Origin of the sequence: Paraburkholderia bannensis NBRC 103871, assembly GCF_000685015.1 — a bacterium.
GTDB lineage: Bacteria > Pseudomonadota > Gammaproteobacteria > Burkholderiales > Burkholderiaceae > Paraburkholderia > Paraburkholderia bannensis.
The window spans coordinates 1-113,858 of sequence record NZ_BAYA01000016.1 but is presented as its reverse complement, the minus strand read 5'-3'; the positions used below and the strand labels follow the sequence as shown (position 1 = coordinate 113,858).

Below are 113,858 nucleotides of genomic sequence, written 5' to 3'. Positions count from 1 at the left end.
GCGCTGTCGAAGTCGAGCGGCGTCGGTGCAAACGAGTTCGGCCGCACGCTGACGATGTGGCTTTCGGCGGACGATTCGCGGCTCTTCGCCCATTCGGCAATGAAGAATGCGCTGCTCGAATTCGATACGAAGACCTTCAGGGAAGTCCACGAATACCCGATGGATCAGGACTTCGATCATGCGCTGAAGACGCCCGACGGCGTCTGGCTGTACGGCGGCGCGCTCAAGTGGGCCGATGCTTCGACGCTCGACGTGCGCAAGAGCTACGAGATCTGCGCGACGAACGCACGCCTGCTCGGTGCGAGCAGCGATGGCCGCTTCGTCGCGGTGGCCGATCCGCACGACAGCACGATGCAGGTGGTGAAAGTGGCCACGCGACAGTACGTGGGCGCGTATCCGGTACAGAGCGGTTACGCCGATGTGATGTTCTCGAAGGACGGCGCGACGATGTACGCGCTCAGCGGCAGCACGCAGACGGACGGCGTCGGCTCGCTGGCGATCCTGAACCGCGCGAAGTCGATGGCGGTGAGCAACGACCCGGTTCAGGCGGCCTTCCTTTGCCCGGCTGCGGCGCCTGCTGACTCGGACAATTAAGCGCGCCGCCAGCATCGCGCCCCCGCTGGCGCATTGACCGTTCACACCCGCAGGCCGGCGTTTCGCGACGCCAGCCGCCCGCCCGTCGCAATCCTGTCGCGCAGCGGCGCGCACGGCTCGACCATGAGCGGCATCGCTTCGCTCACCGCGCACCAGGGAGGTCGCCGCCATGTCTGCCAGCCTGATCCAACATACGCCCCATTGGGTCTGGGGCGTGCTCGCCGCCCTCACCGTCCTCGGCGTGCGCCAGAGCGTGCCGCAGCGCCGTTCGCTGCGCAGCGCCGCTTCGCTGCCGCTCGTCATGACGGTGCTCTCGCTCTACGGCGTGGCCTCGAACTTCACGCACGAACCGCTCGCGCTCGCGGCCTGGACGCTCGGCTCGGGCGTGCTGTTTTCGGTGCTGACAACGCAAGGCGCATGGCGCGGCGTGCGCTGGTCGGCGACGCAGCGCTGCCTGATCGTGCCGGGGAGCTGGTTGCCGCTCGCGCTCTACGTGGGGCTTTTCTGCGTGAAGTTCGCGGTCGGCGCAACGCTGGCGATGCACCCGGCGCGCGTGGACGACGTCAATTTCGCCTGCCTGGCTGGACTCGCCTACGGCGCGTTCAGCGGCGTGTTTCTGTCGCGCAGCTATGCGATGTGGCGCATCGCCCGCGACGTGCTCACCGCGGACGCCGCGCTCTGGTAAGCCGATTGTCTGGCGCTACAATCCGCCACACGCGGCGTGCACACCGAAGCAACCGGCGCGCGCCGCGCCCATCCCGTTGAGCACCGAACCCGGACGCCGACATGTTTTCCTACCGCAACGCGCTCGCCTGGCTCTGGCGGGAAATCCGCATCGCGATTCCGATAGCCGCGCTCAGCACCGTGCTGTTCGGCACCCTTGCGCACGAGAGCTTCGCGTCGAATCTCAAGTACTCCTTCAGCATCACGCTGTGCATCCAGGCGCTGATCGAAAGCGGCCGTTACGGCCTCACTGCGCTCGTGCGGCGATATTCGCGCCTCGCGCCGGATACCGGCGCGCCCCAACGCGTCTGGCCAGGCTGGGGCTTGATGACGCCGTGGCTCGTGGTGTCGGTGGTGGTCGGCTACTTCGCGGGCCATGCAATCGGCGACTGGCTGACCGGCGTGCATCGCGATCCGTTCGCGTTCTTCCGCAACAGCAACGTGCTGCTGCCGACCTTCGGCCCGACCTTTGCGCTGGCGCTCGGCTGCACGTGGTTTTTCTACACGCGCGGGCGCCTCGCGACGATGCAGGCGCGCACCGAAACCGCACTGCGCACCGCCGCCGAGAACCAGTTGCGGTTGCTGGTCTCGCAACTCGAACCGCATATGCTGTTCAACACGCTGGCGAACCTGCGCGTGCTGATCGGCAGCGATCCGCCGCGCGCGCAGGCCATGCTCGACCACCTGAACGGCTTTCTGCGTGCGACGCTCGACGCCTCGCGCACGGACGCGCACGCGCTCACGGCGGAATTCGCGCGTGTGCGCGACTATCTCGAACTGATGCAGGTACGCATGGGGCCCAGGCTGCATGCGACGCTCGACCTGCCCGAGACGCTGGGCGCGCTGCCGGTGCCGCCGTTGCTGTTGCAGCCGCTGGTGGAAAACGCGCTCAAGCACGGCCTGGAGCCCAACGTCGCGGGCGGCGAGATCGAAGTCCGCGCGCGCCGCGAAGGCGCAACGCTGATCCTGAGCGTGCGCGACACCGGCGCGGGTCTGCACGCAACACCCGCCGATGGCGCACGCTTCGGCCTGCGTCAGGTGCGCGAGCGCCTGGCCGCGCTATACGGCGACGCCGCCCGGTTCACGCTGGCCGAACCGGACGACGGACGCGGCGGCGCGCTCGCCATCGTGCGGCTGCCGATCGCCGCGCCCTGTTATGCCTGACTACGACACGCTCATGCACGCCACCGCCCTGATCGCCGAAGACGAACCCCTGCTGGCCGCCCATCTGCAAGCCGAATTGCAGCGGCTATGGCCCGACCTGCGCGTGCTGGCGACCGTGGGCGACGGCGCTTCGGCGCTGCGCGAAAGCCTGGCGCACCGCCCCGATGTGGTGTTCCTCGACATCCGCATGCCGGGCATGAACGGGCTGGACGCCGCGCAGGCGCTCGCCGAAGACTGGCCTGACGATGACACCGCCAGCGCGCCGCCGCTCATCGTGTTTGTCACGGCCTACGACGAATATGCCGTGCGCGCGTTCGAGCATGCCGCGCTCGATTACGTCCTCAAGCCCGTGCAGACGGAGCGGCTCGCGCGCACCTGCGAGCGGCTTCAGGCGGCGCTCGCCAGGCGCGGTGAGACGCCGAACCAGCTGGAGCCGCTTGTCGAGCAGCTTCGCGGCCTGCTCGGCATTGCGCATGCAAGCGCGGAACCGGGCCTCGAACCGCTGCACATGCTTCAGGCGAGCGCGGGCAACACCATCACGATGGTGCCTGTCGATGACGTGCTGTACTTCGAATCCGCCGATAAATACGTGCGCGTCGTCACCGCAGAGCGCGAACACCTGATCCGCCTGTCGCTGCGCGACCTGCTGCAACGGCTCGATACGCGGGCGTTCTGGCAGATCCATCGCGGCACGGTCGTGCGCGCCCAGGCCATCGCGAGCGCCTCGCGCGACGAAGCCGGCAAGCTGACGCTGCGCCTGCACGGCCATGAAGCGCGGCTCGTGGTGAGCCGGCTCTATACGGATCGCTTCAAGGGCATGTGACCCCGCCCGGGAAACCACTGGAAATACCTGGTAAGAATTGAGCCCTTCAGAACTGCGCAATCGCGACCGTTATCCGGTTTAGGGGTCTTTATCGCGCAAGCCAGACGCGCCGCCTCATTACACAGGGAAGGAATCCATGCAGATTCAGCCGACCAGCGCGGCCACGGTCGCGACCAGCACGACTTACACCGGCACGACCGGCTCGAACCCGTCGACCCAGTCGAATGCGTCCTCGAACACGGCGTCGAACACCAGCAGCACGGATAGCAACTCCGCGAGCGCAGCGTCGGGCAGCACTTCCTCGACCTCGTCGACTTCATCGACCAGTTCGACTTCGAGCGCGAAGAAATCCGGTGGTGGTGGCGGAGGCGGAGGCGGCGGTTCGTCGTCATCGAGCGATGCAACGACGACGGCCATCGACAAGCTCAAGGCGCTGATCAAGTCGCTCGAAGCGCAGCTGGCGCAGGTGCAAAACTCGGGCGGCTCGTCGCAGGCGGCGTCTTCTGTGTCTTCGACGGCGTCGGCGTCGTCGTCCTCATCGGGAGCGGCGGGATCGTCGTCGGGATCGGCAAGCAGCGCGGACACCACCGCAAAATCGGCGGCCTCGTCGCAACAGAACGCCAAGCTTGCGCAGGCCAGCTCGATCGAATCCGCGCTGCAAACCGCCCAAGCCGAACTCGTGCAATTGATGCTGGCCAGCGGTCAAACCACCGGCCTGCTCTCGACCACGGCTTAAGCAGAAAGGGGCGCGATTCAGCGCCCCGCCCCGCGCACGCCGACGTAGACCGAATACACCGACGACGTCGCGGTGATGAAAAGCCGGTTGCGGTTCAGCCCGCCGAACGTGAGGTTCGACACCACTTCCGGCAGCAGGATCTTGCCGAGCAGTTCGCCCTGCGGCGAATAGCAGTGCACGCCGTCTTCGGCGCTTGTCCAGACGTTGCCGTGCTCGTCCACGCGAAAGCCATCGGGCACGCCGCTCGACATCTCGATGAACACGCGGCCATTGCGCAGCACGCCGTTATCGACGTCGAACACGCGAATATGGCGCGGGCCGCCCTCGACGTGCGACGCGCCTGAATCGGCGATATAGAGCCGCGATTCGTCCGGCGAAAACGCCAGGCCGTTCGGCTTGACGAAATCGTCGGCCACGCGGCGCGCCTCGCGCTCGCCGCGTGCGAGCGCATAGACGTGACAGCCGCCAATTTCGCTCTCCGCGCGAAAGCCTTCGTAGTCGCTCATGATCCCGTAGTCGGGGTCGGAGAACCAGATCGTGCCCTGCGTATCGACGATCAGGTCGTTCGGCGAATTGAAGCGCTTGCCCTGATAGTGCGACACCAGCACGGCCACGCTGCCGTCGTGCTCCGTGCGGGAAATACAACGCCGGCCGTGCTCGCAGCTCACGAGGCGGCCCTCGTTGTCGCGCGTATTGCCGTTGCTGAAATTCGCGTTGCTGCGGAACACGCCTGCGCCCATGCCGGGCGCCCAGCGCATCATGCGGTTGTTCGGAATGTCGCTCCACACGAGCATGTCCGCCGCCGGAAAATACGCCGGCCCCTCCGTCCAGAGGCAGTCGCCGGCGATCTTTTCCAGCGGCGCGTTCGCCTGAATCAGCGAGCGAAAGCGCGCGTCGTGCACTTCGTAGTCGTTGCGGTTCATGCGCGCTTCTTTTCCGCCCAGGGCAGTTCGTCTTCCACGTAGACCTTGACGATGGCGTGGAACGACGCATCGCCCGAGAAGCCCAGCTTCTTCGCGCGCGCGACGTTCCAGCTCGACGGCCAGCTGCTGACGATGCGTTCGATCACCTCATCGGGCACCCACTCCACGCGCCCGACCGCCTTCGATCCGCCGAACTTGCTCAGTTCCTCGATCATTTCATCGACGGTCGTCGACACGCCCGGCAGATTGACGATGCGCCGCGTGCCCAGCACCGCGCTGTCGAGTTCGGCGGCCGTCACGAGGCACTGCACCGCCTTGCGCGGCGACAGCAGCCAGATGCTCGTCGAGCCGCTTACGGGACACACGGCCGTCTCGCCATTGAGCGCCTCGCGCACGATGCCGCTCGCGAACGACGACGCCGCGCCGCTCGGGCGTCCCGGACGCACCGCGACGGTCGGCAGCCGCAGCACGCGCCCATCGACAAAACCGCGCCGCGAATAGTCGCCGATCAGCAGCTCGGCCATCGCCTTCTGCACGCCATACGACGACTGCGGATCGAGCGCGGTGTCGTCCTGCACTTCCTCGGGCAGGTCGCCGCCATAGACCGCCACCGAACTCGTAAACACGAGACGCGGATGATGCCCAAGCGCGCGGCACACTTCGAGCAGCGCACGCGTGCCGTCGAGGTTGATGCGCATGCCCAGATCGAACTCGGCTTCGGCCTCGGCGCTGAGGATCGCGGCCAGGTGAAAAATCACCGCGGTGTCCGCGTCGATCAGCCGCTCCAGCACCGCGCGATCCGCCACGTCGCCGGTTTCGACGCGCACGCGCGCATCGTCGGGCGCCTGCGCGGGCGTGGTGTCGAGCAGCACCAGCTCAGTGATCGGCTCAGGCGCGCCGCCGTTCTGCAATGTCTTGCGCAACGCGCCGCGCGCGAGCAGGTCGCGCGCGAGACGTTGCCCCAGGAACCCCGCACCACCGGTAATCAGCACTTTCATGTTCGATTGCTCCGTTCATGCTTGTGGGAACTGCGACGACTGTGACTGAAACTGCAGCGACCCTGCGCGCGGAAAAACCGTCAGTCGCGCGCGGGCAGATAAGGCCGGATCCAGCCGAGACCCGCCGACGCCGTCGTGCGCGGACGGTACTCGCAGCCGATCCAGCCGGTATAGCCGAGCGCGTCGATGCGCTCGAACAGCCAGGGATAGTTGAGCTCGCCACGATCCGGCTCGTGGCGCTCGGGCACGCCCGCGATCTGGATATGGCCGATGCCCGCCATGTCGCGCTCAAGCTTCACGCTCAAGTCGCCTTCGACGATCTGGCAGTGATAGCAGTCGAACTGCACCTGGAGATTGGGCGCGCCGATTTCCTTGCAGATGGCGTGCGCGTCATCCTGGCGATTGAGCAGGTAACCCGGCATGTCGCGCGGGTTGATCGGCTCGATCAGGATGGTGACGCCTTCGGCCTGTGCGGCCTGCGCGGCGAAGGCGAGGTTCTTCAGATAGGTTTCGCGCTGCGCCGCGCGCGCTTGCGGCGACGCGACGAGGCCAGCCATGACGTGCAGCTTGCGATTGCCGAGCACGCGCGCGTAGGCAAGCGCCTGCTCGATGCTGCGGCGGAACGCGTCCTCGCGGCCCGGCAAGGAGGCCATGCCGCGCTCGCCCGCGGCCCAGTCGCCCGGCGACGCATTGAACAGCACCTGCGCGAGGCCGGCGTCGTCGAGCCGCGCCTTCAGTTCCTCGGGCGTGTGCTCGTAGGGAAACAGATACTCGACTGCCTCGAAACCGTCACGCGCCGCCGCGGCGAAACGATCCAGGAATGCGTGCTCGGTGTACATCATGGACAGATTGGCGGCAAAACGAGGCATCGAAAACTCCAGAGTCGCAAAATTGGCAGTCGAACATTCTAAAAGCGATTCTAAAAGCGCCCCCGGACGCAAGCATCCGCGATAACCCTGAGACCGGTAACACCTCTTGCGCCTACAAGAAGCTGCGTCAAGCCTTACATGACATGTAATATGGAGCCTCACGCGTATTCAGACCGCATTCAGCCCATCTTTGTACCCGCTTCAACTGCCTCTGCCGGTGATCTCCCTTTCCCGACTTTCGTTCGCCCTGTCCGCCCTGCTTCTCGCCGGTTTTACGGCGACCACCAGTTTCGCCGCCACGACGCACCGGCATCACGCCGCGCCGCACGCGCATGTCGTCGCGAAAAAGAAAAAGCTCACGCGCAAACCGCGCTCGGTGCATCGCGCCACGCCCGCCGTCGCCGCCAGCAAGCTGCCGGACGCGAAACGCCGCGCAAAACAGACGAAGCGCGCGAAACCTCGTCACACGCCGCACGACGTTCCGCACAAGGTTGTGAATATCGCGCCGCCGTCGCGCGCCTCGCACACCGCGCCGGTTAAATCGGCGGCCAAATCGGCGACCAACGCGCCGCGCCTGCTCGCGCGCTGCGGATTCACGATGGCCTCGCGCACGCGGCTCTTTTCGCGCGCGGTCTATATCGTCGACGAACCGACGCACACGCAGCTCTACGCACGCAACGCCGATCACGTCGTGCCGATCGCCTCGGTGTCCAAGCTGATGACCGCCGTGGTCTGGCTCGACCAGCGCAACGCGCCGCTCGCGCAGCGCATCGGCGTGACGAGCGCCGACCTGGATACGCTCAAGTTCACGACCTCGCGCCTCACCGTGGGCTCGAACCTCACGCGCGCCGACATGCTGCACATCGCGCTGATGTCGTCCGAGAACCGCGCGGCAGCGGCGCTTTCGCGCGACTATCCGGGCGGGCGTCCCGCCTTCGTCGCCGCGATGAATGCGAAGGCGCGCAGCCTCGGCATGCCGCACACGCACTTTGTCAACGCAACGGGGCTCTCGCCGCAGAACGTCTCCACGGCGCGCGAACTGGCGAACCTCGTGCGCGCGGCCGACGCTTATCCGCTGATTCGCCGCTATTCGACCGATAACGAACAGCGCGTCCCGACCGGCCACGGCCAGCTTCAATATGTGAGCAGCAACCGGCTGGTGCGTTACGGACGCGTGCAGGCCAGCGTGCAGAAAACCGGCTTCATCAACGAGTCGGGGCACAACATGGTGCTGCGCATGATGGTGCATGGCCGCCGCCCCGTGATCGTGACGATGCTCGACAGCGCGAGCGCCGAAGGCTCGCGGCTCGACGGCGAGCGCATTGCACACTGGCTCAACTGCTCGCTGCGTTAAACCGCCTGTCGCCCATGCGCCGCCTGAACGATGTCGAGGACATCAAAGCGGCAGCGCATGCGTCGACAGGATCTCCTTGAGCACCATGAACGACCGTACCTGCCGCACGCCCGGCAGATACAGCAACTGCTCCGCATGCAGGCGATTGAAGCTCTCGCTGTCACGCGTGCGAACGAGCATGAAGTAGTCGAATTCGCCGGTCACCACGTGACACTCCATACAGCCTGATACCTTGCGCGCCGCTTTTTCAAAATCGGCGAAAGCATCCGGCGTCGAGCGATCGAGCACGAAGCCGATCACCACCACCATCCCCGCGCCCAGCGCCTTCGGGTCGAGCAGCGCGACGACACCGCGAATCAGGCCGGCCTCCTTGAGCCGCTCCACGCGCCGCAAGCACGCGGGCGCGCTCAGCTTCACCTTGCTCGCGAGAGTCACGTTCGAAATCGACGCATCCGCCTGCAACTGCCGCAGGATCGCGCGGTCGATGCGATCCAGTGCGGGTGCGGCAGGCGCGGCGGCGTCGGCTTTTCGGCTTAATTTCATTGCGTGCGGCTCCGGTTTTACGAACAGAAAATGTGTTGCTACACCTCGTCACGACTTCAAAGTAAGTAATCGATATTTATTTCGCAAGCTCATTTTTCGCGGGCATTTCTATCATCCTTTTATCGCGACGGAACAACCCTTCATTGATAAACCCAGGAGCGCCGCATGAACCTCGATCGATTTCCCCGTTATCCGCTCACCTTCGGCCCGAGCCCGATCCAGCCGCTACGCCGCCTGTCCGCGCATCTGGGCGGCCAGGTCGAGCTCTATGCGAAACGCGAGGACTGCAATAGCGGCCTCGCGTTCGGCGGCAACAAGACGCGCAAGCTCGAATATCTGATTCCCGAAGCGCTCGAACAGGGTTGCGACACGCTCGTGTCGATTGGCGGCATCCAGTCGAACCAGACGCGTCAGGTGGCCGCCGTCGCCGCGCATCTGGGGCTAAAGTGCGTACTCGTGCAGGAAAACTGGGTGAACTATTACGACGCGGTGTATGACCGCGTCGGCAACATCGAGATGTCGCGCATCATGGGCGCGGACGTGCGGCTCGTGCCGGACGGCTTCGATATCGGCATTCGTCCGAGCTGGGAAGACGCGCTCGACAGCGTGCGCAAGGCGGGCGGCAAGCCGTTTCCGATTCCGGCGGGTTGCTCGGAGCATCCGCTGGGCGGGCTGGGCTTTGTGCGCTTTGCCGAAGAAGTGCGCGAACAGGAAGCGCAAATGGGCATTCGCTTCGATTACGTCGTCGTATGCTCGGTGACGGGGAGCACGCAGGCGGGCATGGTGGTGGGCTTCGCGAAGGACGGGCGCGCGGATCGCGTCATCGGCATCGACGCGTCGGCCAAGCCTGCGCAGACGCGCGACCAGATTGCGCGCATCGCGCGTCATACCGCTGAAATCGTCGATCTCGGCAAGCCGATCCGCGACGAGGACATCGTGCTCGATACGCGTTACGGCGGGCCGGAATACGGGCTGCCGAACGAGGGCACGCTGGAGGCGATTCGACTATGCGCGCGACTCGAAGGGATGCTGACCGATCCGGTTTACGAGGGCAAATCCATGCAAGGGATGATCGACAAGGTGCGGCTGGGCGAATTCCCGGCGGGCTCGAAAGTGCTGTACGCACATCTGGGCGGCGTGCCTGCGCTCAATGCATACAGCTTCCTGTTCAAGGACGGTTGAGCGTCATGCGCGCCGCCAGCGGTGGCGTCGTCGATGCGTCGCGCGGGTCGTGGCTGCGCGAGCCGTGTTCGCTGACGCAGGTGTGCGCGGTCGTCGATCACACGACGCCGCCGGAAATCGTGAAAGCGCTGTGCGATCGCTTTGGCAGCGCGCCGCAGGCGTGCGTGCTCGAACTGCACGATGCCGCGCAACTGCATGCGCAATGGCTTGCCTCGTTTAGCACGCTGAGCACGGACGCCACGCGCGCGCCCACCGATGCCGACCGTTTGCTCGCGCCGCTGCCGCCCGCCTGCGTGCTCGCACTGTGCAGTCAGGAAGTGGGCAAGCTGGATTGGCTCGGCTCGGTCACGGGCAGGCCGTGCAAGCCGATCGCACTTGATGCGGGCGTTCAAGCGGAAGCGGTGCTTGAGGCCGTCGGCTCGGTGTGGATGGAGGCGCTCAACGCGCAGTTTGGCGACGAGCGCTGAGCGGCGCGACTCAGCACTCACCTCGATCGCGCGCCTGCCCATCGTGCGCGCGATCGAACCCAGCTTACTCGTTCGACCCCGGGTAATTCACTACCTCGACCCAGTTCGCGCCCTTGCCCACCGGATACTGTCCGGTCTCGTGCAGCGCGCCCGTCTTCGCGTCGATGCGATAGACGCTCATCGTCGGCGACAACTGGCCGACCGCGAACAGGTAACGCCCCGAAGGATCGATATTGAAGCCGCGCGGCTGCTTCTGCGTCGCGTAGGTGCCAACGCGTTCGAGCTTGCCCGTCGCCTCATCGACGCGATAGGCCGCCAGCGTGCTCGACGTGCGCTCCGACGCATAGAGAAAGCGCCCGTCCGGCGTCAAATGCAGGTCGGCGCCCCAAGGTTTGTCGCCATGAAAATCGGCCGGCAGGATCGAGATGGTCTGAATCGGCTTGACCGTATCGTGCGTGCGGTCGAACGCGAGCACATGCAGCTTGCCGTCGAGTTCGTCGATCAGGTACACAAAGCGCTGATCGGCCGAGAAAACGAAATGGCGCGGCCCGGACTTTTCGGGTAACGCATAAGCGGGCGCGGCGTCCTCGGTCAGTTGTCCGGTCGAGGCGTCGAAACGCAAACGCAGCCACGCATCCGAACCCAGCACCGAAGCGAACGCATAGCGGTTGTCCGCCGACACGCGAATCGCGTGCGCCATCGGGCCCGTCTTGATGGTCTGCTGCACGTCGCCCGCAATGCCATCGGCGCCGATGCGGTTCACCGCCAGCTGGTTGCCGCCATAGGAAGCGGAGAGCAGATAGCGGCCCGTCGCATCGGTCGACAGGTACGCCATGCTTTCGGCCAGCGGCGCGCGGCCCAGTTCGGCCAGGCGACCGTCGAGCGGATTGACGGCGAAACTCACGACGCGATACGGCTGCGAGCGCAGGCCCGCATAGAGCCGCCGATGATCGGGCGAGAACGTCATCGGCATGACGGTGCCGCCCACCGGCACGGTTTCGACGGCGGCCAGCGCGCCATTGGCTTCGTCCACGCGGAACACCGAAATGTCCTGGCTATCCGCGTTCGACACGTAGACATACGTCGCCGCCCCGCCTGCCTGCACCTCAGTGGCCAGCGCCGCGCCCGCGAGTCCGATCATCGCTCCCACCATCCCCTGCACCACCTTTCTGTTCATGTTTTCCTTTTGCGCACCCTGCGCGTGCCCTGAGCGGCGACCAGGCCGCCATGTTGTCGAACAACTTTCGGGACGATCCCATACGCGCTCACCGGCCACAAATCCACGTTTACCCTGAATATCAACAAAATAGCGCGAAGCGCGGTTGCTCCGGCTCTGACAGGCGCGGTACGATTGCCTCTGACAAGTCGCAAAGACGTATGACAACTAAAGCTGCACCGAGACAGGAAAGCCAGCCTTTCCGCGCACCAAAGGGTCCAACACCATGCCGTTGAGCCGTACCGCCAGTCCAGCCGCCGCCGACGCCGCGACGCGAAGCAAAGTCCGCTACGTCATCCTCGCGCTCATCTTCGTCATCACGACGCTCAACTACGCAGACCGCGCGACGCTTTCGGTGACCGGCACGGCCATGCGCGCCGAGTTCGGCTTCGACGCCATTCGCATGGGCTATATCTTTTCGGCGTTCAGCTGGGCCTATGTGCTCTCGCAGTTGCCCGCAGGCTGGATTCTCGACCGCTTCGGCGCACGCCGCGTCTACGCCACCAGCATCTTCCTCTGGTCGCTGTTCACCTTGCTGCAAAGCGCGATTGGCGTGCTCGGCAGCGCTGCCGCAGCGGTGAGCGCGCTGTTCGCGCTGCGTTTCGTGATGGGCGCGGCCGAAGCACCGGCCTTCCCGGCCAACGCGAAGGTCGTCGCCAGCTGGTTCCCGACCGCGGAGCGCGGCACGGCGTCGGCGATTTTCAATTCGGCGCAATACTTCGCGGCGGTCGTGTTCACGCCGCTGATGGCATGGGTCACGCACGCCTACGGCTGGCATCACGTGTACCTGATGATGGGGGTCGGCGGCCTCGTGCTTGCGCTCGTGTGGCTCAAGGTCATGAAGAATCCGGCCAGTCATCCGCACGTCAATCGCCTGGAGCTCGAATACATCGAGCAAGGCGGCGGCCTCGTGAACGGCCATTCGCGCAGGACGCACGGTGAACCTGCTGGCAGCAGCGGCTGGGCCCTGATGCGCCAGCTGCTCACCAACCGCATGCTGCTGGGCGTCTACCTCGCGCAGTACTGCATCAACGTCATCACGTACTTCTTCCTGACGTGGTTCCCGATCTACCTCGTGCAGGCGCGCGGCATGACGATCCTGCAAGCGGGGCTCGTGGCGTCGTTGCCGGCGATCTGCGGTTTTCTCGGCGGCGTGCTGGGCGGCGTGCTCTCCGACGCGCTGATTCGCGGCGGCGCGTCGCTCACGATGGCGCGCAAGGGGCCGATCGTCGGCGGCATGGCGCTGTCGGCGTGCATCGTCGGCTGCAATTATGTGCACAGCGACTGGCTGGTGGTCGCGCTGATGTCGCTGGCGTTCTTCGGCAAGGGGCTGGGCGCGCTCGGCTGGGCCGTGGTCGCCGATACGGCGCCGAAGCAGGCGATCGGCCTGTCCGGCTCGATTTTCAATATGTTCGGCAACGTGGCCGGGATCGTCACGCCTATCGTGATCGGCTACCTGGTCGCGAAGACGGGTTCGTTCGACAGTGCGCTGGCGTTCGTGGGCGTGAACGCGGCGGTCACGGTGTTCTGCTATCTCGTGATCGTCAAGGACATCAAGCGCGTGGAACTGACCTGAGTCTGGCTCTGGGCGCGTGCGACGTTGGGCGTGTTGTGCAACGTCGCACGCCCTGCGTCAGAAGCTATGCCGGATACCGGCCATGACGCCCAGTTGTCCCATGCCCGGCGCGGGCGTCGTGCCGCCGCCGCCCTGGCTCACGGTATAGGCGGCCTTCGCGCTGTTCCACAGATACGCACCCTGCAGATACACCGCGCTGCGCTTGGAAAGCAGATAAGTCGTGCGTAACGCGGCGATGGTGCCGCGCGCATCGTCGTGAGCGTTGACGATGTGATAGACGCCGCCATCGACGATAAACGCCGGTGTGAGCGAATACGACGCGGTGAGATAGAACTGATCCGAGTGCACGTTGGGCGTCGCGGGCGACACCGTGTCGACGCGCCGCCCGAGCCAGCCGCCGCCCAGACGCAACGTGCCGATATGCCCATAGCCGTTCAGTTGCATGCGCACGTCGGTGTCGCCGGGATTCGTGAAGGCGAAGGTGGGCGTGCCGTCGTAGAGGTTCGCCGCAGCGCCCGCGCCGCCGCGCTGCTGGTCGTATGCGGCCGCCACGCCGTAACCGTTGCGGTCGTAACGCAGCATCGCAGACCACTCGCGGCAGGTCTGCGCGCTGCCCGGCACCGGCCCCACGCACGTGCCCTGCCCCGGCGAGTTGCCAGTGCCCGCCGAATCGCGCCCGAACGACCAGGTCGCGCCCAGCGTGAAGCCGGCATAGCTGCCTTTATAGGCGATGGTGTTGTCGCTGCGCGAACTCGGCAGATACTGGTCGAAGGAGGCAGTGCCGCCGTAGATGTCGGGGCCGAGCAGGTCGGCGTCGGCGATGGCCCAGAAGGTCATCGTGTACTGGCGGCCGAACGTAAGCGCGCCATACGGCGAGTCGAGACCCACCCACGCCTGGCGCCCGAACAGGCGGCCGCCCTGGTTGAGCGTGCCGCTGCGCATATTGAAGCCGCTTTCCAGTGCAAAGATGGCCCGCCAGCCGCCGCCCAAGTCCTCGCGCCCACGCACGCCCCAGCGCGACGGCACTTCGCCCGTGATGCCGGGCATGCGCACCACGCCGTCGCCTGCCGCGTTGGCATGCGAGACATATTCGACGCCTGTATCGACAATGCCATACAGCGTGACGCTGCTTTGCGCGCATGCCGCCGCGCTGGCAGCCATCAGCGCCACCCCTGCTGCGATCCTGTGTTTCATGACGATTCCTGTCTCCAATGAAGTTTTATGTTTTGGCATCCTGATCAATTGCGAGCGAATCCCTTCGCCCGCAGTCGCGAATTCTTGATCAAAGAAAGAGAGGAGCCGCGCGCCCTTGTGGCAACGCGCAACGCGCGGCAGGCAAGACGGACTTAAGTCACGCGATCAGCGCGCTTGATCGGCGGGAATATGCCGCCGCACCACGGCGAGTGCGACCAGCACCGCGGCCATTGCCGCGCCCAGCATGAGCAGGTAGGCGAATGCACCGCCTGCCGTGATGACCGCCGCGCCAGCGAACGCGCTAAGAATCGCGCCGATCCGCCCGAACGCCAGCGCCGAAGCCGTCCCCGTCGCCCGCACGCTGGTCGGATAGACATAGGCGCACAGCGCGTAGAGCGTCGACTGCACCGCGTTCACGAACAGCCCATGCAGCCCCAGTCCGGCGATCAGCCAGCCCGTATGCTGCGTCGCGCCCACGCCGAGGATCAGCCACGCGCTCGCGGCCCCGCCCACGCAGCACAGCAGCATCGGCCCACGCGAACCCCAGCGCGCAATCGCCAGCGCGCAACCCAGCGCGCCGATCACGCCGCCCAGGTTATAGGCGCTCAAGCCATAGCCCGCGAGCGAGACGGACAGCCCTTCGGCCGTCAGCGCTGCCCAGATCGCGGCGCTGTCGCGCGCGCGGCCATCGCGAAAGAGCGCCGTAAAGCCAACGTGCTTTTCCGCGCGCTGTTCGCGCAGGTCGGTGAAGGCGGCATCGGGCGCAACCTCGCGCGACATGCGGCCAAGCAGGCGCGCGAGTTCCGGCCAGCGCTGCGTGCGGCGCGCGAGAAAACGCGGCGACTCGGGCAGGCACGCGAGCAGCGCGACGGCCAGCACGAGCGGCAGCACGCCACCCGCGACGAACAGGCCGCGCCAGCCATACACCGGGAGCACCTGGGCCGCGAACAGGCCCGCCAGCATGCCGCCCAGCGGCACGCAGACAATCGTGGCCGTGACCGCGAACGTGCGCATGCGCGCGGGCGTGTATTCGGCGGTCATGGTCGTCGAACTCGGCAGTGCGCCGCCGATGCCCAGCCCCGCCACGAAGCGCAGCGCCGCGATCACCGCGACATTGGGCGCAAGGCCAATCGAGCACGTCGCCGCGCCGAACACCAGCACGCTGCCGATCACGGCCCAGCGCCGCCCGAAGCGATCCGCGAACAGCCCCGCGCACGCGCTGCCAATGCCCATGCCGATCAGCCCCGCCGCCACCACGGGCGCAAACGCGTTGCGCGTAATGCCCCATTCCTTGATGAGCATGGGAATGGCAAAGCCGATCAACTGGCTATCGAATCCATCGACGACGATCGACAGCGCCGCGAGCACCACCACGCACTTCTGCAGCAGCGTGAAGGGGCCATCGTCGAGCGCCTGGCCGATATCGACGGTCGCGCCGCCGTTTGCAATGCCAGCGAGCGCGGCACTGTCCGCATCGACGGATGCAGGGTCGGCAGCAGCGGCAGGAGCCGTAGGGGAATAGTTCATCGAATTGTCTCCATCGTTTTTTTGTTGTGTGCGCAAGCGCTTTATCGCGCTGCGCTGGCGTCCACGAGGCGCACAAGTTGCAGCAGCGTTTGCGTGCAGGGCACGGCCATGGGCACCGCGCGCGCGGCTTCGACGACGGCGCCGTTGATCGCCTCGATTTCCGTCCTGCGGCCGGCCAGCACGTCCTGCAACATCGAAGGCCGATGCGAGCGATGGTTCGCGAGCGCATGGCGCACGTTCTCGACCATGTGCGCTTCGTCCACGGCCACGCCGCTCGCGCGCGCAACCGCCGCCACTTCGGCGACGATCTTCAGCGCGAGCGCCGGGCCGTCGGGCACATTCGACAGCTCGCCCACGGTGCATTGCGTGATCGCGCAGAGGCTGTTGAGCGCCGCATTGAACGCGACCTTCTCCCAGATCGTGACCCACACGTCGCGCTCGGCGCTGCACGCGAGGCCCGCCGAATCGAGCGCGGCCACCGCGCGCGCGACGCTGGCACGCATCTCGCCGTCGGCGCTCATCAGGCGCGTCACGCCGCTGCCATGCGAGCTCACGCGGCCTGCTGCCGGTTTGTCGGCGGGCCACGTCGTGATGCCGACCATGATGCGTTCGCGCGGTACGCTGCGCGCAAGGCGCTCGACATTGCCCAGGCCGTTTTGCAGCGAAAGCACCGACGTATGCGGGCCGATCAGCGCGCGCGCCGCGTCGAGCGCCGCTTCGGTGTGCATCGTCTTGGTGAAGACGATCAGCAGTTCGGGCGCGCGCTGCGCCGCTTCGGGACGCGACACATGCAGCTTCGTGACAAGGCGCTCGCCCGTGTCGGTGGCAAGGCGCAGACCGTCGCGGCGGATCGCGTCCAGATGCGCGTCGTCGATATCGAGCAGCGTGACGTCGTGCCCCGCCTCCGCCAGCAACCCGCCGAACAGCGACCCCATCGCCCCCGCGCCGAGAATCGCTATCTCCATCGCTTCATGCATTGCCGTCTCCTTTTCACGTTTCTATCGCGTTGACATGCCGCGTCGTCAGGCGACGACGATTTCCACTAGCGCCGGCCCTTGCGCGGCCAGGGCCTCGCGCAACGCATCGGCAAGCTGGGCAGCTTCGCTCACGCGTACGCCCGCGCAGCCCATGCCCGCCGCGAGCGTCACGAAATCGAGCCCCGGCAGGTCGGTGCCCTGCACCGGATCTTCCTTCGCAAAGCCGAATACGGGCGCGAAGTCCTGCAATGCGGCGTAGCGCGAGTTATTCAGGATCACGAATGTAATTGGCAGTTGCCACTGCACTGCGCTCCAGATCGCCTGGATCGAATACATGCTGGAGCCGTCGCCGATCAATGCAATCACGCGCTCGCCCTGACGTGCGAGCGCCGCGCCAACGGCTGCGGGCATGCCATAACCGAGGCCGCCGCTGTCCATCGTGAGGAAACTGCCGGGACGCGCCATCGGCAGCCAGGCCTGCATGACGGGGCGCGAGCTGGGCGCCTCCTCCACGACGAGTGCGTAGGGATCGCGCACTTCGGCGAGCGTCTGCAACGCGAACGCCACCGACATGCGTTCGCCAGCCTGCTTCGGGGCCTCGGCGCGCGGCGGCTGCGGGCGCGGCGCAGGCAGCGCGCGTTCGGGCGGCGCGGGACGTGCGAGCAGATCCTGCACGCCCAGACGCACGTTGCCTGTGACGACAAAGCCCTCAGGCGTCCACGCGCCCACGTTGGGATCGTCGATCAACTGGCATAGCTGCGCACCGGGCGGCACGTGCGGCCCCTGACCTTCGACGTGATAGGTAAAGGCCGGTGCGCCCAGCGCGAAGATCACATCGTGACCGGCCAGCAGGTCGACAATGCGCTCACGCATCGCGGGCAGGAAACCCGCGAACAGGCGATGCGTTTCGGGGAAACTGCAACGGCCCGTCATCGGCGCGACGTAGACGCGGGCGCGATGTCGCTCTGCCAGCGCGACGACCTCTTCAGCCGCACCCGCCCGGTCGACCGCACCGCCCACCACGAACGCCGGCCGCTTGCAGCCATCGAGCAACGCACCGATGCGCGCGAGCATCTGCGGCTCGGGCCGCGTCGTGTGGGCGAGTTCGCGCGCGGCCACCGGCTCGCCGGGCTGATCCCAGTCGTCGACGGGAATCGACACGAATACCGGCCCGCGCGGCTCCTGCATGGCGATCGCATAGGCGCGCGCAATGGCGAGCGGCACGTCCTGCGCGCGCGCCGGTTCGATGCTCCATTTCACGTAGGGTTTGGGCAGTTCAGTCGCCTGGGTCGCGGCAAGGAACGGATCGAACGGCAGGATCGAACGCGCCTGCTGGCCCGCCGTGATGACGAGCGGCGTACGGTTGCGAAACGCCGTGAAGATATTGCCCATCGCATTGCCCACACCCGCCGCCGAATGCAGGTTCACGAGCGCCGCGTTGTTCGTCGTCTGCGCGTAACCGTCCGCCATGCCCACGACCACGGCCTCTTGCAGGCCCAGCACGTAGCGGAAATCGGCGGGGAAATCGCGGAACATCGGCAGCTCGGTCGAGCCGGGATTCGCGAAGATCGACGTCATGCCGACACGGCGTGCGAAGTCGATGACCGCGTCACGCACGGTGAAATGGGTCTTGTCTGCGGGTTGATGCGATTGATGCGTTTGAGCCTGTTGCTGCGGCGCGCTGCCTGTCATTGCGCGGTCTCCTGTCTGATGTCTGCCGGTTTGACGTCTGTTCGGCGCGTTGAATCGATGAGCGATTATCGGCGTCACCAGGGTAACCGGAAATTGCTGATTCCGGCAAAAGCCATTACCTTTGCGCATGACTTACAACCTTCAGCAACTTCAGGCCTTTGCGACCATCGTCGCGTGCGGCAGCCTCGGGCGCGCGGCGGACACGCTCCATATCACCCAGCCCGCGCTGAGCCGCGCCGTGCGCCGCCTGGAGGAGCAAGTGGGCGCGCCGCTTTTCGAGCGTCATTCGCGCGGCATGCACCTGACCGCCGTGGGTGAGGCGCTGTTGCCGCACGCCATCCTGCTGCAACGCGAAGCCGAACAGGCCCGCGAGGAAATCGACGCGATGCGCGGCCTCGCGCGCGGCACGATCCGCGTGGGCGCGGTGGGCAGCATAGCAAGCCTGGTTTTACCGCTTGCGGTAAGCGGCGTGCTGGCGCGCTGGCCAAATCTGCGTGTGGAAATCATCGAAGGCGTCTGGGATCGGCTTGCCGATGCGCTCGTGAAACGCGAGATCGACCTGGCGCTGAGCATGGCCGTGCCCGACACCGACGAGATCACCGCCATCGCCGATTGCCGCTGGGAAGACGCGAGCTATGTGGTGGCCGCGCTCGACCATCCGCTGCGCAACAAGCCGGGCCTTACACTCGCAGACACGCTCGACGCGCAATGGGCGATACCGCCGCGCGGCACCGGGCCGTTCGAGCATATGCAGCAGGCGTTCGCAGAACAGGGCCTGGGGCTGCCGAATGTGGTGGTGGAAACGCGTTCGGTGACGGTGCTGAAAAGCCTGGTCGGCAGCTCCGGCTTCCTGAGCTGGATGGCCTCGACGATGTATGTCACCGAGAGCAAGGCCGGTCTGTTCGATACGCTCGACCTGCCCGGCGTGGTCGGGCGGCGTACGCTCACGGCGTTCCGCAGACGCCAGGGGATTCTGCCGAGTCCCGCCGTGAAGTTGCTGGAGCAACTGCGCTTGCAGACGGCTCAGGGCAACTAAGGGGATTTAACGCACGGTAGGCCTTGATGGCGAAAGCGACGCCGCACGTGCAAGCAGCACTTCCCGGTCGCGCCCGTTCTGCGTAAGCGCGGCGGCGCTTTCGAACGCCACGCGCGCCTCGTCGTTGCGGCCGAGTTTCGCGAGCAGGTCGCCGCGCACGGCGGGCAGCCACGGATACTGGCGCAGCGCGCCTTGCTCCTCCAGCGCGTCGACGAGCGCCAGCGCCGCTTGCGGCCCCTGCGCCATGGCCACGGCAACGGCGCGGTTCAAGCGCACGACGGGCGACGGATCGATGTGCAACAGCGCGTCGTAGAGCGTGACAATGCGCGCCCAGTCGGTCTGCGCCGCGCCTGGCGCGCTGGCGTGGCAGGCAGCAAGCGCCGCCTGCAGCGCATATGGCCCGCGCCCGCCCGCCGTCGCCGCCGCGCACTGCTGCGCCCGTTCGAGCGCCGCGAAGCCGCGCCGGATCAACAGCCAGTCCCAGCGCGAGCGATCCTGGTCGGCCAGCAGCACGGCACGGCCTTCACGATCCACGCGCGCGGGCAGGCGCGACGCCTGCAACTCCATCAGCGCGGCGAGTCCGTGCACTTCGGCTTCGCCCGGCGCGAGTTCGGCCAGCATGCGGCCCAGGCGCAACGCCTCTTCGCAGAGCGCCGGGCGCATCCAGTCGCTGCCCGACGTCGCCGCATAGCCTTCGTTGAAAATCAGATAGACCACTTCGAGCACCGAGGCCAGCCGCTCGGCGCGCGCCTTCGCATCCGGCACCTCGAACGGCACGCTGGCTGCGGCGAGCGCCCGCTTGGCCCGCACGATACGCTGCGCGACGGTGGCGTCGGGCACGAGAAACGCCCGCGCGATTTCGGGCGTGCTCAGGCCGCCCAGCAGGCGCAGCGTGAGCGCCACGCGCTGCTCGCGCGGCAGCACCGGATGGCATGCGACGAACATCAGCCGCAGCAGGTCGTCACCGATCTCGCCCTCGCGCGCGGCGTCGAGCGCATCGGCGATATCAGGCGCGAACTGCGCCTCCAGCGCTTCGAGATCCGCGCCAATCGCTTCGTGCGCACGTGCATGGGCAGCCGCCCGCCGCAAGCGATCGAGCGCGCGATGTTTGGCGGCGGTCATGAGCCAGGCTCCGGGGTTGGCGGGAATGCCGCTCGCAGGCCAGCTTTCGAGCGCGGCGACCAGCGCATCCTGCGCGGCATCCTCGGCAAGGCCCACGTCGCGCAGCACGCGCGCGGCATGGGCGATCACGCGCGCGCGTTCGATGCGCCAGACCGCCTCGATCGAACGATGGATCGCGGCGAAGGCGTCGTCGTGGGCCGCGCCCTGCGTCATTTAGTGCGCGCCCTTTTCCACCGCTTCCGGCGACATATACATCAGCTCCCAGATATGGCCGTCCGGGTCTTCAAAGCTGCGGCCATACATCGCCTCGCCGCAATCCATCGGCGGGCGCTTCGAGGTGCCCCCAGCGGCCAGCGCCTTGTCGACCAGCGCGTTCACTTCATCGCGCGATTCGCACGAGAGACACGTCAGCACTTCACACTGCTCGCGCGCATCGACGAGCGTTTTGTCGGTGAAAGTGCGCATGAAATCTTTGGTGAGCAGCATCGCAAAGATGTTCTCGCCGATCACCATGCAGGCGGCCTTGTCGTTGGTGAATTTCGGCTCGAAGCGAAATCCGACCGCGCCGAAAAAATCCATCGAGCGCTTCAGGTCATTCACGCCCAGATTGACGAAAATGTGCTTGTGCATGATCGTTTCCTTGATTGAATATCGATTCGGATGACTGATGATTACTTGAACTTGCTCTGCGCTTCGAGCTTGCGAAAGCGTTCAATGCTTTCCAGGTGCTCGAAGTCGTCGAGTTCATAAAGCTGGCGCACTTCGATTTCGCCGTCCATCTGCTTGCCGAACGGCGCAGGAAAGCGCCGCGCCCATTCGAGCGCTTCATCGCGCGAGCGCACCTGGATCAACGTATAGCCCGCGATCAGTTCCTTGGTTTCCGCGTACGGGCCATCGACGATAGTGGGCTTGCCGTCCTTGTAGCTCACGCGAAATCCCTTCGAACTGGGCTGCAGGCCCGACGCGTCGAGCAACACGCCCGCGCGCGCCAGTTCCTCGTGATAGCTCGCCATGTCGGCGAAGATCGTTTCGTCCGCGGGCTGCTCGCCCGCTTCGCTCAGGGCGTTGGCGCGCACCATGATCATGAATCGCATTGCGTTCTCCTGTTTGCCTGGTTTGTGCGGATCATCCGCGGAACATCTGCGAATCATCCGCGGAACATCCCGATAGAAAGCGGCATCGATCGATGCGCTCATGGATACGACGCGCGACGCTCACGCAAATCGACACGCTTCGACGATTTTTTTCGTTCCTAGGGAAACCACCAGGCGTGAAGGCTTAACGAAAGCAGGGCCCGGTTTCTCGAACCTCGACGCTCGCCCATTGCGCCGCCGGGCAGGCGCGCGCGAATGCCAGCGCCTCTTCGCGTGTTGCGCAATCGAGCAGGAAAAAGCCGCCTATCATTTCCTTTGCCTCCGAGAACGGCCCGTCGAGCACGCTCGTGCGCCCTTCTCGCACCTCCACGCGCGCGGCGTCGGCGTCGGAGACCAGCGATTGCACCTCCAGCAGCACGCCGCGCGCGTCGAGTTCGGCGGCGAATTGCACCATCTGCGCGTAGAGCGCCTCGCCTTCGGCTTGTGTGCGCGACTCGCGCTGACCGCGCGGCTCGCTGATGAGCAGCAGATATGCCATGTAGTGCGTACTCCAGAAAACCCGCCAGAGAACCCGCCAGAGAACTCGCTATATAGAAAGACGCGCCGGAAAATGCGCCCTGTATCGGATACGAAAGCGGCAGTAAGCATAGCGCGCGGCATCGCGTCGTGACGCGCGCGCGCCGCCCAGCAAGATGAAAACCCGATCATCGCCGGGATTTCCCCAGGCTGACACGGAACGCTTTCCGTCATTAAATAAATCAACTTGATTTATTTAGTCGCCGACGCAGCAGTAAGACAGCAACCGGCCGTTCGGCCAGGGCGACGCAAACGGAGGAGACGCGTGAGAAGTCCGCATGTGGGCCAGGGCAGCAATTCGGCCAATGTTCGCCGCTTCAACGAGCGCCTGCTGCTGCAGGCGCTGCGGCGCGCCGGCGAAGCCTCGAAGGCCGATCTCGCCCGCCTTGCGAATCTCACCAGCACGGCAGTGGGCAGCATCATCACGTCGCTGATCCAGAGCGGACTGATCGAGCTGAGCGGGCGGCGTCTGGACGGCGGCCGCGGCCAGCCCGCCTCGCTGCTGCGGCTCTCGCCGCGCGGTGCGTTCGCCATCGGCGTGCGGCTCGACCGGACGAATATCGAAACCGTGCTCGTGAACTTCGCGGGCCAGATGATCGAGCGCCGCTCGCACGACATGCTGCTGCCGAGCCCAGCCGAAGCCCAGCAGATCGTCCAGCGCGACATCGGCGAACTGTCAGGATTGCTGAGCAAGGACGAACGCAAGCGCCTGGCCGGCATCGGCGTGGCGCAGCCGTATAACCTCGGCAGCTGGTTGCGCGAACTGGGCCTGCCCACCGACACCTTCCGCGTCTGGAGCGAAGTCGATTTCGCGGGCGAACTGGGCCGTGCGCTCGCCCTGCCCGTGTTCAGCGAGAACGACGGCAACGCCGCCGCCATCGCCGAGATCTTCTACGGCTGCGGGCGTCAGCGCGACGATTTCCTGTATCTCTTCCTGGGCCCGGCCATCGGCGGCGGCATTGCCGTCGACGGCGACTGCGTGCGGGGCCTGACGGGCAACGCGGGTGATTTCGCCGTCATGCCGGTGCCGCCCAGCACGCTGCCCTCGGCGTACCAGCCCGACGGCAAGTGGGACATCCTGCTCTCGCGCGCCTCGCTGATCGCGCTGCGCCGCCACCTCCAATATCGCGGCGCGCGCGTCGAAAGCCGCGCCGATATCGAAGGCCATATCGCCAGCGGCCATCCCGCCGTCGAAGAGTGGCTCGACGACTGCATCGATGCGCTCGCGCCCGCGCTGCGCTCGGCGCTGTGCGTGCTCGACGTGCCCACCGTGGTGCTCGACGCCGACGTCGACGCGGGCCTCATCGACACGCTCATGGAGCGCCTGCGCGTGGCCGTCGCCGCGACGGCGCCCGAGGCGCGCGGCACGCCCGAGCTGGTGCGCGGCACTTTCGGCCCCGATGCGGGCGCGCTTGGCGCAGCCACCTTGCCGATGTTCTTCAATTTTTCGCCGCGCGCGGGCATTTTGATGGGCGCCGCCGCATCGACGCAAACGTCGCAGAACCCAACGCAATTGCAGGCGCAAGCCCAGGAGGTGAGCCATGTCGCGCTCTGAGTCGACGCCCCCGCTGCTGGAAATGCGGGGCATCAGCAAGACCTTTCCCGGCGTGCGCGCGCTCGACAACGTGCGCCTGTCGGTCTGGCCCGGCGAAATCCATTCGCTGATGGGCGAGAACGGCGCGGGCAAGTCCACGCTCATGAAGATTCTCTCGGGCGCCTATCAGGCCGATCCCGGCGGCGAAATCCTGCTCGACGGCAAGGCGGTGGTGATCGACGGGCCGCTGGCCGCGCGCGACCTGGGCGTGGCCGTGATCTATCAGGAACTGAGCCTCGCGCCCAACCTGAGCGTGGCCGAAAACATCTACGCGGGCCGCGAGCTGCGTAAAGGCGGCCGCGTCTTCGGCGTAGTCGATCGCGCGGCCATGGAACGCGGCTGCGCGGACGTGCTCATGCGCCTGGGCGCGACGTTCGGGCCGACCACGCTGGTGGGCTCGCTCTCGATTGCAGAAAGACAGCTCGTGGAAATCGCTCGCGCCGTGCATACGGAAGCGCGCATCATCGTGATGGACGAGCCGACCACGCCGCTCTCCTCGCGCGAAACGGAGCGCCTGTTCAAGCTGATCCTGCAACTGCGCGAAGAAGGTCTTGCGATCATCTACATCAGCCATCGCATGGCCGAAATTTACGAGCTGTCCGACCGTGTGTCGGTGCTGCGCGACGGCAGCTATGTCGGCACGCTGATGCGCGAGGAACTGAGCGCGGAAAGCCTCGTCGGCATGATGGTGGGCCGCGATATTTCGGGGTTCTACAAAAAGGCCCACGCGCCTTACGATCCGGGCAAGGTGGTGCTCACCGTGCGTGACGTCGCCGACGACAAGCGCGTGCGCGGCTGCAGCCTCGACCTGCACGCGGGCGAAGTCCTCGGCATCGCGGGCCTGGTGGGCGCGGGCCGCACGGAACTCGCGCGCCTGATCTTTGGCGCGGAGCCGCGCGCACGCGGCGAAATCGCCATCGACGGCCGCACGCTCGCCGTGCACACGCCGCGCGACGCGATCGAAGCGGGCCTCGTCTACCTGACCGAAGACCGCAAGCATCAAGGGCTCTTTCTCGACATGAGCGTGCGCGACAACATCAACGTCGCCGTAGCGGGACGCGATGCGCGCTTTGGCGTGCTCGACCTCGCTCGCGGGTCGGCGCGTGCGAAGGACTCGATTCGCGCCTTGTCGATTCGCGTGCCCAGCCCGCGCGTGAACGTGGGCGCGCTCTCGGGCGGCAACCAGCAGAAGGTGCTGCTCTCGCGCCTGCTGGAAACGAAGCCGCGCGTGCTGATCCTCGATGAGCCGACCCGGGGCGTCGATATCGGCGCGAAGTCGGAGATCTACCGCATCATCAACGACCTCGCAAAGACCGGCGTGGGCATCATCGTGATTTCGAGCGAGCTGCCCGAAATCATCGGCGTGGCTGACCGCGTGCTCGTCATGCGCGAAGGCGAGTTCGCCGGGGAACTGGGCGGCTATACCGGCAAGCCCATCAGCCAGGAAGCCATCATCGAACTCGCCACCGGCTCGCAGGGCGCGCTGGACGAGGCCGCCTGATACAGGCAATCCGGCAACGAGACGCACGCATTACCGACGCACAGACAACGCACAGAAGACGCACACCAGACGCATCCGTCGAAGAGATATTGAGGAGCACGAGATCATGAAAAGCATTCTTCCCCGCCACGGCGGCGCGGCCAACGCCGCACCGGCCGCGCAAGGTACGCAGCAGACGCGCAGCCAGGCCATCGACGGTCATCGCGCACGTATGAAATCCATCATGCGCACGGCGGGCATGTTGCCGGTGCTGGTGCTGCTGTGCATCGGCTTTGGCCTGCTCAACGACGGCTTCTTCACTTTCGAGAACCTCTCGATCGTGACGCAGCAGGCGTCGATCAATATCGTGCTGGCCGCGGGCATGACCTTCGTGATTCTCACGGGCGGCATCGATCTTTCCGTGGGTTCGATTCTCGCCGCCGCCGCCGTGGCCGCGATGCTCGGCTCCACCATCGTGGGCATGGGCTGGCTCGGCATTCCGGCTGCGCTGGGCGTGGGCCTGGGCTTCGGCGTCATCAACGGCGCGCTGATTTCGCTGTTGCGCCTGCCGCCGTTCATCGTCACGCTCGGCTCGCTCACAGCGGTGCGCGGCATCGCGCGCCTGATGGGCCACGACACCACGATCTTCAACCCGCAACTGTCGTTCGCCTTCATCGGCAACGGCTCTGTGCTCGGCGTGCCCTGGCTCGTCATCATCGCGCTCGTCGTGGTGGCCGCCTCGTGGTTCGTGCTGCGCCGTACCGTGCTGGGCCTGCATATCTATTCGGTGGGCGGCAATCCGGAAGCGGCGCGCCTCTCGGGCATCAAGGTCTGGGCCATCGAAATGTTCGTCTACGCGGTCTCGGGCCTGCTCGCGGGGCTCGGCGCGGTGATGTCGGCGGCGCGCCTCTACGCGGCCAACGGCCTGCAACTGGGCCAGTCGTACGAGCTTGACGCCATCGCGGCGGTGATCCTGGGCGGCACGAGTTTCGTGGGCGGCGTAGGTTCGATCGTCGGTACGCTGATCGGCGCACTCATCATCGCTGTGCTCACCAACGGCCTCGTGCTGCTGGGCGTATCGGATATCTGGCAATACATCATCAAGGGCCTTGTGATCGTCGGCGCCGTGGCGCTCGACCGCTATCGCCAGCGCGGTTCGGCTCGCACCTGATTCGCTTCAGTACGCAATTAAAACCGCGGGCGCAAGCGGTCCTCCTGCGCCCGCCCTGCACGACACCAACAGGACCTCTCTGGAGACATGTTCATGTTCAAGAAAAAGACTCTGCTCGCCGCTGCCGCACTGACAATGGGATTCGCGCTCCAGGGCGCGCATGCCGCCGACAAGCAGCTCAAGTCCATTGGCATCACCGTGGGTTCGCTTGGCAATCCTTACTTCGTGACCATCGTGCAGGGTGCCGAAGCCAAGGCCAAGCAGATCAACCCGAATGCCAAAGTGACGGCTGTATCCGCCGATTACGACCTGAACAAGCAGTTCACGCAGATCGACAACTTCATTTCGGCGCACGTCGACATGATTCTCTTGAACGCGTCCGATCCCAAGGCGATCGAACCGGCCGTGCGCAAGGCGCGCGCAGCAGGCATCGTGGTGGTGGCCGTGGACGTGAGCGCGGCGGGCGCGGACGCCACGGTGCAGACCGACAACGTCAAGGCCGGTGCCATTTCGTGCGAATACCTGGCGAAGAAGATCAACGGCAAGGGCAACGTCATCATCGAGAACGGCCCGCAAGTGTCGGCCGTGATCGATCGCGTGAACGGCTGCAAGCAGGTGCTGGCGAAATCGCCGGGCATCAAGGTGCTCTCCGACGACCAGGATGGCAAAGGCTCGCGTGAGGGCGGCATGAATGCGATGCAGGGCTATCTCACGCGCTTCCCGCAAGTGGCCGGCGTGTTCACCATCAACGACCCGCAGGCCGTGGGCAGCGACCTGGCGGCGAAGCAGCTGCATCGCGCCAATATCGTGATTACGTCGGTGGACGGTGCGCCCGATATCGAGTCGGCGCTCAAGACGGATACGCTGGTGCAGGCTTCGGCGAGCCAGGATCCGTGGAAGATGGCGCAAACGGCGGTCTCGGTCGGCTACGACATCATGAATGGCAAAAAGCCCGCCAATCCGCTGATCCAGATGACGCCTCAGCTTGTCACCCGCGACAACGTTGGCAGCTATAAGGGGTGGTCGGCACCGCATTGAGCTTCAGGTAGCCCAGGCGTCGGTCATAAAGGGCGGCTCTTGTGGCCGCCTTTTTTATGCCATTCAATGCAAGGCGCATGGGTCGGTCGGCGCCAGTTCCCAAATTTAAATTGATGTGCCAACATCACCGCATGGAACTCCAGAACGCCCGCTACGAATTTCATCATCACGGCCGCCAATCACTGCGCCGTGGCTCGTTATATTCATAGCAGGGAATTCGACCTCACCGGTTCACCTCCCTCTGCAACGACCAAGGCGCCTATGGCGCCTTTTTCATTTTCCTTTGCCAGGAGCCAACGATGACCGAGCCGATCAGCTATCGACGCGCAAACATCGACGACATTTTGACTGTCTGCGAACTGGGGCAAATCCTGAATGCACTCCACCACCAGGCACGTCCCGATATCTACGCTGACGCCACAGCGGAGATCGCACGAGACAAGCCGCACTGGCTCTCCAGCGTGGAGGGAGAAGATCGGGCTACGTTTCTTGCCGAGCATGGTGGGACTGCGGTCGGCTTTATCACTGTTCAAGTGGTTCAACCAGTCAGTCCATTGTTGCAGCCGTCGATCGTCGGGCGCATTGGCTCGATCGCGGTGCTGGAACGGGTACGGGGACGCGGCGTCGGGAGTGCGCTGATGACACTCGCAGAAGAATGGGCGCGGGAAAAAGGCGCCAACGACATCAGGTTGACCGTGTGGGCATTCAATGAAAGCGCAGTCCATTTGTATCGGGAACTGGGCTACGAGATTCGTGCGTTTGAGATGGGCAAAAAGGTCACGTCGAATGGAGATAGGCCTGTTGCGTGATACGCCGCCGGACAATTTTGAATCGCCCTGCGTTACTTCCTGAATTGGTGGACAATCAATGCTCCGAGTCACGCCCCCAACAGCATGAGCACAATTGAACTGTTGAAACCTGCGACCGCGTTGCTGCCAGGCTATGTTTCAGCGCTTGAATCCGGATGGTCGCCGGACAATGTCCGTAAGGAGATCGCTGCACGCGAACAACTTCAGGCCATAGCCGTTGACGCTGAGCGATTTGTTGCGGAACTGGACGACCCGACTGCATCCGGCGCGCCGATTCCCTTACCGGACGGCTCGACCGTCGCGCGACTCCCCAGCATTGTCCGCTGGATCTGGGACGGTGCAATGAGCGGCGCAATCGGCTTTCGTTGGCAAGCGGGAACGGCTGAATTGCCATCCTATGTTCTGGGGCATATCGGTTTCTCAGTCGTACCGTGGAAGAGAGGCCGCGGCTATGCGAAACAGGCGCTCAATATGATGCTGGGCGAAGCACGGCTACGAGGCCTGCCATACGTGGAGCTCACCGTCGATCCGGACAATGTCGCCTCGCAGAGCGTGATCGTGGCATGCAACGGCGTATTGATCGAGCGTTTCAGAAAGACATCTGCCTATGGATTTGCAGAATCTCTCAGGTTTCGCATTGACCTTACCGGTTGAGCCAGGCATCCAGACATCATGAATATCAAGCAACCGATTACGTCTGACGATGACGTTATCACCTTGAGCCAGATACCCAATAGCGCTATTGATAAGCACGCGCTGTTTTCCCTTTACGAGCTTTCTCTTCGTCAATATATAGAGTCCACATTCGGATGGGACGAGGACTTTCAGCGAGAGAGATTCAATGCCTCATACCTTGACTTCATTTCGATAAACGTCGGATCGTTAGCGACAGGATATCTGTCACTCAAGGACGAAGCCGAACGCGTTCACTTGTCGCTTCTGCTTCTGCAACCGGAATATCGGGGCCGAGGGATCGGTCAACGCGTCATGCATATGCTGATGGCGCGCTTTTCCGATTCTGGCCGACCGCTAACCCTGTCATGTTTCTTGTGCAATCAAGGGGGCGATACGCTTCTATCAAAAGCTCGGCTTGTCGGTCGTTTCAGAAGATGAGCACTTCGTGACGTATCGATTTCCCGCCGTTCGCTGATTCAGCAAGCCTCGTTACCCGACACTCACATCCCGACGATAACCTGCCGATACCGCTCGCAGATGCGCCGCACTGCTTCGATATCGTGCGGCAGCGGCAATGCCGCCATCGCGCGAAAGAATGCGTCGTGGCGCGCGGGCGCGGCGACCAGCAGCATGCGTGCTTCAACGTCCTCGACATTCGTGAAGCCGTGGACGTCGCCACGCGCGACCGTGACCACCTCGCCCGCTGACACCCGCTGCACAACGTCGCCGGTTCGAAAGTCAAGCGCGCCGTCGAGCAAGACAAAGGTCTTGTCCTCGTCCAGCGAGCGATGAGCTGGCGCACCGCCGCCCGCACCAACCCGCATCTCCATGACAGTGTACGGCGCGTCGGCGTCCGTCGTGCCCATAATCACCCGAGTCTGCATATTGGCGAATGAAAGCACGTCCGATGGCGTAAAAGTGTTTGTTTTCATGAACGGTAGAGCGCGTGTGTTGAGGATGCATCAGTCTGCGCCTGCTCGCGACCTTCGATAAGACCGCTAGAATGGCGGCTCCCGCCAACGAGATGGACAATGGATATCAACGGCTCTCTGGCCTTCGTGGCCGTCGTGGATTGCGGCTCGTTCGCCGCTGCCGCACGCGAACTCGGCGTGCCGCGCTCGACGGTGAGTGCGCGCGTGGCCGCCCTGGAAGCGCGGCTCGGTGTGCGGCTACTGCGGCGATCGACGCGCAGACTCGCACTGACCGATGACGGCGAGGCCTGGTACGCAAGCGTAGGCGGCGCCATCGCGACATTGCGCGACGCGGAGAATCGTGGGCTCGCAGAAAGCGCAACGTTGTCCGGCACGATCCGCCTGAGCGTGCCGCTCGACTTCCCGGACTGCGTGCTCGCCGACGCCATCGCCGCTTTCATGGAAGCACATTCGCGCGTGCGCATCGACGTGCACGCCAGCAACAGCATCGTGGACTTCATCGACGAACGGTTCGACCTTGCCATCCGGGGCGGCAACCCAGGCGGCAACGACACGGTTGCGCGACGCATCGCAGGTTTTCGCATGGCGCAGTTCGCCAGCCCCACATGGCTGGCACAGCGCAAAGGGGCTCGCGGCAACGACGACGCGCCTGACCACAATGCGACGACGCCCGACGCATTCGCACGGCACTCGTCGCTGGCGTTCTCCCCGCTTGCCGATCGTCCCGAATGCGCCCACGCGCGCGTCAAGGCAAACAGCTTCGGTCTGCTAATGGAACTGGCGATACGGGGTGCAGGTGTGGCGACCCTGCCCGCTCATCTATGCGCGGACGCGGTCGCGGCGGGAACACTGGTCGAAATCGATTCACCTGCGCCGGCCGCCACCCAGCAAGGCCTCTACCTTGTCTATCCGTCACGCGCAGACATGAGTGCACGCGTGCGAGCGTTCGCGCAGTATCTTGGCGACGCACTGGAGAGACTCCCCTCCACAGCGTGAAGGCCCTGCTGAAACAATATGCGCTTGCAGTCGCAGTGGAACGCTCAACGCAAGTACACTACGACACCAGCCTTGCGGCCGTCGCCAGGTAAAGCGGCGATGGGTCGCGTCGATTTTCGCAAAGACACGTGTAGGCCATTTTGATCACGTGATCGTCGTCGGAAGCGACCGCCATACGGCACACGTCGCTCCAGTCGAGCGTGGGAACCGGGACGTCTGCTACTTCAGCATCGGGCCAGCCGACCGTTGCAACCGCCGCACATAGCGCAACCCACAATTGCGCGAGCAACGGCTTCATCAGGCTATCGGGAACCTGGGCAAAGACGATTCGGGCAGCGCTCGTTGCCGTTACCGTGTGAAGCAGCGTGAAATCCGGCTTGCGCCAGTACGCCCCTATGGTCGCCCGCGCCAGTTCGTCCAGCAAAGCCACGCTGGCAGGAGGCGCAAGCAGGGCTTCGCCAAAGCGCGGATCGGTTGCCACTGCACGCAAACGCGCCACAATCGACCCAGTCGGGAGCGTGAGGCCGCTCACCGCCCTGGAGACGCGATCGAATCCGGCACCGGCACTTTGCGCGGTGCGCCTTTCGTCCAGGCTGACGGCAATCGGCAGATGCGACGAAACCAGCGAGGCAAGGCCCGACGCAATCTCGCCAGCATGCCCGGCCTGAATGCCGTAAGCGAGCCGGATAAGCGCATGAAATGCCTCCGTGGCAGGCGCGAAGGGAACCTCCCGTAGCACCTCGGTTATCACCGCCACGGCTCCGGCATCGACAATCCAGTCGAGAAAACAAAGGCGCAACGCGCCGAATGCGGCGCGTTCGCCCAGGTAGCCGCTCCACTCGTGACGAGCGATGATGCTGGCGACCGGCGGCGCGCTCAACGCGTACTTCCGTTCCCACATGTCAAAAAACGCCTGCAACCGGTCTGGCGAAGCCCCCATTCTGGCCAGTGCCACCAGCGCCATCGGACAATGGTTGGTCGTACCGCGCGCCGAAAGGTCAAAACGTGCGTTTGCGTCCAGAAGCTCGCGCAGTTTGATGTGAACAGAGTCAATGGGCATGGTGCCGTCCGCAATCCAACGAAGGAGCGCTCATTGTGAAAGTTCAAGTAAACTTGAGGTCAAGCGAAAACGCACGGGAGTGCCATGAACGAGTCGGCCATTAGCATTGGAGAACTAGCGAAGCGCTCGGGAGTGGCGGCGAGTGCGATCCGTTTCTATGAAGAGCAAGGGCTGATCAGCAGTACCCGAACGGCAGGCGGTCAACGGCAGTATCGAAGGGAGACGCTGCGCCGGGTCGGGTTTATCCGTGCGGCGCAAGCGGTGGGACTCAATCTTTCGGAGATCCGATCCGTGCTCGAAACGCTGCCCGGCCAGCGCACGCCGACCAAACGCGACTGGGAGCGCCTTTCGCGCGCGTGGCAACCTCTGCTTCAGGAGCGCATAGACGGACTTATCGCATTGCGCGATCAACTTGCGTCCTGTGTGGGTTGTGGCTGCCTGTCACTGACGGCCTGCTCGCTCTACAACCCGGACGACGCTGCCCGTCGGCGCGGGAGCGGTGCCCGATATCTGCTGGGCGATACCTCGCGTTCGGTGCTGGCCGAGGATGCCGCCGACAGGCGGGACGTGTGAACCAGCAGCACGGGCACGCACCTCTAATTGATGCTCAACTCATTCGCTGTTTGCCGCAAATCTTTCCGCGAGCCGCCCACGCTCAAACGCCCCAGCAACGAAGTCGATAAACACGCGTGTTTTGGCCGGCAACAATGCACGCGTTGCGTAGTAAATCGAAATCGACCCGGCATCCACGTACCAGCGTGGCAGCAGGCGCGTGAGTTCGCCGCGCTCGATTGACGGGCGCACGTCCGACAAGGCCAGCAACGCAACGCCCAATCCGAGCATCGCCGCTTCACGCATCGCTGCTGGGTCATTGAGCACGATGGTCTCGCGAAGGTGCGGGAGCATTTCGTTGCCCGCTGTATTGCGCATCGTCCGTTGCTGCACGCGCCCCGTACGGCTCGAACGCATCACGATGCCATCGAATCGCGCGAGATGGCCGGGGTCTACCGGCGGCTCACGGCCAGCCATGTAGGCTGGCGAAGCAACGGCAACGAGATGCGCAGGCGCCAGCGCGCGCGACACGACACCCGATGCGAGATCGAACCCGCCGCCAAGCGCCGCATCATATCCCTCTCCGATCAGGTCAACCTGGCGGTTGTCAAAATGCCAATCGATACGTACCAGCGGATTGCTCGCGAGAAACGCCGGCAACAGCGGCAAGACGTATGCAGTCCCAATCGTTGGCGGCAGGCTGACCTTCAGTACTCCGGCTGGCTCGCCACGGCCCAGCGAGACTGATGCAATGGCTGCCTGCAACGCCTCCAGATTGCCGCCCATCTCCACCAGGAAGCGCTCCCCTGCCTCGGTCAGCGTGAGCTTGCGCGTGGATCGCAGGAAGAGTCGTACGCCCAGGTTGCTTTCCAGAAGCGCAACGTTTCGACTGACCGCGGCAGGTGTCAATCCAAGTCGCCGCGCCGCGGCCGAGAAGCTACCCGCCTCGGCACTGCGGGCGAACGATTCAAGATTGGCGAGGGTTTCCATGTTCGAGATTTAAAGCATCACTTGAAAATCATTCAAACGATCACCGGCTAATCGTCGAGTCATAAAAGCGGCAACATCTGTTCACGGCGCGACCTGCGTGGCCGACGTTTCATGCCTGGCTCGCCGGCCCAGTCGCCGCCCTTTTCATTCGATCCATCGCCTTTATCTGGAACAATCTTTATGACCACCATCGGTATCATCGGCGCAGGCGCCATTGGGTCTGCGTTCGCACGGGCGCTTGCCCGCAAGGGCCTCAAGGCCATCATCTCGAACAGTCGCGGCCCCGCTTCGCTCGTGGATCTCGCCCGCGAACTCGGCCCCTCGATCACGCCAGGAACCCGCGAACAAGCCGCGGCGCAGGATATCGTGCTCGTCGCGGTGAACTGGTCGAAGCTGCCGTCGGCCCTGTCCGGATTGCCAGGATTTGACGGTCGCATCGTGATCGATGCAAACAACCCGATCGAGGCTCCGCTATTCAAGCCTGCCGAATTGCACGGCCGAACGTCGAGCGAGATATTCACGGATCTCGTCCCTGGCGCCCGTGTCGTGAAGGCGTTCAACCATCTTCCGGCACACCTCATCTCCGACAACCCGCAAGCCGGGGGCGGACAACGCGTGCTGTTCTTCGCGGGAGATGATGCAAATGCGAAGGCGGCTGTCGGAAAGCTGATCGAACAGATCGACTTCTTTGGCATTGACCTGGGTTCGCTGGCAGACGGCGACGAGCTCTTTCAGATCCCTGGCGGGCCGTTGTCTGTGCACAATCTCGTCAGGGTTGAATCGATGCGCCGCGACGTGTAGCCAGGGCATTTCAGGCCGATGTCAATTGAACGGGCCGCCCGTCGAACTGCACGGGCGGCCCGTCATGAAAGATCAGGTCGCACTGGCCGACGTCAGCCCCTGGCCGCCACGGCCCAGGCGCTGGTCGAGGCTATACGCACCCGCACCAAAGTAAGCGATCTGTAGCAGGCCGCCCGCCATCATGACGTTCTTCAGAAAGTGAATCATCTGGTTCTGGTCTGCGAAATTGTTGTGGAAGAACACCGCAGTCGCGAGACAGAACAGGGCCATCACGACCGCCAGGGGACGCACGCGGTAACCCGAGATGAGCAACAACCCGCCGCCCAGCTCGACCACGACCGACAATGCAAAAGCAAGCGGCGGCAAAGGAAGGCCAACGGCCTTGATGTAGCCCACGGTTGCCGCATAAGCGCCGAGCTTGCCGAGTCCGCTCATGACAAAAGGCGCGCCCAGCAGGATGCGGCCCAACAGCGGAATAAACTTGTATCGTTCCATGACGATCTCCTTAAAAGCGTTCACATTGGTGGACCAGGATAGGGAATCGCGCCGGCCGCCACCATCGCCAGTTGCGCAAAAAACATTTCAATCAGGATACCGAACCATCAGGCTTTCCAATCGGCGAATCCGTCGCTTCTGCCGCGCGCTACGGCCATCGGATCGATGGCGCGTAGTTGTTTGGCAGTTGCTGAAAAATCCGCTTTCGGTCAGTTGCGCCATACTAAATCCGCAACGATGGCGCGCCAATCTCCCCATTTGCAATGCAACGTTGCGCGTGATAGAACGTCAGAACGACCAGCGAGAGCGCGACTATGGATCAGATCACCGATCTCAACGATCTTCGGATCTTTGTGGAAATCGTGGAGCATGGAAGCTTCACGGCAGCGGCCAACGCGCTTGGCCTGCAGACCTCGAAGCTCAGCCGGCGGGTTCGCGCACTTGAAGAGGAACTGGGCGTACGGCTGCTCAATCGCACCAGCCGCAGCCTCTCCTTGACGGAAATCGGGCGACGCTTTCATCAACATTGTGTCGCACTGGTAGCCGAATCGAAAGCCGCCAAGGACATCGTCGACCAAACGCGCTCAAAGCCACAAGGAACAATACGGGTCAGTTGTCCGGTTGGACTGTTGAGTTCGGGCATTGCGGCGATGATCGCCCAGTACATCGAAGACAATCCCGAGGTTCAGGTATTCGTCGACGCCACCAATCGGCGCGTGGATGTTGTCGAAGAAGGACTGGATTTCGCCATCCGCGTGCGTATTCCTCCGCTCGAAAATACCGATCTTGCGGTGCGCCCGCTCGGGCTTTCCACCCGGATTCTCGTTGCCAGCCCAGCACTGGCCGCGCGCCATGCCACGCCACAGTCTCTTGAAGCGCTCGCAGCGTGGCCCACACTCGCGTTGACGAGCAGCAGCGAGCGGTTCGTGTGGAACTTCGCCGATGTGGATGGCAAGCCAGCGGCCTGGATCCACCGGCCGCGCCTGGCAACCGACGATCTGGCGAGCCTGCGCATTGCCGCCCTGAAAGGCCTGGGCGTCGCCCTGCTGCCGCGCGAACTGGTCGACATGGACATTCGGGGAGGTCAACTTCTGCACCTTCTGCCGGACGTTGCCACCGAAGCCGGTCTCGTGCATGCGATTTTTCCTTCCCGCCGCGGCATGGTTCCGGCGGTTCGTCATCTACTGGACGCGCTGGTGTCGGGCTTCGAGAAGCTCAATTGCCAGTGGGAGCCATAGCACGTCAACAGGCCGAGCGAGCGGCCGCCGAGGCGGTCTATACACGCTGTTTTCTCCTGGGTAACGCGGACGTCGGCCGATCCGCCAGCGTTCCAGCCATCTTCAGCGTGGCGGGTTGAACCCCCTCGTCATTTAATTCGTTATCCATATCAATTCGACGATACGGTCGTCGTCACGACGCGTGAGCGTTGCGCTCAGCTGGTCGAATGCCATGGCGGGTTCGACGCGACTCGACAAACCCCATCAGCCGAAAAGCGGATTGACACGTCGGAAAGCGCATCCTAATATACAACAATCTTGCACGCATTCACTATTGTTGAATACAAGAACCTCAGGAGACATCGTGACTTCGCTTTCGTACGAGCGCGGAACACGCGCGAAACCGCTTATCCATCAGACGATTGGCGACTTCTTCGACGAAGTCGCCGGGCAGATGAGCGAGCAGGTTGCCGTCATCAGCCGGCACGAAAACATCCGGTTGAGCTACGGCGAATTGCGGCAAAAAACCGACGATCTGGCGGCCGGGCTGCTCGCCTCGGGGTTGAAACCGGGAGACCGGATTGGCATCTGGTCGCACACCAATGTCGCCTGGCTGCTGATGCAACTGGCCACAGCAAAAGCCGGCCTGATTCTCGTGAATATCAACCCGGCATATCGCGTGGCGGAGCTCGAACATGCGCTGAACCTGGCGGGATGCAAGGCAATCGTGACGATGGTTCAGTACCGGTCGAGCGAGTACCTGAACATGTTGCGAGCGTTAGGGCGCGCGCGCCTGCCGATGCTCGAAACGATCTGGTGGATCGATCAAGGCGACGAGCCGGACGAACCCGGCGCGCAGCGCTTCTCAAGCCTTTTCGGGTTCACGGCTGCTGGCCACGCCCGGCTAAAGGAAGTTCGCCACACCCTGCGCCCGGACGACGCCGTCAATATCCAGTTCACCAGCGGGACGACGGGGCTGCCCAAGGCCGCGACGCTCAGTCACCGCAATATTCTGAACAACGGCTATTTCGTGGGCGAATGCATGAAGCTCGCGCAAACCGACCGTGTTTGCGTGCCCGTGCCGATGTATCACTGCTTCGGCATGGTCATGGGCAACCTGGCGGCGCTTACGCACGGGTCGACCATCGTCTATCCCTCGACGCGATTCGATGCCGAGGCCGTTCTTGAAGCCGTGCAGGCAGAACAATGCACCGCACTGCTCGGGGTGCCGACCATGTTTATCGCCGTGTTGAATCATCCCCGCTTTGCAGTCTTCGACAAGAGCACGCTGCGCACCGGCATCATGGCGGGCTCGCCCTGCCCAATCGAAATCATGCGCCGCGTGGTGGACGAAATGCATCTGCGGGAAATCACGATTGCCTATGGCATGACGGAAACCAGCCCGGTGAGTTGCCAGAGCACGACGGACACGTCGCTCGACAAGCGCGTCACGACGGTCGGCCAGGTGCTGCCGCATCTGGAAATCAAGATCGTCGATCAGGTCAGCGGTGAAACCGTGGCGCGTGGCGAAAGCGGCGAGCTTTGCACGCGCGGCTATTCGGTCATGCTCGGCTACTGGAACCAGGAAGACCGGACGAAAGAAGCCATCGACGCAGCGGGATGGATGCACACCGGCGACCTGGCCAGGATGGATGAGGACGGCTTCGTGAACATCGTCGGGCGGATCAAGGACATGGTGATCCGGGGCGGCGAAAACCTTTATCCGCGCGAAATCGAAGAATTTCTTTATACCTGCCCTGGCGTGCTCGACGTCCAGGTGGTGGGCGTGCCTGACACGCATTTTGGTGAGGAGCTCTGCGCATGGATCGTCAGGAAGCCCGACGCCACGCTTGACGAGGCGGCAGTGCGCGAGTTCTGCCAGCAACGCATCGCGCACTACAAGGTTCCCAGGTATATCCGCTTCGTCGACGCCTTCCCGACAACGGTGACGGGAAAGATCCAGAAGTATGTGATTCGAAAGATCATGAGCGATGAACTAGGTCTTGAACCAGAAAATACGGCGTGACGCTCGCCGGCTTTAAAAGGTCTCTTTTATCTTCACATCATTATGGACTACTAGATATGTCTGAAGCTGATATCCAGACCGTTTATATCGTTGCAAAAGATATGGAACGGCTATCCAGGTTCTACGAATCGGCGCTAGAAATGCCGGTTCAGTTTCGCGACGCAAACAAGTGGACGCAGTTTCGCCTGCAGCGCAGCGCATTCGCACTCAGCTCCTTCGGGGAAGCCGCGACAGGCGCAACGGGCGCCGTGCCCGTCTTCCAGGTTGCAGGCGAGACGCCAGACGAAGTGAAAGAGCGAATTCTTGCCGCAGGTGGCCAGTTGATCGGCCAGCGCGACATGGGGCCTCACGGCTTTGTCGCCACCTACAAGGACATCGAGGAAAACATTTTTCAGGTCTTCAGCAAGACCTAGGCACGGCACGTTTGCAAGCCAGCCCCCTGCTCACTCACTACTGGAACCGCCATGAAGTTTGGAATTTTTGATCAGAACGACCGCAATGGCCTGCCAATTCATCAGCAGTACGAAGATAGACTGACAATCATCGAGCTTTACGACAAGCTCGGCTTCCATGCCTATCACATGTCCGAGCATCATGCGACCACGCTCAGCGCATGTCCGTCCCAGAGCGTGTTCCTGGCTGCCGCGGCACAGCGCACACGCAGCCTGCGCCTGTCGCCGCTCGTCTATATCCTGCCGATTCATCATCCCATCCGCCTCGCCGAGGAAATCTGCATGCTCGACCACCTGAGCGGCGGTCGCCTCGAATATGGCGTCGGGCGCGGCGCCTCGCCACACGAAATCGAGGCGCTCGGCATCGATCCCGCCACGGCACAGGCTCGATATATCGAGTCGTACGAAATCGTGAAGCGCTTCCTCAGCTCGGATACGCTCGACTACGAAGGCCAGTTCTGGAAATTCAGGGATCTGCCCGTCGAGATCAAGCCCCTCCAGTCGCGGCCGCCGACGTGGTATGCACTGGCGTCGCCCGAGTCGACCGTCTGGCCCGCGCAGGAGAAGATGAATATTGTGTGTGCCGGCCCGATTGGGCGGGTCAAGGCGATCACCGACAAATATCGCGAAGAGTTCGCGAGGCGGCATCCCGCTGCCGCCGAACCGCTAATGGGCGTGAATCGCTACATCGTCGTGGCGGAAACCGACCAGGAGGCAATGGCGATCGGATCACGCGCATGGTCTGTGTTCTATCCGAACTTCTTCAAGCTCTGGAAGAAGCACGGCACCGAGCCGGTCAACCAGAAGCTCCCGCAAGCCTTTGAAGCGCTCGTCGAATCGGGCCTTGCCGTAGTCGGGCGCGCGGAAACCGTGCGCGAAAAGCTACTTGAGCAAGCCAGCAATGGCGGCTTCAACTACCTGATCGGCACGTTCATGTTCGGCGACATGTCGGTGCAGGAGACGCGCACATCGGTTGGCCTCTTCCATGAATCGGTGATGCCGGCATTCGGCGAACTGGAAAAGGTGACGTCATGAGCACGAGCGCCGTATCTGAGCATGAGCAATCCGCGCTTGCCACTTTCGACAAGCGGCAGTTGCGGGACGTTTTCGGCTCTTTCGTCACCGGCGTGACCGTGATAACCACGCGCGACGCCGAAGGGAAAACGCATGGCCTGACCGCCAATTCGTTTTCCTCAGTGTCGCTGGATCCACCCCTGGTGTTGTGGAACCAGGCGAGCGCTGCGGGAAGCCATGCGGCATTTCGCGACTCGGGGCGCTTTGCGATCAACGTTCTGGCCGAAGACCAGCAAGGCCTGGCCAATCATTTCGCAACGCGCTCGCTGGACAAGTTCGCCGGCGTCGAATACGACACGGGAATCGACGGCGTTCCCATCCTGCGCGATTGCAGCGCGTGGCTAGAGTGCAAGCTGGTGTCGTGCTATCCGGGCGGCGATCACGTGATTTTTCTTGGCGCCGTCGAACGTATCCGCCAAAGCGCAAAGCGGCCATTGGTCTTTGGCGGCGGCCAGTATCTGGTTGCCGATCCGCACGATCGCGGCCACGCGCCGGTGGGAACGCAAGGCGCGATGCAATCTCAGCCGCATGCGGTGCGCCTGGCAAGTCGCAGCATGTTGCGCCTTGCGCGCACGCTCGACAAGACGCTGGCGCTGGTGGCATGGGGCAATTACGGCCCTACCGTGATCGCGTGGCAGACCGCCAGCTCGCCACTGGCCGCCGACCTGCCTTTAGGGTTGGTGCTTCCTGCGACAACCTCGGCATCCGGACTTGCACTGGGCGCTTTTCTTCCACCGGAAACCATCGAACGGTTCGTCGCCGCCGAATTGCGCGATCACGACCGCAGCGACAATCCGGATGGATCCGTTGATCCAGAATCGTTTTCAGCAATGCTCGAAACCGTCAGGGAATCAGGCATCGCAACACGCCACCCCGGTCAGTTTCACGGCGACGGCATAGTGGCGAATGCGATCAGCGCGCCCATTCTTTCGCCGGATGGCCGGGCAGTGCTTGCATTGACCGCGATTGGCTCTGATGGCGATTTCGATGCGGCACCCAGCGGCACCTGCGCACTCGCGCTCAAAGCCGCTGCGCAGGAAATCTCCGCAGCGCTGTGCGCAATCTGAAGGCTCCGAACCGCACCCCATCATGACCGATACAGATTACCTTTTGCTGCAAGCCGCGTTGCCTCCGCTGGCGCAGGTGCAGCTGGATCTCGACACGCTCGGCGGCGACCGAACGCTTTCCTGGCGCGCAGCAGGCGACGAAGCCACACCGCCCGTCGTACTTTTGCACGGCATTGGATCGAGTTCAGCAGGCTATCGTGCGCAACTCGCGGCGCTTGCCGCGCACCATCGCGTGATTGCGTGGAATGCGCCGGGCTACGGATCGAGCAGCCCTTTCGCAATCGCCAAGCCGCGCGCGGCGGACTACGCCGCCGCCCTCATGGCCTTGATGACGGCGCTGGGCATCGCGCGCGCAACCATCGTCGGAAGCTCCTGGGGCAGCGTGATCGCGACGACATTTGCAGTGCAGTACGCGAGCGCCACGCACGCTCTCGTACTGAGCGCGCCAAACGTGGCTCGCGGTCACCTCGCGCCTGCGCAGCGTGCCCCCGCCAGGGAAGCACTGATGCGAAGCGCAACACCCCAATCGCCGGAAGCGCGAGCCGCGGTAGTCGACGCCCTGCTTGCCCCTCATGCAGGCCCACAGGTTCGCGCGCTTGTCGCGACGCTGCGCGACGCGGTAACGACAACCGGCTGGGAACACGCTGTCGACATGCTGTTTTCTGCTTATACGCCCGCAGTGATTGCCTCAGTGGAAGCGCCGGTCTCCATCGTGATCGGCAACATGGATCGCATCGCGCCTATGGAGGAGCACGCGCGGCCCATACACGAGGCCGCGCGTCGTTCAACCTTGCATTTGCTCGATGGCATTGGGCATATGCCAAAACTGGAAGCGCCCGATGCGTTCAATTCGATTGTCTTGAACGCCGCCGCCTGAGAACGGCGAGCAATCGTTCTTTAACCAATCGGTCGCGATACTTTGCCGCCAAGTGCCACCGTCGCGCGAACCGAGCTGTCGAGGAGAGCCTTGATCGCCTTGCCATCAGTATCGGTATCGAGCGTGGCTGGCGTACCGATCAAACTAATCGCGAACTGGAGATTGCCGTCCCGATCCCAGATCGGGGCGGCAACCGACACATAGCCAAGATTGCCGCGAAAAACCTTCGTAAAGCCTTGCTTGCTCAGTTCGGCGCTCGCCTCTTCACGCATTGCTGCTGCGTTCCAGTCACGCTCGCCCGCCATTTCGCGGGCAATGAGGTCGTCGGTGCGATTGGCTTGCAGGCAGGCGATAAAGAGTTTGCCTGCTGCCGTCGTGACGAGCGGGATCAGGCCGGTGCGCAGTTCAAGGATGCTGCGTGTTTCGCCTTCCTGCTTGAAGAGGCTCACGGGGCCATCGTCAGTCCACGCCGTCACGGCCGCACTGCCAAGCGTGGCGTCGCGCAGCGCGATCACCTCGCGCCGCACGACGTCGAAACCGTCGAGCTGGTTGATTGCGCTCATTCCCAACGCCAGCGACGCGGGGCCGAGCTTGTAGCATCCAGGCTTTTCATCTGGCGAGACCAGCCCCGTGCGCACGAGGCTGATCATGTAGTTGCTGGTCGCGCTCGGGGAGAGATCGGACAGCGCGGCAATCTCTTTCAGAGGAAGGGCTCGCACACTGGTTTGCAACGCCGAGAGAATCCTGAACGCAATCTCGACGGATTGAATGCCGCGTCGTGCGCTCACATTGGTCGTCATATCGAAGCCCTGTTGAATTCGAAAAACGAAATCCAGAAATATACGCCGGCCGGGTTTCCCCGCACGTCAACCGTGTTGACACCTCTCGCGAGCGGCACCTATAGTATTCAACATAAATTATCGCATTCATTATAGTTGAATGCAACACATAAGGGGGTCAGCAGGCGCACAAGGTCGTGCGAGCCGACGAACCATGGTTTGGGGTCTACCGCATCAATTGATTAGCACAACGATTGTTTTTCATCGACACACCATCAGAACAACAATTCTCGCTTCGGAGTCAGAGCAATGGCTTTTCGTAGACATGCAGTCGCAGGAATTCTTTCCGCATCTTCAATGGTCGGCGTTGTCCATGCGCAGTCCAGCGTGACCCTGTACGGTATCGCCGATACCGCCGTGCAATACATCAGCAATGTCCGTGGGCATGCCCTCTTCCAGGAAGGCAATACGCATTCGCCCGATATCTACGGATTGAGAGGCGTCGAAGATCTTGGCGCCGGCTTGCGCACGATCTTCGATCTGCAAGGCGAATATCTCCTGAACAACGGCCAGTCGCTGGTGCCTGGAACGCTCTTCAATCGCAAGGCTTATATCGGGTTGCAATCGGATGCGTACGGCACGCTCACGCTCGGTCGTCAGCCCAGCTTCATGTATGACATTCTCAGCAACTATCAGACGCCGTTTTTGCTCGGAAATATCCTCTCGCTGCATCAAGGCAACCTCGACGAAATTGCCAACTTTTATCAGTTTGCGAATGCGGCAAAATACGTCAGTCCAACTTTTGGCGGACTCTCGGCGGGCGCGGAGTTCGGCTTCGGCAACGTGCCGGGCAATTTCAGCGCGGGGCGAAACTACGCGTTCTTTGTCCAGTACAAGAGCGGCCCGCTTGGCGTTGCTGCGGTCTACGCGAACGAGAACAACCGCTACCTGGAGCTCTCGAGTTTCATTGGATTGCCCTCCCTGTTCGGCACGTCGCTGAACCAGCCAGAAGGCCTGGTGGCGAACCGGCTCGTCAACTGGGGCGTGGGCGCGACTTATCAGGTTTCGCATGTCCAGTTGCACGCCACCTTCACGCAAACGCGGATCACGCTGGCCACAGGCCAGGGCAGCGCGAATACCGTCGATGCGGGCGCGAACTGGACTGTGCGGCCCGACGACATTGTCGCTCTGGGTGGCTGGGTCGAGAATCTCGACGGTGGAAACTGGAAAACGATTTCGATATCGAACACGTACCTGTTTTCCAAGCGTACGTCGATCTATCAGCAATTGACGTATCAGCACGCTTCGGGCGCCCATAGCGTTGCATCGCTTGCGGCCGCAGGGCTGGCGTCAGGCCGTTCGACGAGTGCCGTGTCGATTGGCATCCAGCATTTCTTCTAATTCGCCTGTTTGCCTGCCATGGCCATTGCACATTCCACAGACAACGATCTACGCGCGCTGGCCGGACGACTGCTGTTCGCGGCACTCTTTATCGCGAACGGCATCGACCGGCTGCTTTGGCCGCTGGCAGCGATCAGGCATATCGGCTCTTTCGGCGTGCCAGCGCCACAGCTATGGTGCATGGGTTCGATGTTGCTGGAACTGGCGTGCGGCGTGCAACTCATGCTGGGATATCGCACGCGCGCGGTGACGCTCATCCTGACCGTCTATTGCCTGGCGGACGCCGCGATCTTTCACCACGCAATCGCAGATCGCAGTGACTTCAGGCAGTTTTTGCAGGATCTTGCGATAACGGGCGGCTTGCTCTCTCTTTCTATTAGTGGAGCGGGCGCGTTCAGCATCGATCGGCTCGTCGACAATGCCGCAACGGCACGCTCCTTCTGAGATTTCCTGCGGAATCTATTGCTGCCCGACCGTCTCCACCATCACGAGTTCGGCCTCTTCCAGTGCAAATATTTCGGTCTGCGATACGTTCGTAATTGCCACACCGTCCAGCGGCCCCATCGCCTCGCCATCGATCTCGACCCGGCCCGACGCGACGGCAAGATAGGCACTGCTGCCGGGAGCCAGCACCTGCTGGACGCGTTCGCCTGCTTTCAGCGTAGCCCCCGAAAGACGCGCATCCGCGCGAATCGGCAATGCATCTTCGTCATCGGCGAAACCGCTTGCGAGCACAACAAAACGGCCCGAGCGGTCACTCTTCGGAAACGAACGCGTATCCCAGCGGGGCTCACCGCCATGCGTGCGCGGCAGCAGCCAAACCTGATAGAGCTTGAGCGGAACATCGCCCCGGTTGAACTCGGCGTGACAGATGCCTGTGCCAGCGCTCATCACCTGCACGTCACCCGCGCGAATCGTCCCTTCCGAACCCGTGGTGTCACGATGGCCGAGCACGCCTTCGCGCACATAAGTGACGATTTCCATGTTCTGGTGTCCGTGGAATGGAAAACCGCCGCCCACGGCAATTTCGTCGTCGTTCCAGACAATCAGCGCGCCTAGTGCGGCATGGGCGGGATTCCCGCCTGCGCTGACCGCGAAATGGTATTTGGCGCGCAACCAGCCGTGATCGGCTGCGTCCAGCGACGCCCACCGTCTATGTGCAAGCATTTCCGCTTCCTTCCGGCTCATTTCCGGGAAATAGGGATTACCGGCTGCAAGAATGATTCAGCCTTTAAAACATGCTATCCCAGCAAAGATTCCCGTGAAATACGCGGCCTGGCAAAGCAACGTTGCCCGCATTAGAACGATATGCGCAACTGACCTCGCTCAGGGGGCCAGGTGCGCCCGCCAGAACGCCGCCTCCGGCCAGCGCGTTTCCATCGCGTAAAACCTGCGCTGCCGTCTCATTCGCAACAATCCATCAATCTTTCAACGGCAACCAGGGCCCCAGTTGCTCGCGCATTCACCACACGCCGGAGTCAGGTGAAGTCATTGGATAGGACTCGACCACTCCATAACGTGACAGTGCAGCGCGCACGTCGGGTCGATTCAGGACGGCGCCCAGCCGACCTGCCATCGTCGCGACAAAAGGCGTTGGGTTAGGCGTCGTCGCATAAGCTTGATCGGCGGCGAGTTCATAGTTGCGAGTCAGCGGGTCATCCAGGCGTCCGACGATCACCTGCGCGAGGCGGTCTTCGTCGTCGATGCATAACAGTGACGACCTCACGGACTCAGGGTCGAGGTTCGCATGCATCAGCAGCGCGTCAACGGCGGCACGCGCTTTGGCCTTCTCACCCGATTGTGCATAGGCACACACCTTCACTTGCGCCGATTCCGCCATCCCGTATTCGCTTGCGTTGTTCTCTCCCAACTCTTGAACCGCACGAAGCGCCTCTTTCGGTCGGCCGAGTCGATAGAGCATCTCTCCAAGGTTGATCGTCTGGCTGGCGACGTCCTTTTTTTGCCGGTTTGCTTCGTCACGCGCGGCCTGCGCTGCCGAGAGGGCCTCGTTCCACCGTCCCAATCGCGACAACGCCTTTGCGCGGGAGTCCAGCATCCAGCGCAGGTTGTCAGTCAGGTCGTCGAACGGCGGTCGATCAGCAGGCGCACTTTTGATTTTTTCGAGCGCAGCATCGATCACCGCAAGTGATTCATCTGGCGCGCCTGAATTGCGCAGCGCTTCGGCGAGCAGTTGCTGCGCGGCGATACTGCGAGGCTGATCGGCCGCCTGCTGGCGCAGGTAGTCGATATAGCGTCGATTCACCGCTTCATTGTCGGCGTAGCGCGAATCATCAAGAAGTGCCTGCCTGTAGCGGTTGTCCGCACGAAGACGCACGATCTGGTAGGGGTCGACAATCGCCGTTAGATACTGTTGGGCTTGCTCCTTCTTGCCGTGGTCGACATCGTATTCGAAGAGTTCGGCCCAGAAAGACTGCAGCCCAGCGCGTTTAGCTTCGTCATTGGGCCGATAACCCGACTGCCACAGCGCCTGCTCGACCATGTGGCGGTGATAGCCGCCGTCATTCATTTCGGGCGTGGCATCCATGACCGCCCAGATCAAGTCGATATCGATGCCCTGTGCCCTGAGTGGGGCGATCAACAGTGCGGCGCTCAATGCTTCGGCGGCGACATAGGGATGGTCTGTCGTCAGTGCCGCTGCCATGAGCATCTGCCAGTATTCGAAATTGCGGAGGTCAGGCGCAATGTCGCCGGCACGGATCAGGCTTTCATACACACCCTGAGATTCGCCGTTGGCGTTCTGGCAAATCGATAGTGCCGCATAAGCGCCGAACCGCAAGCGCGCTGGCGCCTGGTCGATGCCAGGCGAACCGAGCAATGCCCGAAGTTCGGATTCGGCACCTTTGGCGTCGCCTCTACGCAACCTGGCCAGAGCTTCTGCCAGCGTCCTGGACGGATCGGTGAATGCAGGCGTGGCTTGTCTTGACTGCGGCTGGTACCCGGATACGGCTGCATGCGCCGCCAGCGGCGTGCTGCCCAGGCTCATTGCTGTGAAGCAACCAGCAGCGAAAACGGCGAATCGGCGAAAAGAAGACATATTCGATGACTTTGGCAATGGCCACGCGCAATGCGCCTGCATCCGATGGCGGCTCAATATCCGCCAGTCAGTAACAGCGCGCGAGTTTGGAGGTAAACAAGAAGCGCCCATCGGCATACCGGGATTGCGGCGAGCAACAGGACTAATGCCAGTGCAATCTTGAGAAAACCGGAAGGCGGACGAGCTGGGCCAAAATCGTTTGTCCAGCGCTGCCCCGAGAGGAAGCACAATAATGGCAGCACAACGACACCGGTGATCGGGAACGCCAGGATCTTGACGCACCAGCCTGGAAAGTTCAGATCCATCAGACGTCTTGCCGATGCGGCATAGAAAACACTGCCCATCGCGACACCCAGTGCGGTTACAACGAAGTTCAACTGGCCCAGTCCTATGCGCCCTTTGGCGGCGAGCTCGGTGCACACGAGCCCGGTGGCCAGCGACCATGCGATGGCACTGAAAGACATGCTGAGAAGATAGGTACCCGCCCCGAGACGACGATTCATTGGTTTTAATATCAATTATTGGAGAATCGCAGAGCACATTTTCACCCGGCGTCACCGGGTTATCGGCGGGTTTTCGGAATTCTATAGGCTCGACTCCAGGGTGTTAATGCACATTGCATGATTGTGTATCGGCGGCGGTGGTCGTCACTGTCTCGGGCAGGAGCAACGGCGCGCGCGCGCCGGGTGGTTTTAGAAGTAACTCAAGCCCAAGGCGCCTTTAACTTCCGAAAGCGTCTTTCCAGCCACTTCCCGTGCACGCTCCGTACCGCTACGCAGGATCGCAAGCACCTCTGCCGGGTCTTTTTCCATCTCGCTGCGACGCGTACGAATTGGCTCGATAAGCGCCTGAAGTCGCTCGTTGAGCACCCGCTTGACCACGCTGTCACCCAGTCCCCCGCGACGGTAGTGAGCCTTAAGCTCGTCCACTTTCTGGACGTCGGGCTCGAATGCGTCGAGGAATGCGAAGACCACGTTGCCCTCCACCTGCCCCGGATCGCTGACCCGCAGGTGCTGCGGGTCGGTGTACATGTTGTTCACCGCCTTCGTAATTTCATCGGGAGTCGCGCCCAGCGTGATCGCATTGCCGAGCGACTTGCTCATCTTCGCTTTGCCGTCGATGCCGGGCAACCGGGTCACCTGTGACAGCACTGCCTCGCATTCCAGCAGCACCGGTCGGTCAACGGTGTTGTTGAAGCGGCGCACCAATTCGTTGGTCTGTTCGATCATCGGAAGCTGGTCATCGCCCACCGGCACATGCGTTGCCTTGAATGCGGTGATATCCGCCGCCTGGCTGACCGGATAAGTCAGGAATCCTGCAGGAATATCGCGTTCGAATCCACGCAGCCGGATTTCCTCCTTGATGGTCGGATTACGTTCGAGCCGGGCGACCGTCACCAGATTGAGCAGATATTGCGACAGTTCCGCCAGTTCAGGCACCTGCGACTGGATGAGGATGGTGGACTTCGCCGGGTCAATGCCGACAGCCAGATAGTCGAGCGCGACTTCGATGACATTCGCGGTGACCTTTTGATGCCGCCCGACGTTGTCAGTCAGCGCCTGGGTATCCGCAAGCAGCAGAAACTGGTCGGCTTCATGCTGAAGTTGCACCCTGGCCCGCAGGGAACCGATGTAGTGGCCGAGATGAAGCGGGCCGGTCGTGCGGTCGCCGGTCAGGATAGTGTGACGGTTTGTGTGGGTCATGAACTGAAGCCTCAAAATTTCAATGACACCAGCCGTCAGCGCGCAGAAACAAAAATGCCGCCAGGACTGGCGGCATCACGTTTGCGATATGCGTGGGAAAACGGGCCGCCGGATTCAGGCGCGCCACCAACCGTGCAAATTCAGCGAGATCGGTTCCGTATTCATGAAAAACAGTATAGCGCAGATGGATTCCGGCTGTCGGCTTTCGCACTAGAATCGCTCTTCCACGCCTTCGCCAGCCTGTATGAGTCGTCGGGCGATATTATCCGGTGATTCGAACGGATCTCCAGAAACTAGCGAGGTGGCATCCTTGATCGCGACACCCTTTGATTCTGCAATTTTGTCGACGGCGCGTATCCGGCTTGAGCCCCTTGCTGCGGCCCACGCAGTGACAATGTATGAGGGGCTGATCGATCCTGCCAACTACCGCTACATTCCGCAGGAGCCGCCGCCAACCGTGGACGATTTGACCCGGAGATATCGGAAGCTTGAAAGCCGCCGCTCCCCGGATGGAACTGAAGCGTGGTTGAACTGGGCCTTGATTGGTCTCGACGGGAAGGCTCACGGCTATGTCCAGGCGACAATTCATCTGGACTCGAAAGAGGCCTGGATTGCCTATTTTGTGTTTTCACCGAGTCAACGTCTGGGCTACGCAAAGGAAGCGCTAGACGCGCTTCTTCCCGCGCTTCGCGAAGCGTACGGGATCGGCAAGTTCAATGCGGAGATCGACACGCGCAATGTTGCGTCGATTCGACTCGTCGAGTCCCTGGGTTTCGCGCTCACCCGGCACGTTGAGCATGCCGACGAGTTCAAAGGTGCAATCAGCGACGAATACCATTATTCGCTCTAGCCAGCACTGCCAGCACTGCGATTCGGGAACGGAAAGCTTGCGCTACTTTTTTCTTCCCAGTACCGTAGGCGGCTAATCTGACCACAATATTGGAAATATTCCCCCGTGTAAATTGACCTTGCATGTACTGCTACAGACAAGCCGTTCGGCACGACCATCGTGCAGAGCGGGTCGTCGCTCGCCCGGCGAGCGAAAGTACAATCAAGAGGTCAACATCATGAGTGATGCAGGTCATTCAGAGAACTATTTCGGCGATTATCGCGATCATTGGTGGAACGCGGATTTCGTCCAGTTGATTGCCAGACGGCTGGATCTGGCGTCGAAGCACTCCGCACTAGACGTTGGCTGCGGACTGGGGCACTGGACGCGAATCATCGCGCCGCACCTGGCGCCCAATGCAACAGTAGTGGGTGTCGATACTGATGCAAAGTGGCTACGTGACGCTTCCACCTGGACAGCGACAATGCGCGATCGTGGAATCCACGTTTCCGTGGAATATGGCGATGCAATGTCATTGCCATTCGTCGACGCCAGTTTTGACTTTGTGACGTGCCAGACCGTATTGATTCACGTAAGCGATCCCATGCAGGCCATACGCGAAATGTTTCGTGTCCTGAAGCCCGGTGGAACGCTACTGTGTGTCGAGCCAGACAATCTCTGCGCTACCGCCATGCGCTCTTCGTTCGGCGACACATTCACCGCGCAGGAATGCGCGGAAAATTTCGAGTTCGCACTGGTGATAGAGCGCGGACGTCGCGCGTTGAAACAAGGCGATCATTCTCTCGGCGGCCTGGTTCCCAGTTACTTCAATCAGGTGGGGCTGGAGGGCCTGCGAACGTGGATTTCGGACAAGGCCATTCCGCTGTTTCCCCCTTACGCGCAAATCGAGCAACAGGCCATCATTCGCGATATGAGCGCATGGCAACAAGCCGACGATTTTCACAAGTCCGAGATGCTACGGCTCTTTTTGGCAGGCGGAGGCGATGCCACCCGGTTTGAAACGCTTTGGGCAAGAGCGCTTGAGAATCAGGCTCGATACCAGCAAGCGCTCGGTGCGGACACCGTCATGCATGGCGGTGCTGCCCTTATGTTTCTTGTGAGTGGCATCAAGCCGCTGAATAGACTCGACGCAGAAGTCGATCCTGCCCGGCGCAATCCCACTGCGAAGGATAGCTAAGTAACCATGCGAGCAACCCGTCACTTGTCGTCACAGGTGACAGGTGACGGGTGACGGGTTGCCGGTCTGCACAATAGCACTTGAATGCAAGGCGCGATTACGCCAACACCGCATCTTTGGTCGTCACACGTCGCGGAATGATCTTGAGATCGTAGAACGTATCGGCGATCTTCTGCTGTTGCGCGATCACGCCCGCGTCAATCGGCCGATATTCGTGCGCATAGTGCGAGAGACCAACCTGAATCGTTGCCGCGTCAAGTCCCTGAATCGGCGCGAGCTTCGCGGCGGCCGCCGCCGTGTTCGCCCGCACCCACTGCCCTGTCTTGCCTAGCTCGTCGAGCGCCACATTAATCGCGTCCTTGCGCTTGATCGCGAATTCACGCTGGCTCAGGAAGAACTGATGATGACTTGCCACGCCGCTCGCATCGGCGAGCAAACGCGCCCCATCCTGCGATTCGACGGCAGCAAGAAACGGATCCCACACGGCCCACGCATCGATCGAACCGCTTTGCAGCGCTGCGCGCGCATCGGCGGGGGCAAGATAAACGGGCTGAATTTCGTTCAACGCAATGCCATTTTTCTGCAGCAGCGCGACGATGAACCAGTGCACATCCGAGCCGCGATTGAAGCCAATTTTCTTGCCCTTGAGTTCGGCCACCGACTTGATCGGCGATTGCTTCGCGACCACCACGCCTTCGGCGTGCGGCGTCGGCAATTCATAGGCCGTGTAGACGAAATCCGCGCCTGCGGCCTGCGCGAACACAGGCGGCGCTTCACCCACGTAGCCGAAATCGATCGCGCCCACATTGAGCCCTTCGAGCAATTGCGGCCCTGCGGGGAATTCAGTCCACGAGACCTTGATGCCTTGCGGCGCGAGACGTTTTTCCAAGGCGCCGCTGGCCTTGAGCAGCACGAGCGTGCTCGCAGCCTTCTGATAGCCGATGCGGAACTGGTCGGGCTGGAACTTGGCCCATGCAGGCAGCGCCGCACCGGCAAGCGACGCACCGAGCGTGGCGCCTAGCGCGGCGAGTACAGTGCGGCGGCGTTGAAAGCGAATATCGTTATTCATGATCGATGCGTAGCGTGACGGTGCAATTGAAGGTGCAAAAAATGCTACCTGTCACGCCGCATGAGCAGAAGTAACGATTCGCGCTAAGCAAATCACGATGCGGGGATAGCGCTTTCGACGCTAATGCATCAGCCGCTTTATGTGCGCCTCAATCTACGCAAAAGACCAAAGCTCAGGCGCACTCGATGCGATTGCGTCCGCCCTTTTTCGCGCGATAAAGCGCGACATCGCTGCGCGAAAGCGTGGCCTCTGCGCTGCCGTCGTCGATGCGCAACGGCGTCACGCCGATGCTCACCGTCAGCGCCACCGTGCCCGCTTGCGCGACCAGCGGCGCTTCGGCGATGCAGTCCTGGATGCGGCGCGCGACGACGCACGCGCCGTCCACGTCCGCACCGCCCAGCAGGATCGCAAACTCCTCGCCGCCAATGCGCCCCGCCACGTCGCCGCTGCGCAAATGCTTGCGCAAGATCTCTGCGAAATGGCGCAGCGCATCGTCGCCGACCGCATGGCCGAAGCGGTCGTTGATCGCCTTGAAGTGATCGAGGTCGCACATCATCAGCGCGCACTCCGGGCCGCCCGAGCGCCGCAGCAGCGCGAGCTGCGCGTCGAGCCGCGACATGAAATGCCGCCGGTTCGCGAGGCGCGTGAGGCCGTCGGTCATCGCGAACTCCTGCAGTTCGGCCTCGATGCGCTTGCGCTCCGTGACGTCGGTGATGAAGCCGTGCCAGACCGTCGCGCCGTCGGCGCGGCGCTGCGGTCGCGCGTCGCCCTGACGCCAGCGCAGCCCTTGCAGCGGCAGACGCACGCGATATTCCAGATGCCACGGCGCGAGCGTGGCTGCCGATTCCGCGAACGATGCGCGGTAGGCGTCGATATCGTCGGGATGGATCAGCGCGTCGATCCCGGCCGCGTCGAATACGACTTCCTCGGGCGTGAGCTCGTAAATCTCGCCGATGCCCGCACTCGCGTAGGGAAACGACGTGTGCCCGTCCGGCGCGCGGCGGCACTGGAACACGAGGCCCGGCACTTCGTTGGTGAGGTTGGTGATGAGATTGACCGATTCGCGCAGGCGCTCGGCCATCTCGCGCATCGAGGTCACGTCGGTCGAGGTGCCGACCATGCGCAGCGCGCGGCCGTCGCCATCGCGCGCGGTCACCTTGCCGCGGCTACAGATCCACTTGTAGCTGCCGTCCTTGCAGCGAATCCGGTGCTCGACCTCGTACTGGTCGGTGTTGCCTTCGAAATGCGCCTTCATGGTCGCCTGGACATAGGCGAGGTCTTCGGGATGCAGACGCAGGTAGCTGTCCTCGATGCGGTTGGTGATCTCGTCCTCGGCATAGCCGAGCATCGCCTTCCAGCCCTTCGAGTAGCGGATCTCGCCCGTCACCACGTTGCGATCCCAGACGCCGGTGCCGCTGCCCGCGATAGCCAGCGCAAGGAGACGTTCGCGTTCGCGCAGCGAGGCGAGTTCGGCACGCAGGTCAGAATCGGTGGCCAGCGTTTCGCCCGACGGGGCCACAAGCGCGGCGATCATGCGCGCGAAATCGTCGAGACTGGCGCGCTGCGCCGCCGACAACTCGCGCGGCTCGGGATCGAGCAGGCAGAGGCTGCCCAGCGCCTCGCCGTGACTGGCCGTCAACGGCCACGCCGCCACGAAGCGAAACGGCAGCGCGCTCGCGCGCGACAAACAGGCCTGCCATGCAGGGTCGGAACCGAGATCGTTGACGATCAGCGGTTCGGCCATTCCTTCGCGTGCATCACGATCGTTCGTGAACGTCAGCTCGGCAAGCACGTCGCGCAATCGCCTGTCGACACCCGCGCCCAGCCATTCGACGCCCTGCGCCGCGTCGCCCGGCAGCACGCAGGCGGCGGCCACGCCAAAGTGGTGCGCCGCCAGCCGCATCAACGCGTCCAGCAGCCGATCGCTGCCCGCCCGCTCGCCTGCCGCGTCGTTGTGCGCGCCACGACCGTGCGCCACCGGAGTGGCAGGCGGCGCAAGCGCGGCTTCGGCAGGCGACGGTGTGGCAGGCATGACGCTCGTTCGGGCTGGGGAATCGAGCGGCTAGTATATAGCGCGTGAAATTAACCGCAACGCATGAGTCGACGACAAATAAATCATCGAAAAAATCGGTTGCATTAATCCGCATTTAAAGGCTGGACGAATCAGCCGTGCTAACGATCCACCGGCCCGCGCAGACGGAATACCCACCAGCCGAGCAGCACCGTGAATCCGGCCACGAGCGCCACCATCAGCCAGAAGCCGTGATGATTTTCGGCGAGCGGAATGCCGCCCACGTTCATGCCGAAAAAACCCGCGACGATGTTGATCGGCAACGCCAGCACCGTGACCAGCGTGAGCGTGAACAGCGTACGGTTGTTCTGTTCTTCGAGCCGGGCGCCGATCTCTTCCTGCAGCAGCTTGATGCGTTCGACCAGCCCCGCCATGTCGCCGAGTACGAGCGTGAACTCTTCGGTCGTCTCGCGCAGGTCTTGCATGTCGGCGAGTTGCAGCCAGCGCGGCGGCCGCGCAAGCAGCCGGAACACGGCGCCCGGCTCCGGCGCGAGCATGCGTTGCAGGCGCACCAGGATCCGGCGCATGGCGGCGAGGTCGTGGCGGCTGCCGAAGCGGCGCGAGGCCAGGAACTGGTCTTCGGCGCGATCGACGTCCACGCTCGTGCGCCGCACGATTTCCACCATCAGGTCGGCCTGGTCGCGCAGCAAGTGGATCAGCAGGTCGGCGGGCGAGCGGAAGGTCTCGCCGTTGCGCACGTCGCCGCGCAGGCGATCGATGGAGCGCAACGGCTTCATGCGCGCCGTCACGAGCAGGCGCTCGTGCGTGTACGACCAGAGCGTGGCGATCTGCGACGGCGTGAGTTCGAAATCGAACATCACGTCGTTGACGACGGCGTAAAGCGCGCCGTCCACCTGCTCGATGCGCGTGGAGTGCGAGCCTTCCACCAGCATCTCGAAGAAGCTTTCGGGCAGGTCGAGATGCGCGCGCATCCACGAGGCGCTCGCGGCATGCGCGAGATTGAAGTGCAGCCAGTAGAACGCACCGTCCTGGGCTTTATCGTGCGGGCCGTCCTTGAGCGCGGCGAGCACATCTTCGCCCTTGATGGGCTGGCCCGGCTCGCCAGGCATGAAGCGGAATCCGCAAATCAAGCCCGACATGTCGGCGCCGTAGGTTGCAATGGACGAGGCGAGATCCATGGTCATGTGGCCGTTTAATCGGCGCAAGCATGCCATATTCGCGCTTTTGCAGGCAAGCGTGGACGTTCACGCGAGCGTCACGCGATTGACACACTACCTGCATCTTCGCCGCCAGCGAGGCGCGGTTTGCAGCCGTGCCGCTCAGATCCAGACGTCGTTGGCCTGGGTGCGCTCGCCTTGCGCGCCGTCGCCGGTATTGACCACGCCGCGCGGCTCGATCAGCAGCAACTTGACTTCGGCGGGCGCGTTGGGCTTGTGCTCGACGCCTTTGGGCACCACGGCCATCTGGCCAGCGCGCACCACGAGGGTTTCATCGCCGTTCGGGCCGCCGCGAATGCCGATCTGCAATTCGCCTTCGAGCACGATAAAGGTTTCGTCGGTATCGGCGTGGCAGTGCCAGAGAAAATCGCCGAGCAGCTTCACGACCTTGAACTGGTAGTCGTTCATCTCGGCGACGACGCGCGGCTGCCAGTGCCCATCGATCAGCGCGATCTTGCTGGCAAAGTCGATGGTTTGGGACTGGCCGCGCGTGGCAGGTTGCGTGGCGGGCTGGGAAGCAAAAGACATGGCGAACTCCGTTCAATCAATCGAAGAATGGAGCGTACTCGCGCGCGCATCGCCCGTATTGAACGATCGTGGCGATTAAGGTTTCAGCCGCGCGCGACCCGCTGCCAGTTCCCCGGCGTCATGCCGAACGCCCTGGCGAAGTGGCGCGTCATATGGCTCTGATCCGCGAAACCGGCCGCCGCCGCCGCGTGCGACAGCGCCGTGCCCGCGCGCAGCATGCGCCGCACCGCATCGAGGCGGCGCATCGTCAGGTAGCGGTACGGGCTCGTGCCATAAAAGTGACGGAAATCGCGCGACAGGCTCCAGCGGTCGCGCCCCGTCACCGCTTCCAGCTCCTCCAGCGCGACGGTGCGCGTGCAATGATCGTGCAGGAATTCACGCGCCTGCCGCGCTGCGCGATAGTCGCCGACCGGTGCGATCCTGCCGGTGCCGGTAATCGCGGCCAGTGCGTGAACGAGTTCGGTCAGCGCATCGTTCTGCTCAAGCGGTTCGAGCGTGTGGCTCATCCGTTGCAGCAACGCGCCGGTTGCGGCGGACAGGCGCGGATCGGTCGTCAGTCCGCCTTCGAGAAACGGCAGCGCACTGCCGCCCAGCACGTCCTGAAAGAGCGACGGCTGCACGTAGATCATGCGGTACTGGAAGCCCTCTTCCGTGCCCGCCTGGCCGTCGTGCGGCTCGTCGGGATGCAGCACGATGGTATGGCCCGGCAGGCTGTTGCATTGTCCGCGACGGTAGCTGAAGCGCTGCACGCCCGCGAGGGTGCGGCCAATCGCGTAGGTGTCGTGGCGGTGCATCGCATAGGCTTTGCCGTGGAACCAGGCTTCGATGCGCTCGACGCCTTCGATGGGTTCGGCGCGCTCGACCCAGTCGGCGCCTGCACTGTTGCGGTGTGAGTTCATGGAATCGGCGAATGAAGGGCGGTCGCCAGGCGAGCCCGAGCGACGATTGTGGCACGGCGCGCGCCGGCGTGCCGCGCCCTCCCGGTAGGCATTTGCGGAAACTGCGGCAATAATGGCGCCTTACCCGCACATCGCCGCACTTCGCCACACTCCGATTGCCCATGGCCTCCACCCGACGCAGCCCCGCGGCGCCCGCCGCCGCGAAAAAAACGCCCGCCAGCAAGCGTGCGCCGGCAAAGACCACCCAGCCCGCCAAAGCGACCCAAAATCCCGAACCCGCCGAGACCGCCGAAGCCGCGAGGCCTGCGCCGCGCGTCAACGAACGCGCCCGCGCCCGCACGCGCGGCAAGCTGATGCAGGCTGCGCGCGTGGTGATGGGCCAGAAAGGCATCACGGGCACGGCGATCAACGACATCACCGCGCAGGCGGGCGTCGCCTTTGGTTCGTTCTACAACTACTTTTCGACCAAGGAAGAGATCGCGCGCGCCGTGTTCGTCGAAGACATGCTCGCGATCGCCGACCTGCTGGATCGCATCCGTCCCGCCGACGCCGATATCGCCGTGATCGTCGGCCTCAATGTGCGCCAGGTGATGCTCCATACGCTCCACGACCCGATCTGGGGCTGGTTCTTCATCAACGCGGCGTCAAGCGTCGGCGACCTGGTCGAGACCATGGGCGGACGCCTCGCGCGCGATATCCGCATCGGCGTGGATGCGGGGCGTTTTCAGTGCGCCGACGTGCTCGTGGCGATGGACTGCATCATCGGCGGCGCGCTGCATGTGATGCGCCAGGTTCTCGAAAAGCGCCGTACTGTCGAAACGGTCGACCGCTTCACCGAGTTTGCGCTGCGCGGCCTGGGCATTCGCGACGCGGACGTGGGCGGCATCATGAAGGAAGTGCTGCGTCACGACGAAGTGCACGCGGCGTCCGGCAGTAACGCTTAAACCTCCCCCTGCCCCCTCCCCGATTGCTCTGCACGCAAACCAGCGTGCGGAGCGTGCTCGTTCGTACGTTCCTGGAAGCGCCAGGGAAAGCACCAGGTGCACGCGTTATTGATACATCAATCATTTTTGATAACAATATCAAAAAAGAACGGATGTACCCATAACCCCCTAACGACGAGACACATCGAGGACGACACCATGAATGCACCGCATGACCCTTGCGCTCCCCAGGACACCGAAGCTGCGCTCGTACGCGCCGCCAGCGACCTTGTGCCCGTGCTCAAGCAGCGCGCCACAACGGTCGATCAAATGGCGCGCCTGCCGCAGGAAACCATCGACGACCTCAACGCCGCCGGCCTGTTCGAACTCACCACGCCACGCCGTTACGGCGGCAAGCAGGTGTCGGTTCGCACCTTCCTCGAAGCGGTTTCCGAACTCGGGCGCGGCGACGCCTCGACCGCATGGGTGGCCGCGCTCATCAACGTGACGACGTGGTCGGCCGCCACGCTGTTCAACGAAAAAGTCGCGGACGAAGTATTTGGCAGTCCAGAGCGTGCGCGCGTGGCAGGCGTGCTCTCGCCGCGTAAAGCCAGCGTGAAGAAAGTCGATGGCGGCTACCTGATCGAAGAAGGCGTGTGGGGTTTCAACTCGGGCATCTATCACGCCAACTGGGACTTGCTGGGCATCCCGATCGTCGACGAAAGCGGCAAGGCCATCGACCAGGGCGTGGCGCTCGTGCGCGCCAGCGACGTGCGCACGCTCGACGACTGGAACGTGATGGCGCTGCGCGGCACCGGCAGCTCCAGCGTGAGCGTGACGAACCTGTTCGTGCCGGACGAGCGCGTGGCGTCGATGACAAAGGCGATCGAAGGCCAGTACGGCGCGACGCATCTCGCCGATGAACCGCTTTATCGCGTCGCCTGCATCCCGATGCTTGCCATCATCCTCGCGTTCCCCGCGCTGGGCATCGCGCGCAACGCACTCGACACCTTCCTGGAGCTGCTGCCGCGCCGTGGCATCCAGTACACCTGGTACACGAAGCAGGCCGAAGCGGCGGTCACCCATCTCCAGGTGGGCGAGGCATCGGCGAAACTCGACGCCGCGCGCGCCATCATCGAAAAGCATGCCGATGCGCTGGACGCCTGCGCCGCCTCCGGCCAGACCATGCCCTATATGGAGCGTGCGAAGGTGCGCCGCGACGTGGGTTTCGCCGAGACGCTGATCTGGGACGCCGTCGACACGCTCGCGACCGCATCGGGCGGCTCGCTCGCCGCGCTCGGCAATCCGTTCGCACGCGTCTGGCACGACGCGCGCGTGGCGTCGCTGCACGGCATCGTCACGCCCGCGACGAACTTCGAAGCGTACGGGCGGCTCGCCTGCGGCCAGAGCGCCGGCACGCCGCTGATCTGAACCATGGACGCGACAACCATCCGTGCGCGTTCGCGCCTGGACCTGGACGCGGCGCAGTTTCGCCGCGCCATGGGCCAGTTCGCCACCGGCGTCACCGTCATCACGTTCGAACACGGAGGACGCCCGGCGGGCATGACCGCCAACGCCTTCATGTCGCTTTCCGTCGATCCGCCGATGATCCTCGTATCGGTGCGCGCACAGGCGCGTTTCGCACAGTCGATCGCGTGCGGCGACCGGTTCGGCGTGAGCTTCCTGGCGCAAGGCCAGGAGGCGCTGAGCCGGCACTTCGGCGGCCAGCCGCGCGCGGATCTCGACGATCCGTTCGAGCACGCCGACGGTGTGCCGGTGGTGCGCGCAGCGCTCGTGCAGATCGCGGCGCGCGCGCAGGCGATCCATCGTGGCGGCGACCATCTGATCTATACCGCCGACGTGCAGGCGCTGCGCGAATCGGACGGGCCGCCGTTGCTGTTCCATGGCGGCAAGTACCGGCAGATCGTCACGCAAGATCCGCTGCAATGCTGGCGCGACTGCGTTCAATAGCGCACATAACGTAGCGCACGCGGCGTAGCGATTCCGGATAGCGAATAGTCCTCGCTTCGATTCGCCATCCCGATCAATCAGTGTCAATCGATACCAATCGGCAAGTGACGAAACAGAGCATCCGGAAGCGTTTCCGGATGCTCTGTTTGCTTATGCCCGACGAAAGAAACAGCAGCGGCGCGCCGAGCACGCGGCGTACCTAAAACCTCCTCGACACAAGTAAGGGCGAGTAAGGAAAACGCGCACGCGGACGGTTCATGTTTGCAAGCTCGCCAGTCGCTCTGAGTGCGCAGCCACCATGCAATGCGGATTTTTGTGTGCTACGGGACAAACCCTCCCCCAACTCCAGCCACGGTGTGACTACACTTATTTGCGTCGGCACCCGCTCGCCGACTCGACGATTACTGGAGGTGTGCTGTGCCCCGTCTGATCCCCGCCTGCACCTCGCGACCCGCCGCCGCGCTCGCTGTCCTTATCGTCGGCACTGCCTGCCTCACCGTTCACGCCGCTCAAGCCGCCACGCCCAACCCGCCCGCGAAATCCTCGCAGACGGCGCAGGCGTCCGACCCGTCCGAAGCCGATAAACCAGTCGCAGAGAAGCACGCCGCCGCCTCGCCCGCCGCCATGGCGACGCCGGACTTCTTCGCGCTGGCCGACCGCTACGGCCCGGCCGTCGTGCACGTGATCGCGCGCAGTGCCGACGACCCGCAAGCGTCGCCCGAGCAGGAAGCGATCGACAACGACGATCCGTTCTCCGCCTTCTTCAAGCGCGCGCCGCGCCCGCCCGCCAGCGCCCAGGCGCAGGCGCAGATGCCCGGCCAGGCCCCGGGCGCAGACGGCCCGCGCGTGATGACGGGCAGCGGCTCGGGCTTTATCGTGAGTTCCGACGGCGTCGTCCTGACCACCGCGCACGTGGTCGATAACGCGCAGGAAGTGACGGTGCAACTGACCGACAAGCGCGAGTTCAAGGCGGAGGTCGTCGCCGTCGATCCGCAGAGCGACGTCGCCGTGCTCCAGGTGAACGCGCACGACCTGCCGAGCGTGAAGCTGGGCGATTCGTCGAAACTGCGCGCCGGTGAACCGGTGCTGTCGATCGGCTCGCCGGACAGCTTCCAGAACACGGTGACGACGGGCATTGTCAGCGCGGCCTCGCGCACGCTGCCGGACGGCAGCGCGTTCCCGTTCTTCCAGACCAACGTGGCGGTGAACCCGGACAACTCGGGCGGCCCGATCTTCAACCGCACGGGCGAAGTCATCGGTATCGCCGTGCAGGTCTATTCCGATCGCGACCGCTATTCGGGGCTGACCTTCGGCATTCCAATCGAGTCGGCGAACAAATTCCGTGCGCAATTGCAGGCGGCGCGCAAGACCGGCCCGGCCAACCAGGGCGATCAAGCCGATCAGGCCGACGCGCAGAACGCAGCGGCGCCCGCGCCCACGCGCACCTTCGGCATGCAGGTCGAGGACGTAAGCCCGGGACTCGCGGCGGCGCTCGGTTTGCCGCATGCGGGCGGCGCGCTAGTGGACGCCGTGGATGCCGACTCGATCGGCGCGGCGGCGGGCGTGAAAGCCGGCGACGTGATCGTGCAGGTCGGCCAGGAACCGGTGGACAGCGCGGCGACGCTCGCGAGCCAGCTCGCCGCCGTGCCGCCCGCCACGCAGACGCCGCTCAAGGTGATCCGCAACCGCCGTCCGATGCTCACGCGCTTCTCGAATGCGGCGCTCGATGCGAAGCCTGCGAGGACAGCGAAGGCGACGCTCAAGGCCGCCAGGCCGGTGCAAGCGGCTCAACCGGCCCAGGCCGCGGAGCAAGCCGATCAGGCCGACACCGCGGACGCCGCCGACGCGCAGGAAGCTGCCCCCAACGCCCGCAGCGTCGCCACGGTCACCGCCGATTCCGAGGGCGCGACCGTGACGCGCGTCAGCACCGCCGCGAAGCCGCCCCGGCCGACGGCCGTTCGCAGCTCGACAGACCGGCTCGGCCTCGTCAGCCATGCGCTCAGCGAAGACGAGCGCCGTTCGAGCGGCCTGCCGCTCGGCCTGATGGTGGACGCCGCCAGCGGCCCGGCCGCGCGCGCGGGCGTGCGCCCGGGCGACATCGTGCTCTCGCTCAACGACACGCTGATCGAAACGCACGACCAGGCCATGGCGCTCGAAGCCAAGGCGACGCGCAGCATGGCGCTGCTCATCCAGCGCAACAATGCGCGCAGTTTTGTCGATGTGAAGCTGCAATAACGACAACAACAACGTCACCGATATGGCCCGATGCAGCATCGGGCCATATCGCATTTCCTCCCGCTACAAATCCGATACAAAGCCGATACAAAGCCGGACGGAATAACTCCCAGGCTGGTGCGTTCTTATCCATGCAGGCAGCGTCGAAACGAACCTGATTCACCGCATCACAGGAACGGTTCGATCGGCGGCTGCCGCGAGACCACACCACTTTATGAGGAGTTCGAAATGTCTATCCGCCGCGTATTGATCGCCACGCTCGTCGCCGCCGCTTCCGTGGGCGCTGTCACCCAGGCATCGGCACAAGGTCTCACCCGCGAGCAGGTGCGCCAGCAACTGATCGAAGCCGAGGCCAACGGCTCGCGCTTCGTCACCGATGCTTCGTATCCCGACGTCAGCCCTGTCTTCGCCCAGCAGGCCGCGCAGGCCGCGCACGCCGCTCACGCACAGGAAGCAAGCGGCATGGGCGCGCCCGCAGCCGGCAAGAGCGATGCAGGCGCGCCGCCCGTGGCCTGCGTCGGCCCGGCGAGCTTCTGCAATATCTACCAGGGAAGCTGATGCCGTCACGCTCAAGCGTGCAACGCCGAAACCCCGCTCATTGCGAGCGGGATTTCGGCGTTGGCATGCGGGACTGGATGTGAAAGCGCAGCGGCGCTGCGCGAATCGAGGTCAGCGTAAGGTCAACGCGAAGTCAGCTGTGCGTAGACATCGTGCGAGAGTTGCAGCAGCACCTTGCGGTCGATACCACCCGAGAGCGCGTAGCCGAAATCGCCGTCGATCCAGTAGAACACGTTCACGGGCCCGTCTTCGTAGAGCTTGAACGCCGTGGTGTTGCTGCTGACCTTGCGGCGCGAGATGCACAGCGTCACGCGTTCGCCTTTGTCGTTGTGATACATGAACTGCGCGACATCGCCGTCCGGCCCCGGCAGCAGACGTCCGCCAGCGAGCTCGAAACCACTGCGCGAGAGCATCGGCGGATGCACGTCGGTGCCCAGGCGATTCGCCAGCCATTGCACGAAATCCTGCTCCTGGCGCGCGCCCATCGTATCGGGGCGCTCGACTTCGGGCATATAGACGACATGCGCGAGCGCGGCCTGGTGGACGAAGTTCATGGTCGGGTCTGCGCTGACCGTGCGCAACCCGGCGCGCGTGCCTGCACTGTCGCCGCCGTCCATCAGATTGGCGCCGTAATGCGTGCCCCAGCCTATGCCGATGCCCACCACCAGCGCCGCCGCGAAACCCGCGAACTTCGGCCAGTTGGCGGCGGCGCGCGCGTGGTCTTTCACCACGCGCGGCGCGGCGGCCACATGATCCGCGGAAGCCGCGGCGGAAGCATAAGCAGAAGCCGACTCGGGCACGGCATCCGCCACCAGGTCGCGCAGATGCGCGGGCACCGGCTCGCTCAGCACGCGGTCATAGCGTTCATGCAGCAGGCTGTTCAGCGAGAAAAAGTCGCTGGTGCGCGCCGCGAGTTCGGGATTGCGTTCGAGTTCGCGCTCGACGTCGGCGCGGCGCGCTTCGGAAAGCGTGCCGTCCACGTAGGCGTGGATCTCGTCTTCGGTCACGGGATGTTGTTGCTCGCTCATCGCACCACCTTCAGGTTCGCACGCGGGGCGCTTCCGGCCATCAGCGCACGCAGGCGCTCACGGCCCCTGGACAGCCTCGACATCACGGTGCCAATCGGCACGTCGAGCGCCAGCGCCACATCGGCGTAACTCATTTCTTCCAGGCCCACCAGCAGGACGACTTCGCGCTGCTCGACCGGCAGGCGCTGCAAGGCGAAGTCGAGATCGCGCACTTCGAGCGCGCCGGTCTGCGTCGCGGGCACCGCATAGTCGGTTTCGGGCACGCTGTCGTCGTCGACGGACACATGCGTGCCGCGCGCCGCCGATTTGCGCACCTGGTTCACGAACAGGTTGTGCATGATCGTGAAAAGCCAGGCGCGCAGGTCGGTGCCGGCGCGAAACAGTTCGGTGCGCGCGAGCGCGCGTTCGAGCGTGTCCTGAACCAGATCGTCGGCCAGCTCGCGGTTGTTTATCAGCGCGCGGGCATATCGCCTCAGGCGCGGTACGTGTTCGATCAGCTCGTCACGGATGTCCATGTTCCATCCTTGTCTGCCCCCTCATCGCCGGGGTTGCGCGTCCCCGCGCGCGTCATTCTGCGGTTCTTTGTGCAGCTCTTTGTGCAATGCTGCGACCGGCGGTTTCTCCGCCTCCATCTGCTGGGTCGCGGCGTCGGCGGCGCGCATCAAGCCGCGCGTGCGCGCATTGCCTGCCAGCACCCAGCGTTCGCCGTGCCCGATCCAGCCGATCAGGCGCAGGTCGCCGACCCGGCGTGCGCTCCACTGCGGCGCATCGCGCTCGAACCAGGCGCGCGCCGCGAGCAGCACGACCGGCTGGCCCTCGGCGTTCACGTAGTTCCAGCGCTGCACGCGCGCAAAAGGCCCAAGCTCCATCGTGCCGGAGGCCACGAAGCGCAGGCCCACGGCGTCCAGATCGAAGGGCGCGGGGCCGGCTGCCCGGGTGCCGGGTGCGAGGGCGTCGGCGAGCGGATCGGATGCGCCCGCCATCGGCTGGCTGGCGCTGCCTGCTTCCATCAACGCCATCACCGCCGCGTTGTTGAGCGCCTGCACGCTGGGTTCGGAAGCGGCCAGCCAGGCCAGCGCAGCCGCCGCCAGCACCAGTGCAGCGCCGCAAACGGCGAGAGCGCGCCGCAGCGTGCGCGAGCGCGGCGGCACGCCTGCACGCACGGCCACGATGTCGGGCGAGCCGCCCGCCAGCGCGGCCTCGCCGAACGAGCGCCGCATCTGCGCGTTGAGCCGTCGATAGAACAGGATCCGATGCCATTCGCCGGGCCGCCGCGCCAGATAGCGACGCACGCGTGCGGCCCGCTCGCTGGGCAGCGAGCCGTCAGTGTAGGCCTGAATATCGGCTTCGGACACCGGCCGCTCATCGGGCGGCACCTGCGGAACCATGATCGTCGCGTGAATAAATGGGGACGATGGGCTAACGCGCGGGCGGCGCGTTTATTCCGGCAGATTTGCGCGCAGGCAGGAAGTTTTTTAGGGGCGGCATACAAACCCGCCGCCCAGGCCCGCCTAGCTGCGCGCCGTCACTTCGTTGGAGAACGCCACGCGGTTGCGGCCTTCGCGTTTGGCGCGATAGAGCGCGGCGTCGGCTTCCTCGATGAGCGCCGTTTCCGCCAGTCCCGCCGAGGGCGTGAGCGTCGCCACGCCCACGCTGATCGTCAGATGTTCGCTGACTTTCGATCCCACATGCGGCAGCTGCAGCGCCGCCACGTCGCGGCGCATCTTCTCGGCCATCAGGCGCGCAAATGCGCTGCCCGCTCCCGGCATCACGACCGCGAATTCCTCGCCGCCGAAACGCGCCACCAGGTCGCGCGGCTGGCTCACCTCGCGGCGGATCGTGGTGGCGACCGAGCGCAGCACGTTGTCGCCCGCCACGTGGCCGTAGGTGTCGTTATAGGGCTTGAAGTAATCGACGTCGATCATCAGCAGCGAGACTTCGGTGTTCTCGCGCTGCGCGCGCCGCCACTCCGCACCCAGGAATTCGTCGAGGTAGCGGCGGTTGGACAGCCCGGTCAGGCCGTCCGAATGCGTGAGCCTGCGCAGTTCCAGGTTCGCCCGTAACAGCTCCTGCTGCGAGCGGCGCAACGCGCGATAGGCTTCGTCGCGCTGGAGCATGTTTACATAGGATCGCGAATGATATTTCACTCGCGCGATGAGTTCGATGCTGTCCGGCAGCTTGACGAGGTAATCGTTTGCGCCAGCAGCAAAGGCCGCGCTCTTGATCGCCGGTTCTTCCTTCGTCGACAGCACGATGATCGGCACGTCGCGCGTGGCGTCATTGGCGCGATACGCGCGCACGAGCGTGAGGCCGTCGGTGCCGGGCATGACCAGGTCCTGCAGGATCACGGTCGGGCGCACCTGCTCGGCCATGCGCACCGCCTGCTCGGGATGCGAGCAGTAGTGAAAGTCGATTTCGCGCTCGCTTGCCAGCGCGCGCCGCACGGCCTCGGCGACGATCGCCTGGTCGTCCACCAGCAGCACCATCATCGGCACGTCCGCTGCACCGGGCAATGGCTGCTCAAGCGCCGTGCGCACGGCCTCAAGCGCGCCTTCGAGCGAGGCCTCGTCGGGCCCGCCTTCGGTCAGCGCGGATTCTGGCGCGGGTGAATGGTTCGGCTTCTCAGTCATGATGTCAGTCGCTTGGGGTCTATCCAGTATCGATGCGTGCGGCGTCACGCGGCGCGCGGCGTGCCGAGGCGGCTCACCAGTTCGGCGGCGATGGCGGGCAGCGGCAGGATCGCGCGCGCAGCGCCCAGCGCCGCAGCCGCCTTCGGCATGCCGTACACGGCGCTCGTCGCCTGGTCCTGCGCAATCGTGTAGCAGCCCTTCGCGCGCAATGCCTTCAGGCCGATCGCGCCGTCGCGCCCCATGCCCGTGAGCAGCACGCCGATGGCCTCGCCAGTCCAGTTCTCGACCACGCTGTGAAAGAACGTGTCCACCGACGGACGATACGGCGTATCGGCAGGCTCGCGAGTGTAAGCCAGCTTGCCGTTGGCTGTCATGCGCAGATGATCGTTGGTCGCGGCCAGCAGCGCCTCGCCGGGCACCGGGCGCTCGCCTTCGCGGGCGATGCGCACCTTGAGCGCGGTCTGCCCGTCTAGCCAGTCGGCCATGCCCACGGCAAACGACTGGTCGACGTGCTGCACGATCACGATGCCTGCGTTCAGTCCCGCCGGCAGCGCGCCCAGCACGGTCGCAAGCGCCGTCGGGCCGCCCGCCGACGAGCCGATCGCCACCAGCGGCGCGAGCGCGCCCGTCCCCGCCGTGAACGCGGCCGGCGCGCGCCTGGCTTCGGTCATGCCATTCACGCGGCCGATCTGGTCGATCTTGGCCAGCAGCAAGTCCATCGTGCTGCGCGCGTCGGGGCCTGCGAGCGTGGGCGTATCGACCGCGTCGAGCGCGCCCGCGCCCATCGCTTCGTACACGCGCCAGGCGTTGGCGCCCACGCTGCTCGTGACGATCAGGATGGGGCACGGCGAACGCGCCATGATGCGCCGCGTCGCCTCCACGCCGTCGATCTTCGGCATGACGAGATCCATGAGGATCACGTCGGGCTGCTGGGCCGCGCAGAAGTCGACGGCCTGCTCGCCGTCGGCGGCCACCCACAGCACGCGATGTCCTGGCCGCGCCGCGATGGCGTGACGCAGCGACTCCACCGCGAGGGGCATGTCGTTCGCGATACCGATGTTCATCAGGTCGCCTCTCCGATCAGGTCGTGTACGGCGTCGAGCAGCGCTTCGTCGTGGAAGCTGCCCTTGGTCAAGTAGTAGTCGGCGCCGGCATCGAGGCCGCGCCGCCGGTCGTCTTCGCGGTCCTTGTACGAGACGATCATCACGGGCACGTTGCGTTGATGCGGGTCGTTACGAATCATCGTGACGAGTTCGATGCCGTCCATGCGCGGCATGTCCACGTCGGTGATCACGAGATCGAACTGGCCGTTGCGCAGCGTGTTCCAGCCATCCATGCCGTCCACCGCGACGGTCACGGCGTAGCCGCGTTTTTCGAGCAGCTTGCGCTCCAGCTCGCGCACGGTCAAGGAATCCTCGACCACGAGGATGCGCTTGCGTTCGCGCGCGGCGGTGTTCGCGCCGCGCGTCACGCCCGCGAGCTGCCCTTCGCGCACGAGCCGCGCCACCGAGGCGACGATGTCCTCGACATCGACGATCAGCGTGACCGTGCCGTCTTCGAGCAAGGCGGCGGCGGCCACGTTGCGCACCTTGCCCAGCCGCGCGTCGAGCGGCTGCACCGCAAGCGTGCGCTCGCCCGCGAAAGCGTCGACGGCAATGCCGTAGAGCGCCGCCTCGTGGCCCGTGCCGTCGCTGATGAGCAGCACGCTGACGGCGTCCGTCGCGCTCACCACGGCGTTTGCACCGTTCGCGCCCAGCAGCTGGCGCGCCGTGACGAGGCCGATCGGCCGCCCTTCGTGAATGATGTGCTGCTGGCCTTCGAGCATCTCGATGGCCTCGCGCGGCACGCGCAGCGCGCGCCGCACATGGGCGAGCGGGAAGGCGTACGCCTCGCCCGCGACATCGACGATCAGGCTGCGCACCACGGACAGCGTGAGCGGGAGCTGCAGCACGAAGCGCGTGCCGCGCCCCGCCGCGCTTTCAATGCGCACGGTGCCGCGCACGGCCTTGGCGAAGTTCTGGACGGCGTCCAGACCCACGCCGCGCCCGGACACGTCGGTCACGCGCTCGCGCATCGAAAAGCCCGGCAGCAGCAGGAAGTCGAGCAGTTCCGGCTCGGACATGGTTGCGACCGCATCGGCCTGGGCGAGGTTGCGCGCCACGATCGCGCGCTTGAGCGCGGCCATGTCGACGCCCGCGCCGTCGTCGGCCACGGCGATCAGCAGCTTGCCTGCGCTGTGGCGCGCTTCGAGCGTGAGCGTCGCTTCCTCGGGCTTGCCGAGCAGGCGGCGCGTCTGCGTGTCTTCGATGCCGTGATCGAGCGCATTGCGCAGCAGGTGGCCGAGCGGCGCATCGAGCATGTCGAGGATGTCGCGATCGACCTGGGTGCTCTCGCCTTCGATGACGAAGCGCACGCGCTTGCCGAGCGAGCGCGCGAAGTCGCGCACGATGCGCGGATACGCATGCGCCATGTCGCTGAACGGGCGCATGCGGCATTCCAGCGCCGAGTCGTAGAGCCGTTGCGCGAGCTGGGTGCCGCGCCGGTCGATGCGGTCGAGGTCGTCGAAGCGTTCGGCGAGCTGGCCGCCGAGCGTGGACAACTGGTCGCGGATCGCGGCGAGCGCGGCGAGCGCGTCGGGCCCGAGCGCGTCGCCGTGATGTTCGTTGAACTGGCCGAGCGCGGCGAGCACCTCGCCCTGGGCGCGGCGCACGCGCAGCAGGCCGTTGGCGAACGGCCGCATGCGCCGCGACTCCACCAGCGACTCGCCCGCGAGGCCCAGCAGCCGGTCGAGCGTGCCCGCGCGCACACGCAGCATGCGGTCGCTGTCGCGCTCGCGACGGGCGGCAGCCGTGGTGGCGGGAGCGATGGGTTCGCGCGTCGGTGCGGGCGCAGCCGCGGCTTCAGTTTCGTATTCGAGTTCGGGTGCGGCTTCGGTGGGCTCGGGCAGCACTTCCGGGAATGCCGGCGCGGCTTCCTTCGGCGTCTGCACGCTTGCCACGCTCGCGAGGCTCGCCGCCAGCAACGCCTCGGGATCGAGCTGTGCGGGCGGCTCTGATGCTGCGGGCGCTGCGGGTGTTGCGGGCTTTGACGCTTGCCCGCCGTTCACCAGCCGCTCGACAAAACCGTCCACCACGTCGCGCGCCAGCGGCGGCGCCGACGCATCGCCTGCCGCCATCAGCAGGTCGATGCCGACCAGCAGCGTATCGATCCGCCCCGCGTCGACCGTCAGCAAGCCGTGCTGCGCGGCAACGAAGCAGTCCTCCATTGCGCTCGCCACATCGACGGCCTCGGGCAGCCCGACGATGCGCGCCGCGCCCTTGAGCGAGTGCGTCGCGCGCATGCAGGCTTCGAGCGTGGCGTCGTCGTCAGGCGTCGCCTCCAGCGCGAGCAGGCCCGCCGCGAGCGTGCGCGTCTGCGTCTGCGCTTCCTCGCGGAACAGGTCGAGCAGCGAGCGGCGGCTCAGTTCGTCGTCGCTCATCTCAGGCTCCGGGTCAGCGCGCCGAACAGCGCATCGGGTTCGAGCACGCCCACCGAGCGGCCGCGCCACACAAACACGCCGCGCACGTTGCGCCCCGCCGCATGCGCGAGCGTGGCGGGCGCGGGCAGCAGTTCGTCGGCGCCGAAATAGGCTACGCCTTCGACATCGTCGACGGGGAACGCCGTCATCTCGCCGTCCCATTCGGTGACGAGCAGGCGCGGCGTGGCGATGCGCGCGCCTGTCGTCGCCGTGGTCTGTGCGCTCGCATCGATATGCAGCAGTTCGGCAAGCGACGCCGCGAGCGTGAGCACGCCGCGCACGTTCACCACGCCCAGCACCGCGGCGCTGCGTCGATGCGGCAAGGAATGCACGGGCCGCGCTTCGCCGACATAGCGCAGCGCGGACGCCGGCAGCGCGAGCCATTCCGCACCCACACGGAACACGAGCGAGCCGTCACGGCGCGCCGTGTGCGTGGGAGTCTGCGTCTGCGCTTGCGCAGCGAGCTGCGCGTCGGGCAACTGCGCCGCGCCTTGCGCCGGGCGGTCGAGCATCCGCGCCGCGGCCTGCTCGAACACCGGGCAATTCAGGCAGCGCACGTACTGCGCGAGGCGTTCGCACGAGCTGTCGCCACGCACGCCAATGCGGTTCCAGCAGTCGTCGAGCGCCAGGTTCGCGCCGCGTTCATCGAGCATTCGAGCCTCCCGGGCTGCGCTGCGACGCGCGTTCGGCGCGACGCATCAGACGTTGCGCGCCGTCAGCGTCGCCCTGCACTTCGAGCAGCGCGGCCAGATGCGTGAGCGCCTCGTAATGCTCCGGCTCCAGATAGAGCGTCTTGCGGTAGTGCCCGAGCGCGAGCGCGGCCTCGCCCTGTGCATCGGCGATGAGGCCGAGCAAGTACCAGACTTCGGCGTCGTCGGGCGCGGTCTGTGCGTGCTGGGCGGCCGCGCGCGCGGCAGCGTCGAGCGAGCCGGCGTCGGCCAGACGGCGAGCTTCGGCGAGCGTCGGCATATTCGTCGCGGCTGGCGCGGCTTTCGGCGTGGCGAAACCAGGCGCGGTGAACTTCGCTGCTCGCAACGATGACGGCGCAGGCGGCACGCTTGCCTTCACACCCATCGTCGCGGGCAGCGCAGCGGCGCGCGGCGGCGGCGGCACCGCGTGCAGCGGCCTCAATGGCGCGTGCGGCGCGGTGGGGTAAGGGGTTCGGGCAGGCGTGACCGACGCAGCGAGAGGCGCCGCAGCCTGCGCGCCCTCGCCGCCCGGCCAGCGAAAACCGAACGCCAGCGGAATCTGCGCCGAGGCGAATTCGTGGCGCATCATCAAGCCCGTTTCCGCCGGGCCGACGAAGATCATCCCGCCATCGGCGAGACGCGCGCGCAGCAGGCCGATGGCGCGATCCTGCGCCTGGCGGTCGAAATAGATCAGCACGTTGCGGCAAAAAATAAAGTCGTAGCGCACGGGTTGCGCGGCCAGCCACTCGAACAGATTGGCACGCTCGAAGCGCACCGCGCGCTGCACCGTATCGGCGAGCTGCCAGCCGTTCGGCGCTGCATGGAAATAGCGCTCGCGAAACGCCAGCGCATCGCCGCGAAACGCGTTGCGGCCATAGACGCCGCGCGATGCCGCCTCGATGGACGCCGAACTGATGTCGATGGCGTCGATGCCGAACTGCTCTGGCGCGAGCCCCGCGTCGAGCAGCGCCATGGCCGCCGAGTGCGGTTCCTCGCCCGTCGAGCACGGCGCGCTCAGCACCCGCAGCACGTCGCCGGGATGCCTCACGAGCCGCTCCATGCCACCGCGCGCGAGCGCCGCGAAGGCTTCGCGTTCGCGAAAGAACCAGGTTTCGGGCACGACGAGCGCGTCGATCAGCGCCTGGCGTTCGGCGGCGGTCGTCGTGAGCAGGTGCCAGTAGGCATCGTGGGCGTCGTGGGCGGCGTCAACGCCCGCGCTCTCCCCGCCAACAGTCGCCGCCGCACGCGCGGCCACAGCGCGCGCGAGCGCCTGCGCACCGAGCGATTCGGCTTCGATGCCGGTGTGCTCCAGCAGCCAGGTGGCGAAGCGCTCAAGACTCATGGCGCGCGTCCTGTCGGCGCATGACCGGCCAGGGCGTCGCCGCCCTGCCACGTCGGCGGATCGGGAAACAGCAGTGCACGCACGCGCGCATCGAGCAACTGATCGACCTTCACCCACTGCACGAAGCCGTGCGCGTCGCGCGCGACCGGGCCGAGCCAGCGCGCGTCGGGCGTGGCGATGCCGCCATCGGCGAACTCGCCGGGCGCGAAACTCTGGGTGCGCGTCGCGCATTCGAGCAGCAGCGCGAGGCGGCGCGGCTGCAGGCTGCGCGGATCGACACCTTCGTTCACCAGCACGAGCCGCGTGGACATCAGCGCCTGCGCGGGCCGACCGAGCGCGAGCTGCGCCATGTCGACGACCGGCACCGGCGCGCCTTCGTGGTCGATCACGCCCGCGATGAACGGCGGCGTGCCCGCGAACGCGCGCACCGGCTGCAAGGGCAGCACGCGCACGATCTCGCGCGCATCGAGCGCGTAGCGTTCGCCGTCCAGCTCGAACACGAGAAAAAGCATCGCCGCTCCGCTCAGTAACCAGGGATCAGGAATCAGGAACCAGAATTCAGGCGCCAGGCGTCAGCAGCACGCCGGGCGCGGGAAACGGCGCGTCATGCATCGATCCTGAAGCGCGACACGCCCGTGCGCAGTTCGTTGGCCACGAGCGTGAGGTTGTCGATGGCCTGCGACGACTGGCGCAGAGATTCCGCGGTCTGCTGCGCAGCTTCGGAGAGCTGCGTGAGCGCCTGGGTGATCTGCTCGGCGCTGGTCGCCTGCGCCTGCATGCCGTCGTTGACCACCTGGAAGCGCGGCGCGAGCGTCTGCACCGCACTGATGATCTGCGAAAGCTGCGCGCCCACGGCCTGGACGTCGTGCATGCCGCGCCGCACTTCCTCGGCGAACTTGTCCATGCCCATCACGCCCGCCGATACCGCCGACTGGATTTCCTTGACGGTCTGTTCGATATCGAAAGTCGCCACGGCCGTCTGGTCGGCGAGACGGCGGATTTCGGTCGCCACCACGGCGAAGCCGCGGCCGTACTCGCCAGCCTTTTCCGCTTCGATGGCGGCGTTCAGCGACAGCAGGTTGGTTTGATCCGCGACCTTGGTGATGGTCGCCACCACCTGGTTGATGCTCACGGCCTTCTCGTTGAGGATCGCGAGCTTGGCGTTCACCGAGCCTGCCGCTTCCATCACGCTGCGCATGGTGTCTTCCATGTGCGTGAGGCCGCTCTGGCTGGTGGACGCGAGACCCGCCGACTGCTCGGCGACGGTCGCCACTTCGCCCATGGTGCGCACGAGGTCGCGCGCGGTCGCGAAAATCTCGCGCGAAGTCGCGCCGATTTCGGTCGTGGTGGCCGCCGTCTCGCTGGCCGTGGCCTGCTGCTCCTTCGACGTGGCCGCGACTTCGGCCACCGACGTGGTCACCTGCAGCGACGACTTCTGCGCCTGCGCAACGAGGCTCGCGAGTTCGTCGCTCATGCGGTTGAAGCCGTCTTCCAGCACGCCGAATTCGTCGCGGCGGCCCAGTTCGAGACGCTGCGCGAGATTGCCCATGCGCATGGCGTCGTGCACTTCGACGAGACGCGCCATGGGCCGCGTGATCGCGCGATGCAGCGTGTAGCCGGTCGCGAGCGCCGCCAGCAGCACGATGGCGAGCGCGCTCGCGAGCGTGATTTCCGTGCCCGTGACCGAGCTGCGGATCGTCTGCGCGGATTCGTCGGCCTGGTTGCGGTTTTCCTCGACGAGCGTGTTGGCGGCCGTGATCACCTCGCGCCAGATGCCGTCGAGCTGCACGAACTGCGCCTGCGCGGCGCTGCGCTGGGCCGGCAGGTTACGCACCGCGGCCATCAACTGCGGCAGGTAGCGGGCGTAAGCATCGCGAAAGTGCTGGTAGCGGGCGCGGTCGTCCGCGCGGTATACGGAGGCCTCATAGTGCTGCGCATTCTGCTCGACCTGGCTCACCGCGGCGGGCAGTTGCCCGAGCACGCGCTCTATTCCCGCGGCGTCCGGCTCGACAAAGGCGGCGCGCTCGACCAGCGAATAGGTCTGGTTCGCGGCGGCGCGCATCGAGGTCGCGTAGAACAGCCCCGGCACGGAATCGTGCGTGAGGCTCAGGGCTTCACTGTCGATGGCGCGCAGGCGCTCCCAGGAGATCGCAGCCGTCGCCAGCATCAGCACGAACAACAGGCCGAAGCTCAGGACGATGCGCGTGCCGAGTGTGTAACGTCCCTGGGTCTGACGGGGCAGTCCGGCTGAGCCGGAACGGGGCATAGCTGTGCTCATTGCGCGTGGGCTTATCCGGTAGGCGTGAGCCGACGCCGGGCGCGCACGACGAGATCAGGCCGACACGGATCGGCAAACGGAACGCGGGCGCACGCACGGCATGGGCAAGGCCCGCGCATGCGGGCTTCCGGGCCGTAGTGTAATGCGTTTGCGCACTTTTATGGGATGAGGGAAGTCGGGGATGTGGTAGCCGCGCCGCATGCCGATAACCCGGCGCGGCGGCTTTTCCACGCTATCGCCCTGCTTCTGCGGCGATATTTCGGGACAAATCGCTCAGGCCGACTTGCGCACGAACCGCGTCACGGCGTCCACCACCATCTCGCGATGACGGGCGCGCAGACGGGGATGCGAGGGATCGCGCCCGAACGCCGCGCCGAAGGTATGGCGGTTGCCCACGCGATGAAAGCACATCGAGCTGATCAGCAAATGCAGGTCGATCGGATCGATGTCGTCGCGGAACACGCCCGCGCTCACGCCACGCGCGAGCAGGTCTTCGATCGTGTGGATCACGCTGGCGTTGCGGTTGCGGAACGTCTTGAGCCGCTCGATGTACTTCGCGCCGTGGATGTTCTCGATGGTCACGAGGCGCACGAAGTCGCGGTGGCGGTCGTGATAGTCGAAGGTGAATTCGACGAGACGCTGAAGTCCCTCTTCCGGGCCCAGTTCGCCGATATGCAGGTCTTGTTCCAGCGCGCGGATGTCGCCGTAGACCTTGTCGAGCACCGCTTCGTACAGCCCTTCCTTGCTGCCGAAGTAGTAATACAGCATGCGCTTGGTGGTGTTGGTGCGCTCGGCGATCGCGTCCACGCGCGCGCCCGAGAGCCCCATTGCCGAAAACTCGGCGGTCGCCACGTCGAGGATGTTGCGTTTGGTCTGCTCGGGATCGTACTTGCGCCGGCTTTCGGATTGAGCGTCGTTACGTTCGGCCGAAGCCGCCGGTCTTGCCATAATTATTCTGTGGACCGTGAGTAAGGAAGGGATGCGACCGATTTTAGCATGGCCCCCTGTCGGGCTTTGCGGGCCCGCCTGGCCTGTCTGGCCTGTCTGCGGGCCAGTGAAGCGACAAAACCGGCGGGCCCGGCATCGGCCCGCCGGTTCAAGTCCTTACATCAAAGCTCGATACGCTTGATGTCGCCCACCACGAAGATGTAGGACGCCGCGCCGATCAGCGCAATCGTGCCGATAAAGGCCAGCGCCCAGACGAACGACCCCGTCGCGCCGACGATCATGCCCACCACCAGCGGCGTGATGATGCCCGCGAGGTTGGCGGCCAGGTTGAAGATGCCGCCCGTGAGGCCCAGCATGCCAGCCGGCGCGATGTCCGACACCAGCGTCCAGCCCAGCGCGGCCATGCCCTGCGCGAAGAACGCCACCGACAGGATCGCGATCACGGCGACATTGCTCTCGACGAAGTTGGCAAGAATGATGCTCGACGCCAACAGCAGACCGGCGATGATCGGCAGCTTGCGCGCCACGTTGGCCGAGACGCCGCGGCGCAGCATCCAGTCCGAGAACGTGCCGCCGAACATCACGCCAACCGACGCGGCGATGAACGGCATGATCGCGAAGAAGCCGATCTTGAGCCAGCCCATGTGGCGCTCGGTGGCCAGGTAGGTCGGGAACCACGTCAGGAAGAAAACGAGCGTCGAGTTGCCTGCGAACTGGCCGAGGCAAATGCCCGCAAGCTGGCGCTTGCGCAGCAGCTGGCCGGCCATGCGCCAGTCGAAGCCGCCCTTCGCCGGTTTGCCGTCCTGCTGCGCGGCTTCGACCTTGCGTTCGTGTTTGGCGAGACCGCCGCCTGCCTCGATATAGTCGAGTTCGGCGCGGTTGGCCGCCGGGTGATCGTGCGGCTCGCGGTAGAACGCCCACCAGATGAAGCCGAACACGATGCCCACGCCGCCCACCACGTAGAACAGCGAGCGCCAGCCGTACGCGCCCATCAGCGCGAACAGGAACGGGCTGAAGAACGCGAGGCCGATGTACTCGCCCACCGTGTAGGTGCCGGTCGCGAAGGCGCGCTCGTGCTGCGGGAACCAGGTCGCCACGACGCGGCTATTGGTCGGGAAGCACGGCGATTCGGCCGCGCCGAGTCCCAGCCGGCAGGCGAACAGCGCGCCCACGCTGCCAACGAAGCCCTGCACCAGCGTGCAGAGCGACCAGAGCGTCATCGACAGGAAATACGTGAGCTTGCTGCCGAAGCGGTCAAGAAATACGCCGCCCGGAATCTGTGCGACCACGTAGCTCCACGAGAACGCCGAGAACACGAGGCCCATCAGCGCCGCATTGATGCCCAGTTCCTTCGTCAACTGCGGGGCCGCGATGCCCAGCACCGTGCGGTCGAGGTAGTTGATCATCGTGCCGACCGCGAGCAGTCCGAGGATGCGGTAGCGCGCTTTCGAGCGGCGCAGCGCGCCCTCTGCCGGTGCGGCAGCAACGCCAGGCGCGTCGCGCCCCGTGGATACGGGTGGTGCCATTTCTGTCTCCTGATCCTGTGTGCCCCTGGGAGGCTCGTTGTGGTCTTTGTGTTGTTGCTGGGTGCGGGTTGCCGCGCGATCAGCCGGCGTCTTGCGCCAGCATGGCCTGCAAGTGCGCGTACATCCGCTCGGCGTCGGGTTCGAGACCCGTGAACAGCCGGAACGCATCGACGGCCTGGTACACCGCCATGCCGCCGCCGCTCAGCGTGCGGCAGCCGCGCGCCTCGGCGGCTTCGAGCAGCGCCGTGCGGATCGGGAAGTAGACGATGTCCGCGACCCAGAGGCCTGCGTGCAGATAGTCGGCGGGCAGCGGCAGGCCGGGCAGCTTGGCCATGCCGGTCGGCGTGCAGTGAATCAGCCCCGTTGCGCTCGCGAGCGTCGCTTCGAGCGTGGCGCTCGTGCCCGCGCTCACCTGCGCGGACGGGAAGCGCGCCTGCAATTCGGCAGCCAGCGACGCTGCGCGGCTGGCATCGACGTCGAACAGCGTGAGCGCACGCGCGCCCATCTGCAACGCCGCATGGGCCACCGCCGCGCCCGCACCGCCCGCGCCCAGTTGCACGACGGCTTCGAGCGACACATCGGGCAAGCCGCGCTTGAAAGCGGTGGCAAAACCCGACCAGTCGGTGTTATGGCCAATGCGCTTGCCGTCGCGGAACAGCACCGTGTTCACCGCGCCCAGCGCGCGCGCATCGTCGGACAGTTCGTCGAGCAGCGGGATCACCGCCTGCTTGCACGGATACGTGATGTTCAGGCCGTCGAAACCCGCGCGCTGCGCCGTCAGCAGCAGCTCCGGCAGGTCGTCGACCGTGAGTCCGAGCGTATCGAGGTCGAGACGTCGATACACCGTGTTGTAGCCCAGTTCGCGGCCTTCTTTCTCGTGCATCGCGGGCGTGAGCGAACCGCCGATACCCTTGCCGATCAAGCCGCACAGGAACGAGCGGGGCTTCAGCGGATTGTCTTGCGCGCTCATTGCGCCCCCTTCTTTGCCGATTGTGTGGAAAGCAGCGTTGCCATGCGTTCGAGCGCGAGCACATAACCCTGCGTGCCGCAGCCGACGATGATCCCCGACGCCACCGCCGAGACGAACGAATGGTGACGGAACGCCTCGCGCTGATGCACGTTCGAGATATGGACTTCGATGACCGGCTTTTCGACCGCCGTGAGCGCATCGGCCAACGCCACCGAGGTATGCGTGTACGCGGCCGGATTAATGACGATGCCCGCGACCTGCGTGCGGGTTTCGTGCAGCCAGTCGATCAGTTGATGCTCGGCGTTCGACTGGCGAAAGTCGATTGCAAGGTTCAGGCGCGCGCCCGCCTCGCGGCAGCGGTTCGCCACATCGTCCAGCGTTTCAGACCCATATACCGCGGGCTCCCGCGTTCCCAGCAGATTCAGATTCGGCCCGTTCAGGACCAGTACCGACGGCAATTGCATGACATGCTCCACTACGACATCTCGACAGGCGGGTCTTTGCATTCGATCAACCGGCATGAATTCATCCATGCGGCCGATCGGCACACCCGACGCATGGCCGCCAGTGTGCCGCGCACGCGCCTCGGGGTCACCCTGGGGTTTCCCAGAATTTGTACTAACTAGTTAGTTTGGCTATTCTTGCGACACTCCTGCGGCGCGGGCCGTCTCCAGCCCGGATCGCCAGGTTCTATGCTTAACGTTATTGCCGCTGCATCGCCACGCCATGATCAAGACGCCCCAAGCTTCAGCCGCCTCCGCTCTTTCTCCCCTGTGCCGCTCGATCGCGACCGTGTCGATCAGCGGCACGCTCGCGGAAAAGCTCGCTGCAATCAGCGCCGCTGGCTTCACGGGCGTCGAGATCTTTGAAAACGACCTGCTCTATTTCGAAGGCTCGCCCGCCGATGTGCGCCGCATGGCCGCCGATCATGGGCTCGCGATCGTGCTCTATCAGCCGTTTCGCGACTTCGAGGGCGTGAGCGCCGAGCGCCTCGCGCGCAACGTCGAGCGCGTCAAGCGTAAGTTCGACGTGATGCACGAACTGGGCACCGACCGCCTGCTGGTGTGCAGCAGCGTCGCGCCCGATGCCATCGACAACGACGCGCTCGCGATCGACCAGCTTGGCGAACTGGCGAAGGCCGCCGCGCAGGCGGGCGTCGTGACCTGCTACGAAGCGCTGGCCTGGGGCCGCAACGTCAGCACCTATCGCCATGCCTGGAAGCTCGTGGATGCCGTGAATTCGCCCAATCTCACGCTCGCGCTGGACAGCTTCCATACGCTTTCTCTCGACGACACGCCTGACGCGATTGCGTCGATTCCGGGCGATCGCATCGGCTTTGTGCAGATCGCCGACGCCCCGAAAATGCAGATGGACGTGCTCGAATGGAGCCGCCATTACCGCTGCTTCCCCGGCCAGGGCGACTTCGCGCTTGCGGACTTCACGGCGCAAGTGGTCAAGAGCGGCTATCGAGGGCCGCTTTCGCTGGAAATCTTCAACGACGGCTTCCGCGGCGCACCAACGGCGGCGACGGCGGCGGACGGACATCGCTCGCTGCTGCTGCTCGAAGCGCTGACGCACGAGGCACTGGCGAAGGACAGCCACGCCGACGAAAGCGTTGGTGCAACGCTCTACACGCCGCCTGCCGCGACCGCACATACGCAGTGGCAATTCCTCGAATTCGCGGTCAACGGCGAGGCGCGCGAACACGTCGCCGGCCTGCTCGACAAACTGCATTTCCGCCGCGCGGGCCAGCATCGTTCCAAGGACGTGACGCTCTATCAGCACGGCTCGGCGGCCATCGTCCTGAACGCCGAACCCGATTCGTTCGCCGATGCGTTTTTCCAGCGTCATGGTCTGTCGCTGTGCGCCTCGGCGCTGCGTGTGGACGACGCGCGCAGCGCGCTCGAACGGGCGGCAGGTTTCGGCTACCAGCCCTTCTCGGGCCGCGTGGGGCCGAACGAGCGCGTCGTGCCCGCCGTGCAGGCGCCGGACGGCAGTCTTAACTACTTCGTTAACGAAGAGCCCGGCAAGCCGACGCTCTTCGAAGCGGACTTCGTGCTCACCGACGTGGACGGCCCCACCGAAGTCGGCCCGATCGCGGGCATCGACCACGTGAGCCTGTCGCTGCCTGCCGGTTCGTTCGATTCGTGGGTGCTGTTCCTGAAATCGGTGTTCGGTCTTCAGGCCAGCGCCGCGGTGCTGCTGCCCGATCCCTATGGCCTCGTGCGCAGCCGCGCGCTTTTTAGCGCCGATCGCGGCCTGCGCGTCGTGCTCAATGCCTCGCTCGACCAGCACACGGCCGCGGCGGAAACCGTGCGCGCGTACCACGGCACGGGCCTGAATCACGTGGCGTTCAGCACCGGCGACATCTTCCGCGCGGTGACGGAATTCGAAGCGGCAGGCGTTCCGCTGCTGCGCGTGCCCGCCAATTACTACGACGATCTCGAAGCGCGCTTTGCCATGCCCGCCGATTTCCTCGATGCGCTGCGCCAGCACAACCTGCTCTACGACCGCGACGAAAAAGGCGGCGAGTTCCTGCACGCCTACACCGAGACGCTCGACCAGCGCTTCTTCTTCGAACTGGTCGAACGGCGCGGCGGCTATGACGGCTACGGCGCACCGAACGCCGCCGTGCGGCTCGCGGCACAGGCACGCCAGCGTGCCCGCGCGGCGCGCGAGCAGGCTGAATAAGAGCAATAAAAGTCCCCTTTAAAGAGCCTTCACTCAAAGAAAGGCCATCACAAACCGAATTACAAGAACCTGAGACCCGGAGCCGCGCAGGCGGCCCACCCCGCATATTCCTTGTGCGGGTCGATTCAAAACAATAAGTAATCCTGCATTTTAATTGGAGACGCACAACGATGAAGAAGACTGGCTTTGGCCCCGGCATTTTCGTGGCGGCGGGCGCCGCACTGATCGCTAACCCGGCTTTCTCGCAGAGCAGCGTGACGCTCTACGGCGCGGTCGACGACGCGATTACCTACGTCAACAACCAGAACGGTCACTCGAACGTCTACCTGCGCCAGGGTAACGTTTATGCCTCGAAATTCGGCCTGCTCGGGAAGGAAGACCTCGGCGGCGGCACCTACGCGATCTTCGACCTGCAAAACGGCTTCGATCCCAACAGCGGCGCGCTGCAATCGAGCGGCCTGATCTTCAACCGCCAGGCGTACGTGGGCCTGAAGAACGACCAGGCCGGCCAGGCCACGATGGGCCGCCAGTACACGCCCTATTACCAGTTCGTCGGCCCGCTGACGGGCAGCAACTGGCTGACCGGCGCGACGGGCGCGCACCCGGGCGATATCGACGGCCTCGACACCACGGTGCGCATCAACAACTCGGCGACCTACACCTCGCCCGTGTGGTACGGCTTGCAGGCAAGCGCCATGTACGCATTCGGCGGCATCGCGGGCAGCACCGGCAAGGGGCAGACGTGGAGCGCGGCGCTGCGCTACAACAATGGCCCGCTCTCGGTCGCGGCCGCGATCCTGCGCATGGACAACGCAGCGCTCACGAGCGGCTTCGATACTTCGTCGACGGCGAGCTTCGGCAAATCGTCGCTGAATACGGGCTATGTGTCGGCGCGTGCGGTGCAGCATGTGGCCGTAGCGGCCAATTATTCGATCGGCAATTTCCTGCTGGGCGCGTCGTACTCGAACGTCGAATACCTGCCGGGCGGCAAGTCGCTGTTCACGACTACCGCCGTGTTCAACACGTGGGCGGCACTGGCGACGTACCGCTTCACGCCGTCGTTCGACGTCGGCGGTGGCTTTGCTTACACGCTGGCGTCAAAGGCTAACGGCATCACCAGCGCCGCGCGCTACGAGCAGGTTTCGCTCAAGGAAACGTATCATCTCTCCAAGCGCACCTCGCTTTATGCGTTGCAGGGCTATCAGCATGCGAGCGGCCAGACGCTGGGCGCGAACGGCGCGGGCAATATCGTCAATGCGACACCCGCAGTGGGCGACTCGCAGAACAGCACGCCGTCGAGCACGCATTCGCAGTTTGTCGGCATGGCGGGCATCGCGCTGCTGTTCTGATCGGCTCGGCGATTCGCGCGTAGACGCATAAAACCAGAACGCATAGCGCGTCATTCAGACGCGCTCGCCGCGGCAGCCGCATCGCGTGGGCGCCGCGGCGCTCCTTTGAGTGTCGTCCATACGGTCGAACTGTCACGCTCGCGCAACCGGAAGGCGCGTTGTGCGACACTGTTGCGTCTCGAACGGGCCGCCGCCATCGCGGCGCGCCCAACGCGCCCCGCTTCTTTCCACGCACGCAGCCGCGACGTTTGCAAACGGCATCGGCTGGCGTGATATTTTCCGGCGCAGCGCGCGAGGCCCATGAGCCCAACCCAACAGCGCACGCCCATGCCGGACATCCCCATATCCCCCTTAAGCGCGGTGCATCCCCGCCGACGCGGTCTCGCCATCGCCCTCTTCTTCCTCGTCATCGCGATCGGCGCGATCTACGTGATCGATCATCTGTTCGTCGACCTGAGCGCCGTGCAGGAAAGTTCGGCATTACCTTTCGTTCTGCTTGGCGTTGCCTTGCTGATTGCGCTCGGCTTCGAATTCGTGAACGGCTTTCACGACACCGCCAATGCGGTGGCCACGGTCATCTACACGAATTCACTCGAACCGCATCTGGCGGTCGCGTGGTCGGGCATGTGGAATTTCCTCGGCGTGCTGGTGTCGAGCGGCGCAGTCGCGTTCGGCATCCTGCAACTGCTGCCCGTCGAACTGATCCTGCAGGTGGGCAGCAGCGCGGGCTTCGCGATGGTGTTCGCGCTGCTCATCGCCGCCATCCTCTGGAACCTCGGCACCTGGTATCTCGGCCTGCCTTCATCGAGTTCGCATACGCTGGTGGGGTCGATCATCGGCGTGGGCATCATGAACCAGTGGATCGCCGGGCCGTCGGGCACGTCGGGCGTCGATTGGGCGCAAGCGGCGGGCGTGGGCAAGGCGCTGCTGTTTTCGCCGATCGTGGGCTTCGTGCTGTCCGCGGTTCTGCTGCTCGTGCTGAAATTCGTCGTGCGCAAGCCGGGGCTTTATCGCCAGCCTGAACCCAACAAGCCGCCGCCGTTCTGGATTCGCGTGCTGTTGATCGGCACCTGCACGGGCGTGTCGTTCGCGCATGGCTCCAACGACGGCCAGAAAGGCATGGGCCTCATCATGCTCATCCTGATTGGCGTGGTGCCTACCGCCTATGCGCTCAACAAGGCCGTCACGCCCAGCGAAACCGAAGCGTTCGTGGCCGCCGCGCGCGCGGCCTCCGTCACGCTCGTCCATTACGCGCCCGCCACGCCGCCCGACGATCCCCGCGCCGAAGTCGAAGCCTACGTGCGCACGCACCGCCTGCAGCCGGCCACCCTGCCCGCCTTGCGCGCGCTGACCGACACCGTCGCCGACCAGGTGAGCCTGTCCGGATCGATGGCGCAGGTGCCGCAAGTCATCGTCGATAACGTGCGCAACAACATGTATGTGGCCTCGGAAGCGATCCGCCTCATGGAGAAAGCGAAGACGCCCGCGTTTTCCGCCGCCGATGCCGCGACGCTCGACGACTTCCGCAAACAAATGGATCACGCAACCAAATTCATCCCGACGTGGGTGAAAGTGGCAGTGGCGATTGCACTGGGGCTCGGGACGATGGTGGGCTGGAAGCGCATCGTCGTGACCGTGGGCGAGAAGATCGGCAAGCAGCACCTGACCTATGGCCAGGGCGCTTCGGCAGAAGCCGTCGCGATGCTCACGATCGGCATGGCCGATGTGTATGGCCTGCCCGTTTCGACGACGCATGTGCTTGCGTCGGGCGTCGCGGGCACGATGGCCGCCAACGGCTCCGGACTGCAATGGGCGACCGTGCGCAATCTCGCGCTTGCATGGGTGCTCACGCTGCCCGCTTCGATCGCGTTATCGGCGGTGCTGTACTGGATCTTCCGTCAGGTGTTCTGAGCAATTTTTCATGCGCTGGCGTGGCGCCTAGACGCGTCCTGCGATCTCCGCTTCCACGCGGGTGCGCAGGTCGCGTACGACCTTCGCGGCGGGCACGAGCCACCACGTAGGCGCCTGTACGCCGAAGTCCCACGCGACGCGCGTCGCGCCCGCGCCTGCTGCCTGGGCGCGGCATCGAAACGTCACGGCCTGATGAGGCTCGCCCTCGCCCTGCGGTTTTGTCGAGTAGCGCAGCACCGCCTGCAATTCAAAGCCCTCATCGTCGGGCGAGAGCGCCCCCGTCTCGACCTGCCAGCGTGCGCCATGACGGCCCGTACCACGCAAGGCCGCCGTCACGCGTTGCCATGTCTCGCGCGCGGGCAGCGGCACGGCATGCACGCGGCCTGCACGGTCGGCACGATGCAAGGTGCGCTGCGACCACGCGAAGCCGCCCAGCAGCACCGTGCCCGCGACGATCAGCAGCGTTTGCAGGAACACCGCCAGCCCGCGCCACGAACCCGTCGCATCGAACACGCTGAACACCAGCCGATGCGCCACGACAAACAGCACGATCATCGCAACCACCGCGCCGCTGAGCGTCATGAGCCAGCCACGCGATGGATCGTCGAAACGCGCGAAGAAGAAGTTTCGGATGGGATGGCGCCCGGCGGGGGCGAGTTCGTGTTCGACGCGCGCATCGGCAGCCTCTTGCTCAGCGGCGGCCGACGCCGCGCTGGAAGCGGCCTGTTCGTTTTCGCGCCAGGCCGCGTGCGCCGCGCGCTCGCTCGCCACGTCGTCGCGCAGGCGCACGATCTCGCCGATCAAGCGCTCGCGCTCGGTCTGCATTCTCGCGACCTCGGCCAGCGCACGTAATCTTTCGCGATGCATGCGTTCAAGCTCGCCATGCAGGCGGTCGCGGCGCACTTCGAGCTCGCGCATCTGCTCGGCAACGCGCAGACGCTGGGTGTCGCTGAGCGCCGAGCCGCTCGTGGGCGCTTCGTGATGCACGGCCCAGTAGGCCTCCAGCACCTCGCGCGCTTCCTTGATCCGCTTGAACTGCTCGTCGGCCCAATGCAGCGACGCGGCGGTGGGATGCCGCCATTTGTCGGGATGAAAGATCTGCGCGAGCTGCCGATAGTTGTGCTTGATATCGGCCGCGCTGGCGCCGGGCTCCAGATCGAGCCGGTAATAAAAGCGATCGTAGTCTTCGTGAGTCTGTGGGTCGGAACTGGACATGACCTCAATATCGCGGTGTTTTTTGAGTGGCTTTCTTCAGTCGATTCGCTGCGCGGCGCGCAACGGCATCGTCAAACAAGGTATATCACGCAACTGCAGCATGCAAGGCGCGTGCCGCGGCGCGGATCAATGCCGCCGCGCGAGCATCTGGCTCAATGTGGCGAACGCAACAGCGGGCAATTCGTGGAGCTTGCGCACGACCACGGCGTGAGGATAAAACGCCTCGACCGAATCGTCCTGAATCCCAATGCCCACGAGTTCAATGCCCTGTGCGCCGATCTCCGCCACGCGCGCGCGCAGGTCGGTGCGCAGGATCGCGGCATCGCCGTCGCTCGTGGACGGCGATCCGTCCGAGAGCACGAACAGCAGTCGCCGCCGCGCCTTGCGCGCCGCCAGCCGCCCGGCCGCCCACGCGAGCGCTTCGCCATCGGGGTTCTCGTGGCCGCACTCAATCGCGGCCAGGCCGCTCGGATCGCGCGCGTCGAAGCGCTTGAAGACACGCAGGTCGAGACGCTCGACAAAGCGGTTATAGCCGCGTAGATCGGTGCCTGCCGCACGCTCGCGTTCGTAATGTTCGCGCATCGGTGGCGACTCTACCGAGCTATAGCCGAGCACTTCGACCTCGAAATCAAGCTGCATCAGCGCATCGGCGAGCGCCGCCGCGCACAGGCGCGCGAGTTCGATCTTACGGCCAGCCATCGACCCGCTCAGGTCGAGCAGCACGGACACGGCGGCGTCGCGCCCGCTCGCATGCGTGCTCACACGAAACGGCGTGCGATAGCCGCGCGAGACCGCCAGCCGCGCAAGCGCAGTGCGGTCGATCTCGCCGCGTTCCTGCTCGCGCTTCCAGTGCGTGAGTTCGTCGGCTTTGAGCACGCGCTCCAGATGCGTCTTGAGCGCGCCCGTTTCCGCGCGTGCGAGCGTGCGCAGTTTGCGCCAGGCCGTGGCGTCGCCGCTGCCGGTGAGGTCGGTGACGATGTCGAAGGCCGTGGTGAGCGGGATCGAGCGCTCCGGTTTTGCAGACGCGGTTACGGGGCGAGGCGCGCGCGGCGCAGCGCTGTCCGCGTCCGAAAGCGTCGCGCCGGACGCCGCGTCGGCCTGCGCTTGCGCCGCTTCGAGGGTTTGCGCATCGGGCTCGCGGGCGGCTTGCCGTGCCGCCTCCCCGTCCAGCGTCAGCGCGAAATCCCTATCGTCGTGCGCGCCGAAATCGTCGAGTTCGCGTGCGAGCGTTTCTTCGTCCAGCTCTTCTTCGTCCAGTTCCTCGCCCCGATGCGCCGTCTGCATCATGTTGTTCGCGCCGCCCGAAGCCAGCGAGCGCACGCCCGCCACAATGGCTTGTGCTGCACGCACGCTCGATGCCGTCGAAGCGCTTTCGCGCGCCTGGGCGAGCGGCCCCTTCGCATCGTCCAGCACGCGCAGCGCGGCGGCAAGCGAACCCACATCGCGCTCGCTCACGTCGGGCGGCTCGTCCCATAACGTGCGCTCGATGGCCCACACCAGGCGCTCCGGCCATGCTAGCGTCTGCCATCGGCGCGCCGCGTCGTTCGCGAGTTGCGCGCGCCAGCGCGCCATATATCGGCGCGCGCCGGGAAACTGCGCCGCGAGACGCGTGAGTACCCGTCGGTCTTCGACGATCTGCGCGATGCGCCCCGTCACGCCCGCCTGCGCCGTATCGAGTTTGAGCTGCGCACTGTAGCGCCAGCGCGCGGCCAGCAGGTCGAGGTAGCCGGTCAGCAACGCTTCTTCGGCTTCGGCAACCTCGATTGATTCGGTCTCCCTGGTGGTTTCGAGTGCACGCGAGGGCAGCACAAAACGCTCATGCTCGACGCGCGGCCCGCCCGCGCCGATGGAAACCGTCACGCGCGGCTCACCGCTCAGCACGCGCGCGAGCTTGCCGAGCTGCACTTCGAGAGCGTCGATCCGGGCGCTGTCCATAGGCCGGCTCCGTCACCCGCTCACGCCGTCACCGGCATCGAAAATCGCGTGATGGCGAATGATGCTGCGAATCAGCGCCGCGTCCTCCGCGCTCACTTTCGCGTAGATCGCGGGGCCGGCAGCACGCTCGACATCGCCCGTGCGCAGCATCAGTTCGGCCCAGTCGATCAGGCGACGCGTGGAAAACGTGCTCGCCAGGTCTTCGCGCGCGAACGCGGCGCGGCAATCGGCGGCAATGGCGGCGAGCGTCTGCGCAATCGCAGGCGTCAAGGACGGCAGCGTGCGCACCAATACTTCGGCCTCCTCTTCTTTCGACAGGTAGTCGAAAAGATACACGCGCCAGCGGTCGAGAAACGCCTCGTTGAGCAGGTTTGCGCCCTGGTACAAGTGCCGGTATGCGCTCATCGCACCGGCGGCATTGGCGGTGGCAAAGAGACGAAACGACGGATGCGGCTCGACGATTTCATTGCCGCGCTCCTTCAGCAGCAGCCTGCCATTCGGCTCCAGCACGGCGGTGAGCACGGCCAGGATCGACGGCTCGGCAAAATCGAGTTCGTCGATGATGAGCCAGTAGCCCTCGCGCATCGCCACCGGCAGGACGCCGTCCACCCACACGGTCTCGCCGCCCTTCACCGTCCAGAAACCGACGAAGTCGCCGATGGTGGTCTGTCCGTTCATGTTCGCGCGCAGCACGCCATGTCCCGTGCGCGCGGCCACCTGCTCGATGAAGCTGGTCTTGCCCGATCCCGTGTGCCCGATCAGCATGACGCGGCGGTTTTCGACGATATCGAGCGCGATATCGTCGGCGCGCGCGGTGAAAAGATACGCGTCGTTGACGCGCGGCACGAGCGCCGGTGGCGTGCTTTGCGGCGCGGGCGACATCGCCACGCTGCCGATGTGCGCCGCCTCGGGCGGCACGGATCGATTCGCTGCGCGCGCTTCACGCGCTTCGCGTTCAAGCTCGACGGCCCGCTGGAGCTCGACCGCAAAGCGGCTGCCCGCCGCTACGGCGCGCGCCTCGTCTTCGCGACCAGCCTCGGAGACAAAGCCCTCGCGACGCCACTTGAGCAGCTTCGCTTCGAGATTGTCGAGATCGACCACGGTGTCGATATCCACCGCGCCACTGCCCGCCGCGCCGTGGCCATGCTCGATGCGGAACATATGCGCGCGCTCGGACAGCGACACGCGCCACCATTCGCGCACAGCGCCGGAACCGCGCAGATAGACGCCTTCGGGGCCGTTGTCGTGAACGGCGGGAGCCTGGGTATTCATCGGCAAGTTTTAAATCACGCGAAATAAATAATTAGGGGAAACCCCATTTTCAGGTAATCGCCCTGCCCTTTCCTGTTCACCGGCCGACGCATGCCGCATCCCCTTCAAAGCACTGCAAAGCACTGCAAAGCCCCTGATAGCGCTCGTGCGCGCGATGCGCCAGCCCATGTTGTTCCCGTGCGACATGTTATTAAATTTATTGCGGAACTTTTAATGGTTCGAAATATTATCGCCACTTTCGTGCGCGACACACCGCCCACGATACCGGTTCGAAGACTAATGCCAGCGCTGCACCCCTGCACCGCTGGATCAATTAAAAACGGGGATGACATGAAGAAGACCACCGCAGCAATCGGCGCAGCACTGCTGGCCCTTTCGGCACAGTCCGCTTTCGCGCAAAGCTCGGTCACGCTGTATGGCCTGGTCGATACGGCGATCCGCTACCAGACCAACGCGAACGCGAACAACGACAGCCTGATCGAGATGCGTGAAGGCGCTGTGACCCCGAGCCGCTGGGGCCTGAAGGGCGCTGAGGATCTGGGCGGCGGACTGTCCGCTGTCTTCAAGCTGGAAAACCAGTTCAACCTCTGGAACGGCAAGCTCGCGAACACCTCGAACACGCTGTTCCAGCGTAACGCGTACGTGGGCCTTTCGAGCCAGCAGTACGGCACGCTGACGTTCGGTCGCCAGCAAACGCCGTTCTTCGATGAAATGGGCAATACGTTCGATCCGCTGACCGTCGCCGACTACTGGCAGGACAGCTGGGCGTACAACCCGGTTGGCCCGTTCCTCTTCACGAACAGCTCGGCCAAGTACACGAACACGTTTGGCGGCCTGCACGTTGAAGCGATGTACGGCTTCGGCGGCGTAGCTGGCAGCGTCGGCGAGAACAGCATGTACGGCCTGACGGCTTCGTACACGGTTGGCCCGCTCGCAGCACTCGTCGGCTGGCAGCAGAACGACGTCGGCGGCAAGAAGTTCAACCTCGCCAACGTCGGCCTCGTCTACACGGTCACGCCGGCTGTTCGCCTGCTGGCTGGCTGGCTGCACTCGCAGGACAACTCGGGCACGGTTGACCAGGCCGAACTCCAGACCGGTTCGCTGCCCACGAGCGCCGTGAGCCCGAACCGTATCGACGACAACTTCTACGTCGGCACCACGTGGCAGGCCACCGCGCCGCTGGCGATCACGCTGGCTGGCTACTATGGCCACGCACGCAACGCCTCGCTGGGCGACGGCGCACTGGGCAACGGTATCAACTACTCGGCGACGCTGCTTGCCGAGTACTCGATCTCCAAGCGCACGGAAGTCTACGGCACGGTCGACTTCACGCGCGGCACCGGCGCTTACAAGATCGACTACCCGGGTCGCAACAACCAGACCGGCGTCGCGATCGGCCTGCGCAACCTGTTCTGATATCGCTTGCCGGCCAGCAGAACCGGCCGGCACTGCACGATCTCCGGATCGTCGAGAAGCCGCATGCGAGTCTCGCGTGCGGTTTTTTTTCGTCCGGGCGGCCCGGCTAGTCGGCAAAAAACGGGGCAACTACGCAGCAACTACGGGGCAACTGCACGGCAAGAATCCTTGTGCGCACACGCAAATAGCCGGATCGGGCCTGAAATCAGGGAACCAGGACGCCATTGCGGTGCGTATGGGATAATTACGGAGTTTGCCCGAGGCGCCGCTCAAAAGGCCGGCTGCGCGGGCGCTCGAGGGGCCTTTATTCCCGTGGCCCGCTAATTTTCCAGCGATTTCTCACTAGCACCCACGATGCCCGCATACCGTTCCAAAACCTCCACCGCCGGCCGCAACATGGCAGGTGCGCGCTCGCTCTGGCGCGCCACCGGCATGAAAGACGAAGACTTCGCCAAGCCGATCATCGCCGTCGTCAACTCGTTCACCCAGTTCGTGCCCGGCCACGTGCACCTGAAAGACCTGGGCCAGCTCGTTGCGCGCGAAATCGAAGCCGCAGGCGGCGTCGCCAAGGAATTCAACACCATCGCTGTCGACGACGGCATTGCGATGGGCCACGACGGCATGCTCTACTCGCTGCCGAGCCGCGACATCATCGCCGACTCCGTCGAGTACATGGTCAACGCGCACTGCGCCGACGCCATGGTCTGCATCTCGAACTGCGACAAGATCACCCCGGGCATGCTGATGGCCGCCATGCGCCTGAACATCCCCGTGATCTTCGTGTCGGGCGGCCCGATGGAAGCCGGCAAGACGCGCCTGGCCAACCCGGTCACCAAGGCTATCGAAGTCAAGAAGCTCGACCTGATCGACGCCATGGTGATCGCCGCCGACAGCAAGTACTCGGACGCCGAAGTCGCCGAAGTCGAACGCTCGGCCTGCCCGACCTGCGGTTCGTGCTCGGGCATGTTCACCGCCAACTCGATGAACTGCCTGACCGAAGCGCTGGGCCTCTCGCTGCCGGGCAACGGCACGGTCGTCGCCACGCACGCGGATCGCGAGCAGCTGTTCAAGCGCGCGGGCAAGCGCATCGTCGAAATCACCCGCGACTACTACGAAGGCGAAAACGACCGCGTGCTGCCGCGCTCGGTGGGCTTCAAGGCGTTCGAGAACGCAATGACGCTCGACATCGCCATGGGCGGCTCGACCAACACGATCCTGCACTTGCTGGCCATCGCCCAGGAAGCGGAAATCGAGTTCACCATGCGCGACATCGACCGCCTCTCGCGCGTCGTGCCGCAGCTGTGCAAGGTCGCGCCGAACACCAACAAGTACCACATCGAAGACGTGCACCGCGCAGGCGGCATCATGGCGATCCTGGGCGAACTGGCTCGCGCGGGCAAGCTGCACACCGACGCACCGACCGTGCACGCACCCACGCTGAAGGACGCGCTGGAACAGTGGGACGTGACGCTCACGCAGGACGAAGCGGTCAAGACCTTCTACATGGCTGGCCCCGCAGGCATCCCGACGCAGACGGCGTTCAGCCAGAACACGCGCTGGCCGAGCCTCGACACGGATCGCGCCGAAGGCTGCATCCGCTCGTACGAGCACGCGTTCTCGAAGGAAGGCGGCCTCGCCGTGCTGACCGGCAACATCGCGCTGGATGGCTGCGTGGTGAAGACGGCGGGCGTCGACGAGAGCATCCATGTGTTCGAAGGCACGGCGCACGTGACCGAGTCGCAGGACGAAGCGGTCGCGAACATCCTCGCCGACAAGGTCAAGGCCGGTGACGTGGTGATCGTGCGCTACGAAGGCCCCAAGGGCGGCCCGGGCATGCAGGAAATGCTTTACCCGACGAGCTATATCAAGTCGAAGGGCCTGGGCAAGGAATGCGCGCTGCTGACCGATGGCCGCTTCTCGGGCGGCACCTCGGGCCTGTCGATCGGCCACTGCTCGCCGGAAGCGGCAGCGGGCGGCGCAATCGGCCTGGTGCGCGACGGCGACAAAATCCGCATCGACATTCCCAACCGCTCGATCAACGTGCTGGTTTCGGATGAAGAACTCGCACGCCGCCGCGAAGAGCAGAACGCCAAGGGCTGGAAGCCGGTGCAACCGCGTCCGCGCAAGGTTTCGGCTGCGCTCAAGGCGTACGCGAAGCTCGTGATGTCGGCCGACAAGGGCGCGGTGCGCGACCTTTCGTTGCTCGACGATTAATAGTGCCTGCGCTCGCGCGAGCCTCGTGCTCGCGTGATCGACCATAAAAAAGCCGCTCTTTCGAGCGGCTTTTTTTGTTGTGCGCACATCCATCTTGCCGGCCCTACGACGCCAACGAACTCGCGCTTTGCGTCCACACGCCGGTCTGCCCTTGCGACTTTACCGTCAGCACAAACGTCGAGGCATTCTGTGCGACGACCGCTTCCGTCGTATCCGCGCTCGTGAGCTGCTGCGTGCCAGCGGTGATCGCGCCGCCAGCAATCGTTAGCGCAACGGGCGTCGTCACGCCGAACGCCAGCGTCACGCCCTCCACGACATCGCTGACTGCACAGGACGCGCTCAACGATTCGGTTGCACTCGCAACGTTATCGGTATCGACCCAGGCAAGCGAGCTAATCGCCATCGATCCATCGAGCGTCGTGCCCGACGATGACGTCTGCATTCTCGCAATCGTGAGGCTCGGCGCATTTGCCGTCGTAGTGATCGTTGCAGTAGCCGCATCGTAGGCCACCGTCAGCGTGACCGTGCCGTTGAAGGTCGTCGTCGCGTTCGACGAGTCGATTGCTAGCGCGTTCGCGGTCTCGGTCACTGTGTAAGACCAGTTCGCAGCCCGGCTGCCGACGCTGCCCTGCACGCCCTGAACCGCGAAGCTCACGCTGCCGCCTAGTGCATCGGCGGACGACAGTTCGGGAGCCGCGATCTGCCCCACGCACTGCGCGAACGAAACGCTAGCCGTCTCGCCCGCCCGCAACCCCGGCGCACCGGCATTGCTCACGACCGTCGCCACCGTGCCGCCCCGTGTGCAGTTTGCCGTCGCGGCCGGCGCACCCGCCAGCGCCGCCGTGAGGAAGGGGCGCGCGGCGGCCATATAGAGGCCCGCGACGCCCACGCTCGACAACAGGCCCGACGCCGCCGCATCTTTCGCTACCGTCTGGTTCTGCACCGCTGTCGACAGTTCGAGAACGGCGGCGGCGGCACCACTCGCAGGCGCCGATGCGCCCGGACTGCTCGTCGCCGCGCCATCGGAAGCCGCTGACGCATTGGCACCGGATGCGCTGGATGCCGCGGATGCCCCCGACGCAGCCCCAGCTGCGCCCCCTGCCGAAGCGCCGGTCGCAACGCTTGCGCCTGTCGTGCCCGCGCCACCGCTGCTGCCGCCTGAACCTCCACCACACGCGCCCAGCGCCACGACCATCAGGACGCCCAGAAGCGTGCCGCATACCGCCGAAGTTGTTTCATGACGAGCCATCTGCATTCCCCGGAAATGTGCTTCGAGTTTGTATCGATATAGGCTGGCGAGAGCCAAGGTGCGCCGATATCGGATTGGGTTGCATCCTAAAAAAGCGCTCATCCCAGCGTCAAGACAGATCATTCCTACACATATCGGATTCCGACAAAGACCGTCGAACACGCGCAATTTGAGCCGTGAAATGCCGTTTCCTTTTTGGATCGAACACCCATGCACGGGCCTACAGTGCAGCCCATCCGCTCACGACTGACACACAAGACAAAAGGGGAAACGATGAGAGCAGCAAGGACAGCGCGAAGCGCTTCGTCATGCGCCGTCGTGGCGCTGGTGGCAATCGGCTGCACGACGTTGCCAGCGAGCAATGCCAATGCTCAGGATGCCTATCTGACTGGTGGAACGCTCGGTGTGGGGCCGGGCGTCGCGATCGCTTTAGGCTCGCATTTTGGTCTGCGCGCCGATGTTGAGGGCATGGGGTTCGACACGTCGGTGTCGGTCGATGGCGGTCGCTACGAAGGCCGCGTCAAGCTGCTTCAGGGCGGCCTTTACGGCGATCTTTTTCCGTTTGCTTCAAGCGGATTTCGCCTGAGCGCGGGCGTGCTGATCAACGGCGATTCCTTCGACGGCCATGCCGTGCCCAATGCGCTGGGCAATTACGTGATCGGCAATACCTATGTGCCCGCCGTGGGGCCGGCGCCGCAAGCAAGCGTCACGCCGCCGCGCGCCATGCCGTACATCGGGCTGGGATATGGGCACCACCGCCAGGGACGCGGCTTCGGGCTCGCGGTGGATATCGGCGTGGCCTATGGTCGTCCGCATGTCGACTACAACGTGCCGTCGATTTACCAGTTGTTCGCGACGCCCGGAAATATCGCGCTGGAGGAACAGCGGCTCAACGACAAGGTCAGCAGCTACCGCTGGTATCCCGTCGCGCAACTCACGCTCACGTACCGGTTCTAGGGGAGCGCGCGCAGCCGTCTCGTGATAGCGTTGGCATCTTTGCTTCGCCTCGCGCCTGCGCGCCCCGTTCATGACCCAAGCCGTTCCCCCGATCCTCGACGACGCCCCCGGCCGTGGCCGCTCGCTCGCGCGGCGCTATCCGCGCGGACTGCATATCGAGCCGCATTCGCACACGTGGGCGCAGGTGCTCTACGCGGTGTCCGGCGTGATGTGGGTCGAGGCGGGCAACGAGGCGCTGGTGGTGCCGCCGCAGCGCGCGGTCTGGCTGCCGCCCGGCACGACGCACGCGATCCACATGATGAGCGAAGTGGAGATGCGCAACCTGTATCTGCACGAGCGCGACGTCGGCCACTTGAGCACGCGCAGCGAAGTGTTCCAGATCGACGGTCTGTTGCGCGAACTGATCCGCACCATCGCCGAACACGAAACCGAGCGCGACAGCGCCTGGCTTGCCACCGCCTCGCAGCTCGCTGCGATGGAACTGGCGCACGCGCGGCGTTCGTCGCTGCGGGTGCCGCTGCCGGATGCAGCGGGCACGGCCGCGTCGGGCGACCGTCGGCTCGCCATGCTTTGCCGCGCCGTGATCGACAACCCTTCAAACGAGCTCGCCTTCGAGCAGCATGCGGCGTCGGTGGGCGCGAGCGTGCGCACGCTGGCGCGCCTCTTCACGCGCGAACTGGGCCTGGGCTTCGCGCAATGGCGGCGCCAGGTGCAGCTTGCAATCGCCGTGTCGCGGCTGGCCGAAGGGCAATCGGTCAGCGCCGTCGCGCGCGAGCTGGGTTACCTGCCCAGCAGTTTCAGCGACATGTTCCGCCGCGAACTGGGCGTCGCGCCCAGCGAATATCGGCCAATCGAAACGCTCTCGCAAACGGCAGCGCCCGATTCAATGTGACGAGACGAAGATCGCGTCGTCGAATGCTTCCGGTACGGCAAAACTCTCGCGCATGCGCCGCGCCTCCGCGGCTGGCGTCAAGCCAAACAGCCGCTTGAACTCCCGGCTGAACTGGGACGCGCTGGTGTAACCCACGGCATGGCTCGCGGCTTCGGCGCTCAAGTCCTGCCGAACCATGAGCAGACGCGCCTGATGCAGGCGCGTCGACTTCACGTACTGCATCGGCGACACCTGGGTGATTGCCTTGAAGTGGCTGTGAAAACTCGGCGCGCTCATGCCCGCCTCCTCGGCAAGCTGCGTCACGTCCAGCGGCTGCGCGTAGGCTGCGTGAATCAGGCGCAACGATTTCCCGATGCGGCCAAACTGCCCCTTCATCGCCAGCGCCTCGCGCATCGAGCTGCCCTGCGCACCGGTCAGCACGCGGAAATAGAGTTCGCGCAACAGGCCCGGGCCTAGCACTGCGGCTTCCAGCGGCCGGTTCATTGCCTCCAGGAAACGTAGTACGGACATCTGCATTGCGTCGTCCATCGGCGTCGACATCATGCTTTGCGGCGGCTGTACGTGTTCCGCCATGCCTTCACGATCGATCTGCGCGGCCAGTTCGGCGGCCAGCGCGAAATCCAGGTGCAGATACAACGCGAGCAACGGATGCTGTTCGCTGGCCTCGGTTTCCATGCTGAACGGCACAGGCACGGACACCGCTAGGTAGTGCTCCGCGTCGTAGAGATAGAACTGCTCGCCAAAATAGCCGCGTTTGCGGCCCTGACACACGATCACGATGCCGGGATCGTAAAGCACCGGCGTGCGCGACAACGGCCGGTTCGAGCGCAGGATCCGTACGCTTTGCAGCGCCGTGAGGTTGTAGCCCTCGTCGGGCGCCAGCGCGTGCAGCAAGGCGATCATGCGCCGGCGATTTCGTGGGGACAGGTCAGGATGGGAACGGGAAGCTCGTGGCACGCTCATAGTTTCAGGCAAGATAAATAGCAGATTCAGGCTTATTTTGTTCTTTTCTTGAGACTAGTATGCACTCTCTTGCCACGAAACCGGAGAGGCTTTTCATGTCATCCAGCAAAATTCTGCTCATCACGGGCGTCAGCAGCGGCTTTGGGCGGGCGCTCGCACAAGAGGCGCTCGCGGCCGGTCACACAGTCGTCGGAACGGTAAGGAGTGCAGAGGCCAGGCGCGATTTCGAGGCGCTGGCGACGGACGCAGCGTTTGCACGCGTGCTCGATGTCACGGACTTCGATGCGATTGAAGCCGCGGTGGCAGAGATCGAGGCGAATGTCGGCCCGGTCGACGTCCTGGTGAACAACGCCGGTTATGGGCATGAAGGCGTTCTCGAAGAATCGCCGCTGTCGGCCATGAAAAGGCAATTCGATGTGAACGTGTTTGGCGCCGTCGCGATGATCAAGGCCGTGCTTCCTTTCATGCGCATACGCCGGCGCGGCCACATTCTGAATATCACTTCGATGGGCGGCTATATCACCATGCCTGGCATTACTTATTATTGTGGCAGCAAGTTCGCGCTGGAAGGTATCACGGAAGCGCTTGGCAAAGAGGTGAAGCCGTTTGGTATCGCTGTGACCGCCGTCGCGCCAGGTTCATTCCGTACCGATTGGGCGGGACGGTCGATGACGCGCACGCCGCGTTCGATCGCCGATTACGACGCCCTCTTCGATCCGATCCGCCAGGCGCGCGAAGCAAAAAGCGGCAAACAACTGGGCGATCCCCGCAAGGCGGCGCGCGCAATGCTCGCCGCTATCGACTCGGATAAGCCGCCTGCGCATCTGCTGCTCGGCAGCGATGCGCTCGGGCTCGTGAGAAACAAACTGGCGGAACTGGAAAGCGAAATCGCCGCCTGGGAATCGGTGACGATCTCAACCGACGGCTAAAAAAACGATCAAAGCTCGACGACGCAATGCGGGTTGAACGCGCGGTTTTCCCACTGCAAACGAACAGGGCGTCTGCACACGTGCGCGGGTGTCGCCTGACTCCCTCACCTAAGACATTCTATGGCACGCGTCGAGCACGCGCGAGGCTATCGCAGTCAGGCTGACGCCACACATCACTTCGAGAGTCGAATGATATAGAGCCCCGGCGAGTCCACCCTCGCGGCGACGCTGTAGTTCGGTTTCGCGGATACCAGCGGCCCGGCCACCGTCGGCGCGTAGGTCACGCCGGAGCTGGTGACGATCGCCTGCTCGATCGCGGGCAAACCGGTCACGGGCGCGTTCGTATTGAAATTGAGCGTCAACATGTAGTTGAGTCGCCCGAACATGTAATTGCTGGTCTTGATCTCATAGGCGTAGTCCGCAACCACCCCTGCGGGGAGCGAGTCGGGCCTGCCGAGGCAAAGCGTCAGCGGCAGTGGCAACCCATTGGTCGACATTGTGATCGCAAGCGTCGCGATATTGTCGTTCGTGACCATCGTGAACTTGGAGCCAGGCGTCGTACCGCTAGGAATGTCGAGCCGCGTATAGCCCGTTGCACAGTAAAATGCGGCCGGCGTGGGCGTCGACGCTGCGTCAGGAGCGGACGCCGCCCCGGCATCCGATGCGCTGGTGTCCGAAGCCGCCGCAGGGGTCGAAGCGGCGTCCGATGCCGCCGCAGCAGCGGAGGCCGAGGTATCCGCCGCTGCTGCCGTATCGCCGCCGCTGTTGCCATTATTGCTGCTGTTATTGCCCCCGCCTCCCCCGCACGCGACCAGTACGACACTCAGACCGATCAGGCTCGACAAGATTTTCTTACTTACCATCATGGGACGTTCTCCTTGTTGTGGGACTGCCTGCTAGAACTGTGCCGTCGCCTGCATCCCGACCGTGAACCGCGCAGTCGGGAAGCCTCGCGGTTTGTATATCGGAGTACCAACGAACAGGTCGTAACTGAAACCCGCGTATTTCGCGGGGATGCCGCCGCGCAGGCCGATCACTGCACCCGCTAGCTGCCTCCCCGCCTGGCCTTCTGTGCCCGGCCCGAATACATGCCCGTAGTCGATCCCGGCGTAAAGCATCTGCCCCGTCTGGAAGATCGGCCATTGCAATTCGTTGCGCCAATAAAAGCCCTTTTCACCCGCGAGCATCGAATTGCCGTCGAAGCCGCGCACGGTATAGCGGCCCCCGATCGTCAGGTCGTCGATGTAGAACAGCGTGTCGTTCGTGAATTGCCCGTGAAAGGTGCCGACGTAAGCAAAGCGCTGGCGCCCGAGCGCGAACGGGACGGAGACGTTCGCGTCGAGTATGGCCATATGAAAGCGATAGGTCGGCCCGGTCGCGTACGGATCAGGCGTCGCGCCAAAGCCCCCGACGCCCTGCCGGTATGCGAGCGAGCCATCGAACTGCGCGCCACCGACGTAATGCCGATCCGTTGCACCGATTTCGAGGAAGGTGTTGTTGCGCGTCTGCGTCGGGATCTCGGTATCCTCCAGGAAACTGTCTCCGAAGCGCTTCGAAAGTTGTACGTATGCGCCGAGTACGTCGTTCTGGCTGCGCGAGAGCACGCGCGCGAGACGCAGTGCGGCGGTTTGCGAATTGCCGCTTGAGACGAATACCTCGCCGCCCGTTCCAGCGATCGGCTGATAGTAGGTGTTGGTATTGCCCGAGAGCGTCGCGGTCCAGTAACCCCATGGCACGGAGTACGAACCATTGAAACCGTGCGAACCCAGGGACTTATTGCCGAATGAAAGATCCTGGTTCGCGCCGAGCGAGAGGATATCGTTCAAGCCGAGCGGATTGTTCAGGCCAAGGCTGACATTGCCCTGCCATCTCCCCGTGGCGTCGGTGCCGCTGTTATCCGCCGAGACTACGAACGTCCAGGGCTTCGAGCGCTTGACGCTGACCACGACGTCGCTCTCACCTGGACTGTTGCCGGGGGCGATCTGCATATCGACGTCCTGGTTTGGAACGCGCTTCATCTGTTCGAGACCCTGCTCAAGATCGCGCACGTTCAGGACGTCGCCCGCGCTGACGGGGAACGCTGTTTTCCAGGTGCCCCATAGCGTCGGATCGGCGAGGCGCACGGCGCGCACGATGCCCGGGATCAGGGTGAGTTTGAGCGTGCCGCTGGCGAGATCCTGCGCGGGGACGAGTACGCGCGTCGTGACATACCCGCGATTGAGAATTGCCTGCTGGAGGCCTTTCGTCAGGACGTCGATGCCCGCCTTGCCGACGCATTGCCCCCGGTAATGGTCGAGCCATTCGCGGGCGAAGGCGAAGCGATCGAGCGGCAGCGCGGACGCGCCCGCCTTGCGTGCCGCAGCGGGGAGCGTTGCCGGGACGTCGAGCGCGAAGGTGCCGATACGGAAACAAGGCGTTTCAGCGGGCAGCACGGGATAACCTGCGGCTGGCTCGGTCTGCGGACGTACCGAAGGCGCGGAGACGGTCGCGTCGCGCGCCTGCGCCTCGCGCTGGCGTTGTAGCTGCTGCTGTTGTTCGGCGTTCGCGCGTGCCGCAGCGGCGGCGGCTTCGTCGACGCCCGCCGGAATCTGCTGCGCGTTGGACGCGAGCGTGACCAGGGCTGTGAGCGGCAGTGCCGCGAGCCTCCTGCGTATTTTCATCGTGCGGATTGATTCAGGTTTTTAATAGTTATGCTAAAGACGTCCCGCTCGACTCTTGCGAATCGAGATAAGTCTGTCAGGGAAAGACAGCGCTGCGAACCGCGCTAGATATCAAAGTTGTTGCCGTGTTCGTCGACGAGATCGTGGAACTCAAAGCGGGCGCTGGTGATGATCGAAACGTCGTCGAGCAGGTCGTTATTGCTGCCCGCTCCGCGATAAAAGTCGCCAACTTTGGCGGGATGCAAGATGAGCGCGACGGGCTTGCGCCCGTGCTCACGCTCGTACTGCTCAATAGCGTGCTCGATCAGCTTCCAGATGCCGCAGGACAAAGCAACACCGCTCATGTGCCTCCCTGTTTGCCATTCTTGTCGTCCTTCGTTTCGTAGCTCTTGCGCGCCTTCTTGTAGCTGTTATCGAAGGGCTTTATGTGCAGTAATTTAGCCCGACTGGCCATGCCACCAACGATCACAAATAGGAAACCGAGCAACAACAAAATCCTCGCCCAAATGTTTGGGATATTAGATGTAAGCGCGATGGCGTCGAGCGCAAATCCGACTGCGATAAGCGTCAGGCGAAACCACGAAGTTAGATTCCCATCGTCGACAAAATTGATCTTCATTGTTTTCCGCTGGAGGTTTTAGGCCCAAGAATTTTATTAACCGAGTCTTGTATGTTTGAAGCGACGCCACTTCCGTTCACTTGATTCACTAGTTCGTTCACAACTGGCGTGAGGGGGGGCGATGCAAGTGAAATAGCATTCGAGGCCAAAGCTGTAGATCCGTTGAAAAGATATTGCCCAGCATCGGGCTTCGCTAATTGCCCAACTGCATCTGCGATCGTCCCGACGACAGTCCCGGCAAACGCGATGCCGTCACAAATTGCGGAGCATGGAGTTATGCTGCCGCCGGCTGCCGCTAACGCCGATATTCGCCCAGCGTTGGTCGAAATCATCGAAGTCGTATCTGCAATCGTGCCCCGGACGTAGTTCGCATCGGATTGATCAAACTGGGTAAATGGGCCGGTGATGTTCGTCGAGCCACTCCCCGACTGCTGATAGGTGAACTGGCTCGGCACCTGTCCTGGCGATGCGCTGTTGTAGTTTGCCGTGATATAGCTTTGCAACTGCGGATCGGCCTGCGTAGTCAACTGTGTCAGGATCGGCTGGCCGTTTGCCGTCGCGCCGCCGGATATCCACTTTGCGCCAGAATCCGTTGGTGATTGACCAATCAGCGTCGTCGGCGCGCCCGACTCGTTCGTGCCGTTATCGCTGACGCCCATGATCCGCATCTGGTCCTCGATCTGCGCCTCCGTATATTTTCCGCCGCTCTTGTCCGCCAGTTGCTTGGCCAATGTCTTTTCCTTGGGGTCAAGTTGGCGATTGTAGAGGTCTACGTTTGACGCGGTCGCTGCGCCCGCCGTGCCGCCCACCACTGCGCCACCAAGCCCCGCCACGATGTTTGCGGCCAGGTTGCCGATCAGCGGCGAGCCCGTTTCCGATGCTACCCCATTCGATATCCTGTCCAGATCGCGCGCCATCGCCGATGCGACGCCTGCCCCCGCCGCGCCGCCCAGCGCATCGAGCGCACCGCCGCCCAGCCCGCCAATCAGCGCCCCACCCGCAATGTGCAGCGCCGTCCGGTTGTCGCCGCCTTCATCCCATGCCGCAGCGGTTGCCTGGTCGCCAGCCTTAGACGCTGCTTCGCGCTTGTTATCGGCATATGCCCCGATACCCTGCGCCACGACCTGGCCCGCCGCCTGCGCCGCCTGCATCGTATCGGCCTGCTGCGACAGGATATTCTGCACGTTCGGGGTCGCCGCGACAGTGCCGTTCGTGTTCGTCGTGTCGCGGCTCAGGTTCGCGACGTCCTGCACCTGCGCGCCCGCGTTCGTCACGTTGATCGTCCCCGCGCTCACGGCGCTGCGCGTGGTCGCGCTCGAATCGCCGTTCTCGTTCTGCGAGATCATCGGCGTGACGGCAGGGGTGCCGCTCACCGAGCCAGGGCCAATCGCCTTACCCGTATTGCCGACGCCAACACCGGCACTGATGCCGTTACTGTTCGCATCGTAATGCGACCGGTTCTGGATATCGCTATAGCTAAGGGTGCCCGTTGTCAGGCTGTTCTTCGAGGCGTCCGCCGTGCTGGATATCACTGCGCCAGTCAATGCCGTGTTGCCCTGAACCGCGACGTCGAAGCCTCCGTTGCCCGCCAGAATCCCCGCCTGCTCGTTCACGCCTGCATAGCTGGCGTCGGCGTGCCCGTTCTGTGCGCTGAAGCTCGCACTCCCGCCCGTCGTGGAGATGCTGAAGCCGCCGCCCGCGCTGCTCTGATGCGCCGCGCTGCTCGTCACGTCCTGCACGCTCGTCACGTTCAGGTTCCCGCCGACCGCAGCCGCGATCTGGTTGCCCGTGACCTGCGAGCCGATGATGTTCGTATCGCCGCCCGAGGCGATGGCGACTCTGTTCGCGCCCGTCACATGGGAGGCGTTCTGGATCGCCGCGTCGCTGTTGCCATCGCCGTGCGCGTTCGCCATCGTTGCAGAAATCCCTACGCCGTTCGTGCCGACCGACACGCCGAAGCTCGCGCTGCTGGCGCTGTTGGAACTGCGCGTCGAATCGGTGTTCGTCGTGTTGACGATGTTGACCTTGTCCTTCGCCGCGAGCACCACATCGTTCGCGCTCACATTCGAACCCGCAATCGTCAGGTCGCTGCCGGTCGCTACAAACGCCGCCGTCCCACCCGCCTGCACGTTCGAGCCGCGCTGGATCGTCTGATCCTCCGACGACTGGCTCTGACTCTTGCTCGACCCGATGCTCACCTGAACGCCAATACCCGGCGCTTGTGGGCCAGTCGCGCCGCCCGTGAGCGCGGAGGCCCCCATGCCCGCGATGGCCGTGTCGCCCGCCGTGGCAATGGCGTGGAGCGCCGCGGCGCGCTCGTTACCACTGCCGGCAGACTCGCCGATCGCGCGCCCCTGCGAATAGGCGTTATTGATCGCGTCGCCCACCGAGCCCGAGAGGCCAATCGACAGGCCGCTGCTGCTCTGCTTTTGCGTCTGCGCCTGGTGTGCGGTATCGGTCGCCGAGTCGATGATGACGTTCGCCGCCGTGCCCGCGAGGTTCCCGCCCGCCAAAAGATCGCTGCCCGTGACGTGCAGGGTGTTGCCGGCCTGAATCGAGAGGTCGCCACTGAGCGAGCCGACCGTACTCGCATTGTTCGTGACGCTCGACTGCTCATTCGTCGTCGCGAGCTTGTTGCTGCCGACCGTCACCGTCAGCCCGCTCGTTCCGAAGCCCGTGCGCTTCTCCTCGTACGTGCCCGACGACTGCGCGCTGTCCTGCGTCGTCGTGATGTTCACGTCATGCGCCGCCTGAATCTCGACGTCATTCGTGCCGACGATGGTGCTGCCCAATACGTTGATATCCTTGCCGCTTGAGACCGATACGCTATCAGCCGAAACGAGGCTGCCCTGGCTGACAGTCGCCGTCGAGTTGCTCGAACTCCTGACCTCCTTGCCGCTGACGACGTTGCTATGCTGGTGCTGCTCCTGCGTGTTGTCGACGTAGGTCGCGCTCGCCGCGCCGATGTTCACGTCGCCCGCCGCCGCGAGCGTGGCGGTGCCCTTGTCGAGCGTGATCGCGCTGCCGTTAACGTTGATATCCTTGCCCGAGGCCACCGTGAGCGAATTGCCTGCGTTGAGCGTGGTGCCAGTGAGCGAGTCGCTCGACAGGTGCATCGATTCCGAGTAGCTGCCGTGACTGTCGCTCCCCGAACTGTTGCTATCGACGCTCGAAGTTGCCTTCGCGGCCTGAAGCGTGACATTGCCGTTCGCCGCCACGACCCCGCCGCCGCCGAGGTTGATGCTCGCACCGGTTGCGGTGAGGTCGCCGCCAACGCCGATCTGCGAGACGCCGCCGACCTTGATCGAACTCCCCGTCGTCTGGTTCAGGTTCGTATCGGATACGCCGTTCGCGCCCGTCACGACCTTATGCTCGCCGGTCTGCACCGAACCGATTTCATAGTTACCGCCGACCGCCATGCCGAGATTGCCGCCAACGTTCAGGTTCGCGGCGTTCTGCACGACGTTGCCCCCCGTGACGATGCTCGCGTCGCCCGTGACGTTCACGTTCGCGATCGGGCCGAGCGTGGTCGTGGTACGCGTTGCGCCGGTCGCGCTGACCTGGTTGACGGTCTTGACCGCCGTGTTGAGCAGCAGGTCGCCGCCCGCGTTGACCGCGAGGCTCCCGGCGTTCACGGTCGCCGACGTCAGGTCGATATTGCCCGTTGTCGTCAGTTTCGTGAGGCCTCCGCTTTGCAGCGTGCCGAACGCGTTGTCGATCTGGTTGCCCTGGATCGAGAGCGTATTGCCCGCCTTGACCGTGCCACTGTTGGTGAAGGTCTGCGCGTTCTGGAGGTCGATATCGTTCGCGGCGATCAGCGGGCCGCTGAAATTCTCCTGGCTCGCCTTCGCGAGATAGACGACCGGGACGAGCACCGACTGCCCGTCAACGACCTCCGTCTGCATGATGACGACGTTGCTGGTGAGCGCTGCGACCTGGTCGGGCGAGAGGCTCATGCCGAGCGGCAGATCGAGCGACTGCGAGAGCGATGCGCCCGCCGCGAGCAGCGATTGATAGAGCGACTGCGCATCGGTGTACGGGCCGAGCAGCGCCTTGCCGGTGAGTTTCGTGATCTGGTCGCGGACGAGTTGCTGTTCATACATGCCGTCGCCCAGGCGCCTCTCCGTCGTCTGCGGATTGAGGCCAAGCTGTTGCAGGTAGTAGTCGCTGGAGATGAAGTTTTTCGCGTTCGTGAAGGCCGGATTGCCCTCGACGAGGTAGGTCGAACCCGGCGCGGTCGACGGACGGAACAGGCCGCCCTGCGGAATCGTGAGGTTCTGGAGGACGGTCTGTGCGGTCGCGGCGGCAATGGTCGGATCGACCATACCTGAGCCGTTGACCTTCGTCGCGCCCGACTTCGCCCCGCCCGCGTTGCCGCTGACCGACGAGGCCGCGCCCGCATTCGCGCCCGCGCTGCCGCTGACCGACGAGGCCGCGCCCGCGTTCGTACCCGCGCTGCCGCTGACCGACGAAGCCGCGCCTGCGTTCGTGCCCGCGCTGCCGCTGATCCCGCCTATCGTCACGCCGGAAAGCGCCTGACCGGCGGCGAGGCCAAGCGACGGGATGCCCGCATTGCCCGCCGTGTTGTTGATGCTGATCCCGGTTCCTGAAAGCGTGCCGCCTATCGTCAGCGTCGATTCGTAGTCCGGAAGACCGTAATACTTAACGTCAGCGGGCGCGATCTGGTAGCCGCCCGGGTTCGAGCCGTTGAACGGCACATTGCCGAACGGCAGCGTCCAGTCCGCGATGCTGTGGTCGTAGTTGGTGTAATGGTAGTAGCCCGAGTAGGTCACCTGGATCTCGGGCGCGAGTTGCCCCTTCCAGCTATTCTGGTCGAGCGCGACGGGCGCGGTCATATTGCTTGCCGTGGCAATAGCGCTCCAGTAGTTCTGCAACACGCCGACCTTCGAGGTGTCAAGGTTGCCGCCCGCGATGATCTGCGCCTGCGGGCTGATGCCCGCGATCAGGTTCGCGAGCGCTTCACCCGTGTAGGTCGTGTACTGGTAGCCGCTGTTCCATTGCCCGCCATGCGGCGGCGTCGGGAACGCCCCGCCGATCGCGTCCGGGTCGCCCGAGAGCACCCAGCCCACATAGGGATGCCCGGGATCGCACGCCGCCGCGACGATGGCGGTGCAGCCCGTAAGCGTGATCCCGAGTTGCTCAAGCAGGTCAGGGTCGACGCTCTGGTTCAGCCCGGTCGTCGTCATGGTCGTGCGCGTATTCGTGACCTGCGCGGCGTCGAGCGTCATGTCGCCCGCCGACTCGATCAGGGCCGACTGGTTGCGGATCAGGTTCGCGCTGGTGTAATTGCCGTTCGCGTCCTTGCCGCCCGCGAGGACGACCTTGCCGAGACCATAGATCGCCGTCGTCGCCATCGTATCGGTCGCGGTCGTATCGTCGCGGTTCTCGATATCGGAGGCGAGCAGTTCGAGCGTGCCGTTGCTGTCGGTCGCGCCGATCAATGCGGTCGGCCCGACGTTGGTGATCGACTGTGTGGCGTTGAGCGAGACGCTGCCGCCGATGATGGCTCCGGTATTCGCGAGCGTATTCGAATGCGTCGTCAGCGTGCCGCCCGCCATCATGACGCCGCTGTTGGCGATATCGCCCGCGTTGATGCCGAGATTGTTCGCCGCTTCGAGCGTCGCGCCGTTGGTGAACGTGCCCGGCAGCGTGAACGTCAGGTCATGGCCTGCCGCGAATGCGAGTTCCTGCGTCGGCGTGAAATCGCCCTGCACCGACACCGCGACGTCATGCGCCGCGCTGTACGAGCCGCCGCCCGTGAGCGCCGCCGCGTTCACGTTCAGGTCATTCGTCGAGCCGATCTGGCCATTGGTATTGGTGAGCCCGCCCACCGCCGTGACAGCGACGTTACCGCTCGACCCGGCAAAATTGCCGATCAAGCCATTGCTGTTGTCGAGCGTCCCGCCCTGGACTGACACGTCCGCGCCGCTGATCTGCCCGCCCTGCGTGTTGGCGACCTGTGCGCCGTCGACCGCGACCTTGCCGTTACCGGTGATGACGCCGCCGCTGTTGCCGATCGCGTTCGCCGCCTGGACGGTCGTGTCGCCCGTGCCGAGATTGCCGATCAGGCCGTCCGTATCGTCGACCGAGGCCGCATGCACCGAGAGCGCGCTCGCGTCCCCCGCCTGCCCCGTGCCCGACTGGATCTGTCCGTTGGTGTTGGTGAGCGTACCGCCCGCGTTCAGCGTCTCCGAACCGAGCGCACGGATCGCGCCGTTTGCGTTGTTGACGTCGCCCGCGACGGTCGACGTGATATCACCTTGCGCCGCGAGCACGCCACCCGCATTGTTCACGCTCGCGGCCTGCGCCTCGATCTCCCCGGCGCTGATGATCCGGCCGCCCACATTCGAGAGCGAGCCTGCGCCGTTGCCGGGCGCGAGCGTGAACGTCCCCGTTCCGGCGTGGAGAATGCTGCCCCGGTCGTTATCGAGTGCGCCCGGCGTGAGCGTGAAATCGGTGCTGTTGGTTTGCAGCGTGCCGCCCGCCGAATTGTCGAACGTCCCGGCGACGTTCAAACCCATCGACAACAGGCCATATTGCGTAATGGAACCGTCGTGATTGATCAGGTCGTTCGCACTGAGCGACAGCGCATTCGCTTCGATATCGCCGCCGCTGTTGTCGAGCGTGCCACCGGTCTTTACGGTGAGAACCGGCGCAACCATCGAGCCGCCGCTGTTCGTGAGCGATTGCGCCTGAACCGTGGCGCTCGCATTCGCGCCGATCTGCCCGCCGTTGTTGTTCAGCGTGGCACTGTTGGCGATCAGCTCCGTGTTCGAGAGCAGCTTGCCGTTCGTGTTATTGAGCGTGCCGCCGACCGTCGCGGTGAGTCCCTGCTGCGCGACGACCGTCCCGGCGGCGTTGTTGAACGCGCCCGCGTTGAGCGCGATTTTTCCGTTGCCCTGGATCGTCCCGCCAGCATTCGAGACGGCTCCCGCACCCGTGTCCACGCTCAGCGTGCCTGTTCCCGCGTGCGTGATAGTGCCGCCGTCGTTATCCAGCGCCCCGGGCGCGAGCGTGGCATCGGTCGCGTTCGTCTGGAGCGTGCCGCCTGCGGAATTGTCGAACGCGCCACTGACGTTAAAGCCCATCGTCGCGGTGCCGTACTGCGTGATCGCGCCGCCGTGATTGAGCAGGTCGCTCGCACTGAGCGCGAGCTGGTTCGCAGCGATATCGCCGCCGCTGTTGTCGAGCGTGCCGCCCGTTTTCACCATGAGTTGCGGCGCGACGATCGAGCCGCCTTCATTCGTCAGCGTTGACGCCTCGACCGTGGCACTCGTATTCGCGCCAATCTGCCCGCCGTCGTTGTTGAGCGTGCCGCCAGTCACACCGAGACCGGTGTTCGACAGCAGCTTGCCGTTCGTGTTATCGAGCGCCCCGCCGACCGTCGCGACGAGTCCCTGCTGCGCGATGACCGCCCCGGCGGCGTTGTTGAGCGCGCCCGCGTCGAGCGCGATTTTTCCGTTGCCCTGGATCGTGCCGCCTGCGTTCGAGACGGCTCCCGCACCGGTGTCCACGCTCAGCGTGCCTGTTCCCGCGTGCGTGATGGTGCCGCCGTCGTTATCCAGCGCCCCGGGCGCAATCATGGCATCGGTTGCGTTCGTCTGGAGCGTGCCGCCCGCCGAATTGTCGAACGTGCCCGTGACGTTGAGGCCCATCGACGACAGGCCATATTGCGTAATAGAGCCGTTGTGATTGATCAGGTCGTGCGCACTGAGCGACAGCGCATTCGCCCCGATATCGCCGCCGCTGTTGTCGAGCATGCCACCGGTCGTGACGGTGAGAACCGGCGCGACCATCGAGCCGCCGCTGTTCGTGAGCGATTGCGCCTGAACCGTGGCGCTCGCATTCGCGCCGATCTGCCCGCCGTTGTTGTTGAGCGTGCCGCTGTTGGCGGTCAGGTCTGTGTTCGACAGCAGCTTGCCATTCGCGTTGTCGAGCGTGCCGCCAACCATCGCGGCGAGTCCCTGCTGCGCGACGACCGCCCCGGCGGTGTTGTTGAGCGCGCCCGCATTGAGCGCGATTTTTCCGTTGCCCTGGATCGTCCCACCAGCATTCGAGACGGCTCCCGCGTCATTGCCTGCGCTGACCGTCAGCGTACCCGTCCCGGCGTGCGTAATGGTGCCGCCGTCGTTATCCAGCGCCCCGGGCGCAAGCGTGGCATCGGCTGCGTTCGTCTGGAGCGTGCCGCCCGCGGAATTGTCGAACGTCCCGGCGACGTTAAAGCCCATCGTCGCGGTGCCGTACTGCGTGATCGCGCCGCCGTGATTGAGCAGGTTCGCCGCCGTGAGCGCGAGCTGGTTCGCCTCGATATCACCCTGGCTGTTGTCGAGTGTGCCGCCCGTCGTGAGCGTGAGGGTCGGCGCGATGATCGAGCCGCCTGCGTTCGTCAGGAAGCCTGAATTAACCGTCATCGATGCGCCTGCGCCGAGCTTGCCCGCGTTGTTCGTGAGCGTCTGCGCCGTAAGCGCGAGGCCCTGGTTCGCGATGGCGCTGCCGCGCGTGTTGTCGACGTTCGCGCCGTGCAGGTTCGCCGAGCCGTTCGCGGCGATGGTGCCGCTGACGTTGGAGAGGGTTCCGTTCGCCCCGTTCGCGCCGACATCGAGCGTCCCGCTGCCCGCGTGCTGGATCGTGCCCGCGTCGTTATCGACGCTCGCGCCGCTGATCGAGAGATTCGCCGCGTTCGAGGCGATGTTGCCGCCGTTCGCGTTGTCGATCCTGCCGCCCGCCTGCACGGTCTGGTTCGCGGTGCCCGATTGCAGGATCGAGCCGCCTTCGTTGATCAGGTCGCCCGGCGTCGACACCGCCACCGTCGCGCCTTCGATATCGCCGCGCGTGTTGTCGATGGACGCGCCCGAGAGCGTCGTCGAGGTCGCCGCCGCAATCGTGCCGCCGGTGTTCGAGAGTGCGCCGCTTGCAGTCGCGGAGAGTGCACCGCCTGCCGTGATCGTCCCGCTGTTCGAAAACCCCCACGCCCGCAAAACCGCATTCGCGACCGCGCTGAGTTGCCCCGCGTTCGTGAACGTGTACGCGCTCGCGCTGACGTTGCCATTGCCGCCAATCACGCCGCCGATACCGTTGACGAGCGCCCCGGTGACGCCCAGGTTCAGGCCGTCGCCGTTCAGCGAAAGGATTTGCCCGCCGGTATTGTCGAGCGACGTGCCCGCGAGCGAGAACGCGCCGCCCGCCTGCATGGTCGCGCCACCGGTATTCGTCACGGCTCCGCCATGCACCTGCATCGCGCCCTGCGAGACGAACGTGCCGCCCTGGTTCGCCATTGCGCCGGGGGTCTGCGCAACGAGCGGCCCCTGCGCCGAGACAGAGCCGCCCTGGTTCGAGATCGCCCCGGCGTTGAGCGTCACGCTGCCGCCCGTCATGGTGCCGTGGTCGTTCGCGAGCGTCCCCGCCGCGCTTGCACCCAGCGCCCCGCCCGCGCTGGTGCGCGCGCCAGCGAGGTTGAGGTCGCCTGAATTCGCCGCAAGCGTGAGGTTGCCGTTCGCCGCCGTCTCGCTACCCGAGAGGTTGACGCCCGCGCCCGTGATCGACGCATCGCTGCCCGCGACGTTCTGCCCCGTCGCGCTCAACTGTCCCGAGGCGCTCAGGTTCAGGCCCGCGCCCGGGTTGGCGCTGACGTTGCCGTTGTTATCGACGCCCGCGCCGAATGCGCCCGTCGACGCAATCGAGCCCGCGCTCGCCGTCGTGCTGCCCTGCGCGGCCATCGTGCCGCTGTTGACGAGCGCCCCGCCCGTCGACGCAACGAGCGACTGCTGCGCGTACGTCGTGCCGCTGTTGCTGATCCCCTGGCTCGCGTTGAGAATGACGTTGCCGCTTGCCGTGGTGCGTCCGGTGAGCGTCACCAGCCCGTCCGCAGTGAGCGTAAAGTCGCCCGCCTGCGCAGCAATCACGCCCTCGTTCGAAACCCCCACCCCGTGCTCGTTCGAGCTTAAAACGATCTTCCCCGCGTACATGCCGCCAAGCTGGCTGACGTCGATCGAGACGGGCGACGGCGCACCATTGCCCGCGATCGGCGTCGCTGCGAGCGTGGCATGGTCGACGTAGTTCGTCCCCGTGACCGCGTTGAGCGTATTGGCGTAAAGCGCCGCATTGATCTGCACGCTGCGCGCGATCAGATCAACCTGATCGATGTTCGCAGCATTGAAGCCCGCGCCCTGGACGGTGATGTTCCCGCCCGTGACGTTGTACCCGGCGAGCGCCCCGCTGCTGTCAATCACGGGCGTGCCGGTGGTGAGCACGGCCCGGTTCGTATTGATGAAGTTGCCGCCGTTGACGGAAATCCCGTTCGGGTTCGCGAGGACAAAGGTTGCGGCCTGGCCCGCGATTTCGGCGGGGCCGTTGAATTGCGTGGCGTTCGCGCTGCTGACCTGGTTGACGATGATTTTCGCCGCCTGGCCCGGCGCAAAGTTAGGATTGCCGTTGATATAGCCAGCCAGTTGCGTGCTGACTGGCGTCGCGGAGTTGTTGAGCACGACGCCGTTTTTCTGGACGTCGAACTGGCTATAGGAGTTGACCGAGACGCCCGCGCCCGTCGGTTTCTGGATATTGACCTGCGGCAGGCCGTTGGCCGTCGAGATGACCTTCGGCGCGTTCGCGCCCGCCGGGACGATCTGCGCATACGCGCTCCCCACCCCGACCAGCAGCGCAGCGGCCACCGTTGCAAATACGGCGCTTTCCCCGGCGCCGCTCTTGCCGCTTGCGCTTGCGGTCTCCTCGACCGGGACGAGCATGCCGCGCGCACGGTTAAAGACCAGCCTGTAGCTCTGATTCATATCGCAGACCTGAATTTTTATTCGGCTGCAATGCTGACAGTCGGCCTTCATCGGCGCACGTCAAGAAGTGTCAAAGCAACGTAACCTGACGTTTTTTCAGACTTGGCTTAATCAGGCCATGCTCCCCGCATCGTTTGCGTGGTGCGCGTACAACGTAGGCCGAGAGGAGCGGGGCGATAGCGGCCCGGAGCCGGGCGCTGGAGGCTATTGACCCGCTGCGGACGATGGGCGTGTTACCGCCTGCGGATCAGAGAACAGGCCCGACGGGCCAGGGACAGCGACGATGGTGTACATACCGGACAGGCCCGGCAACAAACCGGAGACAGCGGCGGCGACGCGCGGCGCCTATCTGGACGCCGATGCCCAGCGCGCGTTGATGCGCTACCTCTCGCAGCTCGCCGAGGACGCCATTGCTGGCGCGATGATCGCCGCCCCCTCGCTCACGGATCGCGACCGCCCGCTCGGGCAACGCGCCGAGGTGCTCTATCGTGAGGCGCGTCGCTCGCGTACGCGGCAAACCTGAAACCTGCGCAGCAAAAAAACGATCAAAGCTCGACGACGCAATGCGGGTTGAACGCGCGGTTTTCCCACTGCAAATCCGCGTCGCATTGCGCCGACGCGAGATTCAGCGGATAGCCACGCGGATTCGCGATCACACGCGCGCCGCCCGAACGGTAATCGAAGGAATCGTGAACGTGCCCATGAACCCAGAGATCCGCGAACGGCAGCAGATTGCGCAGGTCGCTCAAGAACCCCGCGTTGACGGGGTGATCGCGAAAGCGCTCGTGAACGGAATCCGGCGACACGCCATGATGTGTGATCACGACCGTCTTGCCGCGAAATGGCGTCGCGAGTTCTTTCACGAGCCACTGAATCGCATGGCGATGTTCGGCGAGCGCCTCTTCAGGGCCAAACGGCGAGCCGTCCTCGCGCACGATCGACTGATGATCGGACATCGTCTCGCGCGCGTATTCCATGCTTTTCTCGCGATCGCCGTACAGCGCGTAATCCGTCCACAAGCAGCAGCCGAGAAAACGCACGCCGTGCAGTTCGACCGCCTTGCGCTCAAGGTAATGAATATTCGTCCCTTGCGCGCGCTGCGCGATCGCGCTCACGGTTTCGCTATAGCCCCTGCCATACGCTTCGTGATTACCGCTGACATAGACCACGGGCACGGGCCAGTCGGCAAACCGGTCAACGCCTGCTGCGCCAAGGTGAATATCGCCCGCGAGGATCAGCAGATCGGCGTTGGGTGCGGCCTCCAGCGCGGGACTATCGGGAAACTTCGATTGCAGGGCGTCGAGGTGAAGATCCGACGCAATCTGTACTTGCATAGCTAGTTGCCAATTTCTGAATGACGTTGCAGCCGCGGATCGCGAAACGCGCAGCCAGCGTCACGTTTTTTGCGCAGGTGCGCCAGGGCCTACGGCCGGCGTTTCGTCGGCGCGCGACGAAGTATATTCGGCCAGTTGCCAGGCGACCAGACCCGGCACATAGAACAGCAGGTCGCGGATACGGCGTGCGCCCGCAAGCGCGAGACACGTCGGCGCATCGAAACCGAACAGCGAGCCGATCAGCACGAAGCCACCCTCCTGCACGCCCAGGCTCGCCGGCACGAGAAAGGCGATGCTGCTGACAATCTGGATCAGCGCTTCGATCACGCAGGCCTGAGCAAGCGTCGGCTGCGCGCCGAGCACACGCAGCGCCAGCCAGATTTCGAGCGAGAAGCCGATAAATTGAATCGTCTGCCAGATGAACAGATAGCGCAGCACCGTGCCCCTGCGACGCCAGATCAGCTTGACGGCCTGGTCGATGCGCACCGACTTGCCCACCAGTTCGACCAGCTTGCCGCTCGTGACCTGATTGAGCACGCGCGCAAAGCGCTCAAAAGGCCTCGCATGCTGCACCAGCGCAAACAGCACCAGCACGGGCACAGCAGCACTGATGCTCCAGAGCAGCGTGCTGATGGTGCGCGCCGTCCCGGAGCTGGAACCATCGAGCACATAGGCGCACGCGAGGAAAGCAAACAGAAGCTGGCTGATCAGCGTCAGTTGAATATCGACGACGAGACTGCCCAGCGCAGTCGCGGGACGCACGCCAAGACGGCCGAGCAAGCGGAACGAAACAATCTCGCCGCCCACGCGCGCGACCGGCAACAGACCATTCACCGATTCGCGGAGCCACACGATCTTGAGCATCGTCAGCAACGACGGACGCTCTGCGGGACGGATCAGCGTGCGCCAGTCCCATGCATTCGCCCACATCGGCAGGATATGGACGAGGGCCGCGAGCACGAGCCCCAATCCCGCTTCACGCATCAAGCGCCACGTCGTTTCCGGATGCTCGCGCCAGACCAGAAACACGGCGATGGCAAAACCCACCAATGCGGCGATACGACCAAGCTGCTTCATCAATCACGCCCTCTTGCGCGCTCTATTGTTTGATTCATTTCGTTCGTTACATTCACTGATTTCGCGGACGCCGTCGCCGTGCGGGTTCGTTCAATCATCGCGCGCCGGCGACAGCATGCCGTTGCCATCTACGCTGAATCGAATGCCGCGCCACACAACGCCCGAGGAACCGAAACTCGCACAATAGACGGCAAATTGCAGCATGTCGCAGAGCGGCAGGTTCCACAAGCCGCGCGTGCGGCTGCGAGTGGCGCGATCGACGCAAAGGACAAGCAGCGTGCGTGCCAGCAATGCGGCGCACGCGACCAGACACGCCGCCGCCGCCCCGCCCGAAAACGCCACAGCCAGCAACGCGAGCGGCAAGGGATGCATCAGCACAGCGCCAAGATGGCCGGATCGATCCGCCGCGCGTATCGTGCGGCTCCAGCGCAATTCATGGGTGAAGAACTCCGCGAATGTCGTTTCGACGCACGCGTGTTCGACGACCAGCGGCGGAATCGCCACTGTCTTGCCAATGCGGCGCACGGCTTCGCCCAGCGCGTGATCCTCGGCGAGATGATGCGCGAACTGACGCAGGCCGCCAATCGCCTCCAGGGTCTCACGCGTGAGCGCAATCGTCTGTCCAAAGCAGGGCCGCGCGCGCCCGATCGCAACGCCCGTGATCACGCCGGGCAGGAAGTGATAGTTCGTCAGCGCAGCCCCGACGCGCGGCCAGAACCCCGGTGCGCACAAGCCGCGATAGACCGTGGTGACCAGTCCTACGCCCGGCTCGTCGAGCGTGCCCACGACCTTGCGCAGATACGTGCGATCGACTCTCACGTCGCTATCGGCAAAACACAGGACATCGTGGCTCGCGTGTTCGAGCATATTGACGAGATTCGCGATCTTGCGGTTCGGCCCATAAAGCCGGCCGTCTGCAACGATGGTGATGACCGCTTCCGGATAACGCACGCGCAATGCCTCGACGCGTTTGAGCGCAGCATCGTTTGCGTCATGCACGCCAAACAGATACTGAACTGCTCCTGGGTAATCCTGATTAAAGAATGATTCCAGGTGCTCGGACAATTGCCATTCGTCGCCGTGCAATGGCTTCACCACGGTCACGCCGGGAAACTGCTTCGGCACAGTGACGCTGCGCGCGAAAAACCGTCCTGCCAGCAGGCTCGCCAGCAAGGTGTAGACAACGCCTAGCGACGCCGCTGCGCCAAACAGCACGGCAATTGCGTCGAGCAAGACATGTTCGATATAGGGCGGCGCGATGTCGCGCATCGCGGCCGCCACCACCGCGCCGACCAGGATGACAATTGCCGGCGCTCGTAAGCTCGTGAGAAAAACGCCCTTGCGCGAGCCGTT

General features: G+C 64.5%; 99 protein-coding genes (1 of these 99 running past the window's edge). 45 read left to right on the top strand and 54 right to left on the bottom strand.

Annotation, left to right across the window (positions count from 1 at the left end; all coding sequences use genetic code 11):
- From BBA01S_RS23940 to BBA01S_RS46990, 5 genes are all read left to right on the top strand, one after another.
- Positions 1-594, top strand: the end of a protein-coding gene (locus BBA01S_RS23940) for a rhomboid family intramembrane serine protease (RefSeq protein WP_027818676.1). Its footprint begins 1,338 nt before the window's first position; only the last 594 of its 1,932 coding nucleotides appear in the window; the start codon falls outside the window, past its left edge; the stop codon is at positions 592-594.
- Between the two features lie 169 nt (positions 595-763).
- The gene (locus BBA01S_RS45270) at positions 764-1,279 is read left to right on the top strand and encodes a DUF6622 family protein (RefSeq protein ID WP_052391854.1); all 516 of its coding nucleotides are present in this window, start codon (positions 764-766) and stop codon (positions 1,277-1,279) included.
- A gap of 101 nt (positions 1,280-1,380) precedes the next feature.
- The gene (locus BBA01S_RS42390; protein WP_042297772.1) at positions 1,381-2,481 is read left to right on the top strand and encodes a sensor histidine kinase; all 1,101 of its coding nucleotides are present in this window, start codon (positions 1,381-1,383) and stop codon (positions 2,479-2,481) included.
- A gap of 13 nt (positions 2,482-2,494) precedes the next feature.
- Positions 2,495-3,304, top strand: coding sequence for a LytR/AlgR family response regulator transcription factor (locus BBA01S_RS23925; protein ID WP_027818675.1), 810 nt, complete (start codon positions 2,495-2,497; stop codon positions 3,302-3,304).
- A 136-nt stretch (positions 3,305-3,440) separates the two neighbouring features.
- Positions 3,441-4,040 carry a hypothetical protein gene (locus BBA01S_RS46990; RefSeq protein WP_156966057.1) on the top strand — a complete coding sequence of 200 codons (600 nt, stop codon included), beginning with the start codon at positions 3,441-3,443 and terminating at the stop codon, positions 4,038-4,040.
- Between the two features lie 17 nt (positions 4,041-4,057).
- On the opposite strand, the gene BBA01S_RS23915 is transcribed toward BBA01S_RS46990, so the two are convergent.
- From BBA01S_RS23915 to otnI, 3 genes are all read right to left on the bottom strand, one after another.
- Entirely contained in the window at positions 4,058-4,963 is a 906-nt protein-coding gene (locus BBA01S_RS23915) for an SMP-30/gluconolactonase/LRE family protein (RefSeq protein WP_027818673.1), read from the bottom strand.
- Positions 4,960-5,961: a D-erythronate dehydrogenase gene (gene denD / locus BBA01S_RS23910; protein ID WP_027818672.1), complete on the bottom strand. Its 1,002-nt coding sequence runs from the start codon at positions 5,959-5,961 to the stop codon at positions 4,960-4,962. Before denD ends, BBA01S_RS23915 begins: the two co-directional genes overlap by 4 nt.
- A gap of 80 nt (positions 5,962-6,041) precedes the next feature.
- The gene (gene otnI, locus BBA01S_RS23905) at positions 6,042-6,830 is read right to left on the bottom strand and encodes a 2-oxo-tetronate isomerase (protein WP_027818671.1); all 789 of its coding nucleotides are present in this window, start codon (positions 6,828-6,830) and stop codon (positions 6,042-6,044) included.
- A gap of 217 nt (positions 6,831-7,047) precedes the next feature.
- Between otnI and BBA01S_RS46050 the strand changes: the two genes are divergently transcribed.
- Positions 7,048-8,184 (top strand): serine hydrolase, encoded by a 1,137-nt coding sequence (locus tag BBA01S_RS46050; RefSeq protein WP_245641564.1) that lies wholly within the window; start codon positions 7,048-7,050, stop codon positions 8,182-8,184.
- Positions 8,185-8,226: 42 nt separating this feature from the next.
- Here BBA01S_RS46050 and BBA01S_RS23895 read toward each other — a convergent pair whose 3' ends face one another.
- Positions 8,227-8,727 (bottom strand): Lrp/AsnC family transcriptional regulator, encoded by a 501-nt coding sequence (locus BBA01S_RS23895; RefSeq protein ID WP_027818669.1) that lies wholly within the window; start codon positions 8,725-8,727, stop codon positions 8,227-8,229.
- A gap of 165 nt (positions 8,728-8,892) precedes the next feature.
- On the opposite strand from BBA01S_RS23895, the gene BBA01S_RS23890 reads away from it, so the two are divergent.
- Positions 8,893-9,909, top strand: coding sequence for a 1-aminocyclopropane-1-carboxylate deaminase (locus tag BBA01S_RS23890; protein ID WP_027818668.1), 1,017 nt, complete (start codon positions 8,893-8,895; stop codon positions 9,907-9,909).
- 5 nt (positions 9,910-9,914) lie between these two features.
- Positions 9,915-10,376: a hypothetical protein gene (locus BBA01S_RS23885; RefSeq protein ID WP_027818667.1), complete on the top strand. Its 462-nt coding sequence runs from the start codon at positions 9,915-9,917 to the stop codon at positions 10,374-10,376.
- Positions 10,377-10,440: 64 nt separating this feature from the next.
- Here BBA01S_RS23885 and BBA01S_RS23880 read toward each other — a convergent pair whose 3' ends face one another.
- Entirely contained in the window at positions 10,441-11,553 is a 1,113-nt protein-coding gene (locus tag BBA01S_RS23880) for a lactonase family protein (protein ID WP_027818666.1), read from the bottom strand.
- 265 nt (positions 11,554-11,818) lie between these two features.
- On the opposite strand from BBA01S_RS23880, the gene BBA01S_RS23875 reads away from it, so the two are divergent.
- Positions 11,819-13,168 carry an MFS transporter gene (locus BBA01S_RS23875; protein ID WP_027818665.1) on the top strand — a complete coding sequence of 450 codons (1,350 nt, stop codon included), beginning with the start codon at positions 11,819-11,821 and terminating at the stop codon, positions 13,166-13,168.
- 57 nt (positions 13,169-13,225) lie between these two features.
- Here the strand turns inward: BBA01S_RS23875 and BBA01S_RS23870 are convergent, their stop codons facing one another.
- The 4 genes from BBA01S_RS23870 to mdlC all read right to left on the bottom strand — a co-directional run bounded on the left by BBA01S_RS23870 (position 13,226) and on the right by mdlC (position 18,558).
- A complete protein-coding gene (locus tag BBA01S_RS23870; RefSeq protein WP_027818664.1) occupies positions 13,226-14,362 on the bottom strand; it encodes a porin in 1,137 nt (378 codons plus the stop codon).
- 165 nt (positions 14,363-14,527) lie between these two features.
- On the bottom strand, positions 14,528-15,889 hold the full coding sequence (locus BBA01S_RS23865) for an MFS transporter (protein WP_027818663.1): 1,362 nt from the start codon (positions 15,887-15,889) through the stop codon (positions 14,528-14,530).
- A 41-nt stretch (positions 15,890-15,930) separates the two neighbouring features.
- Positions 15,931-16,854: a ketopantoate reductase family protein gene (locus BBA01S_RS23860; RefSeq protein WP_027818662.1), complete on the bottom strand. Its 924-nt coding sequence runs from the start codon at positions 16,852-16,854 to the stop codon at positions 15,931-15,933.
- Between the two features lie 57 nt (positions 16,855-16,911).
- The gene (gene mdlC / locus BBA01S_RS23855) at positions 16,912-18,558 is read right to left on the bottom strand and encodes a benzoylformate decarboxylase (protein ID WP_027818661.1); all 1,647 of its coding nucleotides are present in this window, start codon (positions 18,556-18,558) and stop codon (positions 16,912-16,914) included.
- Positions 18,559-18,685: 127 nt separating this feature from the next.
- Here mdlC and BBA01S_RS23850 point away from each other — a divergent pair, with 127 nt between their 5' ends.
- Complete coding sequence (locus BBA01S_RS23850; RefSeq protein ID WP_027818660.1) at positions 18,686-19,594, top strand: LysR family transcriptional regulator; 909 nt, start codon at positions 18,686-18,688, stop codon at positions 19,592-19,594.
- A gap of 6 nt (positions 19,595-19,600) precedes the next feature.
- Here the strand turns inward: BBA01S_RS23850 and BBA01S_RS23845 are convergent, their stop codons facing one another.
- The 4 genes from BBA01S_RS23845 to BBA01S_RS23830 form a co-directional block, all read right to left on the bottom strand.
- The gene (locus tag BBA01S_RS23845; protein ID WP_042297770.1) at positions 19,601-20,929 is read right to left on the bottom strand and encodes an RNA polymerase sigma factor; all 1,329 of its coding nucleotides are present in this window, start codon (positions 20,927-20,929) and stop codon (positions 19,601-19,603) included.
- Complete coding sequence (locus tag BBA01S_RS23840) at positions 20,930-21,346, bottom strand: VOC family protein (RefSeq protein WP_027818658.1); 417 nt, start codon at positions 21,344-21,346, stop codon at positions 20,930-20,932.
- A 41-nt stretch (positions 21,347-21,387) separates the two neighbouring features.
- The gene (locus BBA01S_RS23835; RefSeq protein ID WP_027818657.1) at positions 21,388-21,810 is read right to left on the bottom strand and encodes a YciI family protein; all 423 of its coding nucleotides are present in this window, start codon (positions 21,808-21,810) and stop codon (positions 21,388-21,390) included.
- Positions 21,811-21,994: 184 nt separating this feature from the next.
- Positions 21,995-22,348: a YciI family protein gene (locus BBA01S_RS23830; protein ID WP_027818656.1), complete on the bottom strand. Its 354-nt coding sequence runs from the start codon at positions 22,346-22,348 to the stop codon at positions 21,995-21,997.
- Positions 22,349-22,651: 303 nt separating this feature from the next.
- On the opposite strand from BBA01S_RS23830, the gene BBA01S_RS23825 reads away from it, so the two are divergent.
- From BBA01S_RS23825 to BBA01S_RS42385, 7 genes are all read left to right on the top strand, one after another.
- The gene (locus BBA01S_RS23825) at positions 22,652-23,941 is read left to right on the top strand and encodes an ROK family transcriptional regulator (RefSeq protein WP_027818655.1); all 1,290 of its coding nucleotides are present in this window, start codon (positions 22,652-22,654) and stop codon (positions 23,939-23,941) included.
- Positions 23,928-25,481, top strand: a complete 1,554-nt coding sequence (locus BBA01S_RS23820) for a sugar ABC transporter ATP-binding protein (protein WP_027818654.1) — start codon at positions 23,928-23,930, stop codon at positions 25,479-25,481. Before BBA01S_RS23825 ends, BBA01S_RS23820 begins: the two co-directional genes overlap by 14 nt.
- A gap of 106 nt (positions 25,482-25,587) precedes the next feature.
- A complete protein-coding gene (locus BBA01S_RS23815) occupies positions 25,588-26,631 on the top strand; it encodes an ABC transporter permease subunit (RefSeq protein WP_042297769.1) in 1,044 nt (347 codons plus the stop codon).
- Positions 26,632-26,724: 93 nt separating this feature from the next.
- Positions 26,725-27,669 carry an ABC transporter substrate-binding protein gene (locus BBA01S_RS23810; protein ID WP_027818652.1) on the top strand — a complete coding sequence of 315 codons (945 nt, stop codon included), beginning with the start codon at positions 26,725-26,727 and terminating at the stop codon, positions 27,667-27,669.
- A 299-nt stretch (positions 27,670-27,968) separates the two neighbouring features.
- Positions 27,969-28,478, top strand: coding sequence for a GNAT family N-acetyltransferase (locus BBA01S_RS23805; protein WP_027818651.1), 510 nt, complete (start codon positions 27,969-27,971; stop codon positions 28,476-28,478).
- Positions 28,479-28,562: 84 nt separating this feature from the next.
- Positions 28,563-29,132, top strand: coding sequence for a GNAT family N-acetyltransferase (locus tag BBA01S_RS23800; protein ID WP_042297768.1), 570 nt, complete (start codon positions 28,563-28,565; stop codon positions 29,130-29,132).
- Between the two features lie 18 nt (positions 29,133-29,150).
- Entirely contained in the window at positions 29,151-29,591 is a 441-nt protein-coding gene (locus BBA01S_RS42385) for a GNAT family N-acetyltransferase (RefSeq protein ID WP_052391852.1), read from the top strand.
- 62 nt (positions 29,592-29,653) lie between these two features.
- Here BBA01S_RS42385 and BBA01S_RS23790 read toward each other — a convergent pair whose 3' ends face one another.
- Complete coding sequence (locus tag BBA01S_RS23790) at positions 29,654-30,055, bottom strand: cupin domain-containing protein (protein WP_167336038.1); 402 nt, start codon at positions 30,053-30,055, stop codon at positions 29,654-29,656.
- A gap of 129 nt (positions 30,056-30,184) precedes the next feature.
- On the opposite strand from BBA01S_RS23790, the gene BBA01S_RS42380 reads away from it, so the two are divergent.
- Positions 30,185-31,081: a LysR family transcriptional regulator gene (locus BBA01S_RS42380; RefSeq protein WP_042297767.1), complete on the top strand. Its 897-nt coding sequence runs from the start codon at positions 30,185-30,187 to the stop codon at positions 31,079-31,081.
- A 58-nt stretch (positions 31,082-31,139) separates the two neighbouring features.
- Here the strand turns inward: BBA01S_RS42380 and BBA01S_RS42375 are convergent, their stop codons facing one another.
- Positions 31,140-32,141 (bottom strand): questin oxidase family protein, encoded by a 1,002-nt coding sequence (locus tag BBA01S_RS42375; RefSeq protein WP_042297766.1) that lies wholly within the window; start codon positions 32,139-32,141, stop codon positions 31,140-31,142.
- An 84-nt stretch (positions 32,142-32,225) separates the two neighbouring features.
- Between BBA01S_RS42375 and soxR the strand changes: the two genes are divergently transcribed.
- Positions 32,226-32,714 carry a redox-sensitive transcriptional activator SoxR gene (soxR, locus tag BBA01S_RS23775; RefSeq protein ID WP_027818647.1) on the top strand — a complete coding sequence of 163 codons (489 nt, stop codon included), beginning with the start codon at positions 32,226-32,228 and terminating at the stop codon, positions 32,712-32,714.
- A gap of 39 nt (positions 32,715-32,753) precedes the next feature.
- Here soxR and BBA01S_RS23770 read toward each other — a convergent pair whose 3' ends face one another.
- On the bottom strand, positions 32,754-33,683 hold the full coding sequence (locus tag BBA01S_RS23770) for a LysR family transcriptional regulator (protein ID WP_027818646.1): 930 nt from the start codon (positions 33,681-33,683) through the stop codon (positions 32,754-32,756).
- A 180-nt stretch (positions 33,684-33,863) separates the two neighbouring features.
- Here BBA01S_RS23770 and BBA01S_RS23765 point away from each other — a divergent pair, with 180 nt between their 5' ends.
- Positions 33,864-34,484, top strand: a complete 621-nt coding sequence (locus BBA01S_RS23765; RefSeq protein ID WP_027818645.1) for an NADPH-dependent F420 reductase — start codon at positions 33,864-33,866, stop codon at positions 34,482-34,484.
- A 72-nt stretch (positions 34,485-34,556) separates the two neighbouring features.
- Here BBA01S_RS23765 and BBA01S_RS23760 read toward each other — a convergent pair whose 3' ends face one another.
- Complete coding sequence (locus tag BBA01S_RS23760; protein ID WP_027818644.1) at positions 34,557-34,979, bottom strand: DoxX family protein; 423 nt, start codon at positions 34,977-34,979, stop codon at positions 34,557-34,559.
- Between the two features lie 314 nt (positions 34,980-35,293).
- Here BBA01S_RS23760 and BBA01S_RS23750 point away from each other — a divergent pair, with 314 nt between their 5' ends.
- The 6 genes from BBA01S_RS23750 to BBA01S_RS45265 all read left to right on the top strand — a co-directional run bounded on the left by BBA01S_RS23750 (position 35,294) and on the right by BBA01S_RS45265 (position 41,692).
- Positions 35,294-36,217, top strand: a complete 924-nt coding sequence (locus tag BBA01S_RS23750; protein WP_027818643.1) for a LysR substrate-binding domain-containing protein — start codon at positions 35,294-35,296, stop codon at positions 36,215-36,217.
- Between the two features lie 211 nt (positions 36,218-36,428).
- A complete protein-coding gene (locus BBA01S_RS23740; RefSeq protein ID WP_084162485.1) occupies positions 36,429-38,222 on the top strand; it encodes an AMP-binding protein in 1,794 nt (597 codons plus the stop codon).
- Complete coding sequence (locus BBA01S_RS23735; protein WP_245641563.1) at positions 38,219-38,635, top strand: VOC family protein; 417 nt, start codon at positions 38,219-38,221, stop codon at positions 38,633-38,635. Before BBA01S_RS23740 ends, BBA01S_RS23735 begins: the two co-directional genes overlap by 4 nt.
- Positions 38,636-38,686: 51 nt before the next feature.
- On the top strand, positions 38,687-39,709 hold the full coding sequence (locus BBA01S_RS23730) for an LLM class flavin-dependent oxidoreductase (RefSeq protein ID WP_027818640.1): 1,023 nt from the start codon (positions 38,687-38,689) through the stop codon (positions 39,707-39,709).
- A complete protein-coding gene (locus BBA01S_RS45580; protein WP_063750562.1) occupies positions 39,706-40,815 on the top strand; it encodes a flavin reductase in 1,110 nt (369 codons plus the stop codon). The genes BBA01S_RS23730 and BBA01S_RS45580 overlap by 4 nt, the downstream gene beginning before the upstream one ends.
- Before the next feature lie 22 nt (positions 40,816-40,837).
- Entirely contained in the window at positions 40,838-41,692 is an 855-nt protein-coding gene (locus BBA01S_RS45265; protein WP_052391849.1) for an alpha/beta fold hydrolase, read from the top strand.
- Positions 41,693-41,712: 20 nt separating this feature from the next.
- On the opposite strand, the gene BBA01S_RS23715 is transcribed toward BBA01S_RS45265, so the two are convergent.
- A complete protein-coding gene (locus tag BBA01S_RS23715; protein ID WP_027818639.1) occupies positions 41,713-42,492 on the bottom strand; it encodes an IclR family transcriptional regulator in 780 nt (259 codons plus the stop codon).
- 336 nt (positions 42,493-42,828) lie between these two features.
- Between BBA01S_RS23715 and BBA01S_RS42360 the strand changes: the two genes are divergently transcribed.
- Both BBA01S_RS42360 and BBA01S_RS23705 read left to right on the top strand, forming a co-directional pair.
- Positions 42,829-43,872, top strand: a complete 1,044-nt coding sequence (locus tag BBA01S_RS42360; RefSeq protein WP_052391848.1) for a porin — start codon at positions 42,829-42,831, stop codon at positions 43,870-43,872.
- An 18-nt stretch (positions 43,873-43,890) separates the two neighbouring features.
- On the top strand, positions 43,891-44,316 hold the full coding sequence (locus BBA01S_RS23705) for a DoxX family protein (RefSeq protein ID WP_042297765.1): 426 nt from the start codon (positions 43,891-43,893) through the stop codon (positions 44,314-44,316).
- A 15-nt stretch (positions 44,317-44,331) separates the two neighbouring features.
- Here the strand turns inward: BBA01S_RS23705 and BBA01S_RS23700 are convergent, their stop codons facing one another.
- The 4 genes from BBA01S_RS23700 to trpS all read right to left on the bottom strand — a co-directional run bounded on the left by BBA01S_RS23700 (position 44,332) and on the right by trpS (position 48,630).
- Complete coding sequence (locus BBA01S_RS23700) at positions 44,332-45,039, bottom strand: pirin family protein (RefSeq protein WP_027818637.1); 708 nt, start codon at positions 45,037-45,039, stop codon at positions 44,332-44,334.
- Between the two features lie 295 nt (positions 45,040-45,334).
- Positions 45,335-46,927 (bottom strand): hypothetical protein, encoded by a 1,593-nt coding sequence (locus tag BBA01S_RS23695; protein ID WP_156966056.1) that lies wholly within the window; start codon positions 46,925-46,927, stop codon positions 45,335-45,337.
- A gap of 53 nt (positions 46,928-46,980) precedes the next feature.
- On the bottom strand, positions 46,981-47,430 hold the full coding sequence (locus BBA01S_RS23690) for a DUF805 domain-containing protein (RefSeq protein ID WP_027818635.1): 450 nt from the start codon (positions 47,428-47,430) through the stop codon (positions 46,981-46,983).
- Between the two features lie 189 nt (positions 47,431-47,619).
- Positions 47,620-48,630 carry a tryptophan--tRNA ligase gene (gene trpS, locus BBA01S_RS23685; protein WP_027818634.1) on the bottom strand — a complete coding sequence of 337 codons (1,011 nt, stop codon included), beginning with the start codon at positions 48,628-48,630 and terminating at the stop codon, positions 47,620-47,622.
- Here trpS and BBA01S_RS47635 point away from each other — a divergent pair.
- From BBA01S_RS47635 to BBA01S_RS45260, 3 genes are all read left to right on the top strand, one after another.
- Positions 48,622-48,903 carry a hypothetical protein gene (locus tag BBA01S_RS47635; RefSeq protein WP_167336037.1) on the top strand — a complete coding sequence of 94 codons (282 nt, stop codon included), beginning with the start codon at positions 48,622-48,624 and terminating at the stop codon, positions 48,901-48,903. The two genes, trpS and BBA01S_RS47635, sit on opposite strands and share 9 nt — an antisense overlap.
- A gap of 37 nt (positions 48,904-48,940) precedes the next feature.
- Entirely contained in the window at positions 48,941-49,480 is a 540-nt protein-coding gene (locus BBA01S_RS23680) for a GNAT family N-acetyltransferase (protein ID WP_167336036.1), read from the top strand.
- A 217-nt stretch (positions 49,481-49,697) separates the two neighbouring features.
- Entirely contained in the window at positions 49,698-50,657 is a 960-nt protein-coding gene (locus tag BBA01S_RS45260; protein WP_084162477.1) for a class I SAM-dependent methyltransferase, read from the top strand.
- 97 nt (positions 50,658-50,754) lie between these two features.
- Here BBA01S_RS45260 and BBA01S_RS23670 read toward each other — a convergent pair whose 3' ends face one another.
- From BBA01S_RS23670 to BBA01S_RS23650, 5 genes are all read right to left on the bottom strand, one after another.
- Positions 50,755-51,726: a sulfonate ABC transporter substrate-binding protein gene (locus BBA01S_RS23670; protein ID WP_027818632.1), complete on the bottom strand. Its 972-nt coding sequence runs from the start codon at positions 51,724-51,726 to the stop codon at positions 50,755-50,757.
- 172 nt (positions 51,727-51,898) lie between these two features.
- The gene (locus tag BBA01S_RS42350; RefSeq protein ID WP_156966055.1) at positions 51,899-53,758 is read right to left on the bottom strand and encodes a sensor domain-containing diguanylate cyclase; all 1,860 of its coding nucleotides are present in this window, start codon (positions 53,756-53,758) and stop codon (positions 51,899-51,901) included.
- 140 nt (positions 53,759-53,898) lie between these two features.
- Complete coding sequence (locus tag BBA01S_RS23660; protein ID WP_407668333.1) at positions 53,899-54,936, bottom strand: transporter; 1,038 nt, start codon at positions 54,934-54,936, stop codon at positions 53,899-53,901.
- A 141-nt stretch (positions 54,937-55,077) separates the two neighbouring features.
- Positions 55,078-55,503 carry a cupin domain-containing protein gene (locus tag BBA01S_RS23655; protein ID WP_027818630.1) on the bottom strand — a complete coding sequence of 142 codons (426 nt, stop codon included), beginning with the start codon at positions 55,501-55,503 and terminating at the stop codon, positions 55,078-55,080.
- Positions 55,504-55,586: 83 nt separating this feature from the next.
- Complete coding sequence (locus BBA01S_RS23650) at positions 55,587-56,402, bottom strand: AraC family transcriptional regulator (RefSeq protein WP_027818629.1); 816 nt, start codon at positions 56,400-56,402, stop codon at positions 55,587-55,589.
- A 161-nt stretch (positions 56,403-56,563) separates the two neighbouring features.
- Here BBA01S_RS23650 and BBA01S_RS42345 point away from each other — a divergent pair, with 161 nt between their 5' ends.
- The 5 genes from BBA01S_RS42345 (at position 56,564) to BBA01S_RS23625 (ending at position 62,089) form a co-directional block, all read left to right on the top strand.
- Positions 56,564-57,346, top strand: a complete 783-nt coding sequence (locus BBA01S_RS42345) for a TetR/AcrR family transcriptional regulator (protein ID WP_042297763.1) — start codon at positions 56,564-56,566, stop codon at positions 57,344-57,346.
- A 198-nt stretch (positions 57,347-57,544) separates the two neighbouring features.
- Positions 57,545-58,756 carry an acyl-CoA dehydrogenase family protein gene (locus tag BBA01S_RS23640; RefSeq protein ID WP_027818628.1) on the top strand — a complete coding sequence of 404 codons (1,212 nt, stop codon included), beginning with the start codon at positions 57,545-57,547 and terminating at the stop codon, positions 58,754-58,756.
- A 3-nt stretch (positions 58,757-58,759) separates the two neighbouring features.
- Entirely contained in the window at positions 58,760-59,296 is a 537-nt protein-coding gene (locus BBA01S_RS23635; RefSeq protein WP_042297762.1) for a flavin reductase family protein, read from the top strand.
- A gap of 417 nt (positions 59,297-59,713) precedes the next feature.
- Positions 59,714-61,531, top strand: coding sequence for a trypsin-like peptidase domain-containing protein (locus tag BBA01S_RS23630; RefSeq protein ID WP_052391845.1), 1,818 nt, complete (start codon positions 59,714-59,716; stop codon positions 61,529-61,531).
- 228 nt (positions 61,532-61,759) lie between these two features.
- Positions 61,760-62,089 (top strand): DUF4148 domain-containing protein, encoded by a 330-nt coding sequence (locus tag BBA01S_RS23625; RefSeq protein WP_027818625.1) that lies wholly within the window; start codon positions 61,760-61,762, stop codon positions 62,087-62,089.
- A gap of 122 nt (positions 62,090-62,211) precedes the next feature.
- On the opposite strand, the gene BBA01S_RS23620 is transcribed toward BBA01S_RS23625, so the two are convergent.
- The 14 genes from BBA01S_RS23620 to aroQ all read right to left on the bottom strand — a co-directional run bounded on the left by BBA01S_RS23620 (position 62,212) and on the right by aroQ (position 77,481).
- On the bottom strand, positions 62,212-63,117 hold the full coding sequence (locus BBA01S_RS23620; RefSeq protein WP_027818624.1) for an anti-sigma factor family protein: 906 nt from the start codon (positions 63,115-63,117) through the stop codon (positions 62,212-62,214).
- Positions 63,114-63,632 (bottom strand): sigma-70 family RNA polymerase sigma factor, encoded by a 519-nt coding sequence (locus BBA01S_RS23615; RefSeq protein WP_027818623.1) that lies wholly within the window; start codon positions 63,630-63,632, stop codon positions 63,114-63,116. The genes BBA01S_RS23620 and BBA01S_RS23615 overlap by 4 nt, the downstream gene beginning before the upstream one ends.
- Before the next feature lie 21 nt (positions 63,633-63,653).
- Complete coding sequence (locus tag BBA01S_RS42340) at positions 63,654-64,505, bottom strand: anti-sigma factor family protein (RefSeq protein WP_052391844.1); 852 nt, start codon at positions 64,503-64,505, stop codon at positions 63,654-63,656.
- A gap of 123 nt (positions 64,506-64,628) precedes the next feature.
- A complete protein-coding gene (locus BBA01S_RS23605; protein ID WP_084162475.1) occupies positions 64,629-65,747 on the bottom strand; it encodes a diguanylate cyclase in 1,119 nt (372 codons plus the stop codon).
- Positions 65,748-65,791: 44 nt separating this feature from the next.
- Entirely contained in the window at positions 65,792-66,811 is a 1,020-nt protein-coding gene (cheB, locus tag BBA01S_RS23600) for a chemotaxis response regulator protein-glutamate methylesterase (RefSeq protein WP_027818621.1), read from the bottom strand.
- A complete protein-coding gene (locus tag BBA01S_RS23595) occupies positions 66,811-69,225 on the bottom strand; it encodes a hybrid sensor histidine kinase/response regulator (protein ID WP_027818620.1) in 2,415 nt (804 codons plus the stop codon). The genes cheB and BBA01S_RS23595 overlap by 1 nt, the downstream gene beginning before the upstream one ends.
- Positions 69,222-69,917 (bottom strand): chemotaxis protein CheW, encoded by a 696-nt coding sequence (locus tag BBA01S_RS23590; protein ID WP_027818619.1) that lies wholly within the window; start codon positions 69,915-69,917, stop codon positions 69,222-69,224. The genes BBA01S_RS23595 and BBA01S_RS23590 overlap by 4 nt, the downstream gene beginning before the upstream one ends.
- Positions 69,907-71,295 carry a CheR family methyltransferase gene (locus tag BBA01S_RS23585; RefSeq protein ID WP_027818618.1) on the bottom strand — a complete coding sequence of 463 codons (1,389 nt, stop codon included), beginning with the start codon at positions 71,293-71,295 and terminating at the stop codon, positions 69,907-69,909. The genes BBA01S_RS23590 and BBA01S_RS23585 overlap by 11 nt, the downstream gene beginning before the upstream one ends.
- Positions 71,292-71,807 carry a chemotaxis protein CheW gene (locus tag BBA01S_RS23580; protein ID WP_027818617.1) on the bottom strand — a complete coding sequence of 172 codons (516 nt, stop codon included), beginning with the start codon at positions 71,805-71,807 and terminating at the stop codon, positions 71,292-71,294. The genes BBA01S_RS23585 and BBA01S_RS23580 overlap by 4 nt, the downstream gene beginning before the upstream one ends.
- Before the next feature lie 92 nt (positions 71,808-71,899).
- Positions 71,900-73,573, bottom strand: a complete 1,674-nt coding sequence (locus tag BBA01S_RS23575; RefSeq protein WP_027818616.1) for a methyl-accepting chemotaxis protein — start codon at positions 73,571-73,573, stop codon at positions 71,900-71,902.
- Positions 73,574-73,846: 273 nt separating this feature from the next.
- Entirely contained in the window at positions 73,847-74,521 is a 675-nt protein-coding gene (locus BBA01S_RS23570) for a TetR/AcrR family transcriptional regulator (protein WP_027818615.1), read from the bottom strand.
- Positions 74,522-74,682: 161 nt separating this feature from the next.
- The gene (locus tag BBA01S_RS23565) at positions 74,683-76,047 is read right to left on the bottom strand and encodes an MFS transporter (RefSeq protein ID WP_027818614.1); all 1,365 of its coding nucleotides are present in this window, start codon (positions 76,045-76,047) and stop codon (positions 74,683-74,685) included.
- A 79-nt stretch (positions 76,048-76,126) separates the two neighbouring features.
- Positions 76,127-77,017, bottom strand: a complete 891-nt coding sequence (locus tag BBA01S_RS23560) for a shikimate dehydrogenase (protein ID WP_027818613.1) — start codon at positions 77,015-77,017, stop codon at positions 76,127-76,129.
- Entirely contained in the window at positions 77,014-77,481 is a 468-nt protein-coding gene (gene aroQ, locus BBA01S_RS23555; RefSeq protein WP_027818612.1) for a type II 3-dehydroquinate dehydratase, read from the bottom strand. The genes BBA01S_RS23560 and aroQ overlap by 4 nt, the downstream gene beginning before the upstream one ends.
- A gap of 307 nt (positions 77,482-77,788) precedes the next feature.
- On the opposite strand from aroQ, the gene BBA01S_RS23550 reads away from it, so the two are divergent.
- From BBA01S_RS23550 to BBA01S_RS23540, 3 genes are all read left to right on the top strand, one after another.
- Positions 77,789-79,708 carry a bifunctional sugar phosphate isomerase/epimerase/4-hydroxyphenylpyruvate dioxygenase family protein gene (locus BBA01S_RS23550; RefSeq protein ID WP_027818611.1) on the top strand — a complete coding sequence of 640 codons (1,920 nt, stop codon included), beginning with the start codon at positions 77,789-77,791 and terminating at the stop codon, positions 79,706-79,708.
- 170 nt (positions 79,709-79,878) lie between these two features.
- Positions 79,879-81,057, top strand: a complete 1,179-nt coding sequence (locus tag BBA01S_RS23545) for a porin (RefSeq protein WP_027818610.1) — start codon at positions 79,879-79,881, stop codon at positions 81,055-81,057.
- A gap of 327 nt (positions 81,058-81,384) precedes the next feature.
- A complete protein-coding gene (locus BBA01S_RS23540) occupies positions 81,385-82,968 on the top strand; it encodes an inorganic phosphate transporter (RefSeq protein ID WP_027818609.1) in 1,584 nt (527 codons plus the stop codon).
- 27 nt (positions 82,969-82,995) lie between these two features.
- Here the strand turns inward: BBA01S_RS23540 and BBA01S_RS23535 are convergent, their stop codons facing one another.
- The 3 genes from BBA01S_RS23535 to BBA01S_RS23525 all read right to left on the bottom strand — a co-directional run bounded on the left by BBA01S_RS23535 (position 82,996) and on the right by BBA01S_RS23525 (position 87,390).
- Complete coding sequence (locus BBA01S_RS23535; protein ID WP_027818608.1) at positions 82,996-84,183, bottom strand: J domain-containing protein; 1,188 nt, start codon at positions 84,181-84,183, stop codon at positions 82,996-82,998.
- A 126-nt stretch (positions 84,184-84,309) separates the two neighbouring features.
- Complete coding sequence (locus BBA01S_RS23530) at positions 84,310-86,118, bottom strand: cobaltochelatase CobT-related protein (protein ID WP_027818607.1); 1,809 nt, start codon at positions 86,116-86,118, stop codon at positions 84,310-84,312.
- Positions 86,119-86,130: 12 nt separating this feature from the next.
- Positions 86,131-87,390 carry an AAA family ATPase gene (locus BBA01S_RS23525; protein WP_027818606.1) on the bottom strand — a complete coding sequence of 420 codons (1,260 nt, stop codon included), beginning with the start codon at positions 87,388-87,390 and terminating at the stop codon, positions 86,131-86,133.
- A 330-nt stretch (positions 87,391-87,720) separates the two neighbouring features.
- Between BBA01S_RS23525 and BBA01S_RS23520 the strand changes: the two genes are divergently transcribed.
- Both BBA01S_RS23520 and ilvD read left to right on the top strand, forming a co-directional pair.
- On the top strand, positions 87,721-88,806 hold the full coding sequence (locus tag BBA01S_RS23520) for a porin (RefSeq protein WP_027818605.1): 1,086 nt from the start codon (positions 87,721-87,723) through the stop codon (positions 88,804-88,806).
- Positions 88,807-89,160: 354 nt separating this feature from the next.
- Positions 89,161-91,020 carry a dihydroxy-acid dehydratase gene (ilvD, locus tag BBA01S_RS23515; protein ID WP_027818604.1) on the top strand — a complete coding sequence of 620 codons (1,860 nt, stop codon included), beginning with the start codon at positions 89,161-89,163 and terminating at the stop codon, positions 91,018-91,020.
- A 103-nt stretch (positions 91,021-91,123) separates the two neighbouring features.
- Here the strand turns inward: ilvD and BBA01S_RS42335 are convergent, their stop codons facing one another.
- On the bottom strand, positions 91,124-92,269 hold the full coding sequence (locus BBA01S_RS42335; RefSeq protein WP_156966054.1) for a hypothetical protein: 1,146 nt from the start codon (positions 92,267-92,269) through the stop codon (positions 91,124-91,126).
- A gap of 318 nt (positions 92,270-92,587) precedes the next feature.
- Between BBA01S_RS42335 and BBA01S_RS23505 the strand changes: the two genes are divergently transcribed.
- Both BBA01S_RS23505 and BBA01S_RS23500 read left to right on the top strand, forming a co-directional pair.
- A complete protein-coding gene (locus BBA01S_RS23505; RefSeq protein WP_245641562.1) occupies positions 92,588-93,226 on the top strand; it encodes a hypothetical protein in 639 nt (212 codons plus the stop codon).
- A 70-nt stretch (positions 93,227-93,296) separates the two neighbouring features.
- Positions 93,297-94,118 carry an AraC family transcriptional regulator gene (locus tag BBA01S_RS23500; protein ID WP_027818602.1) on the top strand — a complete coding sequence of 274 codons (822 nt, stop codon included), beginning with the start codon at positions 93,297-93,299 and terminating at the stop codon, positions 94,116-94,118.
- On the opposite strand, the gene BBA01S_RS23495 is transcribed toward BBA01S_RS23500, so the two are convergent.
- Entirely contained in the window at positions 94,110-95,081 is a 972-nt protein-coding gene (locus tag BBA01S_RS23495) for an AraC family transcriptional regulator (protein WP_042297760.1), read from the bottom strand. The genes BBA01S_RS23500 and BBA01S_RS23495 overlap by 9 nt on opposite strands.
- A gap of 95 nt (positions 95,082-95,176) precedes the next feature.
- Here BBA01S_RS23495 and BBA01S_RS23490 point away from each other — a divergent pair, with 95 nt between their 5' ends.
- The gene (locus BBA01S_RS23490; RefSeq protein ID WP_027818600.1) at positions 95,177-96,010 is read left to right on the top strand and encodes an oxidoreductase; all 834 of its coding nucleotides are present in this window, start codon (positions 95,177-95,179) and stop codon (positions 96,008-96,010) included.
- Positions 96,011-96,183: 173 nt separating this feature from the next.
- Here the strand turns inward: BBA01S_RS23490 and BBA01S_RS46045 are convergent, their stop codons facing one another.
- The 5 genes from BBA01S_RS46045 to BBA01S_RS42330 form a co-directional block, all read right to left on the bottom strand.
- The gene (locus tag BBA01S_RS46045; RefSeq protein ID WP_156966053.1) at positions 96,184-96,855 is read right to left on the bottom strand and encodes a hypothetical protein; all 672 of its coding nucleotides are present in this window, start codon (positions 96,853-96,855) and stop codon (positions 96,184-96,186) included.
- A 51-nt stretch (positions 96,856-96,906) separates the two neighbouring features.
- A complete protein-coding gene (locus tag BBA01S_RS23480) occupies positions 96,907-98,670 on the bottom strand; it encodes a ShlB/FhaC/HecB family hemolysin secretion/activation protein (protein WP_027818598.1) in 1,764 nt (587 codons plus the stop codon).
- A gap of 104 nt (positions 98,671-98,774) precedes the next feature.
- Positions 98,775-99,014 carry a hypothetical protein gene (locus BBA01S_RS23475; RefSeq protein ID WP_027818597.1) on the bottom strand — a complete coding sequence of 80 codons (240 nt, stop codon included), beginning with the start codon at positions 99,012-99,014 and terminating at the stop codon, positions 98,775-98,777.
- The gene (locus tag BBA01S_RS23470; protein ID WP_027818596.1) at positions 99,011-99,289 is read right to left on the bottom strand and encodes a hypothetical protein; all 279 of its coding nucleotides are present in this window, start codon (positions 99,287-99,289) and stop codon (positions 99,011-99,013) included. The genes BBA01S_RS23475 and BBA01S_RS23470 overlap by 4 nt, the downstream gene beginning before the upstream one ends.
- Positions 99,286-110,094 carry a hemagglutinin repeat-containing protein gene (locus BBA01S_RS42330; RefSeq protein ID WP_052391841.1) on the bottom strand — a complete coding sequence of 3,603 codons (10,809 nt, stop codon included), beginning with the start codon at positions 110,092-110,094 and terminating at the stop codon, positions 99,286-99,288. Before BBA01S_RS42330 ends, BBA01S_RS23470 begins: the two co-directional genes overlap by 4 nt.
- A gap of 283 nt (positions 110,095-110,377) precedes the next feature.
- On the opposite strand from BBA01S_RS42330, the gene BBA01S_RS23460 reads away from it, so the two are divergent.
- A complete protein-coding gene (locus tag BBA01S_RS23460) occupies positions 110,378-110,617 on the top strand; it encodes a hypothetical protein (protein ID WP_027818595.1) in 240 nt (79 codons plus the stop codon).
- A gap of 22 nt (positions 110,618-110,639) precedes the next feature.
- On the opposite strand, the gene BBA01S_RS23455 is transcribed toward BBA01S_RS23460, so the two are convergent.
- The 3 genes from BBA01S_RS23455 to hpnI form a co-directional block, all read right to left on the bottom strand.
- Positions 110,640-111,428: a metallophosphoesterase family protein gene (locus tag BBA01S_RS23455; protein WP_027818594.1), complete on the bottom strand. Its 789-nt coding sequence runs from the start codon at positions 111,426-111,428 to the stop codon at positions 110,640-110,642.
- Positions 111,429-111,488: 60 nt separating this feature from the next.
- Positions 111,489-112,505 (bottom strand): lysylphosphatidylglycerol synthase domain-containing protein, encoded by a 1,017-nt coding sequence (locus tag BBA01S_RS42325; protein ID WP_042297759.1) that lies wholly within the window; start codon positions 112,503-112,505, stop codon positions 111,489-111,491.
- Between the two features lie 90 nt (positions 112,506-112,595).
- Positions 112,596-113,774 carry a bacteriohopanetetrol glucosamine biosynthesis glycosyltransferase HpnI gene (gene hpnI, locus BBA01S_RS23445; protein WP_084162509.1) on the bottom strand — a complete coding sequence of 393 codons (1,179 nt, stop codon included), beginning with the start codon at positions 113,772-113,774 and terminating at the stop codon, positions 112,596-112,598.
- Positions 113,775-113,858 lie beyond the last annotated feature (84 nt).

Excerpts from the sequence above, each read along its gene's own strand:
- BBA01S_RS45270 (WP_052391854.1), top strand. The coding sequence starts at position 764 with ATGTCTGCCAGCCTGATCCAACATACGCCCCATTGGGTCTGGGGCGTG.
- BBA01S_RS42390 (WP_042297772.1), top strand. The coding sequence starts at position 1,381 with ATGTTTTCCTACCGCAACGCGCTCGCCTGGCTCTGGCGGGAAATCCGC.
- BBA01S_RS23925 (WP_027818675.1), top strand. The coding sequence starts at position 2,495 with ATGCACGCCACCGCCCTGATCGCCGAAGACGAACCCCTGCTGGCCGCC.
- BBA01S_RS46990 (WP_156966057.1), top strand. The coding sequence starts at position 3,441 with ATGCAGATTCAGCCGACCAGCGCGGCCACGGTCGCGACCAGCACGACT.
- BBA01S_RS23915 (WP_027818673.1), bottom strand. The coding sequence starts at position 4,963 with ATGAACCGCAACGACTACGAAGTGCACGACGCGCGCTTTCGCTCGCTG.
- denD (WP_027818672.1), bottom strand. The coding sequence starts at position 5,961 with ATGAAAGTGCTGATTACCGGTGGTGCGGGGTTCCTGGGGCAACGTCTC.
- otnI (WP_027818671.1), bottom strand. The coding sequence starts at position 6,830 with ATGCCTCGTTTTGCCGCCAATCTGTCCATGATGTACACCGAGCACGCA.
- BBA01S_RS23895 (WP_027818669.1), bottom strand. The coding sequence starts at position 8,727 with ATGAAATTAAGCCGAAAAGCCGACGCCGCCGCGCCTGCCGCACCCGCA.
- BBA01S_RS23890 (WP_027818668.1), top strand. The coding sequence starts at position 8,893 with ATGAACCTCGATCGATTTCCCCGTTATCCGCTCACCTTCGGCCCGAGC.
- BBA01S_RS23885 (WP_027818667.1), top strand. The coding sequence starts at position 9,915 with ATGCGCGCCGCCAGCGGTGGCGTCGTCGATGCGTCGCGCGGGTCGTGG.
- BBA01S_RS23880 (WP_027818666.1), bottom strand. The coding sequence starts at position 11,553 with ATGAACAGAAAGGTGGTGCAGGGGATGGTGGGAGCGATGATCGGACTC.
- BBA01S_RS23875 (WP_027818665.1), top strand. The coding sequence starts at position 11,819 with ATGCCGTTGAGCCGTACCGCCAGTCCAGCCGCCGCCGACGCCGCGACG.
- BBA01S_RS23870 (WP_027818664.1), bottom strand. The coding sequence starts at position 14,362 with ATGAAACACAGGATCGCAGCAGGGGTGGCGCTGATGGCTGCCAGCGCG.
- BBA01S_RS23865 (WP_027818663.1), bottom strand. The coding sequence starts at position 15,889 with ATGAACTATTCCCCTACGGCTCCTGCCGCTGCTGCCGACCCTGCATCC.
- BBA01S_RS23860 (WP_027818662.1), bottom strand. The coding sequence starts at position 16,854 with ATGGAGATAGCGATTCTCGGCGCGGGGGCGATGGGGTCGCTGTTCGGC.
- mdlC (WP_027818661.1), bottom strand. The coding sequence starts at position 18,558 with ATGACAGGCAGCGCGCCGCAGCAACAGGCTCAAACGCATCAATCGCAT.
- BBA01S_RS23850 (WP_027818660.1), top strand. The coding sequence starts at position 18,686 with ATGACTTACAACCTTCAGCAACTTCAGGCCTTTGCGACCATCGTCGCG.
- BBA01S_RS23845 (WP_042297770.1), bottom strand. The coding sequence starts at position 20,929 with ATGACGCAGGGCGCGGCCCACGACGACGCCTTCGCCGCGATCCATCGT.
- BBA01S_RS23840 (WP_027818658.1), bottom strand. The coding sequence starts at position 21,346 with ATGCACAAGCACATTTTCGTCAATCTGGGCGTGAATGACCTGAAGCGC.
- BBA01S_RS23835 (WP_027818657.1), bottom strand. The coding sequence starts at position 21,810 with ATGCGATTCATGATCATGGTGCGCGCCAACGCCCTGAGCGAAGCGGGC.
- BBA01S_RS23830 (WP_027818656.1), bottom strand. The coding sequence starts at position 22,348 with ATGGCATATCTGCTGCTCATCAGCGAGCCGCGCGGTCAGCGCGAGTCG.
- BBA01S_RS23820 (WP_027818654.1), top strand. The coding sequence starts at position 23,928 with ATGTCGCGCTCTGAGTCGACGCCCCCGCTGCTGGAAATGCGGGGCATC.
- BBA01S_RS23815 (WP_042297769.1), top strand. The coding sequence starts at position 25,588 with ATGAAAAGCATTCTTCCCCGCCACGGCGGCGCGGCCAACGCCGCACCG.
- BBA01S_RS23810 (WP_027818652.1), top strand. The coding sequence starts at position 26,725 with ATGTTCAAGAAAAAGACTCTGCTCGCCGCTGCCGCACTGACAATGGGA.
- BBA01S_RS23805 (WP_027818651.1), top strand. The coding sequence starts at position 27,969 with ATGACCGAGCCGATCAGCTATCGACGCGCAAACATCGACGACATTTTG.
- BBA01S_RS23800 (WP_042297768.1), top strand. The coding sequence starts at position 28,563 with ATGAGCACAATTGAACTGTTGAAACCTGCGACCGCGTTGCTGCCAGGC.
- BBA01S_RS42385 (WP_052391852.1), top strand. The coding sequence starts at position 29,151 with ATGAATATCAAGCAACCGATTACGTCTGACGATGACGTTATCACCTTG.
- BBA01S_RS42380 (WP_042297767.1), top strand. The coding sequence starts at position 30,185 with ATGGATATCAACGGCTCTCTGGCCTTCGTGGCCGTCGTGGATTGCGGC.
- BBA01S_RS42375 (WP_042297766.1), bottom strand. The coding sequence starts at position 32,141 with ATGCCCATTGACTCTGTTCACATCAAACTGCGCGAGCTTCTGGACGCA.
- soxR (WP_027818647.1), top strand. The coding sequence starts at position 32,226 with ATGAACGAGTCGGCCATTAGCATTGGAGAACTAGCGAAGCGCTCGGGA.
- BBA01S_RS23770 (WP_027818646.1), bottom strand. The coding sequence starts at position 33,683 with ATGGAAACCCTCGCCAATCTTGAATCGTTCGCCCGCAGTGCCGAGGCG.
- BBA01S_RS23765 (WP_027818645.1), top strand. The coding sequence starts at position 33,864 with ATGACCACCATCGGTATCATCGGCGCAGGCGCCATTGGGTCTGCGTTC.
- BBA01S_RS23760 (WP_027818644.1), bottom strand. The coding sequence starts at position 34,979 with ATGGAACGATACAAGTTTATTCCGCTGTTGGGCCGCATCCTGCTGGGC.
- BBA01S_RS23750 (WP_027818643.1), top strand. The coding sequence starts at position 35,294 with ATGGATCAGATCACCGATCTCAACGATCTTCGGATCTTTGTGGAAATC.
- BBA01S_RS23740 (WP_084162485.1), top strand. The coding sequence starts at position 36,429 with ATGGCGGGTTCGACGCGACTCGACAAACCCCATCAGCCGAAAAGCGGA.
- BBA01S_RS23730 (WP_027818640.1), top strand. The coding sequence starts at position 38,687 with ATGAAGTTTGGAATTTTTGATCAGAACGACCGCAATGGCCTGCCAATT.
- BBA01S_RS45580 (WP_063750562.1), top strand. The coding sequence starts at position 39,706 with ATGAGCACGAGCGCCGTATCTGAGCATGAGCAATCCGCGCTTGCCACT.
- BBA01S_RS45265 (WP_052391849.1), top strand. The coding sequence starts at position 40,838 with ATGACCGATACAGATTACCTTTTGCTGCAAGCCGCGTTGCCTCCGCTG.
- BBA01S_RS23715 (WP_027818639.1), bottom strand. The coding sequence starts at position 42,492 with ATGACGACCAATGTGAGCGCACGACGCGGCATTCAATCCGTCGAGATT.
- BBA01S_RS42360 (WP_052391848.1), top strand. The coding sequence starts at position 42,829 with ATGGTCGGCGTTGTCCATGCGCAGTCCAGCGTGACCCTGTACGGTATC.
- BBA01S_RS23705 (WP_042297765.1), top strand. The coding sequence starts at position 43,891 with ATGGCCATTGCACATTCCACAGACAACGATCTACGCGCGCTGGCCGGA.
- BBA01S_RS23700 (WP_027818637.1), bottom strand. The coding sequence starts at position 45,039 with ATGCTTGCACATAGACGGTGGGCGTCGCTGGACGCAGCCGATCACGGC.
- BBA01S_RS23695 (WP_156966056.1), bottom strand. The coding sequence starts at position 46,927 with ATGTCTTCTTTTCGCCGATTCGCCGTTTTCGCTGCTGGTTGCTTCACA.
- BBA01S_RS23690 (WP_027818635.1), bottom strand. The coding sequence starts at position 47,430 with ATGAATCGTCGTCTCGGGGCGGGTACCTATCTTCTCAGCATGTCTTTC.
- trpS (WP_027818634.1), bottom strand. The coding sequence starts at position 48,630 with ATGACCCACACAAACCGTCACACTATCCTGACCGGCGACCGCACGACC.
- BBA01S_RS45260 (WP_084162477.1), top strand. The coding sequence starts at position 49,698 with ATGAGTGATGCAGGTCATTCAGAGAACTATTTCGGCGATTATCGCGAT.
- BBA01S_RS23670 (WP_027818632.1), bottom strand. The coding sequence starts at position 51,726 with ATGAATAACGATATTCGCTTTCAACGCCGCCGCACTGTACTCGCCGCG.
- BBA01S_RS42350 (WP_156966055.1), bottom strand. The coding sequence starts at position 53,758 with ATGCCTGCCACACCGTCGCCTGCCGAAGCCGCGCTTGCGCCGCCTGCC.
- BBA01S_RS23660 (WP_407668333.1), bottom strand. The coding sequence starts at position 54,936 with ATGGATCTCGCCTCGTCCATTGCAACCTACGGCGCCGACATGTCGGGC.
- BBA01S_RS23655 (WP_027818630.1), bottom strand. The coding sequence starts at position 55,503 with ATGTCTTTTGCTTCCCAGCCCGCCACGCAACCTGCCACGCGCGGCCAG.
- BBA01S_RS23650 (WP_027818629.1), bottom strand. The coding sequence starts at position 56,402 with ATGAACTCACACCGCAACAGTGCAGGCGCCGACTGGGTCGAGCGCGCC.
- BBA01S_RS42345 (WP_042297763.1), top strand. The coding sequence starts at position 56,564 with ATGGCCTCCACCCGACGCAGCCCCGCGGCGCCCGCCGCCGCGAAAAAA.
- BBA01S_RS23640 (WP_027818628.1), top strand. The coding sequence starts at position 57,545 with ATGAATGCACCGCATGACCCTTGCGCTCCCCAGGACACCGAAGCTGCG.
- BBA01S_RS23635 (WP_042297762.1), top strand. The coding sequence starts at position 58,760 with ATGGACGCGACAACCATCCGTGCGCGTTCGCGCCTGGACCTGGACGCG.
- BBA01S_RS23625 (WP_027818625.1), top strand. The coding sequence starts at position 61,760 with ATGTCTATCCGCCGCGTATTGATCGCCACGCTCGTCGCCGCCGCTTCC.
- BBA01S_RS23620 (WP_027818624.1), bottom strand. The coding sequence starts at position 63,117 with ATGAGCGAGCAACAACATCCCGTGACCGAAGACGAGATCCACGCCTAC.
- BBA01S_RS23615 (WP_027818623.1), bottom strand. The coding sequence starts at position 63,632 with ATGGACATCCGTGACGAGCTGATCGAACACGTACCGCGCCTGAGGCGA.
- BBA01S_RS42340 (WP_052391844.1), bottom strand. The coding sequence starts at position 64,505 with ATGGTTCCGCAGGTGCCGCCCGATGAGCGGCCGGTGTCCGAAGCCGAT.
- BBA01S_RS23605 (WP_084162475.1), bottom strand. The coding sequence starts at position 65,747 with ATGACTGAGAAGCCGAACCATTCACCCGCGCCAGAATCCGCGCTGACC.
- cheB (WP_027818621.1), bottom strand. The coding sequence starts at position 66,811 with ATGAACATCGGTATCGCGAACGACATGCCCCTCGCGGTGGAGTCGCTG.
- BBA01S_RS23595 (WP_027818620.1), bottom strand. The coding sequence starts at position 69,225 with ATGAGCGACGACGAACTGAGCCGCCGCTCGCTGCTCGACCTGTTCCGC.
- BBA01S_RS23590 (WP_027818619.1), bottom strand. The coding sequence starts at position 69,917 with ATGCTCGATGAACGCGGCGCGAACCTGGCGCTCGACGACTGCTGGAAC.
- BBA01S_RS23585 (WP_027818618.1), bottom strand. The coding sequence starts at position 71,295 with ATGAGTCTTGAGCGCTTCGCCACCTGGCTGCTGGAGCACACCGGCATC.
- BBA01S_RS23580 (WP_027818617.1), bottom strand. The coding sequence starts at position 71,807 with ATGCTTTTTCTCGTGTTCGAGCTGGACGGCGAACGCTACGCGCTCGAT.
- BBA01S_RS23575 (WP_027818616.1), bottom strand. The coding sequence starts at position 73,573 with ATGAGCACAGCTATGCCCCGTTCCGGCTCAGCCGGACTGCCCCGTCAG.
- BBA01S_RS23570 (WP_027818615.1), bottom strand. The coding sequence starts at position 74,521 with ATGGCAAGACCGGCGGCTTCGGCCGAACGTAACGACGCTCAATCCGAA.
- BBA01S_RS23565 (WP_027818614.1), bottom strand. The coding sequence starts at position 76,047 with ATGGCACCACCCGTATCCACGGGGCGCGACGCGCCTGGCGTTGCTGCC.
- BBA01S_RS23560 (WP_027818613.1), bottom strand. The coding sequence starts at position 77,017 with ATGAGCGCGCAAGACAATCCGCTGAAGCCCCGCTCGTTCCTGTGCGGC.
- aroQ (WP_027818612.1), bottom strand. The coding sequence starts at position 77,481 with ATGCAATTGCCGTCGGTACTGGTCCTGAACGGGCCGAATCTGAATCTG.
- BBA01S_RS23545 (WP_027818610.1), top strand. The coding sequence starts at position 79,879 with ATGAAGAAGACTGGCTTTGGCCCCGGCATTTTCGTGGCGGCGGGCGCC.
- BBA01S_RS23540 (WP_027818609.1), top strand. The coding sequence starts at position 81,385 with ATGCCGGACATCCCCATATCCCCCTTAAGCGCGGTGCATCCCCGCCGA.
- BBA01S_RS23535 (WP_027818608.1), bottom strand. The coding sequence starts at position 84,183 with ATGTCCAGTTCCGACCCACAGACTCACGAAGACTACGATCGCTTTTAT.
- BBA01S_RS23530 (WP_027818607.1), bottom strand. The coding sequence starts at position 86,118 with ATGGACAGCGCCCGGATCGACGCTCTCGAAGTGCAGCTCGGCAAGCTC.
- BBA01S_RS23525 (WP_027818606.1), bottom strand. The coding sequence starts at position 87,390 with ATGAATACCCAGGCTCCCGCCGTTCACGACAACGGCCCCGAAGGCGTC.
- BBA01S_RS23520 (WP_027818605.1), top strand. The coding sequence starts at position 87,721 with ATGAAGAAGACCACCGCAGCAATCGGCGCAGCACTGCTGGCCCTTTCG.
- ilvD (WP_027818604.1), top strand. The coding sequence starts at position 89,161 with ATGCCCGCATACCGTTCCAAAACCTCCACCGCCGGCCGCAACATGGCA.
- BBA01S_RS42335 (WP_156966054.1), bottom strand. The coding sequence starts at position 92,269 with ATGGCTCGTCATGAAACAACTTCGGCGGTATGCGGCACGCTTCTGGGC.
- BBA01S_RS23500 (WP_027818602.1), top strand. The coding sequence starts at position 93,297 with ATGACCCAAGCCGTTCCCCCGATCCTCGACGACGCCCCCGGCCGTGGC.
- BBA01S_RS23495 (WP_042297760.1), bottom strand. The coding sequence starts at position 95,081 with ATGAGCGTGCCACGAGCTTCCCGTTCCCATCCTGACCTGTCCCCACGA.
- BBA01S_RS23490 (WP_027818600.1), top strand. The coding sequence starts at position 95,177 with ATGTCATCCAGCAAAATTCTGCTCATCACGGGCGTCAGCAGCGGCTTT.
- BBA01S_RS23480 (WP_027818598.1), bottom strand. The coding sequence starts at position 98,670 with ATGAAAATACGCAGGAGGCTCGCGGCACTGCCGCTCACAGCCCTGGTC.
- BBA01S_RS23475 (WP_027818597.1), bottom strand. The coding sequence starts at position 99,014 with ATGAGCGGTGTTGCTTTGTCCTGCGGCATCTGGAAGCTGATCGAGCAC.
- BBA01S_RS23470 (WP_027818596.1), bottom strand. The coding sequence starts at position 99,289 with ATGAAGATCAATTTTGTCGACGATGGGAATCTAACTTCGTGGTTTCGC.
- BBA01S_RS42330 (WP_052391841.1), bottom strand. The coding sequence starts at position 110,094 with ATGAATCAGAGCTACAGGCTGGTCTTTAACCGTGCGCGCGGCATGCTC.
- BBA01S_RS23460 (WP_027818595.1), top strand. The coding sequence starts at position 110,378 with ATGGTGTACATACCGGACAGGCCCGGCAACAAACCGGAGACAGCGGCG.
- BBA01S_RS23455 (WP_027818594.1), bottom strand. The coding sequence starts at position 111,428 with ATGCAAGTACAGATTGCGTCGGATCTTCACCTCGACGCCCTGCAATCG.
- BBA01S_RS42325 (WP_042297759.1), bottom strand. The coding sequence starts at position 112,505 with ATGAAGCAGCTTGGTCGTATCGCCGCATTGGTGGGTTTTGCCATCGCC.
- hpnI (WP_084162509.1), bottom strand. The coding sequence starts at position 113,774 with ATGCGCGACATCGCGCCGCCCTATATCGAACATGTCTTGCTCGACGCA.